Here is a 115,343-nt window from a genome sequence, read left to right on the forward strand (position 1 = left end):
GGACCCAAAAGCGCGCAAGGCGGTGTGAGTTTCTATGTCACACTCGCCGAACTCCAGACCGCTGTCATCAGGTTGTTGGCCTATTGCCCGTACTGTGGCCGCGCCCCCACCTAACAAAGCACTACTAGTCGGGGAACCCCACGAAGCGGGTGCTGATCGCGGGCTCATCCCGTGACAGCGCGAGCCCCTCCCACGGCAGCTTGACCAGCTGCTGGGACAGGAACTCCCGGGAGGTGTCCAGGTCGGGCAGCCCCGCGATGATCTCACCGTCACGGATCAGGGGGATGGTCAGTTCATCCACGAGGAGATTGCCGCAGTCCGGGCGCTCAGAGTGGAAGGGGTAGACGATTTCCTCGACGGCCGTGCCGGAGGCCCGGTGGGTACGCGCCGCCCGTTTGGCACCGCCTTGCATGGCCTTGCCCCGGGAGCGCTTGGCTACCGGGTTCCCCTCAACTTCCACCAGCTTGTAGACCATGCTGGCGGTCGGGGCTCCGGAACCGGTGACCACCGAGGTGCCTACGCCGAAGACATCCACCGGGTCGCCGCGTAGACCGGCGATGGCGAACTCGTCCAGGTCGGAGGAGACGACGATCCTGGTGTTGTAGGCGCCGAGCTCATCCAGCTGCTTGCGGACCCGCCGGGTGAGAGCCCCCAGGTCTCCAGAGTCGATACGTACGCCGCCGAGTTCGGTGCCGGCCACCTCGATCGCGGTCTGCACTCCCTTGGTGATGTCATAGGTGTCGACCAGGAGAGTTGTGTCGACACCGAGAGATTCGACCTGGGAACGGAAAGCCTCAGCCTCGTTCGGGCTGCCGTCTGCGTTGACGTGCAGCAGGGTCCAGGCGTGGGCGGAGGTGCCGGAGGCGGGGATGCCGTAGCGGTAGGAGGCCTCCATATTGGAGGTGGCGGTGAAGCCGGCCAGGTAGGCCGCCCGGGAGGCGGTGACGGCGGCGTATTCGTGGGTGCGCCGGGAACCCATCTCAATGATCGGTCGGCCGTCCGCTGCGGTGACCATGCGCGCGGCGGCGGAGGCCACGGCCGAGTCCGCGTTCATGATCGACAGGACCACGGTTTCCAGCACGACGCATTCGGCGAAGGTACCGCGCACCGTCAGCAGTGGGGAGTAGGGGAAGTAGATGTCACCCTCACGGTAGCCGTCGACCTGCCCGGAGAACCGGAAGTTACGCAGGTAATCCACCGTCTCGGCATTGAGGAAGTCCAGCGTGGCCAGCTGATCCTCGGTGAACACGTAATCTCTGATGGCGCGCAGCACCCGGGCCGTTCCCGCCACCACGCCATAGCGGCGTTCATTGGGCAGTTTCCGGGAGAACACCTCGAAGGTGCACTCGCGGTTGGCCGTGCCGTCGGCGAGGGCCGCCTCCAACATGGTCAGTTCATACTTGTCCGTCAAAAATGACGTGGAGCGGTTCTTCGGGAGCGACGACTGGTCTGGGGAATTCACAGCCCCCACCTTAATGCAGGTGGGTGAGGGGCAGGGGCGACCGTGTCCGAAAAGGGGGCCCACTTAGTGTGCCCTGATCCACACTTGTTCGAGAGCTTGACTAGGCTGGCTGACATGAAAGGGCCAATTGACGAAAAGCTGGATTGCCCCTGGGTAAACGCCGTGGCGGCGGACCCGGGCACCCCCGTGCCATCCACCACTCGGCGGCCGGCGGTGCGGTTGATGGGTTCCCCCATGGCCACGCCCGACGTCGAGGAGGATATCGAGGTCAATGTCGCCACCAGTGAGAACCTCCCCTGGCTCTGCATCGTCTGGGATGACCCGGTCAACCTGATGAGTTACGTGACCTACGTGTTCCAGACGGTGCTGGGCTACAGCCGTAAACGCGCCAATGAACTGATGATGCAGGTCCACACCGAGGGCAAGGCAGTGGTCAGTTCGGGGGAGAAGGACAAGGTCGAAGGTGACGTGAAGAAACTCCACACCGCCGGCCTGTGGGCGACGATGCAGCAGGCAGGATAGAAGTATGCAGCCATGGAAGAAGAAGAAAGGTCTCATGCGCGCGGCAAAGTACAGCTGCGTGCTCGAGCCGATGGAACGCGAAGTGCTCGGTGACCTCTCCGCCACCGTTTCCGAGGCGTTGATCAAGCGGGCGCAATCCGCACCGAAGGATGAGCTGGCGGAGATGACCGGGATCCCCTCGGGGCACAAGGATGCTCCGGAGGATCCCTCGCTGGCCCGTCTGCTGCCTGATTTCGAACGCGACGGCGATGAAGAGTATGACGGCGACAACTCGCTGCTGCGCTCTCTGCATGAGAATGACATCACCAAGGCCAAGCTCGCCAACCTCCAGGTGCTCAACCATGCGCTCGGTCCGGACGGCGGCGTCACCGTCACGGCGACCGAAGAGGAGGCCCAGAGCTGGGCCGCTGCCCTGAATGACATCCGGTTATTCGTTGCCGCCGGGGAAGTCCGCGGTGGGGAACAGGCGGTCCAGGACCGGGACAATCTGGTGGAATGGCTGGCGTTCAACCAGGACTCGCTGCTCAGCGCCATGATGGGTAACTAGCGATGACGCTTACCGACGTCCCCGGCATCCATCTCGGCCACGACAGCGCCGGGGACACCGGGGTCACCGTCGTGGTGGCCCCGGCCGGGGCGGTGGGTGCGGTGGACGTGCGCGGTGGGGGACCGGGGACGCGGGAAACTGACCTGCTGGCCCCGCATAACACCGTGGAGCGGGTCCACGCCGTCACCCTCACCGGCGGCTCGGCGTTCGGGCTGGCCGCGGCCGACGGGGTGATGACGACCCTGGAGACCAGGGGTATCGGCTTCCCGGTCTTCGGCCCCGACCGGCCCGGGCCGATTGTGCCGATTGTGCCGGCCGCGGTCATCTTCGACCTGGATGTCGGAGATCCCGGAAACCGACCGACCGCGGCGTCCGGTTCCCGGGCCGTCGAGTCGGCCCTGGGCGGGGCGGACGCGGCGTCGGCAAGCAGTTCGGTGGGGGCCGGCTGCGGGGCGACCGCGGGCCGGGTGCGCGGTGGTTTCGGACAGGCGGTGGCCCGGGTGGGGGAATGGACCGTGGCGGCCGGGGTGGTGGCCAATCCCGTGGGCGAGGTCATTGACGCTGCCACCGGACGCCTCTTCGGGGCGCCGTCCCTACCGCCCGTCGACCCCGCTGCGTTCGGGGCCCTGGGGGCGTCGGGGGCGAAGCTCAACACGACGATCGGGGTGATCGCCACCGACGCCCCGCTGAACAAGGCGCAGGCCACCCGGGTGGCGATGGTGGGGCATGACGGGATCGCCCGGGCGGTGTATCCGGCGCATTCTCCGATGGACGGCGACACCCTGTTCACCATGGCCACCGGTGACGGTTCCGGGGTGGGCGTCGCGGAGCTCGCGGAGCTGTCCGCTGCTGCGGCGGAGTGCGTGCGGGAGGCGATTGTCACGGCTGTGACCACAGCGGAACCTGGGCTCTCGCTGAGCACCTGGGGGGAGTTACGGAAGCGGGACTCGGGGCAGGTGTGAGTTCCCTGTCGGCTTCCTGGGAACTGCCGGAGGAGCCGCCCGTCTGCTTTGGTTAGCGATGTCCACAGGTGGTACTACTGCTTGCGGAGGTGATCCCCGGCGGTCGCGGACGCTTCCCCCAGTTAATGCACCGCCCGTGGAAGGAATCGATGTACGTACCCGGTCCGAGGGGCCTGTCCCGCAGAGTCTTCGCCCTCGTGGTGGCCGCCAGCCTGGGGATCTCCGCCTGCTCGCTGCCCGGTTCGGTCACCGAGACCGTCACCGGCACCGCCGCCCCGGAATCCGACCCGGATCCGGTGCCGTCGGAGGTGATTGAGGAGTTGGACGGCCAGCCCCTGGCCTACCAACTGGATGAGATCGCCGGCATCGTCGCCGATGACCTCGACGTGCAGGTCGGCATCGCGGTCTTTGATGAAGCGGGCGTGCAGCAGGCCGGTCGGCTGATGTCGGGTGCCGCCTGGTCGACGGTCAAGGTGCCGCTGGCCGTCGCCGCCTTGAGGAGCGACCCCGATCTGGTCCCGGTGGTCAACGCCGCGATCGAGGAGTCCGATAACGACGTCGCCGTTGAGCTCTGGGAGTCGCTCGGCGACGCGGTGTCCGCTCGGGAACAGGTCGAGGCCGTGCTGCGGGAAACCGGGGATGAGGTCACCGTCATCGACGGTGACCACTTCGAGGAGAACTCGCGCGGTTTCGGTGACTCGGAATGGACGCTGGCGGCGCAGGCGAAGCTGGCCGTTCAGATGCGGTGCATGGCCGGCGCGGGCCCGGTGCTGGAATCGATGGGGCACATCAATGATGAGCACCGCTACGGGCTCGGCCAGGTGGCGGACACCGTGTTCAAGGGCGGGTGGGGGCCGGATGAGGACACCGGTGACTATCTGGTACGCCAGTTCGGGCTGTTCCCCGTCGGTTCCGGAGAGGTGGGTATCGCTCTGGCGGTCCACCCCGGAGACGGCAGCTATGAAACCGGCCAGTTGGCCCTGACCCGGATCGCGGAGGCTCTGGAGCCGGTGCTGGATGACGCCCGTCCCGTCAGCTGCCGCTAGTCGCGCGGCTGAGGCCGTCTTCGCCAGCGCACCTCACTTTCAGGGACTCCCCCGGCTAGTCTGGGAACCATCATGAGCTACCAGAACCAGTTCCCGCTGCAACCGATGCCCGGTGGTAACCGTCCGGCCCGACAGTCGTCGAGGCAGCCTTCCCGTCTGCGCACCGGCCTGACCTACGGCATCGGCTATGTCGTGGTGATCTGGGCGGTGTATTTCCTCAACCTGGCGCTTGGCAGGTCGCTGGATTACTACGGCATCCATCCGCTGGACATTTCCTCGATCTGGCACATCTTCACCTCTCCGCTCCTGCATGCGAATCTGGAGCACCTGATCTCCAATACCGTGCCGGGGGCGGTCTTCTGCTTCCTGATCGGCCTCTCCGGGCACCGGGTGTTCTGGGAGGTGACGATGATTGCGTTGCTCATCGGTGGAATCGGCACCTGGCTGCTGGGCGGGGTCGGCACCAACCACATCGGCGCCTCCGGTCTGGTGTACGGCTGGTTGGCCTACCTGGTCATCCGCGGCATCTTCAACCGCAGCCTCACTCAGATCCTGCTCGGCGTCGTCCTGGGCTTCGTCTATTCGGGACTGGTCTGGGGCGTGTTGCCCGGGACCCCGGGGGTTTCCTGGCAGGCCCACCTCTTCGGGGCCGTGGGTGGCCTCGGAGCGGGCGTCTTCATCACCTCCGATGACCCGCGGCCGAAGCGGAAACAGCTCAGCGCCACCCGGCCGGGACAACTCGGACGGTAGCTGCCCAGGCGGCGCTGTGCGTCCCGGCGCCGGGCACCCCATCGCCTGCCCGGTAGCGGGTGAGCCGGGCCCCCGGCTCCCGGTCCGCAAAGCCGTGCGCTCTGTGTCGCAAATTACAGTATCGCTGCAATCGTGCGCTGGCTAACGTAGGGTCGATCTCAAGTCCGGCCCAGGTGTACCCGGCGAATATCTGCCGCAGGCCGGATGACAATCCCATTGCTTCCGGAGGTTTGTAGATGGCTGCTTTCATATCTGAAGTGCTCGCGGGCAAGGGCATCACCCTTCCGCCCGAGCACCGGGAGAAGCTCCCGGCGAAGTGGTCCGAGATTCAGCGGCTCAAGGGGGACCTGTCGGGCATCAGGCTCGAGGATGCGGACATCGCCCTGCGCAATATTCCCGGTGGTGATCACCTTGAGCGATGAACTGCTGAAGCGCACCGCCACAGAAGTCGGTGAGCTGATCCGCACCGGTGAGGTGACCTCCGTGGAAGTCACCCGCCAGCTACTGGAGCACGCACACAGTCTCAACAGTACGGTCAACGCCTACATCAGTTTCCGGGATGACCGGGCGCTGGAGGAGGCCCACAACGCCGACGCCGAGATCGCCGCCGGCCGCCACCGTGGCCCGTTGCACGGGGTGCCGATGGCGATCAAGGACAATCTCTACGTCGCCGGGGAAACCACGACCATGGCGTCGAAGATCCACGGGGAGTTCGTCCCCGGTGACAACGCCACCGTGGTGGACAAGCTCCGGGAGGCCGGGGTGGTGCTCACGGGCAAGTTGAACATGCACGAGTACGCGTGGGGCATCGACAACAACAGCCCGCACTTCGGTCCCGTGCGCAATCCCTGGGACCTGGACAAGGTGCCGGGCGGCTCCTCCGGTGGGTCCGGGGCCGCAGTGGCCGCGGACATGAGCTTTTCCACCCTGGGCACCGACACCGCCGGTTCGATCCGGATCCCCTCCGCGGCCTGCGGCCTGGTCGGGATGAAGCCCACCCACGGCCGGGTGGCCAAGTTCGGTTGCTTCCCGCTCGCCTGGACCCTGGACCACATCGGCCCGATGTCCAAGAGCGTTGCCGACGCCGCGGCAATGCTGCAGGCGATCGCGGGCCATGACCCCCGTGATCCCACGTCCCTCGACGTGCCGGTGGGGGACTACGGCACGGCCGCCAGCGGTGCTCCGCAGGAGCTGGTGATCGGCGTCGAGGAGGACTACTTCTTCCGTGATGTCGACACCGGGGTGGAAAAGCTCGTCCGGGCCCAGATCGACCAGCTGGTGGCGGCCGGAGCAACGGTGAAGCAGGTGTCCATTCCTTCGCTGGCCTACTCGGAGTGGGCCGAACTGGCCACCAGTCTCTCGGAGGCGTCGGCGATCCACCACGATGATCTGGTCAACCGGCCGGACGACTTCGGACCGGACATCCGCTTCCTCTTTGAGCTGGGGGAGCTGTTTACCGCGGTGGACTACCTGCAGGCCCAGCAGGTCCGCCGTCAGATCAAGCAGGAGTTCTCCACCGCCCTGCGGGAGGTGGACGTCATCATCGCCCCGACGCTACCGGTGATGGCGCCCGACATCGGTTCCGTCATGGCGGACCTGAACGACGTCCAGGTGGATCTGGTGGACAACTTCATCCGCTACACCGGGCCGAGCAACCTGACCGGCCTTCCGGCGCTGACTCTGCCGGCGGGGCTCAAGGACGGGCTCCCCGTTGGTCTCCAGTTGATCGGTGGGGCCTTCGAGGAGGAGACCCTGTTCAATGTGGCCGCCCGGATCGAGGCGACCGATCCAATGCAGGGACAGCGGGCGCCGGTGGGAGCCTGAGGACGTCTGGGGGCGTCTGAGAGCGCAGCACCCGGCAGGATCATCGGACCCATCCGAGACCCGGATATGGCAGAATCCCGCGGCACCCCGGTCATGCGGCCGGGGTGCCGCGGGGTGTGTCGGACGCGGCTTCGTCTGAGGTGGGGCTACTTGAGGAAGGGCTCGGAAACCTTGTCCAGCTCCGTGACCTCGGTGTCGGCCAACTGGAGCGATGGAGCGGCCATCAGTGCCGGCAGCTGATCCGGAGTGGACACCGAAGCGATCGGGGCGGTAACTCCCTTGGCGAGCTGCCAGGCGAGAGCCACGGTGGTCGGCTCGGCGTCGTGGGCGTCGGCGATCTTGACCAGGGCGTCAACCACGGCGAAGGCCCCGGAGTTGTCGTAGCCGGCGAGGAAGTCCTCCCGGGAAACCCCCTTGAAATCCTCGGAGGTACGGTACTTGCCGGTCAGCATGCCGGAGGCCAGGGAAAAGTAGGGCAGCAGCGCGGCGTTGAAGTCCTCTGCCAGCTTGCCGTAGCCGTTCTTCTCGACGTCACCACGGTGCAGCAGGCTGTACTGCGGCTGCACCGCGACCGGCAGGGCTGCGGTGCCCCGGGCGGCCTCGAAGAACTCGCGGGCCCGCTCCGGGGAGTGGTTGGACAGGGCCAAATGGCGCACCCGCCCGGAATCGATCAGCTCGGTGGCGGTGGCCACCTGCTCCGCGATGGGAGTGTTCTCGTCGTCGTAGTGGTAGTAGTACACATCGATGGTCTCTACCCCGAGACGCTGGCGGGAGGCGTCCACGGCGGCGAAGACCGCGTCGCGGGACAGTCCCGCATTCGGTTCCAGGGCGCCGCCCTTGGTGGCCACGATGACCTTGTCGTAGGCGTCGCGCTCCTTGAGCCACTTACCGATCAGTGCCTCGGACTCGCCGCCCTGGTGCCCGTCCACCCAGGAGGAGTACATGTCGGCGGTGTCGATGAAGTTGCCGCCGGCCTCCACGAAGGCGTCGAGGACCTCGAAGGTGGTCTGCTCGTCGGCGGTCCAGCCGAAGGGGTTGCCGCCGAGGTTCAACGGGAAGACGTCAAAGTCGGTGCGGGGGATGCGGCGGGTGGTCATGGTCAACATATCTCCTCGTGTGGATCGGGTATCTCGTCCAAGGCCGACCCTAGACACTAATAATTGATACGTCAATCAAATTTTCCGGGCAGGGCCGACAGCGCCGAATGTACCGTCGTGGCCAGCAGCGCGCCGCGAGCCGATATGATGGGGCGATATGAGTGAGGAACCCGTGAAGTGGCTCAATGAGGTTGAGACCGAAACCTGGCTGAACATCTGGTCGCTGTATGTCTGGCTGCCCTCCCGCCTGGACGCACAGCTGAAGGAAAACATCGGCATCAGCCACTATGAGTACTTCGCCCTGGCGCAGATCTCCATGGCCCCGGAACAGAAACTGCGCATGAGCGAGCTGGCGGCCCTGTCGGACATGACGCTCTCGCACCTGTCGCGTGTGGTCACCCGTCTGGAGAAGCAGGGCTGGGTGACCCGGCTGCCGGACCCCGATGACGGCCGTTCCACCCTGGCGGCGCTGACCGAGGAGGGCTGGGAACTGGTGCGCCGCGCCGCGCCGGGACATGTCAACGAGGTACGCAAGCTCGTCTTCGACAACCTGGAGCAGAAGGAGATTGAACAGCTCTCGGCGATCATGCCCAAGATCGTGGACTCCCTGAACCCACCGAGGAAGCCGCGTGCCTAGGGGACTGCAGCCGGGTACACCAGCGGATCCGGCGGCACCGATCGGGATCTTCGACTCCGGAGTCGGCGGGCTGACGGTGGCCCGGACGATCATGGACCAGTTGCCGCACGAGTCCATCATCTACCTCGGTGACACCGCGAACGGGCCCTACGGCCCCCTGCCCATCGCCGAAGTCCGGCAGCACGCCACCCGCATCGCCGATGAGCTGGTGGAGCGTGGCTGCAAGATGCTGGTCATCGCCTGCAACACCGCCTCCGCCGCTTTCCTGCGCGATGCCCGGGAGCGCTACGACGTTCCGGTGGTGGAGGTCATTCAGCCTGCGGTGCGCCGTGCGGTGGCCACCACCCGCAACGGCCGGGTCGGCGTGATCGGCACCGTGGGAACCATCAAGTCCGGCGCCTATCAGGACATGTTCGCCGCGAATCCCAACGTTCAGGTGCACGCGCAGGCCTGTCCGAGTTTCGTCGACTTCGTCGAGCGCGGCATCACCACCGGGCGGCAGATCCTGGGCGTTGCGGAGGCATATCTGGAACCGCTGCAGAGCTCCGGCGTGGACACTCTCGTGCTCGGTTGCACGCATTATCCGCTGCTCTCCGGCGTCATCCAGTTGGCTGTCGGTGAGGGGGTCACCCTGATCTCCAGCTCTGAGGAGTCGGCCAAGGCAGTGGTGCGTGAATTGAGTCTGCGGGATCTGCTGGCTGAGCCGGGGGAGCAGGAGCCCACCCGCGTCTTCGAATCCACGGGGGACCCCGAGATCTTCGAGAAACTCTCAGCTCGCTTCCTCGGTCCCGGGCTGGACCACGCGGTGAAGTCACCGATCCAGTAGTGTCGACCGCCCGGATCCGCCCCTGAAGTGGGGTGTGACCCTGGTGCACCAAGGTGTGCAATCTCTTAACTTTGCAGTGTTTCAGTCGAGGAAAGCTGAAATTCATGGCAGAGTAAACCCATGAAGTTGCGCATCCTCGGGAGTTCCGGCAGCGTGTCCGGGCCGGACAATCCCGCCTCGGGGTACCTTGTCACCGTTGACAACGCTCCTGCCGTGATCATGGACCTCGGCCCCGGGACACTGGGTGAGCTCCAGCAGATCCAGGATCCGGTCGACGCCCACGTGGTTTTTTCCCACCTCCACGCGGACCACTGCCTGGACTTTCCCTCACTCCTGGTCTGGCGGCGCTTCCACCCCCACCATCCGGCAGACGGGCGCAGTCTCTGCTTCGGCCCGGCGGACACCCCGAACCATCTCGGCCGGCTCAGCTCGGATACGCCGGGAGAGGTGGACGACTTCTCCGATTCTTTCGCCTTCGCCGCCTGGGAGCATGGTCGCACCGAGATCGTGGACCGGGTCAACATCACGCCCTACTCGGTGGTGCACCCCATCGAGGCCTTCGGATTGCGGATCGTCGAGCACACCAGCAACAAGGTGCTGGCCTACTCCGGGGACAGCGCCTACACCGAGAATCTCGTCGAGTGCGCCCGCGACGCAGACGTCTTTCTCTGTGAGGCCACCTGGGGGGACGGCACCACCCCCAGGCCGCCGCAGATGCACATGTCCGGTGGAGAGGCGGGCCGCATCGCCCGCCTGGCCGGGGCCAAGAAACTGCTGCTCACCCACATTCCGCCGTGGGGGGACCCGGAGGGGGCGCTGCGCGCGGCCCGCGAAGAATTCGACGGTCCCGTCAAGGTGGCCGAGTGCGGCCAGGTCTACGAGTTCTAAGGTCAACCGGGGACCGCGCGGCAACGGGGGCGTCGCTAAGCTGTCTCCCATGACTTCAACTTCCGACACGTTCCACCGCGCGGACGGCCGCGCTCTCGACCAGATGCGCACCGTCAAGATCACCCGGGGCTTCACCAGCAACCCGGCCGGTTCCGTGCTCATCGAATTCGGCAACACCCGCGTCATGTGCACCGCCTCCGCCGAGCTGGGCGTGCCCCGCTTCAAGCGCGGTTCCGGCGAGGGCTGGCTGACCGCCGAATACGCGATGCTGCCGGCTGCCACCCATGAGCGCATGCCGCGGGAATCCATGCGCGGCAAGGTCAAGGGCCGCACCCACGAGATCTCCCGGTTGATCGGGCGCAGCCTCCGTGCGGCCGTGGACCTCTCGCAGCTCGGCGAGAACACCATCAACATCGACTGCGACGTGCTGCAGGCCGATGGCGGCACCCGCACGGCCGCCATCACCGGGGCATATGTCGCACTCGCCGACGCCATCGCCCAGCTCAAGGCTCAGGGAGTGGTTCCCGGCTCCCCGCTGCTCCCGCCGGTCGCCGCCGTGTCCGTGGGCGTCATCGACGGCCACGTCTGCCTGGATCTGCCCTATGAGGAGGACTCCCGCGCTGAGGTCGACATGAACGTCATCATGACCGAGGGGGGCCGCTTCGTGGAGATCCAGGGGACCGGCGAGGAGGGCGACTTCGGTCGTGAACAGCTCAGCGAGATGCTCGACGCCGCGGAAAAGGGCTGCCGTGAATTGGTCACCGCCCAGCGCGCTGCACTCGGGGACGAGAAGTGATGAAGCTCCACGTCGCCTCCAACAACCCGAAGAAACTGAACGAGCTGCGCCGGATTCTCGACGCCGCCGGGATCAGCGGCGTGGAGCTGCTGGCGCTCGCCGACGTCCCGGACTACCCCGAACCCGTCGAGGATGGACGCACCTTCGCTGATAATGCGCTCATCAAGGCGCGCGCCGGTGCCGCGGCCACCGGGTACGTGACAGTGGCGGATGACTCCGGTCTGACGGTCGACGAACTCAACGGGATGCCCGGGGTGCTCTCCGCCCGCTGGTCCGGCCAGCACGGCGATGACCGGGCCAATAATGATCTCCTGCTGGCGCAACTGGCAGACGTGCCCGATTCCCGTCGGGGCGCGGCATTTATTTCGGTGTGTGCGCTGGTGACTCCGGACGGCACCGAACGGGTCGCGGAAGGGGAGTGGCGCGGTCATCTGCTCCGGGAGCTCGTGGGGGACAACGGTTTCGGTTATGACCCGCTGTTCGTTCCCATGGAAGAGGAACTGATCGGAGCTGAGGGGCGCAGCTCCGCACAGCTCACCGCGGCAGAAAAGGACGCTCTGTCCCACCGCGGCAAGGCACTGGAGCAGTTGGCGCCGTATATCGCGAACCTGGCCCGGGCTTAACACCCGATTGTCGAAGGGACGTCTCGGAATGCGCTGAGACGTCCCTACTGCTTTCTCAGGTCCTGCGCTATGATGAGGGCGAAGAGTTAACCGGTGGACGCTGTCGTGGTGGTCCATGCCCCAGATTTTGAGGAACAGGTGTCATGTTGTCGCTGACGTGGTTGTCGAGTGGAGCCACCGGCCTGACCCGTCCCTTCATTGCTGCCCTGATGGCCCTGGCTGCCGCTCTGGGCATCGATATTGACACTGCAGATTACATTCCAGCACCCCAGGAGCAGACGGTCAGCTCGGCCCCGTCGAGCACGTCCTCCCGGGCCGGGGAGTGGTCCTACGTGAAGACCCCGAACGGAAAGAACCTGGTCGGCGGCGATCTCAAGGCATGGGAGCAGCAGAAACAAACCGGCCCGAAGACCCTGCAGATCGGCTTCTCCGGGCCCGACCGCGCCTGTACCCCCTACCGTGTCGAGGTCCAGGAGACGGACACGACAGTGCAGGTGAATCTGTACGCGGACGCCGTGCAACCCGACGGGAAATCACCTCGTTCCACTGACCCGGACGTCTGCAAGGAAGCACCGAAGCACTACTACATCGAGGTGGAGACCTCGGACCCGATTGGAAAGCGGGAGATCGTTCAGCAGCTCTGAGGGGAGCCGGCGGCTGAAGGTGTCGGTGACTGATGTTCTCGGGATATTGCCCCCGAAATTGGGGTATTTTGCGCCTGCCGTTACTGGCTCCCGAGAACTGGGACAACGCTGATTCCTGCCTGAGTGTTATCGCTCCACGGACTTGGTGGTGGATAGAAGGGGCTCGGAGGGTGGCGAAAGCACGGCCCGACCCCGGCCCTGGGTCTTCGTGCCGATGCAGCGGCGCCGCCGATGACTGCGCAACCCCTGAATTTGAGGTATCAGCCGAGTTCACACGGTTTTCAGTAGGAGGCTTGGGGAGCCCTTGCACTGGCCGGGAAAATCGGGATCTGGTGGTCTGATTCGTCTCCCGCTGTGAAGTCGTGGCCCCGGAACCTATCGGCCCGAGCGCTCCGGGGGTTCCCTAAAACCGGCCCGGACACCCCGGACGCACGCTCACTCCCTTGAATCCGTGAGGTGCCTGTCATGTCTGTCTTAGGTTCGTCTTCGGCGCCCCGGCGTTCAACAATCTGCTGGACCCGCTTCCTGTTCTCGTGCCGGGATCGGCCACCGGTGCTCGCCGGGCGGGCAGTAGAATAGGAAAGACCGCATAAGCAATGAGGATCGCCCTGAGCCGCAGTAGTGTGCGGTTCAGGGCGATTCTTCAGAACCTGGCCGGGCGGCGGCGTGGCTTAGCTCTGGTTCAACTGGAACTTCGTGGTGACTTCGTGGCGGCGTCTGTTCTCCACCCAGAAGGACAGGAACGGCACGACACCGGAAATCACGGTGACCAACCAGGTCACCGGCTGCCACCGGGCCTTGAGGCCGAGGTTGAATGTACAGATCACGAAGATCAGGTAGGCCCAGCCGTGGAAAATGGCCACCAGGGTGGTCCACCCCGGGAGCTCCATGTTGAGCAGGTATTCCATGATCATGCGGATCACCAGCAGGATCAGGAAGACGCCGGTCACCCAGGCGGAGATGGAGAAGAGCGTCAAGGCGGTGCGAACCCGCCGCTTCCGCTCCGGGTGGACCTGCTGAACGGGGGACTGCTGCTGAGTCATCTGTTGCTTTCGTTGGTTCCGCCCGCGGAAACCGCATCGTCGGAGTCATGCCGATGCCGGCGCGGGGTGTTGAGTTTATTGAAGGTGTCCACGTCGATCCGCGGCCGCTCCGGGAGGAACTCCTCGTCGATCTCGGTCGACTTCTCCTCGAAGATCAACTTGTCTGCCTCGTACAGGGCGTTGGGGTCCTCGGATTCGTTCTGGGCGTCGATCATCTCGTTCTCGTACTTCATCCAGAGTCGGTACGCGATCACGACGAAGGCACCGAACATCGGCCACTGCAGGGCATAACCGAGGTTCTGGAAAGTGCCGGAGCCCGCCTGGAATCGTGTCCACTGCCAATATGCGAGGGAGATGCAGGCGATCACGGCGAGACTGATGAAGATGACGTGCGACGCCCGCACCTTCTTCCGCTCTTTGTGGTTACCGTTGTTTTCGCTCACGCCCCCAGGATACCCAACTACCCCCGAAAAGCGGATTCGCTGTCCGAGGTGGTGACCAAGTACACTTTCCGTGGTCAGGCGCTCGTGGCGGAATTGGCAGACGCGCTGGATTTAGGTTCCAGTGTCCTAGGACGTGAGGGTTCAAGTCCCTCCGAGCGCACCACATCGCAGCTTCCCGGCGGTGCCCGGCCCGGGTGCCGCCGGAAACGAAGCCCGGACCCGGGGTCGTGGCGGCGCCAGTAGCGTGCCACGGGCCTGGGTTCCATTGTTTCCGGGAGCGCGTCGGCAGCGCCGGGCGGGGGAGAGGCTGTCTGGCCCGGATCAGGGCCTTCCCCGGCTCTCGCCCGAAGATGAGTGAGAGCTGCCGGCTGAGAACACGGCACCGGAGACCGCGGGGCGGCATCGGCGGCCCCTCGGCCCGTGCGGATTCACCGGCACGGGAGCCTGTCACGGTCCGTGCCATCCACTACTGTGTGGCCCATGAGCATCTCCCACTTCATTGATGACTGGTTCGATGCCACCGGTTCCCTTCCCATCGTGGAGGTGGAGCCGGATCATGAGTGCCAGGAGTTTTTGCCCGAGGAGGGTGTGATTCTTGTCCCCACTGTCCCGGGAAGTGGAGTTGAACACACTACCACGGATGATGCCGCAGAATTGGTCCGTGATCTTCTCGGATAGCCGGTGACCGGCGCAAAGAGAAGCGTTGCCGTGGCCCTCAGCGGGCGTTTCGCGTTACATCGGCATGTCGGCTGACCGGGAAATCGCCGCTGTGCGCCCTCCGACACGTCACCCGCTGGGGCAGAAAGATGACGCTTTCCTCATGATTTTGTGGCATATTTGGCAGTCGAAACTTCTGGGCACCCGTGTGCCCTGGGTTAGACATGCATCGTAGGAAACACAGGAGCGAGCTTCACGTGACCGAATACAGCACCACCCTCGGGGTGGACCGCCTGATCAACCGCTTCGACGCCGAACCGTTCGCACTGGCCTTCGCCGGCCAGGGCTACGATTGGCTGAAGACGCTGCGTGCCGCTGTTGCAGCCGGTACCGCCACCGCAGTCGGAGCAGTTGTCGAGCAGGCTGCCGCCAAGCTTGAGGCCGTGGCCGACGAACTCGCCGGCACCCGCCCGCACGGCTTCGACCCCGTGGCCTGGGCACAGGATGAGACCGACCCGGGGTTCGACACCGCCCAGGCGGCTGTCAGCGTCCCCGGTATCTTCACCTCCCAGCTGGCCACCGGGGAATCCCTGAAGCGCCAGGGGCTGGATCTGGGCCAGGCCGTCGCCGCCATCGGCCATTCCCAGGGCGTGCTCGGCGCCGCCTGGCAGCAGGGGCGCGGAGAGGCCTCCGAGATCATGGCGATCGCGGAGCTGATCGGCGCCGCCATCACCCGCACATCCCGGATCACCGGACTGATCCAGCAGGGTGAGGATGTCCCGATGATCGCCGTCTCCGGCATCACCCGCGAGCAGCTGCAGAAGGCCATCGACGCCACCTGTGGCGAGGTCCCCGAAGAGATCCGTCCGGTCATCGGCCTCCGCAACGGCCGGGACGCCTTCGTCCTCGTCGGCCGCCCGCACGACAACGTCAACGTCATCGCCGGCCTGCAGAAGATGGCGGCCAGGGACGCCAAGGCCATTGAGAACAAGGAACGCGGCGGTCAGCCCTTCGCGCCGAAGTTCTCCCCGCTGAACGTCCAGACCGCCTTCCACCACCCGGCCATGGCGGCAGCCGTGGCACAGGTCAACAACTGGGCCAGCGTGGCCAACCTGAACACCGAGCTGGCGCAGGATCTCGCGGAGAAGGTACTGACCTCCTTCGTGGACTGGCCCGCCGAGGTCGACTCCGCTGTCGACGCCGGTGCCCGCTGGATCCTGGAGCTGGGCCCGGACGGGGGCGTGGATCCGCTGACCCGCCGCATCGTCGCCGGCCGCGGCGTCGGCACGCTCGTCGTCTGTGACACGGACGGCCAGGCCCAGCTCTTCGACGCCGGCCTGGCGCCCGAGCTGCCGGTCGATTTCTCCGTCTTCGCCCCGCGTATTGAGAAGCGCGACGGCGCCCTCCGCCTGGTCACCCGTTTCACCGAGCTGACCGGCTACTCGCCGATGATGCTGGCCGGCATGACCCCGACTACGGTGGACCCGGCGATCGTCGCCGCGGCCGCCAACGCCGGCAACTGGGCTGAGCTCGCCGGCGGTGGCCAGGTCACCCCGGACATCCTGGACGAGAACCTCTCCCGCCTGACGGAGATGCTGGACCCGGGCGTCAACGCCCAGTTCAACACCATGTTCCTGAACCCCGAGCTGTGGCGCATGCACGTCGAAGGCAAGCGCCTGGTCCCCAAGGCCCGCGCCAACGGCGCCCCGATCGACGGCATCGTCATCTCCGCCGGCATGCCGGGCAAGGATGAGGCCGCGGCCCTGGTCCAGGAGCTGCGGGACGCCAACTTCCCGTGGATCTCCTTCAAGCCGGGCGCGGTCAAGCACATCCGCGACGTCCTCAAGGTCGCCGACGCTGTGCCGGACATCCCGATCATCGCCCAGGTCGAGGGCGGCAAGGCCGGCGGCCACCACTCCTGGGAGGACCTCGATGACCTCCTCATCAACACCTACGCCGAGATCCGCCAGCGCCCGAACGTCATTCTGGCCGTCGGCGGCGGCATCGGCACCCCGGAGCGGGCCGCTGATTACCTGACCGGCACGTGGGCCAGCGCCCACGGCCTGCCGGCCATGCCGGTGGACGCCATCATGATCGGCACCGCCGCGATGGCCACCAAGGAGTCCACCGCCTCCGAGGCCGTCAAGCAGGCCCTGGTGGAGACCAAGGGCATCCCGGGCTGGGTCGCCGCCGGCGGCGCCGCCGAGGGTATGGCCTCCGGCCGCTCCCAGCTGGGCGCGGACATCCACGAGATCGACAACTCCTTCGCCCGTGCCGGCCGTCTGCTGGACGAGGTCGCCGGGGACGCCGCAGCCGTCGCCGCGCGCCGTGAGGAGATCATCGCCGCGATCGCCAAGACCGCCAAGCCCTACTTCGGTGACCTCGAGGAGATGACCTACCAGCAGTGGCTGGAGCGTTTCCTCGAGCTCTCCGGCCCCTACCAGGGCAGGTGGACCGACGTGTCCTGGTTCCGCCGCTTCACCAGCCTGCTCGAGCGCGTCGAGGCCCGCCTGACCGAGGTCGACCACGGCGAGTTCACCCCCCAGATCACCCTGACCCAGGATGAGGACCCGGCCGCGGCCGTCGCCGCCCTGGTCCAGGCCTACCCGCTGGCCGCCACCGAGCTGCTGCACCCGGCGGACGCCAGCTGGTTCATCAACAAGCTGCTGCGCAACCCGGGCAAGCCGGCCAACTTCGTGCCGGTCATCGACGCGGACGTGCGCCGCTGGTGGCGCTCCGACTCGCTGTGGCAGGCCCACGACGAGCGCTACACCGCCGACCAGGTCTGCATCATCCCCGGCACCGAGGCCGTGGACGGCATCACCAAGGCCAATGAGCCCGTCGCCGACCTGCTGGCACGTTTCAACCAGGCCTCCGTCGACCGTCTTTCCGCCGCCGGCGAGGAGCCGGTCGAGACCGGTGAAACCGTCGTGGAGAAGGTGTTGTCCGCCACCGGCACCTACTGGGCCGGCCGCCACGCCACCTCCTTCACCCACCGGCTGGGCTCCCCGGAGGCCTGGGTGCTGGCAGAGGACCGTACCTCCGCCACCCACGCCCCCTCGGGTGCCAAGCTCTTCGCCGAGGGCGAGGAGCACGCCGTCCTGACCGTGCCGCTGGCCGGATCCACCGCCTTCGGCACCACCACCGAGCTGACCGTGCGCTTCACCGTGCCCGGCACGGCCGTCGTCAGTGCTGTCCCGCAGGTCACCCAGCCCGACGCCGAACGCGCCATGGCGGAGCTGACCCGTGTGGCCGCCGGCGGCACCCTCGCCGAGGTCAAGGACGGAGTGGCCACCTGGACCACCACGCTGGATGCCTCGGTGACCGCCGACTACGACAACGTCACCATCGGGCACCTGCCCGCCGGCATCACCGCCCGTTCCACCGCCCCCGACGTGCTCGTCGGACGGGCCTGGCCGGCCGTGTTCGCCGCCGTCAACTCCGCGGTCATCCCGGGCACCGACGCCGCCTCCGTGGTCGAGGGCATGCTCTCCCTGGTCCACCTCGAGCACCACATCACGATGTGTGACGATCTGCCCGACCTGAGCACCGGTCCGGTGGAGCTGAAGGTCACCGCCACCGCCGACGAGGTCTCCGACACCGACATGGGCCGTCTGGTCGTCGTCCGCGCCAAGATCGCCGTGGGCCGCGCCCAGCTGGCCACCCTGTCCGAGCGCTTCGCCATTGCGGGCCGTAAGGGCGACTCCGTCGCGCGCACCAGCACCTCGGCCCTGCCGAGCGTGGTGGACACCCCGCGCAGCTTCCGCTCCCACGCCAAGGTGGTCGCCCCGACCAGCATGCGCCCCTTCGCGATCGTCTCCGGCGACCGCAACCCGATCCACGTCTCCGACATCGCGGCCGGTCTGGCCGGGCTGCCGGGCGTGATCGTCCACGGCATGTGGACCTCCGCCATCGGTGAGCTGATCGCCGGCGGCGGCTTCTCCGAGGAGGAGACCACCACCACCGCCCCGGGCGAGGTCGTGGAGTACACCGCCACCATGCTCGCGCCGGTCCTGCCGGGCGAGACCATCGAGTTCACCGTCGAACGCTCCGGCGTCGACGACCGCCCGGGCCGCGGCGAGGTCCGCAGCGTCACCGCCTCGGTGAACGGCACCCTCGTGCTGCAGGCCACCGCCGTGATGGCGTCGCCGAAGACCTTCTACGCCTTCCCGGGCCAGGGCATCCAGTCCCAGGGCATGGGCATGGATTCCCGTGCCTCCTCGGCCGCCGCCCGCGACGTCTGGGACCGCGCTGACAAGCACACCCGTGCCAAGCTCGGCTTCTCAGTCCTGGAGATCGTCCAGAACAACCCGACCGAGGTCTGGGTCGACGGCGAGCACTTCCAGCACCCGGACGGCGTGCTCTTCCTGACCCAGTTCACCCAGGTCGCCATGGCCACCCTGGGCGTCGCCCAGATCGCCGAGATGAAGGAGGCCAACGCGCTGAACCAGCGGGCCTTCTTCGCCGGCCACTCCGTCGGCGAGTACAACGCCCTGGCCGCCTACTCCGGTGTCCTGACGCTGGAGTCCGTCGTGGAGATCGTCTACCGCCGCGGCCTGACCATGCACCGCCTGGTCGACCGCGACGCCGACGGCAACTCCAACTACGGCCTCGCGGCCCTGCGCCCGCACAAGTTCGGCATCAAGGTCACCGACGTCGAGGCCCGGGAGGTCCACGACTTCATCAACGAGGTCTCCGCCGCCACCGGTGAATTCCTGGAGATCGTCAACCACAACCTGCTGGGCAAGCAGTACGCCATCGCCGGCACCCGCGCCGGCCTGAAGGCGCTGGCCGCCGAGGCGGAGAAGCGGGGACCGGGGCAGAAGGCCCTGGTCATGATCCCGGGCATCGACGTGCCCTTCCACTCCTCCCACCTGCGTGACGGCGTGGATGACTTCCGCGCGCACCTGGATTCGCTGCTGCCGCACGACTTCAACCTGGACGTGCTGGTCGGCCGCTACATCCCGAACCTGGTCGCCCGGCCCTTCGAGCTCTCCCGAGACTTTGTCGAGGACATGATCAAGGTCGCCGATTCACCGCTGCTGCGCGAGATCGCCGAGAACTTCGACGAGCGCGTCAAGGATGAGCTGGCGCTGGCACGTGTCCTGCTCATCGAGCTCCTGGCCTGGCAGTTCGCCTCCCCGGTCCGCTGGATCGAGACCCAGGATCTGCTGATCCGCTCCCTGGAGAAGGGTGGACTGGGAGTCGAACGCTTCGTCGAGGTCGGCGTCGGCGCCGCCCCGACCCTGGCCAACATGATGGGTGGCACCCTGGCGCTGCCGAAGTACCACGACGCCGACATCGAGGTCCTCAACGTCGAGCGCGACCGCGCCACCGTCTTCGCGACCGACGAGATCGTCCGCGAGGTCGCGGAGGACGCCGGTGCCGACACCGCCGCGACCGAGTCCGCCCCGGCCGCGGAGGCTGCCGCCCCGACCGTGCCGAACACCGCACCGGCCCCGACCGAGACCCCGGTCGCCGCCGCCGGCGCCGCCCGCCCGGAGGACATCTCCTTCACCCCGGCCGACGCCACCGAGATGCTCATCGCCGTCTGGACCAAGGTCCGTCCGGACCAGATGGGGGCGACCGACTCCATCGAGACGCTGGTGGAAGGTGTCTCCTCCCGCCGCAACCAGCTGCTGCTGGACCTCGGCGTGGAGTTCGGCCTGGGCGCCATCGACGGTGCCGCCGACGCAGAGCTCGGCGACCTGAAGGTCACCGTGTCCAAGATGGCCAAGGGCTACCAGGCCTTCGGCCCTGTCCTGGGCGATTCCGCCGCGGACGCCCTGCGCCGGATCACCGGCCCGACCGGCAAGAAGCCGAACTACGTCGCCGAGCGCGTGACCGGCACCTGGCAGCTCGGCCAGGGCTGGGCCGACCACGTGGTCGCCGAGGTCGTCCTCGGCTCCCGCGAGGGTGCCTCCTTGCGCGGTGGGGACCTGGCCTCCCTGTCCCCGGCCGCCCCGGGTAGCGCGGCCGAGCTGGACCAGCTCATCGACGCCGCCGTGCAGGCCGTGGCCGCCAAGCAGGGCGTGGCCGTCGCCCTGCCGTCCGCCGGCGGACCCGCCGGGGGAGTCGTGGACTCCGCCGCTCTGGGTGAGTTCGCGGAGCAGGTCACCGGCAAGGCCGGCGTCCTGGCCGCCACCGCCCGCACCATCCTGTCCCAGCTGGGTCTGGAGCAGATCGACTACACCGAGGGCTTCGACGACGAGGACGCCGACGCGGCACTCTACGATCTGGTCTCCCGCGAACTCGGCTCCGACTGGCCGCGTCAGGTCGCCCCGTCCTTCGACGCCGACCGGGCCGTCCTGCTCGACGACCGCTGGGCCTCCGCCAGGGAGGACCTGTCGCGGGTCGCCCTGGGTGAGCTCGACGCCGCGGACATCGACGTCTCCGGCGCCGGCGAGGTCGTCGCCAAGCAGGCCGAGTACCTGGGCCTGGACGAGCTGGCCGCCGCCGCGCGCCGGACCCCGGAGCTCGCCTACGCGACCGACGTCGCCGTGGTCACCGGCGCCTCCCCGAACTCGATCGCCGCCGCGATCACCGAGGAGCTGCTGGCCGAAGGGGCGACCGTGGTGGTCACCACCTCGAACCTGAACCACAAGCGCCTGACCTTCTACAAGGAGCTCTACGCCTCCGCCGCCCGCGGTGCCGCGAAGCTGTGGATCGTCCCGGCGAACCTGTCGTCCTACAGCGACCTGGATTCCGTGATCGAGTGGATCGGCACGGAGCAGTCCGCCACCGTCAACGGCAAGAAGCAGATCACCAAGAAGGCGCTCATCCCGACGCTGCTGTTCCCGTTCGCCGCCCCGCGCGTGCAGGGCACCCTGGCAGACGCGGGACCGCAGGCCGAGTCCCAGATGCGCCTGCTGCTCTGGGCCGTCGAGCGGCTGATCGCCGGTCTGTCCGAGATCGGCGGCGACGTGCACGTCGGACACCGCCTGCACGTGGTGCTCCCGGGCTCGCCGAACCGGGGCCGCTTCGGCGGCGACGGTGCCTACGGCGAGGCCAAGGCGGCTATCGACGCCCTGGTCACCCGCTGGCATGCCGAAACCGTCTGGGGCACGCGCACCTCCCTCGTGCACGCCCTGATCGGTTGGGTGCGCGGCACCGGCCTCATGGGCGGCAACGACCCGATGGTCGAGCTCGTCGAGGCCAAGGGCGTGCGCACCTTCTCCACCCCGGAGATCGCCGAGCGCCTGGTCAGCCAGGTCACCGACGAGGTGCGTGCCGAAGCCGCCAAGTCCCCGGTGGTCGTCGACTTCACCGGTGGTCTGGGTGAGGCCGAGATCAACCTCGTCGACCTCGCCCGCGAGGCCGCAGCCAACCACTCGGCCGACACGACCTCCGTCGAGGAGCCGCGCACCGTCGCCGCCCTGCCGAGCCCGTACCGCCGACTGCCGCTGACCACCCCGGACTTCTCCGGACAGGTCAACGAGAGCCTCGATGACCTGGTCGTCATCGTCGGTATCGGTGAGCTGGGGCCCTACGGCTCCGCCCGCACGCGTTTCGACGCCGAGCTGACCGGGGACCTCACCGCCGCCGGCGTGACCGAGCTCGCCTGGTCCATGGGACTGCTCCACTGGGACAATGACCCGACCCCGGGCTGGTACGACGCCGAGGACAACGAGGTGCCGGAGGAGGAGATCTACGACCGCTTCCACGACGAGGTCGTGGCCAAGGTGGGGATCCGCCAATACCACGATGATTTCCACATGGTGACCAACCTCGCGCCGGAGCTGACCACCGTCTACCTCGACCGTGATCTCAGCTTCAACGTGGCCGACAAGGACACCGCCCGCACCTTCGTCGAATCCGAGCCGGACAACACCTCGGCCTACTTCGACGCCGAGGCGGGGGAGTGGACCGTGGTCCGCCACGCCGGTTCCGCGATCCGCGTGCCGCGCCGGATGGCCATGTCCCGCTTCGTGGGCGGCCAGATCCCGGAGGGCTTCGACCCGGCGGTCTACGGCATCCCGGCCGACATGATCGACAACCTCGACCGGCTGGCCCTGTGGAACCTGGTCTGCACCGTCGACGCCTTCCTGTCCTCCGGTTTCGACCCGGCGGAACTGCTCGGCGAGCTGCACCCGGCCCGTGTGTCCTCCACCCAGGGCACCGGCATGGGTGGCGTGGAGTCCATGCGTTCGCTCTACATCGACGGTCTGCTGGCGGAGCAGCGTGCCAACGACATCCTGCAGGAGGCCCTGCCGAACGTCGTCGCGGCCCACGTCATGCAGTCCTACGTCGGTGGCTACGGCCAGATGATCCACCCGGTCGCCGCCTGTGCCACCGCCGCGGTGTCCGTGGAAGAGGCCATGGACAAGATCCGCGTGGGCAAGGCCGACTTCGTGGTCGCCGGCGGCCTGGATGACCTCTCGATCGAGGGCATCACCGGCTTCGGCGACATGGCCGCCACCGCAGATTCCGCGGAGCTGGAGGCCAAGGGCATTGAGCACCGTTACTTCTCCCGGGCCAATGACCGTCGCCGCGCCGGGTTCATCGAGTCCGAGGGTGGTGGCGCCATCCTGGTCGCCCGTGCCTCCCTGGCGGCCGACATGGGCCTGCCGGTGCTCGGAGTGCTCGGTTTCGCGGAGTCCTTCGCGGACGGTGCGCACACCTCCATCCCGGCCCCGGGCCTGGGTGCGCTCTCCGCGGCCCGCGGCGGCCTGGACTCGCGTCTGGCGCAGTCGCTGGCCAAGGTGGGTATCGAGGCTGACGACATCGCTATCGTGTCCAAGCACGACACCTCCACCAACGCCAATGACCCGAACGAGTCCGACCTGCACGAGCGCATCGCGGCATCGATGGGCCGCGCCGACGGCAACCCGCTGTACGTCATCTCCCAGAAGTCGCTGACCGGCCACTCCAAGGGTGGTGCCGCCGCCTTCCAGATGGCCGGCCTGGCGCAGGTCCTGCGCACCGGACTGGTCCCGGCGAACCGTTCGCTCGATTGCGTGGATCCGGTCCTGGCCCGTCACCAGCACCTGGTCTGGCTGCGTAAGCCGCTGGACCTGTCGGCCAAGGCACCGAAGGCGGGTCTGATCACCTCGCTCGGTTTCGGTCACGTCTCCGCGTTGGTGGCCCTGGTTCACCCGGCCGCCTTCGTCGAGGCCCTGCGCGCCGAGCGGGGCGAGGAGGCCGCCGCGGCCTGGCAGGAGCGGGCCGCCGCCCGCGAGGTGGCCGGCCTGCGCCGGATCGCCGACGGCATGATCGGCAAGGTGTCCCTCTACGAGCGCCCGGTCGACCGCAACCTCGGCACGGCCGGTGAAGCCATCAAGGAGCGCGAGGCCGCGGTGCTGCTGGATGACGACGCCCGCCTGCGGGACGGCATCCTGCGCACCGGTGAGGAGCTGAAGTAGTCAGTTAGTTCCCGAGCCCGGCCCGGACCGTTCCGGCTGTGCCCGACCGGCCCGGCATCCCCTGGAGTGTTCTCCGGGAGGTGCCGGGCCGGTCGCGTTGCCGGCGCTCCCGGAAGACCTTGGGGAGAAGCCCCGGGAGGAGCCCCGGTGCCGCTCAGAAGGTGTCGCGGGGGTTCCCGCCCAGGGCTGTCAGCATCTGCCCGGCATGCCGGACGGGAGCCCAGCAGAACAACGCTGTCCCGTCGAAGATCAGGTCATGACTGGAAGGGGTGACTGAGGTGGTGATCTGGCGCAGCGCCGTCTGGTCCCAGTGGTCCTGGTCGATGGTGATGGACGTGCTGTGGCGGCGCTGCGCGAAGGTGTAGTTGAGGAAACCCCGGCGGGTGCGCCGGAAATCCATGCCCCAGTTCACGCCGCTGAGAAATTCCGAGGTGCCTGCGGCCGCGGCGGCCTCCCAGAGCAGGTCCACGTAGGAATCCTCGTTCTCCACGCCCGCCGGATGGGGCAGCAGGACCCGCTGGAACAGCGGCTCCTCCTCCAACGCGCGCAGACCCAGCAGGACCCGGTGTGGTGAGTTCCGGAACGCGGTGAAATCACCGCCCAGCTGCCAGGCGACGTATGCGGCATCGGGGACGAAGGCGGGCCGGAAACTGAGCTCGTGCAGCTCGGCCAGGGTCTCCCGGAGCAGTTGTTCATCCTGCTCCGGGATCACCCAGCCACGCTGCCGGAGGATGTCACGGGCCCGGGTCAGGGCCAGCTCCCCGCGGCGGTGGGGCCGCGTCACCTCCTGGCGGTCATGGCCAGTCCGGATGGTGCGGAAACCCCGAAATCTCCCCCAGAACCTCATTGCTTCCTCACTTCACGTCGCTTCGAACTCTCAGCCAGGATAGCCCGCCAGCCCCCGGACATGGAAAGATGGCGTCCGTGAATTTCATCGGAGTGGATCTCGTGCACGTACCCGCCTTCGCGGAACAGCTGCGACGTCCCGGCAGCACCTTCGAGACCGTGTTCTCCGCGGTGGAACTGCGGGTGGCCGCCGGGAAACCGGACCGGAACGACCATCTGGCCGGACGCTGGGCCGCGAAGGAGGCCTTCATCAAGGCTTGGTCTCAGGCGATGTTCGGGCGGCCTCCCGTCATCACCCCGGAACAGGTGCGGTGGCATGAGATCGAGGTGCACGCCGACCGTTGGGGACGCGTGGCGGTGGAACCTACCGGACAGGTGGCCGCCGCGCTGCGGGAATCGGTGGGGCAGCCGCACCTCGCGCTGTCCATCAGCCATGACGGGGACTACGCGACAGCGACCTGCCTGCTCACGGTCGTCGATTAGCCGGTGACCGGGGCCACGGATCCTAGGAGGTGGCCACGGCGAACAGGTACGCCACCAGCATCCGCTTGATCTCGTCGACCACGGAATCGAAGTTCGAGCCCTCGCGGTCCATGTCCCGCACCGCGTAGTTGAGCAGCGAGGACACCGTGTGGACGAGGAGCCCGGCCAGCTGCATCCGGTCCGCGTAGGTCGAGTCCGTGGCCAGGGGCTCGACCACCGCGGCGATGATCTCCAGCATCTGCTTCTCGGTCGCGGCGGCGGTGGCCCGGGTGGCGGGTGTGGACTGGATGGCGTGCCAGACCGCCCGCCGGGAGGGGTCGTCGCGCCACAGCACCGCGAGGTGGTCAATGAACTCATCCAGGATGTCCGGCCACTGCAGGGCCGGCACGCGCTGGGAGAACTGCTGCAGGGCTTCGACGTTGACGGCGGTGTCCACCCGGTCCAGCTCACAGATCAGGACGTACTTGTTGGCGAAGAACTGGTAGAGCGTGCCGATGGGCACCTCGGCGCGGCGGGCCACCTCGTCGAAGGTGAAGGACTCGAATCCCATGTCGACCAGCACAGAACGCGCAGCGGTGAGAATGCGGTTGAAACGCTCACGGCTGCGTTGCTGGGCGGGGCGTCGGCGCGGCACCAGGATCTCGGAGCCGTCAGCGGCCCCGGTTTCCTGAGCGGCGGAGAGGCCGGATTCGTCCTTCGTCATGACGGGGCAATCAGTTCTTCGGCAGGTCGCGGATGACGCGGGCCACGTGTCCGGTCGCCTTCACGTTGTACATCGCCAGGCTGAGGGTGCCGTCGGGTTCCACCAGGAAGGTCGAGCGGATCACGCCCTGGACGGTCTTGCCGTAGTTCTTCTTCTCTCCGAAGGCACCGTAGGCGGTCATGACCTCCTTCGACTCATCGGCGAGCAGCGGGAAATTCAGCTCGTGCTCATCGCGGAAGGCAGCCAACTTGTCCGCCTTGTCCGGGGAGATGCCGACCACCTTGATACCCAGGTCATTCAGCTGCGCCAGGGAATCGCGGAAATCGCAGGCCTCCTTGGTGCAGCCCGGGGTGTTGGCGCGCGGGTAGAAGTAGACCAGTACGCGCTTCCCGGCGCCGGTGAAGTCCTTGAGCGACGTGGTGGAACCGGCGTCATCGGGCAGGGCGAATTCGGGGGCGGTGTCCCCGACCTTGAGGCGGATGGATTCAGTCATGGCAACCAGCTTAGCGGTCTGCCCGACACTGTCTCCCGGTGATCGGCTCCCCAGGGGATATGTGGGTTCCGGTCCGGGGAAAGTGATACCGGCAGGCCGGGGAGACCGGCCGGGAAACGAAGGAGGTCCGGGGTACGGCGGCGGGATCTGTCGGCGAGCGTCGTGCAGAACTCGGCTGCGATAAACTACCTTGGGTGTGACAGAGTGAAAGTCACCCCCTAATACATATGAAACCGGGAGAAATTCGTGGCACGCAACATCGATGACATCCAGCGCGATATCGAGCGCACCCGCCGTCAGCTGGCGAGCACCCTGGACGAGCTGGCCGACCGGACCAAGCCCCAGAACCTCGTCGATGACGCCAAGCGGCAGGCCAACAACAAGCTGAAGGACCCGAATGTCCAGAAGGTGCTGGCCGGGATTGGTGCCGTGATCGTCGGCGGTCTCGTGTTCGCCGTGGTCCGCTCCCGGAAGAAGAACCACGACCTCAAGGAGATCCAGCGGATGCTTTCGGAGCGTTCCGCTTAACCCCGCGCTTTCGGTCCCGGCCAGCGCGCCGCGGTGCCGCAGTAGACCATGGGCAAGGTTCTGGATTCCCCTGGATCTGCCCCGGAACGGGTGCACGGCTGACGTGCACCCGTTTGCTGTTTCTGCGACGCTTTCCCGCGCCTCGGGCACACAGGGGTGACGGTCATTCTCCCGCGGAAACCATCAATGCGGTAGCTTTAACCGATCAATTTGGGCTGGTGGAGCCCGAGAAGTAGAGCCTGAGCGAAGAAGAGCGTATGCTGACCACGTACTCAGACTATTCTTAAGGTTGGTGCTCCCCAGTGAAGCGACATCTGGCTGCCGTGGCGGTGTTGGCCGCCGCATTGACGTTGTCCGGTTGTGTCACCGGCACCGTCAAGGGTGCGGCGGTCCAGACGGCAACCACCCGCGACCTCGAAACCACTACTGTCCGGGCCAACAACCACGACCTGAACTTCATCGAGCAGATGCGGCCGCTGCTCCGGGACACGGTCACGCTCGGGGAGCAACTGCTGGGCAGCCCGGGTATCGATCCAGCCGTTAGGGAACTCGCGCAGGCGAGCATGAACCGGGAACAGGATGAGATAGTCAGGTTGAACGCGTTGCTGGAGCAGTGGAAGAAGATCGATGAGGGAAACGGCGAGGCCAGCACTATTCTGCCGGAAACCGGGAGTAAGGGAGTCTCCCCGTCGGAAGACCTGACCGAGGCCACCGGGACCGAACGGGCCCGTCTCTACCTCAGCATCCTGCGGGGGCGCCTGGAGCTGATGATCACCCTGTCCGAGCGCCAGTTGGAGATGGGGCAGTCAGAAACCCTCAAGGATCAGGTCGACGTGATGGTCACCCTCAAACACGACCGGATCGACCGGATCGACGAGCTACTGGCCTCGCTGAGCTGACTCTTCTGGCCCGGGTTTCCCGGACCGGCAGTGGACGGCGGAACTCAGCGTACTGTCGCGCCCGCCGCCGCCAGTTCCCGGAGGGCGGCGGCGCCGCGGGCCGGATCCACCGCCGCGCAGAATTCCGTGAGCACCCGCACCTGGTATCCGGCCTCGAGGGCGTCCAGGGCCGTGGCCCGCACGCAGTGATCGGTGGCGATGCCCACCACGTCCACGTCGGTGATCCCGCGGCCGGTCAGCCAGCTATCCAAGCTGACCCCGTCCGCCACACCCTCGAATCCGGAGTAGGCGGCATCGAAGGCCCCCTTGCGGAAGCATTCATCGAGGGCGGCGGAGTCGATCTCCGCATGCAGCCGCGCCCCCTCGGTGTCAGCCAGGCAGTGCGGCGGCCAGGAGTCCACGAAGTCCGGCTCCGCCGCGAAGTGTTCCCCGGGATCCACGTGGTAATCCTGGGTGGCCACCTGTGCCTCATAGCGGTCGGCGGCCGACCGCTGGTAGGCGCCGATGCTGGCGGCCACTTCCGCACCCCGCTCCGTGGCGAGGGCGCCGCCGGGGCAGAAATCATTCTGGACGTCAACAATGACCAGGGCTCGCATGGGTGTTGAGGGAACCTTTCTGAACGCAGGGACGGCGGGAGACCGGTGTCGGCTCCTTCAGACATGGTGCCACACAGCGCCCTCGCAGGCGCCAGGAGCCGGGAGCCGGGGCTGCCCCGAACCGGTGAGGGCGCACCGCCCGGTTAAGGGGCCGTCATCCCGCCGTGGGGGAGTCCTGCAGCCAGTTGACCACGGCCTCGGTGACCTGTGCCGGCTCGTCCGCGATATCGAAGAGTTCACCGTATTCGTCGTCCCCGAGCATCTCCAGGGTCGCCAACTGGGAGTCCAGCAGGGCGGCCGGCATGAAATGCCCCTCGCGGTGGTACATGCGCTCGTGCAGCAGCTCGTGGCTACCGTGAACGTGTACGAAACACACCCCGGGCGCGTACTTCCGGATCAGATTCCGGTAACTGCGTTTGAGGGCGCTGCAGCCGATGATGCCGCCGTCAGTGTGGTCGCTGAGCCAGCGGCCGATCAGCTTCAGCCAGGGCCAGCGGTCCTCGTCGGTGAGCGGGTGTCCGGCGGCCATCTTGTCGATGTTGGCCTGTGGGTGCAGGTCATCTCCATCGCGGTAGGGGAGCCCGAGCCGTTCGCCCAGGAGTTCCCCCACGGTGGTTTTTCCGGAGCCGGACACACCCATGATGACGATGTGGTGGGCTGGGGAAGAGGTGTCGGAGGTGGGCACCCCTATCGACCTTCTTTCTATCGCATCGTTCGGACCAACAGTCGTGAGGCGGTGCCTTCGGTGGGCCGGTTACGGGGCAGGTGGACCTGCTTGGGAGGGACGTCGGGACGGCCCGCACGAATTCTACTCCAGGGCCCGGAGGCGGGGTGGACATGCGGTGGCGACGGCGGCGGGGCCCGGAAGCATCGCAGACCTCGACGGCCAGTCGGAAGTGGCTGTGTTCCTGTCACCCGTGGGACAGCGGTGGCCGTGCGGATCGCCCACCGCCGTACCGGAGCGTTCTGCCGGGTAGGATCGGCGCCATTGCGTGGCTTCCAATTCCGGGAACGGGGCAGCACACCGGCGGTGGCGGCCGACCGCCTCCCTGCCCGGTGCGGTGGAGGCCACGGCAGCACGTCGAACACCGAGAAAGCAGAAGGAGAGGACCCGTCATGCAGTCGCCGATCCCGGGGTATCTGGAGACCATTCTGGACAGTGTCCGGGCGGACACCAGTGGGCACGTCGCCGACTACATCCCGGAGCTGGCGGATTCGGACCCGAAACCACTCGGGCTGGCGATGTGCACCTTCGGCGGCAACCTGTACAGCGTGGGAGACGATGGAACCGAGTTCACCATCCAGTCGGTGTCCAAGCCCTTTGTCTACGCCCTGGCGCTGCAGCGTCGCGGGTGGAACAAGGTGCAGCAGACCGTGGGTACGGAGCCTTCCGGAGAGGCCTTCAACGAGCTCTCCCTGGACCGCAACACCAAACGTCCGATGAACCCGATGATCAACGCCGGGGCCATCGCGGTTAACCAGCTGATCAACGGGGAGGACTCCTCCGTGGAAGACCGGGTGGAGGAGATCCGGGAGTTCTTCTCGGCGCTCGCGGGCCGGGAACTGTCCATCAACCGGGCGCTGTGCGAGTCCGAGTTGGAGACCGCGGACCGCAACCTCTCGATCGCGCACATGCTGCGCAACTATGACGTCATCCAGGACGCGGCCCACGACGCCGTGCGCAGCTACACCCTGCAGTGCGCCATTGAGGTCGACGTCCGTGACCTGGCGATCATGTCCGCGACGCTGGCCAACGGCGGCGTCCAGCCGATCACGGGGCAGAAGATCCTGAACCCCGACGTCTGCCGGATGGCGCTGGCGGTCATGGCCTCGGCCGGGATGTACGACGCCGCCGGGCGCTGGATGACCACGGTGGGCATTCCCGCGAAATCAGGGGTGGGCGGTGGTCTGATCGGCACCCTGCCGGGCCAGCTGGGCATCGCCACCTTCTCCCCGCGGCTGGACATCCAGGGCAACAGCGTGCGTGGGGTCAAGATCTTCCAGAAGCTGTCGAAGGATATGGGCCTGCATCTGATGGCGGCGGAACCGCAGGGTGAATACGCCCTGCGCAACATTCACACTGAGGGGCAGGACTCCGTCATCCGGCTGCAGGGCAAGGTCAACTTTCCGGCCGCGGAGAGCATCCTGGATGAAATGGTCGATCATGACTTCACCGGCCAGCGTCTGGTGCTCGACATCTCCCGGGTCTCCAGCTTCAACCGGATGGGACGCCGCCTGATCAAGGAGGGCCTGCGCAGCCTGCGGGAGGAGGGCTTCGAGGTAGCCATCTACGACCCGGAGGACATCCTCAAGGACCTGCAGTACAGCGACGGCACCGAGGCGGAGACGCTCGGCTCCCTGGAGAGCCGTTCGCTGGAGGAGAAGGACTGACCGGCAACCGGTGGTACTTTTCGTCCCTCGGCATTCCGCCGACAACTAACCCGCCGGAGACAGGACTCCCAGGTCGCTGTCGCCCACGCACAGCTCGGAGGTACCGTCGCTGGCGGTGACAGTCAGCTGGGATCCACCGCCCAGCAGGCGGACATAGACCTGGTTCAGTCCGGCCTGCAACGGCACCTGCACCGGCTCCTCATCGAGCTGCACCTCCGCGGTGCCCGGGGCGTCGGCGAAATAGTTCAGCAGCAGCACCCAGTCCCGGTCCATGAGCGGACCATCCAGTTCCAGGGTGGCACCTGCGCCGCCGATGCGCGTACCACAGCCGGGATCCCCACCGGGCACGGTCGAGCGCATCGGCTCCAGCCGGGCGGGCTGCAGCTGCCCCGCATTGTCGACGAAGACGGGGTCGGTGGTGTGGTGCGTGATCGGGGGCACCCCGTCGAGGCCTCCGAGCAGGTGCGACAGCTGGTTGTGCGGATGCACCACCGGTAGCAGCACGTCCAGACCGACGGCCTGGTCGAAGACCGGCTCCTCCCGCTGCGCCAGGGCGGGCCGGAGGTTCTGGAAGTAGTCGCGGGCCGGCTGATCCCACCAGACCCGGGCATAGGTGGCGGTGCTGACCACTGCGGAGACCACCACCAGGAGCAGCACCAGTGGTGCCGCCAGGGTCAGTGGCCGCGGGATGGGACGCGGCGTCGGCAAGCGTCCGAGGAAGGCGAATGTGACTGCGCCGAGCACCGCGACCTCCGAGAAATGCCGCAGAGTCTGCGTGATCTCGACGGCCGTGTCCGGGCCCGTGCGGGCGATCGCCAATGCGAGCAAGGGGGCCAACGGGTACAGGGCGGCGGGCAGCCAGGCCAGCACCGCCAGCCACCCGCGCCGGCTGGTCCAGAACAGCAGGAGCACCAGGGCGACGGCCCCGGCGGTGACGGCCAGCGTCGAGGGATCCGCCCAGGGCGGGCCGGGGTGCCACCGTTCCCAGTGCCAGGGACCGCCGCCGAGGGTGGGCAGCAGCCCCTCCAGGTAACCGTGGGACAACAGCGTCGCGACGTCCGTCGCCGCGCCGTCCGGCGCTGCCTCCCCCGTGCTGGGGGGAGGGGAATAGGTCTCGCGTGGGTCCCCGACCACGACGAGGTAGACCACCGCCCAGACCACTGTGGGCAGCGCGAGGATGATCGTCAGCTGCCCGAGCCGACGTGCCTGGGTGGCCAGGGAAGCGGTGGCCGCACTGAAACAGACCAGGGTGAAGATGACGGCCGGGCCGAGGAAGAGGGCGCGCTCGCTGAAGAGCATGCCACCAACCAGCCAGACCACGGCGAGCACCTGATGGTGAAGTCCCTGCCGTCGCCAGGCGAGGAGCGCGTGCCCCAGCATCATTGCGAAGGCAACGTGCAGCGGCAGGATGTTGACCGCCGTAGCCAGCCAGGTGGTGGTGGGCAGCGTCAACGGGGTGAGCAGATAGCCCGCCAGCGGCAGCGCCGCCCAGGGGATGCCGGTACGTCCGATGGGGCCGGGGGCGGCGACCCGGCAGGCCCACGCGACGGCCCCGGCAGCCAGCAATTGGAGGAGCACCAGGGTGCCCACGGCGACGGGCCAGTTGAAGGGAGCGACGGTGGCCAGCAGCCACTCGATCAGCCAGGCCCCCGGCATGAGGTGCCCGTCATGGTTGCGCAGCAGCAGCTCAAGGGTCGGGGCGTCGAACTGGCGTGCCTGGGAATGGAGAGTGAGATCATCCCAGTAGTACCAGCCCCCGGCGGTGACCACGGTGCGCGCGGCGACCCCGACCACGACGATCAGGGTGAGAAGGAGGGCGCTCTTCCTGGGTGGGGTCGGCCGCGGCGGCGACTGCCTGATGGTGGCGATGGTCTGTCCCCTCCTGGTGCGTGGATTCCTGCGGACGGCCTGGCGTGGGCGGCGGTCGTGATGATGGCGTGTCCGGCGCCATACTATCGCCCGGCCGACCGCAGCTGTGGGAGGACATTGTGGGGTGCGCTCATTCTTCGTACCAGGTGGGTAGCGGCTCCACCTGCAGCCGGGTGTGGTCGCCGGGCCTGCTCAGCCCCAGAATCGCCCGGGCCACGAACGGCTCCTGTTCCAGCCTGTCCTCGACCTCCTGCAGCATTTCCCGGATGCGCGACTCCGGGTTGTCCCCGACCAGGTCGACGGAGGCGATGACGAGGATGCGGTCGGCGCCGACCCACTCAGTGTGCAGGAAACTGACCGACTCGGTGTTCGGATGGGTCAGAATCTGTTCCAGGAGCATGTTTCGGGCGAGGGGAGTGCCGGCTTCCCCGGTGAGGAAGACGGCGTTCTTGGCGATCAGCGTGATCGCCACGACGCCCAGGAGCACGCCGACGAGGATGGAGGCGACGGCGTCCCACACGGCGCTGCCGGTGACCTGGTGGAGGTAGAGGCCGAGGGCCGCGATCACCAGGCCGATCAGGGCGACGAAGTCCTCCAGGAAGACCGAGCGCAGCATCGGGTTCGAGGTGGTCCCCAGATAGCGCAGCTGGGAGATGTGACGCTTGGCGGCGCCCTGGCGGGTCTCCCGCCAGGCCTGCAGGAAGGAGGTTCCCTCCAGGACGAAGGCGACCGCGAGGACGATATAGGCCCAGAAGTAGGAGACCTCTTCATCCGGTGCTCCCAGCGCCTGGATGCCGTGCCAGATGGAGACCGCGGATCCCACGGTGAAGAGCCCGAAGGCGGCGAACATCGACCAGACATAGCCGGAGCGACCGTAGCCGAGTGGATGATCCGCATCAGGCGCACGCCTGGCACGGCGCTCGCCGATGATGAGGAAGATCTCGTTGCCGGCGTCGGCCCAGGAGTGGGCGGCCTCCGCGACCATGGCGGCGGAGCCGGTGAAGAGCGCGACGATGGATTTCGCCACCGCCACGAGGAGGTTCGCGAAGAAGGCGAGGATGACGGTCAGGGAGTTCTCACTGGTGGCCGTGGTGGCCGCTGCGGCCGGGTCGGCGGCATGGGAACGCGGGCTCATGGGAACAGCGTCCTTTCACGTGGAGTTCATGACGCACCTGCCGGAGTGTCATGCGGCTGGCCCCATTGTGCCCCGAACCTGTGGACGACGAGCTCCCCGGAAACTTCCCACCCGCTGCAGCAGGACGGGAACCCGGCGCCCCTGATGGCCGCGGAAGGCAGGTCTGATTCCCGGGAACACCCCGGCAGCCTTCTCCGCCGCCACCGGCACCGCCATCTTTGGCAGCCCGGTTGCCACCGCGGTGTCAGCCACCGGCAGAAGGAACCGAATAGAGCCCTATACAGATCATCTCAAAATGTGCGTTGAGCAGGCGATTTTACTAACTTCCGGAAATCCTGCTATATTTTTCTTCGTTGCCGACGACGAGCTCACCATAACGGGGAGTAGAGACCGGAAACGATAAGCGCCATTAGCTCAATTGGTAGAGCAACTGACTCTTAATCAGTGGGTTCGGGGTTCGATTCCCTGATGGCGCACCACAGAAACACCCGCCACCTGCACATCCAGGTGGCGGGTGTTGTCGCATCCGCGGAGCCGGGATCCTGAAACCCGGGGAATCCGGGAATCCCGCACCACCCCGCGCTTTTCGTGGCACGACGGTTCCGGCACGGAATACGTCGCTTCGGCGGCCGGCCGGACGGGAGACCCCACACAGTCGGACAGTGAAGAGGCGGTTCTGGCGGGGGAGCTGTTCAACTGTGGCAGCGAGTTGCGGAAGCGGATACCCGTACCGGGTTTACAACGATTCGATCACTCCCGGCCGAATCCGTGGTCTCCGAGTAATTAATGTTCCTAAAGTCCCGATATGGTTAGTGAGTGTCCATGGTGAGTAAAGGTGTATAAGAAGTGAAGAATTTTGGCAGCGGGCGGAACAGCTTAGGGCGGACGCTGGCTGTAGTGGTCGCCTCCGCACTGCTTGTCGCCGGGTGCACCATTGACCGCTCCGGTGGTCAGGGCGCCGGTTCAGCCACGGAGGCCGTCGTTGACGGCGCGGCGGCAGCCCAGGAGGCCGGCCCGCCGAAGGTGTCGGTCAAGGATGACGCCACGGGAGTCAACCCGGGTGAGCCGGTGACCGTCGAGTCCTTCGGTGACGGGCTGGCGGACGTGACGATGACGAACGAGTCCGGCAAGGAGGTCGAGGCGGAACTTTCGGCCGACGGCACGTCCTGGCGGACCACGGAAGACCTGGGCTATAACCGCACCTACACGGTCACGGCTGAGGACGAGAACGGGGAGACCACCGCTGTCACCTTCCAGACTGCCACGCCCGACTACACCTCCGGGGTGGCCCTGTCCCCGCTGCCGGACTCCACGGTAGGTGTGGGACAGACCATCGGTTTCCAGTTCGCCAACCCGGTCGAGGACCGGCAGGCGGCCCAGGACGCCATCGAGATCACCACTGAACCGAAGGTGGAGGGCGAGTTCTACTGGCTCAACAACTCCCTGGTCCGGTGGCGTCCGGCGGAGTACTGGCAGCCGGGCACGAAGGTCAGTGTCACTGCGGACATCTACGGTGTGGACTTGGGCGGCGGGAACTACGGCAGCGATGACAACGCCACCAACTTCACCATCGGTGACCGCGTGATCACCGAAGTGGACGACGCGACCAAGACCATGACGGTCTACCGCAACGGCGAGAAGTTGCGCACCATCCCGGTGTCGCTGGGGCGGGACGGTCAGTGGGCCACGCCGAACGGCACCTACATGATCGGTGATGAACACTCGTCCCTGCTCATGGACTCGGCCACCTTCGGACTGGGGTATGACGAGGGCGGTTACCGCACGCCGGTGGACTACGCCACCCAGATGTCCTACTCCGGCATCTTCGTCCACGCCGCCCCGTGGTCGGTCGGGGCCCAGGGAAACACCAACACCTCCCACGGCTGCATCAACGTCACCACTGAGGCAGCCCGTTGGTTCCAGACCGTGGTCAAGCGCGGGGACATCGTCACCGTGAAGAACACCGACGGCCCGGCCCTTTCCGGCTATGACGGCCTCGGTGACTGGAACATCCCGTGGTCTGAGTGGAGCAAGGGCAACGTCAACGAGACCTCTGCCTGGTAGAACTCACCTGCCGCCTCCGGCCCTGGTCGCCCCTCAACAGGGGAAGCCGGGGCCGGAGTGTTCCCGGCACCGCTGCCCGGGGACTCATCCGGTCTGCCGCCTGAGCTGCGGGGCCGGCCAACCCGGGGCAGCCGGGAAAGCCGGCCGCGGTACCGGACGGGCATGATGGGGAGCATGGTCGACAACCTCTCTTTGTCCATCCTGGACCGCGCGAACAGCCGCTCGGGCGGGAACACTCCTTCGGCGGGGGCCGATGCCGGGGCGCTGCGGGCGACGCTGGACCGGGCAGTGCTGGCGGAGGGGCTGGGATACCGCAGGTTCCTGGTTGCGGAGCACCACGGGGTGCCCGGCATCGCCGGTTCCACGCCGACTCTCCTGGCCACGGCGGTGGCTGCGGTGACCTCCCGCATCCGGGTGGGTACCGCCGGAATCATGCTGCCGGCCCACCAGCCGCTGGTCGTGGCGGAGCAGATCCTCACCCTGGCCGCCCTGTACCCGGGACGCATCGACGCCGGAATCGGCCGTTCGCTGGGATTCACGACGGCCGTGCGCGATGCCCTGCGCCAACCCGCGGACGCCGCGGAACGCTACCCTGACGATCTGGCGGAGCTGGTCTCCTATCTCCGGGGCCACGGCCCGATCACCGCCCGCCCGGCAGTGCCACAGCCCCCGCCGGTCTATGTGCTGGCCAACAGCCGGTCCATCCGGGCCGCCGCGGAAGCCGGACTGGGGGTCATCGTGGGTGGCCCGAAACTCTTCGACCGCTCCGTGGACCGGCATGAGGGACTGGAACAGTACCGGCGGCACTTCCGCCCCTCAGGCGTGCTGGAGCACCCGCACGCCATCATCGCCGCGAACATCGCCGTGGCCGACAGCCGCGCGGAGGCCCGCCGCCTGCTCGTGCCGGAGGCCTGGGCGCTGGCGTTGTCGCGGTCGACGGGGTCCTTCGATGCCCTGCGCCCGGCGGAGGAGCTGAATCCGGACACGCTCACCGCCCGCCAACGTGAACGGGTGGTCCGCAACATCGACAGCGGCATCCACGGCACCCCAGGCGAGGTGGAGTCCCGGCTGCACGAGCTTCTGGAGTTCACCGGCGTGGCAGAGCTCGTGGTCACCGGCGGCATGTGGGACCTGGATGGCCAGGCCCGCTCCGATGAGCTCCTGGCCGCGATGCTCCGCTGAACGGGAACGGGCTATTCGCCCAGCAGCTGCCGGGAGGCCAGGTCACGGTAGAGGGGGCTGGTCCGCAACAGTTCGTGGTGCGTGCCGCGGGAGTTCACCCGGCCGTCTTCCATCACGATGATCTGGTCGGCGTCGGTGACGGTGGACAGGCGGTGCGCCACCACGATCAGGGTCCGGTCCTTCGCGGTGGCCGCGATCGCGTCCAGGATCAGCTGCTCATTGTGGGAGTCAACGGCCGCGGTCGGCTCGTCCAGGAGCATGATCGGGGCGTCGGAAAGCAGGACCCGGGCCAGGGCCAGCCGCTGGCGCTCCCCACCGGAGAGGCTGATGCCACGTTCCCCGAGGGGAGTGTCCAGTCCCTCGGCGCCGCGGAACCGCCCGCCGAGATTGACCTGGTCCAGCGCGTGCCAGCACTCCTGATCCGTGGCGTCCGGATCGGCCAGGTGCAGGTTGTAGCGCACCGTGCCGGCCAGCACCGGGGCATCCTGTTCCACGTAGCCGATGGCGGCGCGCAGGCTCGCGCGGCTGATTCCGGTGATCGGGTGGCCGTCCACCCGGATCTCACCGCCGGTGGGGTCATAGAAGCGTTCCAGCAGCGCCAGGGAGGTGGACTTGCCCGCCCCGGAGGGGCCGACCAGGGCGGTCATCGTGCCCGCCGGAACGGTGAAGGAGACGTCGTGGAGGATGTCGCCGCCGCCGTCGCCGTCGGGGGTCGGTGTCGTAGCTGAAGCTGACGGCGTCGAAGTTGACCTCGCCGTCGCTGAGCGTGACCTCGGCACCGTCGGTGGGCTCCGGCTCGGTGTCGAGCACCTGGTGGATGCGGGTCAGGGCGCCCATGGCGCTGCGGACCGTGGTCACGGCGCCGAAGAGGGTCCCCAGCGGCATGGCCACCATGAACAGGAAGAGGACGAAGGTGACCAGGTCGGCCACCGCGATGTCACCGGCGGCCACCCGCACCCCGCCGATGCCGAGCACCGCGAGGAAGGACAGCTGCATGGCGGCCCCGGCCAGGGGCCAGAGGGCGGCCTCGATCTGCGCGATCTTCAGGCTGTGCCCCAGAGCGGTACGCGCCTGGCCGTCCAGCTCGGCGTTCATCCGGTCCTGGGCGTTCTGCGCCCGGATCGTGCGGATGGCGCCCAGGGCGTGTTCCATGTCGGCGCCGAGGACACCCACGGCCTCCTGGGTGCGCACGGTGTATTTCTGGATCAGCGAGCTCACCGAGACCATCACGCCCATGGTGAACACCAGCACCAGCAGGACCACCCCGAGCATCAGCGGATCCAGCAGCGCCATCAGGATGATGGCGCCGATGATGGTGACCAGGGAGCCGAGGGCGTCCACCAGGCCACCGGTGATCGCGGTGCGCACCAGGGTGGTGTCAGAGCCCAGGCGGGTGACCAGATCGCCGGTGCGCAGGTTGTCGAAGGTACGCACCGGCAGCCGCAGCATCGTCGCGATCAACTGACGGCGGGTGGTGAACACGGCCGTCTCCGCCGTGCGGCCCAACAGATACATCTGCACCGCGCCCACCAGACTGGAGAGGACGAGCAGACCGAGCAGCAGCCACACGAACCCCGTGACCGGCCCGCCACCGACGGCGTCGATGAGCCGGTTGATCACCACCGGCTGCGCGAGGTTGAGCAGCGCGGAGACCGCGGAGAGCACGACCGCCGCAATCAGCGGCACCTTGTGGTTGCGCAGCATCAACCACAGGGCACGCAGCGGCCTGGTGGTCTTCTGCTCATCGGTCAACGCATGGGTGGGCGGGGCCTGGGTGGCAGCCACAGTGCTCCTCTGACGTGGGTGGGGGAGGGAAACACACCCATGCTAATCGACGACGCCGGCGGCAGGTCCCGCTCTGCGGCGCCGCTGGGCCCCACCGGGTGGGACCGCAGCTCCCCGCCCTGCTGCATCCCGACCGGGACTACGATGGCGGGGACAATGCCGTTCGCTCCGACCCGGCCCGGTACCCGCCGCGGCGAGCAGGCGGTGGCCCACGCAGTGACGGGAAGGTGCCCCACCGTGATCGAATTCGACAATGTCAGCAAGCGCTACCCCGATGGGACGGTGGCGGTCTCCGGGTTCCACCGGGAGATCACCCCGCGGCAGGTCACCGCGCTGGTCGGTTCCTCCGGCTGCGGCAAGACAACCCTGCTGCGCATGGTCAACCGCATGGTGGACCCCTCGGCGGGCGCGGTGCGGGTGCGCGGCGAGGACATCTCCCGCACCGACCCCGTCCAGCTGCGCCGTTCCATCGGTTACGTCATGCAGTCCGGTGGTCTGCTGCCGCACCGCAGCGTGCTGGACAACATCGCGACCGTCCCCCTGTTGAACGGCACCGACCGGAAAACCGCGCGCGCCGGGGCCGCGGAGCTGCTCGACAAGGTCGGTCTCGACCAGGGTGTGGCCAGGCGCTACCCAGGGCAGCTCTCCGGGGGACAGCAGCAGCGAGTCGGGGTGGCCCGGGCGCTGGCCGCGGACCCGGACATCCTGCTCATGGACGAACCCTTCGGGGCCGTCGACCCGATCGTCCGGCGCTCGCTGCAGGACCTGCTGCTGCAGATCCAGGCCGAGCTGGCGAAGACGATCATTCTGGTCACCCACGACATTGACGAGGCGCTCCTGCTCGGCGACGAGATCATCGTGCTGCGCGAGGGCGCGGAGATCGCCCGGGACGGCACGCCGGAAGAGATCCTGAGTGATCCGGGCAGTGACTTCGTGGCGGACTTCGTGGGCGTCAACCGCGCCGACCGCCGGCTGGAGACCCGCATGGTGGCGGGCCAGAAGATCGTCGTCGACCATCGGGGCCGGCCGGTGGGGGTGATGGAATGATGCAGTGGCTCCAGTACGCCTGGCCGCGGGTGTTCCAGCTCTTGGCCGAACACCTCATCCTGACCGTCCCGGCGGTCCTGCTGTCCATCCTGATCGCCGTGCCCCTGGGTCTGTTGGCGGCCCGTCGGCCCCGGGCCGGTGGGGCGGTGCTGTCGGTGTCGACGCTGCTCTACTGCATCCCGGCGCTGCCGTTGGTGGTCATCCTGCCCGCCCTGATCGGAATCCCCCTGCGCTCCCGGACCACGATCATCCTCGCTTTGTGTGTCTACGGCACCGCGTTGCTGGTGCGCACCGCCTCGGACGCCTTCCGTTCGGTGCCCGCCGACGCCCGGGTGGCGGCGCTGGCGGTGGGAACCTCACCGCGCCAGTTGTTCTGGCGCGTTGATCTGCCGCTGGCCGTACCGGTGCTGATCTCCGGCATCCGGGTGATCACCGTCAGCACGGTCTCCCTGGTCACGATCGGGGCCCTGGTCGGAGTGCCCAGCCTCGGCAGCCTGTTCACCGACGGCTTTCAGCGCGGCATCGTCGTGGAAGTGCTCGTGGGCATCGTCACGGTCGTGCTACTGGCGCTGGTGCTCGACGGACTGTGCCAGCTGACCGGGAAAGCACTCGCACCGTGGCAGGGGAGGCTCCGATGACCTGGGCTGAGAAACTCTTCCTCGCGCTTTCCGACGGCGCCGCCTGGACCGCGGACGGCGGCTACCTCGACCGCATGCTGGAACACCTCGGGATCTCGGTGCTGGCGGTGGCCATCGCCGCACTGATCGCCCTGCCGGTGGGGGTGTGGGTCGGTCACCGCGGCAGCGGCGCCGGGTGGGTCGGTGGCATCGGTGGGGCCGCCCGGGCGATCCCCACGCTGGGGCTGTTGACGATCCTCGGTCTCGCCTTCGGCATCGGGCTGAGTGCTCCGTTGATCGCCCTGATCGTCCTCGCCGTGCCCTCGTTGCTGGCCGGGGCCTACGCCGGCGTGGGAGCGGTGTCCCGGGACGTCGTCGACGCCGCCCGCTCCAGCGGCTACACCGAGGCCCAGATCATCACCACGGTGGAGTTGCCCCTGGCCGCCGGCGTGCTGGTCGGCGGCGTCCGCAGCGCGCTGCTGCAGGTGGTGGCCACGGCGACGCTGGCCGCCTACGTCACTGACATCGGCCTGGGCGGGTACATCTTCGCTGGGCTGAAGACCCGGGACTACACCGACATGCTGCTGGGGTCGGTCCTGGTTGTCCTGCTCGCGTTGCTCTGCGAGCTGGTCATGTCCGCCGCCCAACGACTCTTCAGTCGCGCCACCCGCCGCGAACGCGGCTCCAACAACGTTCTGACCGTCTGACCTCAAAGGATCACCATGCCCTTCCGCCGGTTGCCCGCCGTCCTGGCCACTGTCCTCGCCGCCACCCTCGCCCTGGGCGCGTGCACCACCGGGGACCCGCTGGCCCCGGCGGACCGCTCCGACGACGGCACGGTCATCATCGGCTCCCAGGACTACTACTCCAACGAGATCATCGCCGAGATCTGGGCCCAGGCGCTGGAGGATGAGGGCTACCGGGTGGACCGCCAGTACCGCATCGGCCAGCGCGAGGCCTATCTGCCGGAGATCACGGCCGGCGCCATCGACCTGTTCCCGGAGTACGCCGGGCCGTTGCTGGTTTACCTTGACCCCGAAGCCACCGCAACCAGCCCCGCGGATGTCCACCGCGAACTCGCCGACACCCTGCCGGCGGGCCTGGACGCCCTTGAATTGGCCGAGGCGGCCGATCAGGACTCCTACGCGGTGACCGATGACTTCGCCCGGGAACACGACCTGCGCACGGTGACGGATCTGGCGAACGTCCCGGCCGAGCAGCCACTCAATCTCGGGGCCAATGCCGAGGCCCGGGAACGCCCCTACAGCCCCGAGGCCCTGGCGGAGGTGATCGGCCGGGACGTCGGCTTCACCCCGATCGAGGACAGCGGGGGACCGCTGACCATTCAGGCACTGACGGACGGGGACATCACCCTGGCGCTGCTCTACACCGCCGACCCCATGGTCCGGGACAACGGTCTGGTGACCCTGGAAGATGATGCCGGACTCTTCCTCGCCTCCAATGTGGTGCCGCTGGCCAGTGACAACGTGGATGAGCGGGCCCGGGAGATCATCGACGAGGTCAACGCCGACCTGGACACCGATGAGCTGGTCGCCCTCAACGCCCGCAGCGTGAACGAGCAGCTGCCCTCAGAGATCATCGCCGGCGAGTGGCTGGCGCAGCGCTGACCCCTTCCCGGAGGACGGATCAGCGGTCCGCCTCCACCGGCATCCAGATCTCACAGGTGGCTTCGCTGAAATCGGCGTTGTGGCCGAGCGTGGCCAGGGCCGAAGGGCCGGGGCGCAGCCGCCACGGATTGGAGGGGAACCAGTCGCTCGCAGTGGCGGCCCACGCCGCCTGCACGGTTTCCGGGTGCGGGCCAGAGGTCCGGAAGATCACCCAGTCCCCGGCGGGGACGGTGATCACGTCCAGGCTCTCCGGCAGATCCGTGGTCTCGGTGACGGACACGCCGTGCAGGTAGGTCAAGCCGCTGCCCTCCGCGGCGTCGGGTTCGCTGTCGGTCACCCCGACTACGCCGGGTGGGGTGCCCTCCGGCGAGTGTTCGGCCAGCGTACGCAGCAGACCGTGCTGCTGTTCGTCGAGGGAGGTGATGTGGTTGATGATGTGCGGGTTCGCGCCCTCGTAGAGCAGCGGAACCCGGGTGGCATAGCCCGCGAAGTAGATCTCGGGGCAGGTGGTTATCCGGACGTCCATGGGGGTGCTCCCTTCTACGGCGAGGCGGAACCTCACCACGTGCTGGTTGGAGATCGGTCCACCGTTGGCCCGCAACTGCGCCGGGCTCATGCCGTGAACGGCGTGGAACGCCCGGTTGAACGCCTCCGTGGAGGAGTAGCCGTGCCGGACCGCGACGTCGAGCAGCGTGTCCGTCCCGGACAGCAGGTCAGCGGCGGCCCGGGTCATCCGGCGGCGCCGCAGATACTCGCTCAGCGGCATGCCCGCCAGCGAGGAGAACATCCGCCGCAGATGGTAGCCAGTGGTGGCGTGCCCGCGCGCGAGGGCCTCGACATCAATTTCGGCGTCCGCGCCGCGGGCCAACTGTTCCTCAACATGGTCGATGAGGTGATTGAGCGAACCGATCATGGCACCTATTCTCACGGAAGCCGGGAGCCCGCCGCCCGATCACGGCGATCCGTTTCGGTCGGGTCCCGGTCCGGTTCAGGGACGTCTGTCCGTCTCAGTTGCGCAGGTAGGGGCCGGTCACGCTGGCGGGGTCGGCGGCCAGTTCCGCCGGGGTACCGGTGGCGATGATCCTCCCGCCCCGCGTCCCGGCGCCGGGGCCGAGCTCGATCAGATGGTCGGCGCGGGCGAGCACCCGGAGATCGTGCTCGACGACGATCACGGTGTTACCGCGGTCCACCAGGCGGTTGAGCTCCGTGACCAGCAGGTCCACATCTGCCGGGTGCAGCCCCGTGGTCGGCTCATCCAGCAGGTAGACGGTGTGTCCGCGGGCCGGCCGCTGCAGCTCGGTGGCGAGCTTGATGCGCTGGGCCTCACCGCCGGAGAGCTCGGTGGCGCGCTGGCCCAGGGTCAGGTACCCCAGCCCCACCGCGTCGAGGGCCTGCAGCGCCCGGGAGATGCGGGCGTCGTCACCGAAGAACTCCCGGGCCTTGCGCACGCTCATCGCCAGCACCTCCGCGATGTTTTCTCCCCGGTAGGTCACCTCCAGGGTCTCGGGCGCGTAGCGGGTGCCGTGGCAGACCGGGCACACCGCGTAACTGCCCGGGAGGAACACCAGCTCCACCTCGATCTGTCCCATTCCGGAGCATTCCGGGCAGCGCCCCTCGGGCACGTTGAAGGAGAACTGGCCGATGCCCCAGCCGCGCTCTCTGGCCGCCGGGGTGTCCGCGAAGAGCCGGCGCACGCGGTCGAAGAGACCGGTGTAGGTGGCCAGACAGGAGCGCGGGGTGCGCCCGATCGGTTGTTGGGTGATGGTGACCAGCCGGTCCACCTGGTCCCGGCCGGTGACCTGCCGGACCTGCGCCGGCGGTTCGGCTGCCCAGGGCGGGGTGCCCCCGGCCTCGGGGGCCTCGGTGTCGGTGGCCACCAGGCGGTCGGAGAGGGCGTCGGAGAGCACGTGGGTGACCAGGGTGGACTTGCCGGCACCCGAGACCCCCGCCACGCCGGTGAAGACCCCGAGCGGGAAGGTGGCGTCGAGGTTGCGCAGGGTGCGGGCGGTGATGCCGGAGAGGGCGAGCTCACCGCTGGGCTGCCGCGGCGCCGCCGTCAGCTCCGGTAGGGGCGAGCCCAGGTAGTCCGCGGTGCGGGAGTCACGGACCTCGGCGAGGCCGGCCGGCGGCCCGGAGTAGAGCACCGCACCGCCCTCCACCCCGGCGCCGGGGCCGACGTCGATGATCCAGTCTGACTGCTCCACCAGGGACATGTCGTGCTCGACGAGCAGTACGGAGTTGCCCTCGGCGAGGAAACGGCGGAACAGCGTGGTCAGCACGTCCTTCTCGGAGGGGTGTAACCCGGCGGAGGGCTCGTCGAGGACATAGGCGACCCCGAAGAGCCCGGAACGCAGCTGGGCGGCCAGACGCAGCCGCTGCAGTTCCCCGGTGGACAAGGTGGTGGCTGCGCGATCCAGGGACAGGTGTCCCAGCCCCAGTCCGACCACGGTGTCCAGCACCGGCAGCACGGTGGGTAACAGCAGGGCCTCCGCCTCCTGCTCGGGGGAGTGCTCTGCGCCGGCGAGCTCCTGCCCGCGGGCGCCGAGCACCCGGAGCAGCTCGGCGGCGGGCAGCGCGTTGAGCTCCGGGATGGCCCGACCCAGATAGGTCACCCGCAGTGCGTCCGGGTTCAGGCGGTGGCCGTGGCAGGTGGGGCAGAGGCGCTGCGACATGTGGCTCAGCGCCCGGCGCCGCGAGGTCTCCGCCTTCGAGTTCGCGGTGTGCAGCAGGTAACGCTGCACGGAACGCCAGGTGCCCTGGTAGGTGCCCTGGGTCTTGTCCGCTCCGCGTACCGGATGGACCGTGACCACCGGCTGTTCCTCGGTGAACAGGATCCACTGCCGGGTCTGCTCCGGCAGCTCCTGCCACGGCAGCTGCGTATCGACGCCGAGGGTGTCCAGGATCTCGCGGAAGTTCTTGCCCAGCCAGCCGCCGGGCCAGGCCTCGATGGCGCCCTCGCGGATGGTGAGCGTGGGGTCCGGGACCATGGAGGCCTCGGTGGGTTCGCGCAGCACGCCGGCGCCGTGGCAGGTCGGGCACATGCCCTCGGTGGTGTTCGGGCTGAACGCATCCGAGGTCAGGTGGTTGTTCGCCAGGACAGAGCCCTTGGCCAGGACCTCCGCCGGGTGATCGCCGGCGCGGGAGTACAGCAGGCGGATGGCGTTGGACAGGTTGGTCACGGTGCCGATGGTGGAGCGCGGTCCGCCACCGGAGGTGCGCTGCTCGAGAGCGACGGTCGGCGGTATCCCGCTGATCGCCTCCACCCGCGGATCCACGGCGCTGCCGATCAGGCGACGGGCGAAGGGGGCCACCGATTCCAGGTAGCGACGCTGGGATTCACCATGGATGGTGCCGAAGGCCAGGGAGGACTTCCCGGAGCCGGAGACCCCGGTGAAACTGATCAGCTTTCCCCTGGGGAAGTCCACGTCCACCCCGCGCAGGTTGTGCAGCCGCGCGCCCCGCACCCGGATCAGAGGGTCATCGGAGAGGTCATTCGGGTTCAACGGGGAGGTGGGACTTGTCATGGCGACCAGCCTAACAACGCCGGTGACCCCCGCCGGGGCTGATCGATGTGGAGCTGGGTGCGACCCTAGTTGGCCAGGTACAGCGCCGGGTCGGTCAGCTTGCCGGCGGCGCTGGTGTCCAGGTAGACCGTGACATCGGGGTGCTTCTGCAGGATGCTGACCGGCCACTCCGGGGTGACCTGCCCCTCGATCAGGGCGTGCACGGCGTCCGCCTTGCCCTCGCCCAGGGCGATGAGCACGAGTTTCCGGGCCTCCATGATGGTGCCCAGGCCCTGGGTCAGGGCCAGCTTCGGCACGGCGGAGACGTCATCGTCGAAGAAGCGGGCGTTGTCGCTGCGCGTCTGATCGGTCAGCGCGATGGTCCCGGTCCGGGAATCGAGTTCGGAACCGGGCTCGTTGAAGGCGATGTGACCGTTGGAGCCGACGCCCAGGATCTGCAGATCCACCCCGCCGGCGACGGTGATGGACTCGTCGTACTCACGGGCCTCCAGCTCCACGTCCTCGGCCAGGCCGTTCGGGCCATGGATGGTGCCCTCGGCGAAGTCGAGGTGGGAGGCGAAGTCCCGGTCGATGACGTTGAAGTAGCGCTCCGGGTGATCCTCGGCCAGGCCGACGTACTCGTCCAGCATGAAGGCCTGCGCCTGCGCGAAACTCAGGCCGGAATCCCGGTGCCGGCGGGCCAGTTCCCGGTAGACCGCCAGCGGACTGGAACCGGTGGCGACACCGAGGTTGGCGTTCGGCTTCTCGCTCAGCAGCTGCTGGATGGAATCCGCGATGGCGGATCCGATGGCATCAAGGTCGGCGTGGACGATTACTTTCACCGGGTGGTACTCCTTCGCTGCGGGTGAGCCGCATGGAATGGTGGACTGGGGAGGGTGACTGCCGGATCTGCGGCACGGTGGATTCTCCCCCACAGGGGGAGAATGCGGGGACCGGTACCGGGCAGCCGCGTCTTTTCAGGGAATCAGGGCATTTTAACACCTTCCCAACGGAACGTAGGGGCGGTGGCGGTGTGATTCGGTGCGGAGCGCGGCCTGAATGACCGGGTGGGTGGAGTTCTGGTTCGTGAGGGGTGTGGGTTGGGGCGCGGTTGGTGGTGGCGGCGCCGTATTCCACCGGTTCGGCCGCTGTAAGTGGAGGTGACCTTGGGCCGGGGATATCAGAGCCAGCGTCGCTCCGTGGCGGAGGTATGACGGGGAATGCAGTTACAGATACACCACGCTAACGGAACAGTGGGGAGCTGTTTCTGGAGGATCCGTGCCACCTGACGAAGAAAAGGATCTGAGAGGTGTGCGCGACAACTACGAAAAGCGTGCTGTCCCGTGCAGTCTTCGCGGCCCAAATTGTGGGTTAACCCGAGTATCCCGCAACCCGAGCTGGCGGCAACGAAATCTCCCCGTCGAATACTGGAGGTACTCGACGGGGAGATTCCCGTTAGGGGTGGCTGACGGGGCTCGAACCCGCGACACCCAGGATCACAACCTGGTGCTCTACCAGCTGAACTACAGCCACCATCGCTGTCTGTGCAGCGAGGAACAGCTTAACCCACGGTGCCGGAATTACAAAAACCGCTGGTAGCTGGCGGTAGCGGCGTCGGCGGCCTCGTGCGCCTCCGTGGAGTTCGGGCCCGGGTGCGGGACGAAGACGCTGCGGCGGTAGTAGTCCAGCTCGCGGATGGACTCCACGATGTCGGCCAGCGCCCGGTGGGCCATGCCCTTCGGCGGTTGGTTGTAGTAGACCTTCTGATACCAGCGCCGTGCCAGCTCCTTGATGGAGGAGACGTCGATCATCCGGTAGTGCAGTGCGGCATCCAGGTCCGGCATCTGCTCGCGGAGGAAGGCGCGGTCCGTGGCGATCGAGTTGCCGGCCAGCGGCGCGGGGTGGGCCGGGTCGCAGTGCTGGTTGATGAGCTCGATCACGGCCTGTTCGGCTTCGGCCATCGTGACGGTGGACCTGCGGATCTGTTCGGCCAGGCCGTTCTCGTTGTGCATGTTGGTGACGAAGTCATCCATCTCCGCCAGTTCCTCCTCGGTGGCGTGGACCACCAGGTCCACCCCTTCACCGAGGATGTTCAGATCGGCGTCGGTGACCAACGCAGCGATCTCCACGATGACGTGGCGGTGGATGTCCAGACCGGTCATCTCCAGGTCGATCCAGACCAGGCGGTCGTTCTTCGCGGGGGTTGTATCAGGCATATCTGTCCATTCTCACAAATCTGGGAAAGCACTCTTGATCTAACCACGCCGGATGGGCGGCACCTGGGGGAGGTGTGCGCCCGTTGCCCACGGCGTCGGTGAACGATCTAACTCATCTTCGAGTAGAACCAGCCCATGACCGGGGAGAGGAGCCCCGTGGGGGCGTAGGCGGAAACGGTGTTCATCGCTTTCGACAGCGGTCCGGGAACCACGCGGCGCTTGTTCTTCGACATCGCCTCCAGGGTCTCGGCGGAGCAGGACTCGTAGGTGGTCCACAGGAAATCAGGGACCACCCTGTCCACGATGGACTGCTCCGCGGCCGGAATCTCGTTGGCCCGCACCGGGCCCGGTGCCAGTAGGGTGCAGTGCACGCCGGTCTTCTTCAGCTCATAGTGCAGAGCCTCGGTGAAGGCGTTGACCCCGGCCTTGGTGAACACGTAGGTGGCGTTGTTGGGGATCGGCACGTTCCCGGCTGCGGAGCCGACGTTGCAGATCGCGCCCTCGCCGCGTTCGACCATGGCCGGCAGTGCCGCATGCGTCAGTCGGAACACGGCGGTGGCGTTGAGCTCGAACTGGCTGGTCTCGTACTCCCAGTCCTGCTCCAGGAACGGTCCGAAGCTGGCGATGCCCGCGGAGTTGACCAGGATGTTGATCTCGCGGTCCGCGATCGCCCCGATCAGTGCGGTGACCTCACTCTCCTTGGACAGGTCGGCGGCGTGGACGTCGACGGTGACGCCGTGGGCGTCGCGAAGCTCCTGGGCCAGATCCTCGAGCACCGCTCCGCGGCGCGCAACGATGATCAGGTTGTGGCCGAACTTGGCCAGGTCGCGGGCCATGGCCTCACCAATGCCCTGGCTGGCGCCGGTGATCAGGGCCCGGGAGTTCGGGCCGGGGGTGGGAAGTGCCATCGGTGGGTCCTTCGGGATCGTGCGGGTGTGGACAATGTCCACAACGCTAATCGACGCCGTGGAGACCGGGGTGCAGGCGGTGCGGAATGGTTGGCGGGGGAGGCCCCGGTAATTCATCTCACACCCTGGCTCGTTCTCCCCGGCACGCGTGCGATTTCGGGCCCACCGGCCTGCCGGACTGTTCGAAGCCGGTGACTCCCCGGGAACAGATGGCCCGTATTTCCGGTTGTATGGCGATATGAGTACCCGTCTGTTTGAACCTGTCCGCATCGGCAACCACGAGCTGAACAATCGAGTGACCATGGCCGCCTTGACCCGGCAACGCGCGGGTGAAGATGGCATCCCCACCGAGCTGCATGTCGAGTACTACTCGCAGCGGGCTTCGGCGGGGCTGGTGGTCACCGAAGGTGCTTTCCCGGCCTTCACCAACCGGGCGTTCCCGGGACAGGCGGGGATCGCCGATGTGGAGCAGCAGGCCGGCTGGGAACCCGTCGCAGACGCCGTGCACGAGCGCGGAGGCGTGATCTTCATGCAGATCATGCACGGCGGGAGAGTCTCCCACCCGAACCTGCTCCGTGGGAACACCCCGGAGGCGCCCAGCGCCATTGCACCGAACGTGGACATCCATACCTTCGACGGGAAACTCCCGGCCCCGGAACCACGGTCCCTGGAAGCCGGGGAGATCCCACGCATCATCGCGGAGTTCGCCACCGCCGCCCGCAGGGCCGTCGACGCCGGTCTGGACGGCGTGGAGATTCACGGCGCGAACGGTTACCTCCTCCACGAGTTCCTGGCGGACTCGGCGAACCAGCGCACGGACAACTACGGCGGTTCGCCGGAGAACCGGGCCCGGTTGCTGGTTGAGGTGATTCGCGCGGTTGCGGATGAGATCGGCGCGGAGCGCACGGCTTTCCGGATCTCGCCGCAGCACGGCGTGCAGGGGACCGTCGAGCCCGACGCCGCCGATGTGAAGGCCACCTATGACGCCGTCTTCGACGGAATCGCGGACCTGAACCTGGCGTACGTCTCGCTGCTCAAGGGGGACCCCGATGATGAGGTGGCGCGCTTCGTGCGCACGCGGGTGCAGGACGATCTGGGGATTCCGCTGATCCTGAACACCGGCTTCGGGGTGGTCACCCAGTTGCAGGAGACGAGGTACCTGGTGGATGAGCTGGGTGCGGATGCGGTGGCGGTCGGCCGCATGCTGATCGCCAACCCGGATCTGGCCGAGCGCTGGCGCGATGGTGTGGAGCTGAATGCCCCGGACCCGGCCACCTTCTATGTCGGTGGTCCGAGCGGATACGTCGATTACCCCTTCGCCCACGCCTCCCAGCCCTCGGCGTAGCGGCGAATCGGGGGACGGTAAGTTTCCGGCGGTGGGGACGCTGCGCCGGGGCGCCCCGAGCCGGGTCCTCCCGGAGGGAGAGGGGCTCCCGCAGACTGTGAAGAGACTGCTGAAGTTCCGGTCAGGTGTTGTTAACATAACCTTTATCGGTAATTAATAGGTAGGACATTAAGGACCCATAAGGTGCTGGGGCGTACCTGAAAAATCCTGTCTCTCACGAGGAGTCTGTTCATGTCCCTACGGAGATTCCGTGCCAGCGCTGTGCTCGCCCTCAGTGTCCCTCTGGCCACCTCCCTCATCCTGACCGTCCCCGCCGCCGGCGCCCAGAATCTCAGCGGCGCACTGGGTTCTTCCGATGTCCTCGGTTCCTCCAGCCTGCCGGGCTCCTCCGAGCTCCCGGACAGTCCTGGGCCCGGAGCCGGCACCGGCAACGACGGTCTCTACGAGGGCGGCGTCGAAGTGGTGGAGGGCGAGGCTGAGAACCAGGACGTCATCACCGGCCAGGTCTTCGACGACACCAACCGCAACTCCGCCCTCGACGGGGATGAGGCCGGGATCGAGGGGGTCTCCGTCACCAACGGTGTGGACGTGGTCATCACCGACGCTGAGGGGCGCTACGAGCTGCCGGCCAGCGACAACATGACCGTCTCCGTCACCCAGCCCGCCGGGTGGCAGGTGCCGGTGGACGGGCAGATGTTCGCCCAGTTCTCCTACAACCACCTGCCCGAGGGCTCCCCGGACCTCCAGTTCGGCGGCCTGGAGCCGACCGGACCGGTCCCCACCGCGGTGAACTTCCCGCTGGCCCAGTCCGAGGCCACCGGTGCCCCGCAGCAGTCCTGCCCGATCGCCACCGACACCCAGACCTACGACATGGAGGAGGTCGGCTGGGCGGCCCAGGGCGCCACCGCCGACCTCATGCAGCGCGACGACTACGCCGGTTGCGGCATCCTGCTGCTCGGCGACAACGTCGGCGATGATCTCTCCCTCAATGACGAGCTCAAGGGACTCTACGCCGAGGCCAACGGCCCGGTCCGTGCGCTGCCCGGCAACCACGACCTGGACTTCGACGTCGCCGACGACACCCACTCCACCGACACCTACCGGCGCGACTTCGGCGCGCCGTACTACAGCTACGACGTCGGTGACACCCACTTCGTGGCCCTGGACAACATCATCTACAACGGTGCGGACGCCGACGGCAACGGCGGCTACGTCGAAGCCATCGACCAGCAGCAGCTGGAGTGGCTGCGCAATGACCTCGCCCAGGTGGACAACAACCAGCAGATCGTCATCGCCGCTCATGCCCCGATCATCGGTTACAAGGAGGTCATTACAGATAACGCTCCGGAACTCTACGAGATCCTCGCCGACTACCCGAATGCTGTGACCGTCGGCGGACACACCCACACGCTGGAGCACCACCGGGCCGGCGACACCCGCGCCGAGTGGGCCGAGCAGGGGATCACCGAACTGACCCACGATCAGATCATCGCCGGCGCTGTCTCCGGCGACTGGTACTCCGGCGGACTCAACGACAACGGTGTGCCGCACGCCTACACCCAGGACGCCGCCGAACCGGGCATCTACACCTTCGAGTTCGACGGCACCGAGCGCAGCGGCTACTACACCGTCCGCAATGAATCCACCGACCACCAGTTCCTCACCGGCATCAACTCCCCGAGCTGGCGGGAGTGGGCCGACGACGCCCAGGCCTGGCAGGACAATGACAAGCAGGGCGACGCCCCGGCCGAGATCGACCCGCTGACCGTCAGCCGGGAGGACCTGGCCAACGGTGAGTCCTGGCTGACCACGAGCTTCTTCGGCGGATCCACTGACGCCGCCGTCACGATGGCCATCGACGGCGGGGAGGCCGTCACCGCCGAGCACACCCAGCCGGCCGAGGGCGAGGCCCTCAACAAGGGCTGGGAGTTCACCGAGACCATCTCAGCCACCCACAACCTCGCCAACTCCGGAAACGTCGCTCAGGCCAGCCCACACGTGTGGCGCGCCGGGCTGCCGGAAACGCTGGAAGCCGGTGAGCACACCGCAGAGATGACCGGCACCGACGCCCACGGGCAGACCTGGACGGAGACTGTCACGTTCACCGTCACGGAGTAACCTGGGCCGCTACACCCGGTCCCGCCGCCAGGCGAGGAGGGACAACAGCGCGCCAACGATTGCAGCCACCAGCCAGATCAGTCCAGAAACAGGCAGGGCGGGTTGGTGGATTGCGTTGCTCAAGGGGGCGTACATAGTCCATCCGTAGGTCATCGGACCTGGTAGCCGGAGCAAGGTCCCGGTGCCCATGGCCAAGCAGAACATCGCCACCGGGAACGTGATCCAGAACCACGGGAACTGCCGACGCCCCACCGGAGCGTCGGCAGTTCGCCGTCGCGGTAGCACGGCACCGGCCACGAGAATCACGATCAGGAGCGCGAAGAGCATCAGCCAGGTCATGGAGCCAAGCTTAAGGGAAAATTAAGGTGAGCGACGCCAAGGTGGGAGGACTGCTTGTCGGGGCAGGGGCGCGGAGGCCACCGGGGCGGGCACGATAGAGGCCACGCCGGGTGATTTGCCGCCCTCCAGCAGTACACCGCACTGCCCAGAAAAAGATGAAGTGCCCCCAGCAGGACTCGAACCCGCGACCAGCCGGGTAGAAACCGGATGCTCTAATCCACTGAGCTATGGGGGCTTAAACGGAACCTGCCACCACACGACAGGTCCCCACGCGTTCCCACCACCACAGGAAGGAACCACGATGGTGCACTTTACCGTAATCAAAACGCCGGAGGAAAACGTCTCCGACTGTCCACCCGAACGTGTCGTCCCACCGGTCGGAACCTGGGCCGGACAGTTTCATAGTTTCGTTACGGTGACCTGTGCCTCTCCGGGCTTTTGCGGCTTAGGGATACCGGCTAGGCACGGCTAGGGTAAAGCCATGGCGGAAATCGAGGGCACCGACACGGGTTCCGGCACCACTGCCGGGACGGCGATGGCGGACACCAGCAACAGCACCACAACCAGGGCAGGCGCCCCTTCTCAAAAGCGGAAGGTACGCAGCACGTGGCCGTTGTACCTGATCTTCGCGATCGTCGCCGGCACCGTCGGCATGACGATCGCCCTTGGTTTCGTCTCCGAGAACCTGGCTGCCCTGGGGCTACCCGATCCGGGGCTTACGACCACCGCCGGGCTGCCCTTCTTCCGGGCGGCCGGCTGGATCTTCGCCTCCCTGGCGGTCGGCTCCTACCTGTTCTCGGCGTTTCTGATCTCGCCGAAGCTGCCCGGACAAGACAACACCAAGCTGCGTGGGGCACCGCTGAGCGTGGACGGCCATCTGGCCTCCCGGACCGGGTCCGTGGCCGCGATCTGCTTCGGCCTCATCGGCATTCTGATGATTCCGCTGGTGCTGTCCGACGTCTCCGGTCAACCGTTCAACGTGGCGGTGCAACCGCAGGCGTGGGGGGCCGCCCTGGAACAGGTGGCCACCGCCGTGGCCTGGGCCTGGGTGGCCGCGATTTCCCTGGTGGTCGGGGTGGCCGGCCTGTTCACCCGGAAATGGATTACCCAGCCACTGCTGTTCGTCGGGTCGATCCTGATGATCGTTCCGCTCGGCCTGGAGGGACACTCCGCGTCCGGCGGCAGCCATGACTACGGCACGAACTCCTTCCTCTGGCACCTGCTCTTCCTGGTGCTCTGGATCGGCGGACTGATGGCGTTGATCGCCCACGGCCGTCGCCTGGGACCGGACCTGGACGTCGCCGTGGAGCGATACTCCAAGCTCGCCATCGTGGCGGTGCTCGCCATGGCGGTCTCCGGCCTGGTCAACGCTGCGATCCGGATCGAATGGTCGGACTGGTTCACCAGCAGCTACGGCCTGCTCGTGGTGGCCAAGACCGCCGGCGTGGTCATTCTCGGCTTCTTCGGCTTCGTCCACCGTCAGCTGACCATCCCGCAGATCCGCCGGAACCCGGACAAACACGGCCTGTTCCGCCGCGTCGCCGTTGTCGAGGTGCTGGTAATGGCAGCTGTCACGGGTGTGGCGATCTCCATGGGGCGGACCCCGCCGCCCGCACCGGACGATCCGAACCTGTCCACCATGGCCATCCGCATCGGCTTCGACCTGTGGAAGGAACCCACCTTCCTGAACATCTGGACGATGTGGCGCTTCGACATCATGTTCGGCACGATCGGGATTGCCCTGGCCGCCGCGTACATCTGGGGCGTGGTCAAGGTCCACCGCAAGGGGGGCCAGTGGAAGAAGATCCGTACATTCTGGTTCCTCCTCGGCTGCCTCGGGCTGGTGCTGACGATGAGCTCCGGTATCGGCATGAACATGATGGCCATGTTCTCCATGCACATGATCGGCCACATGATCCTGTCCATGACGCTCACCGTGTTCTGGGTGCTCGGTGCTCCGCTCTCCCTGATCCTGACAGCTGTGGACCCGGGGCCACCCGGGAAGCCTGGACTGCATGAGTGGGTGCAGGTGCTGGTGAGGAGTCCGCTGCTGAAGGTTCTGATGCACCCGGCAGTGAACACGATCCAGTTTCTGGTGATCTTCTACCTGCTCTACGTCACCCCGCTCTTCGACGTCCTGGTGTACGAGCACGCCGGGCACCTGGGCATGAACTTCGTGTTCATCATCTCCGGCTACCTCTACTACTGGGAGATGATCGGGCCAGACCCGAAGCCGGAGGAGCGTTCCACCCTTTCTCGCCTGGGCTGGCTGGTCTTCTCCATGCCCTTCCACCTGTTCTTCGGCGTGTACCTGATGCAGCTGAACGACCTTCTGGGTGCGAGCCTCTACACCGCCATCGATCTGCCCTGGGACATCGATCTTCTGCAGGACCAGAAGACGGGCGGCGGCATCGCCTGGGCGGCCGGCTCCTTCCCGCTGACCATCGTCTTCGGCGTCCTGTTCAACAACTGGCGCAAGGAGGACCGGGAGCTGGAGAAGGAGATCGACCGCAAGGCCGAGGAGGACGACTATGACGAACTCGACGCCTATAACGCGATGCTCGCGCACATGAGCGCCGACGATGACCTCCAGCAGCGCTACCACCGTCAGGAATTCCCGGAGCCGCAGGACGGGGGCGCGGACACCACGGCAGGGGAGAAGTAGCCCAGCGCCTTCTGCTTTATAACGCCCCGCAGACCCGTCCCCCGCCGATCGCCCGGGGCGCTGCTGAGCCCGCAGCCGCCCCATCCTCTCAGGGGATTAGAATGAACCGACAACACCCGAGGCGGGAAAGGGGAGGGGTGGGCTAACCGTGGCGAACTCGAAGTCCGGGGAGACAGTCCTGCAGCGGGTGGTCCGCATCCTGGAGGCCTTTGACCACGAACATCCCGCACGCACCGCCGCGGAGATCGCCCGTTCCACTGAGTTGTCCCCATCCACTGCGCACCGGTTAGCCACAGAAATGGTTGAGGTGGGCCTGCTGGGCCGTCATGAAAACGGCCAGTTCGTCATCGGGCGCCGGGCTTGGGAACTGACGGCCCGTTCGAGCCCCCTGGAAGAGCTGCGCACCAAGTCCCAGCCAGTGATGGAGGCCGTACACTCCACCCTGCAGGAGAAGATCTTTCTCACGGTGCCGGACTATGAGGGTGGCAGCGTGCTCTACCTGGAGCGGTTGGACCGCTACGGGGACGGCGAGTTTGTGGCGCAGCAGGCGGGCCGGATGCGCTTCTACAACACCTCACCGGGGTTGGTGCTGCTCGCCCACACGACACCGAAGATCCGGGACCGTATTCTGCAGGGTCCGTTGCTTGACGAGCAGACGGGCGTGGTCACTGAAGAGTGGTGGGTGCGCACCAAGCTCGCCGAGATCCGCTCCCGCGGCTACATCGCGATGGAAAGTGCGTTGACGCCGGGAAACTCCGCCTATGCAGTGCCGGTCTTCGGTCCGGGCAATAAAATTCTGGCGTCGTTGTCGGTGGTGGCCCGATCGGGAGAGGTCAATGAAGCGGTGGTCATTTCCGTGTTGGTCACCGCTGGCCGATCGTTGTCCCGGGAACTGGGGGCGGGGCAGCAGTCCGGCCGGGCCCTACCATGGCTGCAGTGACGCTGTCCCCGGCGCAGTGCAGGGTCATCGTCCTCGTTGGTTGAGCTGTGGGCGGAGCTGCGCCCCGCAGAAAAGGTGGCGCCGCAACACCTGACTCTGCGGAGACACCCCGGATATGACGCCCACCGCGCGAGACTGAGGGACGACGCAGTCAAGGAGGCCGCAGTCCCGTTAAAAGGCCGGTAGAGCTGGGGGAATGTTCAATCTCCGGGGCTGCCACCGCTCTTGTGAGAGGTGCGCTGAGCGCACAACTCGCCGGTTCATCCCATTCAATGGGAGAAAAATGCTTTCTGTTTCGCGTGGAATTTATGATCCCCAACACAGACATTCTGAATAGTTGTCTGAAACACATTTGCTGTGGATCTTGGACCCATCACGACAGGAGCCTCCTGATGAGCATCAAAACCAACCAGGCGACGACGGAAATCACCGCGTCAGCTACGGCCCAGAAGAAGTCACCCAAAAAGGCGGCCTTCGCCTCGCTGCTCGGCTCCACCCTCGAGTACTACGATTTCGTGCTCTATGGAACAGCATCGGCGCTGATCTTCAACCACCTGTTCTTCCCGCAGGGGGACGCGATGGTCGCCACCATGGCGTCCCTGGCCACCTTCGGTGTCGCATATATCGCCCGGCCTATTGGCGGCCTGGTCATGAGCCATGTGGGTGACAAGGTCGGCCGGAAGAAAGCGCTGATGATCACCCTGATCATCATGGGAGTGTCCTCCTTCGCCATCGGCATCCTGCCCACCTACGAAAGTGTCGGCGTCCTCGCCACGATGTTGCTGCTGCTCTGTCGGATCGCGCAGGGGTTTTCCGCCGGGGCGGAATCCGCCGGTGCCTCCACGTTGACCATGGAGCACTCCCCGGAGGGACGACGCGGCTTTTTCACCAGCTCGGTGATGGTCGGGTGCTCCGCCGGCAACGTGCTCGCCGGTGTCGTTTTCCTCCCCTTCCTCATGCTGCCTGAAGAACACCTGATGAGCTGGGGCTGGCGCATCCCGTTCCTGCTCTCAGCGGTCGTGCTGCTGGTGGCCTACTGGGTGCGTACCCACCTGGAGGAGGCACCGGTCTTCGATGAGGCCCAGGATTCCGGTGAGACTCATGCCATCCCTGCCGTGCGGGTGCTCAAGACGCAGTGGGTGGATGTCCTGCGCATCGTGTTGATCACCGTGTACTCGGTCATCCAGACCACCTACATGGTCTTCGCTCTGAGCTATGCGACCGAACACGGCGGTGTGGATCGTTCCACCATGGTCCTAGTCAATACGGTGGCCATGGCGATCTCGATCGCCACCATCCCGCTGGCGGGCATGCTCTCCGACCGCTTCGGACGGCGCCCGGTGCTGCTGGTCGGCGCCGTCGGCTGCATCATCACCACCTGGTTCTACTTCGGCGCCATGACCGACGGCAATGTCGCGCTGATCTTTGTGATCTGCATCCTCAACCAGAGCTTGTTCTACAGCTGCTGGAACGGGGTCTGGCCGGTGCTCTTCCCGGAGATGTTCGACGCCCCGGTCCGCTACACCGGCATGGCTATGGGGAACCAGACGGGACTGATGCTGACCGGGTTCGCGCCGGCAATTTCAGCGGGACTGCTGATGTGGGGCGGCTGGCACGCGGTCTTCGCCTTCGTCGCCGTCTGCGTCCTGATCGCCTCCGTGACCATCTACACCCTGCGGGAAACCGCCTTCACACCGCTGGAGCAGCTCGGCCGCCGAAACACCTGAGTGCCGCAGCCCACCCGGCTGAGCCCTGAAAGACAACTACGGAAGAGGAAAGTGGAATCCATGTCGGAAAACCGGAACCTGCGGGTCGGGATCATCGGCTGCGGTGCCATCTCCAGAAACCATCTCGAGGCCTTCGCCGCCGTAGACGGCGCCGAGGTGGTCGCGGTATGCGACATCGACCCGGTGCGGGCTGCGGCCGTCGCCCGGCGCCATGGCGTACCGACCGCCTTCGGAAGCCTGGCCGAGCTGCTGGATCACGGCGTCGACCTGATCTCCGTGTGCACACCGCATCCGACCCACGAGGACGTGGTACTCACCGCCGCGGCCGCCGGGGTCCACGTATTGTGCGAGAAGCCGATCGCCACCGATCTGGCTTCGGCGGAACGGATGGTCACCGCCTGTGACGCTGCCGGGGTGCAACTCGGCGTGCTCTTCCAGCGCCGGTTCTGGCCGGCCGCCCAGCGGATGCGTGGGGAACTGGACAATCCGGAGGTCGGCGCACCCATCCTGGGGCAGTGTTCGGTGCTGTTGCACCGCGATCACACCTACTACTCCCGCGACGCGTGGCGGGGCACCTGGCTCAATGACGGTGGCGGGGTGCTGATGACCCAGGCGATCCACTACATCGATCTGCTGCAGTGGCTGATGGGCGAGGTCGCGGAGGTCTACGGCCGCATCAACACCTTCAAGCACGGTGAGCACATCGAGGTCGAGGATTCCGCGGTAGCCACCCTGGTATTCGCCTCCGGGGCGCTGGCCACCATCCAGGCCACCACCGCCGCTACTCCGGCGTTGGGAGCCAGGGTGCAGATCACCGGCGAGCATGGCGGGACCGTCTCATTGACGGAGTTCCCGGAGGGCACCGACGGCCGCGTCGACACCTTCGCAGTGGGGCAGACGATCACCGCGAAGCCCGCACATCCGGCCGGAGTGGCGCCGAATGCCGACTTAAGTGCCATCAACGGCCAGCTCATCCCACACCACACCGCGCAGGTCCGTGACTTTGTGCATGCCATCAAGACCGGCACGGATCCGTCGATCACCGGCGCGGGAGGCACCGCCGCGCTGCGGATTCTGCTGGCGGTCTACGAGTCCGCGCGAATCGGCCGGCCGGTCAGGTTCGCGGACGTCGACCTGCCCGTCGTCGCTCCGGATTCAGTCAGCGTGCAACCGGAGCCGGCCCGGGCTTAGCCCTCCGGCAGCAATGAGGTATTCGACGGCCACCGCCGGACGTCCTCGCCGGCCCACCACCCCGGGAACAGTTCCGTCCCAGCCCGGTGCCCGGGCGCGAAGCTCGCGGACCCCGGTGCACACCACCCACACCACTCGACAAGGAGCTCTGCCATGACCATCCCCTCCCGTCCCCTGGGACTCGCCGCTCTCAGTCTGCTCAGCACCCCACCAGATGAGTTCGTCCGCATCGCAGCCGACGCCGGCTTCGATTTCGTCGGCCTGCGGGTGCGACGCGTCACCGACGCTGAACCCGACTACGACCTCTCTCCCGGATCCGCCCTGCAACGGCGGACCCTGGCGGCACTCCGCGACACGGGACTACAGGTCATCGACACCGAATTTCTCCTGCTCGACGGCTCAGACCAACGCGAACAGTGGCTGCAGGCCTTGGAAGCCGCCGCTGGGCTGGGGGCTGAGACACTGACGGTCGCCGCTGCGGACACCGACCAGAACCGGCTGCGGGACACGCTTTCCCGGATCGTCGCCGACGGCACGCAGTTCGGGGGGATCCGGCCGGCGTTGGAGGCCATTTCCTACCAGGCGGTCAATTCCATCCCGCAGGCGGCGGAGTTGGCGGCCCAGACCGGCGCCTGCTTCTTACCGGACACCCTGCACCTGAGCCGCTTCGGCGGCACCACCGGGGAACTGTCCGCGGCGGCAGATCTCGTCCCGATGCTGCAGCTGTGCGACGGCCCGGCGAAGCCCCCGGCCGACCGTTCCGGGCTGGTCCTGGAATCACGTGCTGAACGCCGATCACCGGGAGACGGGGACTTCGCCCTCGTCGACTACGTGGCGGCCCTCCCGGCGGCCACGCCGGTCAGTGTGGAGACCCCGTCCGATTCCGGTGTCGTTGCACTGGGACCGGCCGGCTGGGCGGAGAAACTCTACGTTGACACCCGGGCCATGCTCGACCGGGTGCCCGCCGACATCATCAGATAACCGCAACCACAACCCGAACCAACCTCATCTCTAAGGAACCAGGAAGAAGACATGTCCCAGTCACCGCACACCGCCGCCAGCACCACCTGCACCGACCACACCGTTGATGTCGTGATCGTCGGTTCCGGTGCCGGCGGACTGTCCGCCGCAGTCACCGCCGCCCATCGCGGCCTCAAGGTCGTGGTGGTGGAAAAGTCCGGGGTTCTGGGCGGAGCCACCTCGTGGTCCGGCGGCTGGGCCTGGACACCCGGGAGCCATTTCGCCAGGAAGGACGGGGTCCACGAGGACCGTGAGGAGTTCCGCACCTATCTGCAGCACCGACTGGGGGAGAAGTACAACGCCGCCAATGTGGACGCCTTCCTCGAAGCCGCCCCGCAGATGGTGAAGTTCTTCGAGAAGAAGACCCGCCTGCAGTTCACCCCTGGCGCGACGATCAAGGACATCTACGGTGACACACCGGGCGCCGGCACGGGCCACCGCTCGGTGGGACCGAAGCCGTACAACGCCCGCAAAATCAGACCGGAACTGCGCCGCAAACTGCGTCACCAGCTCTATGAGACCTCGTTTATGGGGATGGGCATCATGGCTGGTCCTGATCTGATGAAGTTCCTCTCCGCCTCCCAGTTCCGCCCTACGGGCTGGCTGCACGCGGCCCGGCGATTCAGCATGCACCTGTGGGATCTGCTGGCCCACAACCGCAACATGCAGTTGGTCAACGGCGTGGCGCTGACCGGTCGACTGGCGGCCTCCGCCGATGACCTCGGTGTCGAACTGGTGACCTCGACTGCCGCCCTGGAACTGGTCACTGAGGGGGGCCGGGTGGTCGGCGTCCGGGTACGGGGTCCGCAGGGCGAGCAGGTTCTGCATGCCTCCCGCGGCGTCGTCCTGGCCACCGGAGGATACTCGGGCAACGTCGAGCTGCGGGCGGAAACTTTTCCCCGCACCCCGACGGGACAGGAACACCACACCCTGGCACCCGCCGAGGTCCAGGGGGATGGACTGCGCATGGCGCAGGAGGTCGGTGCGAAATTCGAGACCGATCTGGCCTCCCCGGCCGCGTGGTGCCCGGTCTCACTGGTGCCCTACTTCAACGGCAAGGTCGGCACCTTCCCCCACATCATGGACCGGGCCAAGCCGGGTTCACTCGGCGTGCTGAGCACCGGTCGTCGTTTCGTCAACGAGGCCAACGGCTACTACGACTATGTCGCCGCGATGATCGAGCAGGCGCCGGCGGGCGAGCCGGTGCAGTCCTGGCAGATCGCGGACTCGGAGTTCGTGCGCAAATACCCGTTGGGGATGGTCAAGCCCTTCCCGGTGCCACTGACTCCGTACCTGCGTAGCGGCTACCTGGTCAAGGGCCGAACCATCGAAGAGCTGGCCGAGAAATGCGGGATCGATCCGCGGCAGCTGTCCCAGACGGTGCGTGAGTTCAACGACAATGCCCGCCGCGGTGAGGACCCGGACTTCGGGCGTGGCAGCACCGAATTCAACCGCTACGGCGGTGACCAGCAGGTCGGCCCGAACCCGTCGCTCGCGCCGATCGAGAAGGGGCCGTTCTACGCCGTCAAGGTTGTCCCGGGCAGCTTCGGTACCTTCGCCGGCATCGCCGCAGACGAGCGGGCCCGGGTGCTGCGCGAGGACGGCAGTGCGGTCCACGGGCTCTACGCCGTGGGCAATGACCGGGCCAGCATCATGGGTGGGCACTACCCGGCCGGTGGAATCAACCTGGGACCGGCGCTGACCTTCGGTTATATCGCAGGTGAGGATCTGGCTGGACGGCCGGCGCAGGGGAGTGCCACGGAGGATGCTGCTGTGATCCCCGCCGCGGCGCAGCGCCACTGACTCACCCCAGGGGCATCTGGTTCCCGGGGCTTCTCCGCCGCGGTTGAACCTGTGGACAACACCGGTTGTCCACAGGGTTCAGCCTGAGGTGGATGACGCCATCTCGCCAGCATGGCAGCGTCAGCGGTACCCGACCAACGGCACCACGACACAAGGAGACACCATGGCACAGATCCCCGCGACCATCACCGGCAACCTCACGGGGGAGGTTTTCCTCCGGGAGCTGCCGGGCGGCGCCCGAGTATCCCGCTTCCGGGTGGCCGCCAGCCGTTCCTATCGAGACAAGGCGAACAACTGGCAGAGCACCGACCTGTTGTTCATCACCGTTGACTGCTGGAATCAGCTGGCGGACAACGCGAAGCAGTCCCTGGCGAAGGGCATGCCGATCATCGCGGTCGGCACGCTGGTGACCAATGAGTGGGTCGACGGGGACAACACAGCACACCAGCAGATCCTGCTGCGTGCCAATCATGTCGGAGTGGACATGAATCGGCATGTGGTCAGCTCCGTACCCAATGGCGGCGGAAAGATGATCGAGGGAGTGCCGGCCCCCAGGACCGGGAAGCCGGAACCCGATCACGTGATGCCACCACGGGACGAGGCGCCGGACCAACCTCAGACGGAGGACGGCATGGCTGCCCCGCTCACCGAGGCGCCGTTCAACAGGGGCGGCACCGGTGCGGCCGTGGACACCGGCACCGATGGCGAAGCCGGCGGCGAACGCGAGCTCGTCGACGTCGGGGCCACCGCGGGAGGGGACGCCGCCGAGAATGCGGACCAGAATGGTGGCGGAGAACCTCCGTTCTGATACTGGTGATGTACCCTTTGGGATGAATTAGCAACACGACAAAGGGGAATAATGGGCGAGTTCATCTACACGATGAAGAACGTGCGTAAGGCCGTGGGCGAGAAGGTTATCCTGGATAACGTCACCATGGCCTTCTACCCGGGCGCCAAGATCGGCGTGGTGGGTCCGAACGGTGCCGGTAAGTCCTCGATCCTGAAGATCATGGCCGGCCTGGATCAACCCTCCAACGGCGAAGCCTTTCTCGACCCGGGTGCCACCGTCGGCATCCTGCTCCAGGAGCCGCCGCTGAACGAGGAGAAGACGGTCCGTCAGAACGTCGAGGAGGGCCTCGGTGAAATCTTCGAGAAGAAGCAGCGTTTCGAGGCGATCGCCGAGGAGATGGCGACCAACTACACCGATGAGCTGATGGATGAGATGGGCAGACTCCAGGAGGACCTGGATGCCGCAGATGCCTGGGAGGTCGACTCCAAGATCGAGCAGGCCATGGAGGCACTGCGTTGCCCGCCCTCCGACGCCCCGGTGACCCACCTCTCCGGTGGTGAGCGTCGCCGCGTGGCGCTCGCCAAGCTGCTGTTGTCCGAGCCGGACCTGCTGCTGCTCGATGAGCCCACCAACCACTTGGACGCCGAGTCCGTGCTGTGGCTGGAGAAGCACCTGGCCGATTACCCCGGTGCCGTCTTGGCCGTGACCCACGACCGTTACTTCCTCGATCATGTCGCGGAATGGATCTGTGAGGTCGACCGCGGAAAGCTGCACCCCTACGAAGGCAACTACTCCACCTACCTGGAGAAGAAGGCCGAGCGCCTGGAGGTGGCCGGTAAGAAGGACCAGAAGCTGCAGAAGCGGCTGAAGGACGAGCTCGCCTGGGTCCGTTCCGGATCCAAGGCCCGCCAGGCCAAGAACAAGGCCCGTCTGCAGCGCTACGAGGAGATGGTGGCCGAGGCCGAGCAGTACAAGAAGCTCGACTTCGAGGAGATCCAGATCCCGACTCCGCCGCGCCTGGGCAACAAGGTCGTGGACGTGCAGGACCTGGAGAAGGGCTTCGATGACCGCGTCCTGATCAAGGACCTGTCGTTCACCCTGCCGCGCAACGGCATCGTCGGCGTCATCGGCCCGAACGGTGTGGGTAAGACCACCCTGTTCAAGACCATCGTCGGGCTGGAGGAGCCGGACGCGGGTGCCGTCACCGTCGGTGACACCGTCCAGCTCAGCTACGTGGACCAGAACCGTGCGAACATCGATCCGGAGAAGACCGTCTGGGAGGTCGTCTCCGATGGGCTGGACTATATCCACGTCGGCCAGAACGAGATGCCCTCGCGGGCCTACCTCTCGGCCTTCGGCTTCAAGGGACCGGACCAGCAGAAGCCGTCCAAGGTGCTCTCCGGTGGTGAGCGCAACCGGCTGAACCTCGCGCTGACCCTGAAACAGGGCGGAAACCTGATCCTGCTCGATGAGCCGACCAACGACCTTGACGTCGAAACCCTCGGTTCCCTGGAAAACGCGCTGCAGAACTTCCCCGGCTGTGCCGTGGTCATCTCGCACGACCGCTGGTTCCTGGACCGCACCTGTACCCACATCCTCGCCTGGGAGGGCAATATCGCCGAAGGCCAGTGGTACTGGTACGAAGGCAACTTCGAGGATTACGAGAAGAACAAGGTGGAGCGTCTCGGCGCCGAAGCGGCACGCCCGTCCCGTGTCACCCACCGAAAGCTGACCCGCTAAGCCCGTCTCAGCGGACAAGTACCGGCCCGTGGCCCCGGAGAGACTCTCCGGGGCCACGGGCCGGCTGCTCTTCCCCGGAAACCTCTCCGTGACTCGGTGTCCAGTGCGCCGGAAACGTAGTGTGGCTCACGTTCGGGGGCGCCCCTGGGGGCCACCCCTAGGCACCCCTTTTTCCTCCCGGGGGTGCTGGTATCTGCAGGTCAACGGGCCGTTCCGTGCCCTGTATGTTCGCAAAGCGAACAGCTTGGAGAAAATTGTTCCGAGTCTTAACGTGAGTTCCGCGTCACGAAGCATGCTGCAGTGTTTCAGTATCACAGCAGCTCACGGCCCTGATTCCAGGCATGGTCACCGGTCAACGACCGGCGGCCGCCGACAGGAGGGGAGGGACGGACCCGTCCTCTCGCCGTGACCCAGTTCGTGCTTCAGCACCGTTTTCCGACGATCAGGAAGTCTCCACTCATGTCCACAGAGAACACCACCGTGGTGCCGGCTCCGGGGAAGACCCCGAAACGGGCTGCGCTGTCCAGTTGGATCGGCTCCGCGCTCGAATACTACGATTTCGCGGTCTATGGCACCGCTGCTGCACTGGTGATCAACCAGCTCTTCTTCCCGGAGGACACCGCGCCCGGTGTCGCCATCCTGGCCTCCATGGCCACCGTGGGCGTCGCCTATGTCGTGCGTCCGCTGGGAGCGCTGATCATGGGCCCGCTGGCCGACCGTTACGGCCGCAAGTTCGTCCTCATGCTGTGCCTGTTCATGATCGGTGCCTCCACCTTCGCCGTGGGCAGCCTGCCGACCTTCGACCAGGCCGGCTACCTGGCCCCGGCGCTGCTGGTGCTCTGCCGCATCATCCAGGGGTTGTCCGCCTCCGGGGAACAGGCCAGTGCGATCTCGGTCTCGCTCGAGCACTCCACTGAACACCGGCGCGCCGTCACCGCCAGCTGGACGCTGCACGGCACCCAGTTCGGCACCCTGCTGGCCACCGCCGTCTTCATCCCCTTCACCCTCTTCCTCAGCGAGGAGGCTCTGTTGAGCTGGGGCTGGCGTGTCCCGTTCTGGCTGTCCGCCGTGGTTGTGCTGACCGCCTGGCTGATCCGCCGCCACCTGGAGGAGCCACCGGCCTTCAAGGAGGCCCAGGAGGCCAAGGCCGCCAAGGCTGAAGCCATCGCTCAGGGACTGGCCCAGGACGATGACACGAAGGCACCGTCGCCGCTCCGCCTGCTGTTCCGCTACCACAAGGCCGCGGTGCTCCGCGTCGCCGTCGCCGCCCTGATCAACACCGTCAACGTCGTGTTCACCGTCTGGTCGCTGTCCTTCGCCACCTCGGTGGTGGGCCTGGACCGCACGACGATGCTCCTTGTCCCGGTGGTCGCCAACGCCGTCGCCCTGTTGGCCATCCCCCTGTCCGGCCTGCTGGCCGACCGCATCGGCCGCCGACCGGTGTTCGCCATCGGTTCCGTCGGCTCCGGCCTCGCCATGGGCGGCTACCTCGGTGCCATCCACTCCGCGAACTGGGTCGCGATCTTCGCCGTCGGCTTCGTGATGTCCGGCCTGCTGTACTCCATGGCCAACGCCGTGTGGCCGGCCTTCTACGCCGAGATGTTCCCGACCCCGGTGCGGGTGACCGGCCTGGCGCTGGGCACCCAGATCGGTTTCGCCGTGTCCGGTGGTTTCGCCCCGGTGCTGGCCTCCGCCCTGGCGGGCGCGGCCGGTGACAACTGGATCAACGTCGGCATCTTCGTCGCCATTGTCGGTGTGCTCTCCGCCGTGGCCGGGATGACCGCCAAGGAGACCAAGGAACACAACCTCGACGAGATCGACGCCCTGCACACCGACCGGGAGGAAGCGGTCGATCTCAAGCTGGCCGGGATCAGCGACGCCAAGCGCCGCACTAGCCTGATCATCGGTCCGGACGGAGAACCGACCGAGGACAATGACAACCAGGAGGCCCGACTCTAAATGCGCACATCCATCGCCACCGTCTGTCTCTCCGGCACCCTCGCGGAGAAGCTGCGGGCTGCCGCCGACGCAGGTTTCGACGGCGTCGAGATCTTCGAGCAGGATCTGACCGTCTCACCACACTCCCCCGAGCAGATCCGGGACCGCGCCGCGGAACTCGGGCTGACCCTGGATCTCTTCCAGCCCTTCCGGGACTTCGAGGGCGTGCCGGAGGACGCCTTCGCCGCGAACCTGCGCCGCCTGGAGGCGAAATTCCAGCTGATGGGCCGGTTGGGCATCGACACCATCCTGCTGTGCTCCAACGTCGGCACCGCCACCATCGACGATGACGGGCTCTTCGCGGCCCAGCTGCGCAGCGCCGGTGAACTCGCCGAGCGTTACGGCGTGCGCATCGCCTATGAGGCACTGGCCTGGGGACGTTATGTCAACGACTTCGAGCACGCGCAGCGTATCGTCGATCTGGCGGACCACCCGTCAGTGGGCACCTGTCTGGACACCTTCCACATTCTCTCGCGTGGCTGGGACACCGCCGCGGTCGCGGACATCGCCGCCGAGAAGATCTTCTTCGTCCAGCTCGCGGACGCCCCGAAACTCAGCATGGACATCCTCTCCTGGTCCCGCCACCACCGGGTGTTCCCCGGTGAAGGCGACTTCGACCTGGTGCGCTTCATGACCTTCCTCGCCCAGGCCGGTTATGACGGTCCTGTGTCGCTGGAGATCTTCAACGACTCCTTCCGGAAGGCGGAGGTGGGCCGCACCGCCGTGGATGGTCTGCGGTCCCTGCGCTGGCTGGAGGATCAGACCTACCGGGCCCGCCAGGCTGCCGGCGCCGCCGATCCGGCCGGCACGATGGGTCTCAGCCCGCTGCCGGAGGTCGCCGACCCCGCCGGACTGGATTTCGTGGAGATCAGCACCGGGCGGCTGGGGGAGACCATCAAGCTCCTGCACCAGCTCGGCTTCCGGCTCGGCGGCTACCACCGGAGCAAGCCCGAATACCAGGTCTGGGGCCAGGGCCCGGTACGTCTCGTCGTGGGTGACCAGGGACCCACCGGGGCACCGGCCGGGATCCGTGGCCTGGGCTTCCAGACGGAGGACCCGGTGGCCGCAGAGAAGCGTGCCCACCTGCTCCAGGCGCAGTCGGTGCCGCGCGAGACGGCGGCGGATGAAGCGCAGTTGCGCGGGGTCTACGCACCCGACGGCACCGAGGTGTTCTTCTCCGGGCTCGCCGACAGCGACTACCCCGCCTGGCTGGCGGAGTTCGGGGTCAGCGAGACGGATGTCAGCGAAGATCCCCTGATCACCGGGGTGGACCACATCAACCTGGCCCAACCCTGGCAGCACTACGACGAGACGGTGCTGTTCTACACCGCGCTGATGGCCCTGGAAACCCACGCCCACGAGGAATTCCCCAGCCCGATCGGGCTGATCACCAACCAGGTGATGCGTTCGCGTAACCGTGCCGTGCAACTACTGCTCAGCGTCGCCCCCGAGGACGGCGAGCAGGGTGATTTCCTCGATGCTGCCTACCCGGAGCACCTGGCGCTGGCCACCAGCGACATCGTCGCCGTCGCGCGCCGGGCCCGACAGCGGGGACTGAACTTCATGCCGGTGCCGGACAACTACTACGAGGACCTGGCCGCCCGCTTCGAACTGGATCCGGCGTTCCTGACCCAGCTCAGGGACAACGGACTGCTCTACGACCGCGACGAGCACGGGGAGTTCCTCCACTTCTACACCGGAACCCTCGGCACAATGTTCCTGGAGGTCGTGGAACGGCGGGGCGACTTCGCCGGTTGGGGAGAGGCCAACGCCCCGGTCCGGATGGCCGCGCAGTACCGCAAGGTCCGGGACCTGGAACGCGGCATCCCGACCTGAAACCCCGCCCACTCCGCCCACCCCACGACTCCACGAGGAAACCCCGCACACCATGACTTCTGAGACCATCCTGCTCGGCCTGATCGGCGACGACATCAGCCTCTCCCGCACCCCCGCGATGCACGAGGCGGAGGGCCTGGCCCACGGCCGCCCCACCGTCTACCGTCGGTTGGACACCGTCACCCCCCGCCTGGCGGACCGCAGCCTCAACGAGGTGCTGACCGCAGCCCGCGACCTCGGCTTCAACGGCCTGAACATCACTCACCCGCACAAGCAGGCGGTGCTTCCCCTGCTTGACGACGTCGCGCCGCAGGCCGCCGAACTCGGCTCCGCCAACACCGTCGTCATCGCCGAGGACGGCACCATGACCGGACACAACACCGACGTCACCGGTTTCGCTCGGGGGCTGGCCGAGGGGCTCGCCGACGCCGCGATGGACACCGTCGTGCAGGTCGGGGCCGGCGGCGTCGGCAATGCCGTCGCCTACTCCCTGGTCACCAACGGCACCGCGAAGCTGCTCGTCGCCGACCTGGACCAGACCCGCGCGCAGGCGCTCGCCGATTCCGTGAACCGGGCCGTCGGCCGCGAAGCAGTCACCGGTGTGAGCGCCCTCGGCATCGAGGAGCACATCGCGGTGGCTGACGGTGTCGTCAACGCCACCCCGATGGGCATGCCGGCCCACCCGGGGACCGCCTTCGACACCTCCTGCCTGAGCCAACGGCACTGGGTCGGGGACGTGGTCTACATGCCGATCGAGACCCAGCTGCTGGCCGAATCCCGGGCCCTCGGTTGCCGCACCCTCGACGGCACCCGCATGGCCGTCTACCAGGCGGTCGACGCCTTCCGCCTCTTCACGGGGCTGGAGCCCGACGCCCGGCGCATGCGGGAGACCTTCCTCTCGCTGGGTTAGTGGAGCCGTGCCACACCTGTGTGTGGTCGCGCGGCCCCGGCATGCAGTGGGCCCCACCCGCTGCGGGTAGGCTGTGGCTGGCCGCCGTCGACCGCGACGGATCCGGCGCGCACAGTTCACCCGTACCCAGGGGATTGACTAGAATCAGTGGCGTGCCAGGCGAGACCGGGTGACGCCGGGTGGGAGAGTACCCCGCCCGCCAGCCGTCGGGGTGAGAATCATCCTGCGCCCGGTCTTGTACGTGCTTCAGTTTTGTCGTCCACTTTTTAGGAATAGAGACCCACTTTCATGGTTGCCACCGCCGATTCCACGCTCCACACGATCCAGGTTCCAGTCCGCTGGGCGGATTTCGACCGCTACGGTCACATCATGAACGCCTCCTACATCGAGATCGCGCAGGAAGCCCGCCTGGCATTCGCCGAGGACGAGTTCGTGGCCCGGGGAATCGACTTTGCGGTGTTCGTCCGTCACCTCGACGTGGACTACCTGCGCCCGGTGCTGCCCGACACCACTGAGCTGACGGTCGAGACCCAGGTCGTGGAACTCGGCAACACCAGCTTCACCACCCGTCAGGAGATCAAGGACCGGCAGAACCGCGTGGCCTGCGTCGTCGAGTGTGTCCAGGTGGCCATTGACACCGACACCTCCCGCCCCCGCGAGATCAACCAGACTGAGCGCAAGGTGCTGACCCAGACTGCGGACTCCGTCGACCAGATCGAGAACTGATGCAGGAGACCCTGGAAGTCACGGACGGTGCTCCCGGACTGCAGGCCCTGCTCAGTCGCGCCGTCGGCCTGGATGCCACGGCGTCCGCCCGGCTCCGCCAGCTCGACGAATTTGTCGAGGTCTTCGTCACCACCCCCTTTGAGGTGGTGGCCTCCCGCCGCGCGAAGGGCACCGTGGGACGGGACGGCGCGGTCGTCGGTGCCCATGAACTGCTCTCCGCCCTGCGCAACGGGGAGAGTCAGATCGGTCCACCGCGGGACCCGAACTGGCCGGGTGCCCTGCCACCGGCCGCCGGGTTCACCCTCGTGGACAATGTCCCGGTGCAGGTGGTCCGCCAGCTCGCCGACCAGGGTCAGGCCCTGACCCGGCAGTTCTCGGGCCCGCTCGGCCCGCCGGCCAGTCTGCTCAACCAGACCGTGCTCACCGTCACCGGGGGCGGCCACGAGGCGGCGATCCCGATGCGCATGATCTTCACCTGCACCTCCCTCAGTCTGATTCCCGGGTTTGCGGCCCCGATGGACGTCCCCCGGCACCTGCGTGTCTCGGTCAACGGGCGGTGGGTGCGGGTGGACGCCCCCTTCGGCAGCGTCTTCCGCTCCACCGGGCTGTCGCTGTTCTGATTACAGCTCGGTGACAGTTGGGGCACTGCCCCAGTTCCGTCTTGTCGCCCCACCGCCGCGTCTCTAGCGTGGGCGGTGGAGGTGCGCACATGAATCAGTATTCGAACCCGACCAGCCACCCTGGACCGGCGCAGCCGACGGCTGGCGGCTGGATCATGCCGGTGGTCACCGTCGTCGGTGTCGCGCTCGCGATCGTCACGGCCTTCATCGGCAGTGGAGCGCTGGGCGGCACCCCGATCGCGGAGGCCGCCGGCGGGGCGCTGTCCGCGGACGCCACACCGCTGGCCCCGGCGGGCACGGCCTTCAGCATCTGGAGCGTCATCTACCTCGGGCTGGCGGCCTACGCCGTATGGCAGCTGTTTCCCGTGGCGCGTCACTCGCCGCGCCAGCAGGCACTACGGCCCTGGGCACTGCTCTCCGTACTGCTCAACGCCGCCTGGATCTGGACGGTTCAGTGGGGGATGCTGCTGGCCTCGGTGATGGTGATCGTGGTGCTGTTGGCGGTCCTGATCCGGATCCTGTTCCTGCTGGGGCACCGGCGGGACGGTGGGTGGATGGAACTGCTGCTCACCGACGGCGCGTTCGGCCTGTATTTCGGTTGGGTGCTCGTCGCCTGCTTCGCCAACAGCTACGCCTGGTTGGCTGACATCGGGGTCAGTGCCTTCCGCACGGTTCCGGTCGGTCTCGCCGGAACCATCGTGGCGGGACTGGTGGCGGTGCTCGCGGCGATCCTTGACGGTGGCCGTATCGCTCCGGCCCTGGCCACCAGCTGGGGATTGGCCTGGGTCGCGGTGGGGCGCAGCAGCGGGAGTTTCGACTCCCCGGCGCTCAGCTGGGTGGCCGCCATCGCCGCTGGCGTCGTGCTGGTCGTGGCGGTGGTGCAGCGGTTGCGTTCCCGGGCCCGGGAACAACGTGACGAGAGCTCGACCTCCCTGGAAGCAGCGCGTGCCGCCATGCGCACGGAGTCCCGCGGCTGAGGCAGCTCCGCCGGGCCGGGGTCGGAATAGGCCGGAGCGCTACCGGAGCAGAACCAGCCCGGCGACCGCCGCGAAGGCGGCCACCGCCCAGGGCGGAGCCTGCCACTTCGCTAGGCCGAGCCAGCACAGCACCGCGATCGCCAGGCTGGGGATACCGGTGATCCCGTGGGTCAGGACAGGGTCATAGAAGGCGGCACCCAGCAGGCCGACCACCGCGGCGTTGATGGCGGTGAAGGCACGGCGCAGCCGGGTGTTGCTGCGCCACCGGTTCCAGAAGTGCAGCCCGGCGGGTACCAGGAGGAAAGACGGCAGAAAAATCATCACGGTGGTCACGAGGCCGCCGGGTACGCCACTGTCGACGACACCCAGGTAGGACGCCACGGTAAACATCGGCCCGGGAACCGCCTGCGCGGCGGAGTAACCGGCCAGGAATTCGTTCTGATCCACCCACCCGGGTGCCACCACCAACTGCTCCAATAGCGGCAGAACCACGTGACCACCGCCGAAGACGAGTGCGCCGGCCTGGTAGTAGGCGGCGATCCGGTCCAGCCACGGGAAACCGGACAGTAGGGCGTTGGCGAACCAGAGTCCGGTCAGCAGGCCGAGGAAGAGCACCAGGCTGGTCACCGCGGCGCGGAAGGACACCGGGCGCAGCTGGCGGTCAGTTGATTCATCGGCGTTCGCGCTGTCACTGAGGCCGGGCAGAATCATGCCGAGCAGCCCCGCCAGGACGATGACGATGACGTGGGTGGTGGGGGAGGGGAGCAGGAGAACGGCTAGTCCCGCCGCCACCGCGATCGTCGCGGTGATTCTCCCGGCGGCCATTCCCCGGGTCATGCCGGCTATCGCGTGGAAGACCACGGCCACCGCGGCGGCGAGCAGGCCCCGGACCCACCCGGCGTCGCCGTCCACGCCCGCCACTCCCAGCAGGAGAGCGAAGACCATGAGCAGCGTCATCGAGGGCAGGGTGAACATCAGCCAGGCCAGGAACATGCCGGCCCATCCGGCGCGATGGTACCCCAGGGCCATCCCCACCTGGGAGGACCCGGGGCCGGGGAGAAACTGGCTGAGCGCCACCAGCTCAGCGTAGTGGCGTTCCGGCAGCCAGTTGCGCCGGTGGACGAACTCCTCCCGGAAATAGGCGAGGTGGGCGGTGGGGCCACCGAAGGAACTCAAGCCCAGCAGGCCGAAAACGCCGGCCACTTCGCGGAGCGGGGATGCGGTCATGTGCAGCAGCTTAAATCGTAACCCGGTCATACGCTGGGTGGATGGGACATGGGGGAGCGCTTCGCAGCGGCGGTGACTGTGCCACAATCGAGAGTAATAACCGTCACAGGCCACGTAACAGGAGGCGTCATGCACATCGGAATCCCGCGGGAACTCATGAACAGCGAGGGGCGTGTGGCCTTGAGCCCCGCGGGAGCCGGGGCCCTGGTCGAGGCCGGCCACACCGTTCTGGTCGAGGCCGGGGCCGGGGCGTCGTCCTCCATGCCGGACCAGCAGTACCGCGACGCCGGGGCTCAGCTGGTGGACGAGGCAGTCGCGGTCTGGCGGGACGCCGAGCTGATCCTGAAGGTGAAGGAACCCCTGGAACGCGAGTTCGGCTACCTCCGCCCGGACCAGATGCTGTTTACCTATCTGCACCTGGCAGCTTCCCGCCCGGTCACCGAGGCCCTGCTGGAATCGGGGATCACGGCCATCGCCTATGAGACGATCACCGACGCCGCCGGGGGCCTCCCGCTACTGACGCCGATGAGCCAGGCCGCCGGCCGGCTCGCCGTGATGGAAGGGGCGCACCACCTGCAGAGCCCCATGGGCGGGCGGGGCGTGCTCCTGCCCGGAGTGCCCGGAACCCCGGCCGGCAAGGTCGTGGTCCTCGGTGGCGGGCAGGTGGGGGCCTCCGCCGTCGCGATGGCCCTGGGGCTGCGCGCGGAGGTCACGGTGCTGGACCTGGAACCGCGGGTGCTGCAGCAATTCGACGATCTCTACCAGGGGCGGGTCCGCACCCTGGTGTCCACGCCTCAGGCCGTGGAGGAGGCCCTGCTCGACGCCGACCTGGTGATCGGGGCAGTGCTGGTGGCGGGAGCCAAGACCCCCGTGCTGGTACCGGACACTCTGGTGGCCCGGATGAAGGAGGGCTCGGTGCTGGTGGATGTGGCGGTCGACCAGGGAGGGTGCTTCGAGTCCTCGCACGCGACCTCGCATGAGCGCCCCACCTTCAGGGTGGAAAACACCATCTTCTACTGCGTGCCCAACATGCCGGGGGCGGTGGCCAACACCACGACCCAGGCGCTCACCAATGCCACGCTGCCGTTCGTGCGCAGCGTAGCGGACCTGGGGCTCGACGCGGCCGTCGAGAAGCATCCGGGGCTGGCTGACGGCCTGATGACGCGGGGCGGCAAGCTCCGGAGCAGGGCCGTGGCGGAAGCGCACGGGCTGCCGCTGGCGGAGGGCTAAGGCGCCCGGTTGATGAGCATCTGCGCCACCCGCTCCATGTGGTCCCACATGGCCGCGCGATAGGCCGGAGGCATCGTCTCCTCATCGATCCGGTCGAGGGAGTTGCGCATCAGTTCCAGCCAACGCTCGGCCTCCGGTAGGCCGATGGAGTAGTTGACGTGGCGCATCCGCAGTCGGGGATGGCCGCGGTTGGCGGAGAAGGTCTGCGGCCCGCCCCAGTACTGCGCCAGGAACCACTTGAGGCGTTGTTCCGCGCCCTCCCAGTCCTGGTTCGGATAGAGGGGGCCGATCACATCATCCTCGCGCACCTGCTCATAAAACCCCGCGACGAGGCGGGCGAAGGTGGGTTCTCCACCGACGGCCTCATAGAAGGAGACCTGGCGCTGATTGGGCTGGGGGTTCGGTGACGTGCTCATGGGCGCCAGTCTATACGGGGGAGGGGTACCACAGAAAGTGACGGCACCGGGGCCGCCCGGGCTGAACGGGCGACCCCGGTGCCGTGCGCTTCTGGGGGAGGGGAGGGAAGGTCAGATCTCGTAGTCCTGCGGCCGGTAGGCGCCGATGCCGTAGGGGTAGGGCGTGGTGATCTTCTCCTTGCGCATGTCGTTGAGCACCTTGCCCTGCAGGATGCGCTGGGTCTCCCACTGCCGGCCGGGCAGGGTCTTGACCGAGATGCGGTAGGAGAGGTAGTCCGGCTGGAAATCGGTGATGCCGTTCATCACGGGTTCCTCGATCACACCGTCGCGGATCCGCTCATCCTGTACGCCCTCATTGACGGAGGCGAGAATGACCTCCCAGGCCTTCTCGGAGTCATTGGACAGGCCGACCGGGATCTGCAGGCGGGCGATGGAGAACTCGTCGGAGAGGTTGCCCACGCGCAGGATCTCCCCGTTGCGGACGTACCAGACGGTGCCGTCGATGTCGCGCAGGGTGGTCAGCCGGAGGCTGATGTCCTCGACGTCACCGATGATGCCCTCACCCAGGTCGACGGTGTCGCCGACGCCGTACTGGTCCTCGAGCAGCATGAAGATACCGGACAGAAAATCCTTGACCAGGGACTGGGCGCCGAAGCCGATGGCCAGGCCGACCACACCGGCGGAGGCGATGATCGGGCCGACGTTGATGTTGATCGACTGCAGCACCGCCAGCACGGCCCAGGCCCAGATGAGGATGGCCGCCGCTGATTTGCCGACCGCCGCCAGTGTCTTGATGCGGGCCTTCCGCCGGTCATCCTGGGCCTTGTTCATGGCCTGGACATGGGGCGGGATTTCCTCGGTCTCCACCTTCTTCTTGCCGATTCGGCCGGGTAACTTGGGCTTCTTGAGTCTGGAGTTGATGTTGCGTTGGGCCAGTTTGTCGATGCCCCGGCGGACCAGCCAGTGCGCGACGGCGGCGATGATGATCGTCACGAGGATCTCGAGGGGTTTCCGGATCAGCCACTCCTGGGTGACCGGTTCCTGCCACCAGGAGGTGACGTTGTCTGCCGTCTCCTGGGCCGAGGTCGACATTGCGTACACGTTCGTTGTTAACTCACTCATCCCTTCCGGAGTGTAGGCGCAGGCCGTTAACTCCTGCTGCCGGGAATCTGGCAGGCACCTGAAAACGGTGGTGAGTGGGAGGGGACAAGCTCGCCGGCGGGCCGAAGTGGGAGGAACCGGGCCGCGCCGGACCTTCCCCGGCCCTTCATCGGCGGGGCGCCGGGGCCGGCGGGGAATCATCTGCTCCGGACGCCGGACCACCTGTGTGAATATAATTCCTCACCCGAGGGCGAAGAAACATACCGCTTAGTCTATTCTGGTCAGGTGACATGGCCCGCAACGGCCAGCCGACGAACTGACAGGAGCAGGTAGCAATGAGCGCCGCAGGTAACCCGGGTTTTTCCACCCAGAGCATTCACGCCGGATATGAGCCGGACTCCCTGTACGGTCCAATCAACACGCCGATCTACGCTTCCACCACCTTCGCGCAGGATGGTCTGAATGAGTTGCGGGGCGGTTATGAGTACACCCGGGTGGCCAACCCCACCATCACCGCCCTGGAGCGCACCGTCGCCGCCCTGGAGAACGCGGAGTTCGGCAAGGCGTTCTCCTCCGGGATGGCGGCCACCGACATCCTCCTGCGGGTGCTGCTCAAGCCCGGTGACCACCTCATCCTGGGCCACGACGCCTACGGGGGCACCTGGCGCCTGATCGACTCGGTCTTCGCGCCGTGGGGTGTGGAGTACACGGTGGTGGACACCACCGACGCCGCCGCAGTCGGCGCGGCCGTGACCGACAAGACCAAGGTGATCTGGTTGGAGACGCCCTCCAATCCGGCGCTGGCGATCACGGACATCGCGGCCGTCGCGCAGGTCAAGGGTGCGGCCAGTCTGGTCGTGGACAACACCTTCGCCTCCCCGTACCTGCAGCGCCCGCTGGCGTTGGGCGCCGACGTCGTGCTGCACTCGACCACCAAGTACCTGGGCGGCCACTCCGACGTCGTCGGTGGCGTGGTGGTGACCAATGACACCGACATCGATGAGCAGCTGCTCTTCATGCAGGGCGGGGTCGGCCCGATCCCGAGCGTCTTCGACGCCTACCTGACGGCCCGCGGCATCAAGACCCTGAGCGTGCGCATGAACCGCCACTGCGACAACGCCGAGAAGATCGCCCGGTTCCTGGACTCCCGGGAGGAAGTCTCCCAGGTGCTCTATCCGGGACTCGCCTCACACCCCGGCCACGAGATCGCGGCGAAGCAGATGGACCGTTTCGGGGCGATGATCTCCGTCCGGTTCGCGGGTGGCGAGGAGGCGGCCCGGAAGTTCTGCACCGCCACCAAACTGATCTGTCTGGCAGAGTCCCTCGGCGGGGTGGAGTCCCTGGTGGAGCACCCGGCCACCATGACCCACCAGTCCGCCGCCGGCTCCCAGCTGGAGGTCCCGCGCGACCTGGTGCGGATCTCCATCGGCATCGAGGACGCCGATGATCTCCTGGCCGATGTGGAACAGGCCCTGGCCGCGCTCTAACGACCCCTAGACTGGGGCCATGAGTACCGCACCGAAGAAGACCGCAGTCGTCACCGGCGCCACCGGGGGCATGGGCAGGCTGATCGTCGCCGACCTGGCGCGCGACCACCACGTCTACGCCCTCGGCCGAAACCCGGAGAAACTCGCCGAACTCGACGACCTGGCCAACGTCACCGCCCTGGCGGTGGATCTGACCGTGCTGCTCCGGGAGGACGCGGATCTCGCTGAGTACCCCGGCCTGGCCGCGCTCGGCGAACTGGGCCACGTGGATCTGCTGGTGCACGGCGCCGGGCTGATGGAGCGACGCTCCGTCGAGCAGGCCACCGCCGCTGACTGGCAGCTCCAGTTCAACGTCAACGCGGTGCTTCCGGCGCTGCTGACCCGGCTGCTGCTGCCGACGTTGCGGACCGCACGGGGGCAGATCATCTTCATCAACTCCATCAACGGCCAGACTCCGGCGGCCGGCCACAGTGTCTACGTGGCCAGTAAGCACGCGCTGCGCGGTATCGCCGACAGCTTGCGCGACGAGGTCTCCCCGGACGGGGTGCGGGTGGCCAGTCTGTTCCCCTCCGGTACGGACACCGCGATGATGCGCAAGATGGTCGCCCAGGTGGGCGAGGACGTCTACCGTCCGGAGTATTACTCGGACCCGGCCGAGATCGCCCGTGCGGTGCGCCTGATCGCCGACACCGGCGAGACCACCCAGTTCACCAACCTCGACATCCGGCCGCGCCGCCCCTGAGATCCCGGGGCGAGCCGGCCGGGGCGCCGTTAGACTGGTGCGCATGACTGGGAAAATTGCTGTCGTGACCGGAGCGACCGGCGGGATCGGCCGAATGATCGTGGAGGACCTGGCCCGGGACCACCGCGTGTACGCGCTGGGGCGCAACGCCGAAAAACTGGCGGAGCTCGGCGAGCTGGCGAATGTCGTCGCCGTGGCAGCCGACCTGGACCGTGAGCTGCTCGATGATTCGCCGGGCGCGGGGCTCACCGAAGTGCTCGGGCAGCCCCGGGTGGATGTCCTGGTCAACGCCGCGGCCATCGCGCACCGCCACACGGTGGAAGACGCGGAGCCGGCGGATTGGCGCGGGATGTTCGACACCAATGTCTTCGTCCCGGCTGAGTTGACCCGACAACTGCTCCCAGCTCTGCGGGCGGCACGTGGGCTGGCGGTGTTCGTCAATTCCGGCGCCGGTAGAGGCGCATACCCGGGAAATGCCGTCTACGCGGCCACCAAGCACGCCCTCTACGCGCTGACGGACGCCCTGCGCCGGGAGGAATCCAACAACGGGGTGCGCATCACCTCTGTGGCGCCGGGCCCCACGGACACCCCAATGCTGCAGGGACTCAACAGCCAGGCCGGAACCGGGTATGACCGGTCCCACTACATCGATCCGGTGGAGGTGGCCCGGGCCCTGCGCACCGCGGTTGACGCGGGACCGAGCACCCAGCTCACCGACATCGCGGTGCGGCCCCGGGTCGAGCTGGCGGATCTGCCGGAGGCGACCCGCAGCTGACCGCGGTGGGCCCTGGCTACCGGGCCCGGCCCCCGGTGGCGATGTGCAGCGCGCTGCAGGCGGCGATGTCCGTTTCCTGCAGCATCAACGGGTCGGTTCCGGGCATCGGTGAAATCGTTGTGTCCGGCAGCTGCGCGTAAGTGGGGATCCCGATCAGGTGGAGTCTGGCATCGCGCTGCTGATCGGCGCCCACCAGCAGCCGGGAACCCGGTTCCACCTCGGGGGAACCGGTGGCGATGCGCTGGCTGTCCGTCGTGGTGTCGTGGAAGGGGCGTACCCGGCCGGTCGCGACCAGGCTGCGGGAGAGCGCGTCCTGCGGGCGGCGGATATCCGGCTTGTGCATCCAGGCGTCCACCAGGGTCTTCGCGTGCACCAGCGACTCCCCGGTGGTCGGGGACTTCATCACGAACTCGCCGGCCTGTTCATCCACCCGTAGTTTCGGGTCCGCCCCCAGGAAGCTGACCAGGCCGGCGTCGACCAGGGCGAGCAGCTGCCGGGTGCGGAACAGCGGCGGGCCCGAGCCGGCCATCTGGCCGATCGCCATCAACGTGGCGTAGCGGTTGCGCCGGGACTCAAAGGTGTAGCGTCCCTCCGCGCCCAGGATGGAGGCGGGTTTGCGGGAGGCACTGATTGACCACAGGGCCGCCTTGAGCGGGGAATCCAGGCCCGCTTCCGCCGCCGCGATATCGGTGGTCATGCGGCGGGCGATGAACTCGGTCAGCTCGGAACGCCCCACCTCCACACCAGCCAGAGGGTGCTCCCAGGCGGAGAGGTCGAAACGGTCCGTCGGGTCGGGAACGAGCTCGGCCAGTCTCCGGGTGAGATTCTCCAGCTGCGCACTGTCGATGACCTGGATGATGTCGCGCAACGAACCGGCGATGGCGGCGGGACGCACCCGGGAGAGCACCCGGTAGTAGGCCTCGTAGGCGTCGCGGACCACAGCGGGCCAGACCTGGGCGTCGAAGTCGATGCTGGCCGGCCCCAGCATGCCGGTGGGGAGGGAATCGATCACGGCGCGCAGGCGGGTGAGATGGGCACTGGGCGGAAGCCCGCCAAAGTTCGATTTCGGCAGGTAGGGATAACCCCGGAAGGAGGAGACGAGCAACTGCGGCTCCCGGCCGGAGGGCTCATAACGCAATCCGGACCGGGTGCCGTCATCCGGGAGGAAACGGCCGCCGCGGTCGATGCTCACCTGGGCCATCAGATCGAAGAACCCCATGCCGAGACCGCGGACCAGTGCCAGCTCCCCGGCGGGGATCCGGTCCACGGCCTGGTCCAGCGGATTGCCGGGGCGGACCCAGGTCAGTCCAGGATTGTGTGCCGCGGCCGCAGTCAACTGCTGCTCCTCGGCGTTCGGGCCGGGAATGGTCCAGCCCAGCGCGAGGATCGTGGCGTCCGCCCTGATCTCCGGGCCCTCGGACAGGGTGAGTACATCATGGTCCCCGGCATCTCGGACCTCGGTCACCCGGGTCAGGTGCCGGACCACTTCCACGGAATCGGGCAGCCGTTGCAGGGCCACGTCGAAACACCAGCGCAGATAGGCACCGTAGAACGCCCGTGAGGGGTGGGACTCCGGGCGGGAGGTGGCGATTTCCGCGGCGAACTCCTCCGCCACGGACGGGTCCGGCGGGAAGGCGTCGAAGGTTCGGAGCTTGGCGGCGCTGATGCCCTCCCGCTCCCCGCGCAACAGCTGGATCCACTCGTACTGGATCGGGCCCTCGAAGACGGGGGCGGACACCGTGGACCCTGGCTCGGTGAACAGGGTGACAGCCCCGGCGAGCGTGTTCATGCACAACGTCCGGGTCTGGGTGGTGTCCCAGACCCGGCCGGCACCGAGCTCCGTGTCGTCGATCAGGCGCAGGATGAGCGGGCGTGACTGACCATGCAGTTGGGCGGCCAGCCGCTCAACCACGGAGATGCCGCGGGGGCCCATGCCGACGACGGCGATGGCGGGGGTGGGGGTGGGGGTGTGACCTCGCATGTGGACATACCTTACCCTGCGTCAAAAACAGACAAAGTAGTATGTCTGTCATTAACCACTTGGTCTGCCATATGTTAGGTTTCAGTGGAAAATAAGTTGTCGTCCGTTACTCCCCGAAATTCCGGAGTGCGTGCCGCAGAAAGAGGAAGCGATGAGATTCGACACCGCCCGCAGCCCCCGGCGCAGCAGGCGCCGAGGGTTGCTGGGGACCCTCGTGGCGCTGATCGCCGGGGCCACCCTGCTGGGTGCGTGCAGCACCAGTGCAGAGAAGGTTTCGGAGAACACGTTGACCTACCTCGAGCCGATCTTCTTCACCAGCCTGTACCCACCGTCCGCCGGCTTCTACCCGAATGGCGGTGTGGTCAACAACATCACCGACCGGCTGCTCTACCAGGATCCCGAAACCCTGGAGCTGCACCCCTGGATCGCCACGGAGCTGCCGGAGGTCAACGAAGACAGCACCGTCTACACCTTCAACATCCGCACCGACGTCACCTACTCGGACGGCTCCCCACTGACCGCGGAGAACGTGGTCGCCAACTTCGATCTCTACGCCGAGGGCGATGATGGACGACTGCTGACCGGTTCGGAGCAGATCACCAACTATGAACGCGGGGAGGTCATCGACGACGACACCGTGCGCTTCCATTTCTCCGCACCCGCCCCCGGGTTCGCGCAGGCAACCAGCTCCTTCAACGCGGGACTGCTCGCTGACGAGACCCTGGAGCTCGACAACTCCGGATTCGCGCCGGGCAATGCGGTCGGTGTCATCGGCTCTGGCCCGTTCGTGATCACCCACGAAGATCTGGGCACCGAACTGACGTTGAGCGCCCGCGAGGACTATGACTGGGCCCCGCCGACCCACCCGCACCAGGGCCGCACCCCGCTGGATGCGGTCCATTACGTGCTCGCCGGTGAGGAGTCCGTCCGTGTCGGCGGCCTCGTGGCCGGGCAGGCCGACATCGCCCGCCAGGTCGAGGCCCCGGTGGAACGCCACCTGCTGAACCAGGGGCTCAACGTGGTCAGCCGCGGCACCAACGGCATGAACAATCAGCTGGTCTTCCGGTTCCAGCACCCCAAGCTCGCCGACATCCGCGTGCGGCAGGCGTTGATCCACGGCATTGACCGGGAGGGGATCATCGGCACCCTGTTCTCGGATTCCTACCCGTTGGCCACCAGCTCCGTGGCCGCCACGGCGCTGGGCTACCGCGACCAGGGCGACGCCTACGATTTCGATCCGGAGCGGGCGGAACAGCTGCTCGATGAGGCCGGGTGGCTGCCGGGCCCGGACGGCATCCGGGTCAAGGACGGCGAACGGATGTCACTGACCGTCAATGAGGCCGTGCCCCAGCCGAGGTCGCGGGAGGTGATCACCAAGGTGCAGGAACAGCTGCGCCGCATCGGCGTGGAGATCCACCTGAACCCGGGCGACCACGCCAGCCAGAACGCCGACTCGCTGGACCAGGACAACATCCAGATCCGCCACACCATGGTCGGCCGGGCCGACTATGACGTGATCAAGTCGCTGTACCACTCCGACAACCGCAATGAGCTGCTCAACCTCAACCCCCACACCGGTGAGATCGGGGACCGGCAGCTGGAGGACCTGCTCGAGGCCATCGCCTCCGCCCCGGAGGAGGCGGAGCGCGACCGGCTCGCCGGCGAGGTCCAGGACTACCTCACGGAGCAGGCCTATGTCCTGCCGCTGTTCGAGGAACCCCAGGTATTCGGCCTCCAGCCCTATGTCAGGGATTTCCAGCCGGAGGCCATCGGCCGCCCATCCTTCTACGGGGTGTCCATCGACGAGCAGGCGGCCCAGGCCGCCGGTGCCAGCTCGGAAACAAAGGAGTAGGACGTGACCTCGAAGTACATTCTGCGGCGCATCGGCCAGGCCGTGCTGGTGCTGTTCATCACCTACACCCTGTCCTTCCTGCTGCTGTCCGCGCTGCCCTCGGACGCGGTGACCGCCCGCTACGCCTCCCCGGACCTCGGCCTCTCAGCCGAGGAGATTGACCGGATCCGCCGGGAACTTGGAGCGGATCAGCCACTGGTCTGGCAGTACCTGACGTCTCTCGCGGGCTTTGTCACCGGCAGCTTCGGCTTCTCCGTGCAGACCGGCACCGAGGTGTCCACGATGCTCGCCGAAGCCCTGCCGGGCACCCTGCTCCTCGCGCTGCTGGCCTTCCTCCTGGCCGTCGTCGTGGCGCTGGTGATCGCGATCCTGGCGACCCTGGACTCCATGGCGTGGCTGCGGAGCATCGCCCGCGCGTTGCCCCCGGTGATGATCTCGTTGCCGCTGTTCTGGCTCGGGATCATCGCCATCCAGATCGTGTCCTTCCAACTCGGCCTGGTACCGGTCATCGGGGCCACCACGGCTCAGGCCCTGATCCTGCCCACGATCACCCTGGCGGTCCCCATCGCGGCACCGCTCGCCCAGGTGCTCATCCGCGGCATCGATGAGGTCAAGGCCCGGCCGTTCATCGCCGTGGTCCGCTCGCGCGGGGCCAGCCAGGCGTGGATCTTCTGGCGCAACGTCCTGCGCAACGCCCTGCTCCCGGCGCTGACCATGGCCGGTCTGCTCTTCGGCGAGCTGGTCGGTGGGGCAGTGGTCACCGAGGCGGTCTTCGGCCGGGCCGGGATCGGCTCGATGACCGTGGACGCGGTGTCCAACCGCGATACCCCGGTGCTGTTGGCGGTCGTGGTGCTCTCGGCCACCGCCTACATCCTCATCAATCTCATCGTGGACCTGCTCTACCCGGTTCTCGATGCCCGTCTGCGCAGGAAGGTCACGGCATGAGTACCCCCACGTTCCGGGCACGGCCCGCCACCCCTGATTCCCCGGCCACACCCCGGCGGCGGTCCCGGATGCACCGCAACCCCTGGCGCTCCCCGGGCGCGGTCATCTCAGTGGTCATCCTCGTGCTGGCCCTGGCCGCAGCCGTCGTGCCGCAGCTGTTCACCAGTCTCGACCCCGCCAGCGGCACCTTCGCCCCGCTGCTGGAACCCAACCCGGAGAACTGGTTCGGCACCGACTCCGTCGGCCGTGACCTCTATGCCCGTGTGGTCCACGGCGCCCGGCAGTCCCTGTCCGGCGCGGTGATCGCCGTACTGGTGGGACTGATCGTCGGCACCCTCATCGGCCTGCTCGCCGGCACCCAGCGGGGCTGGGTGGACACGGTGTTGATGCGCCTGGTGGACGTCCTGCTGTCCATTCCGTCGTTGCTGCTGAGCCTGTCGGTGATCATCCTGCTCGGTTTCGGCACGATGAACGCCGCCATCGCGGTGGGCGTGACCTCCGTGGCCACGTTCGCCCGGTTGGCCCGCTCCCAGGTGCTCACCGTCGCCGGCAGCGACTTCGTTGAGGCCGCCTATGGTTCAGGCGGAACGCGGGTGCAGGTGCTGCTGCGCCACGTGCTGCCGAACTCCCTGACGCCGGTGCTCGCGCTCGCCGCCCTGCAATTCGGCTCCGCCCTCCTGCAACTGGCCACCCTGGGCTTCCTGGGCTACGGCGCCCCGCCGCCCACGCCCGAGTGGGGCCTGCTGATCGCCGATTCCCGCGACTACATCGCCACGTCCTGGTGGCTGACGATCCTGCCCGGCGTGGTCATCATCGCCGTGGTGCTCGCCGCCAACCACCTCAGCCAGATCATCCGGAAGGACAGCTAAATGGCCGCGCAACGACCCACGACGAACCACCCCACCGGTGCCGAAGCCACCCCACTGCTCCGGGTGGAGGGCCTCGTCGTCTCCTACGAGACCGCCCGCGGCCGGATCAACGCCGTGAACGGGGTGGACCTGGAGGTGCACGCCGGCCAGATCACCGCGATCGTCGGGGAGTCCGGGTCCGGCAAGTCAACCACGGCGCAGGCGGTCATCGGCCTGCTGGCCCGTAACGCGAGCGTGGACGCCGGCCAGATCCGACTGCAGGGCCAGTCCCTGGCCGGCCTGCCGGAAAAGCAGTGGCGGCAGATCCGCGGTACGCGGGTGGGACTGATTCCGCAGGACCCGAACAACTCCCTCAACCCGGTCAAGACGATCGGTGCCTCCGTGGGGGAGGGGCTGGCCATCCACCACCGTGGCGACGCCGGTCAGCGCCGGCGGCGGGTGATCGAGCTGCTGGAGAAGGTGGGCATCGACAACCCGGCCAAGCGTCACGACCAGTACCCGCATGAGTTGTCCGGCGGCATGAAGCAGCGTGCCCTGATCGCCGCGGCACTCGCGCTGGAGCCGGACCTGATCATCGCCGATGAACCGACGTCGGCCCTGGACGTCACGGTGCAGAAGGTGATCCTGGATCTGTTGGATGAGATGCGCCGTGAGCTGGGCATCGGCATCCTGTTCATCACCCACGACCTCGCCGTGGCCGGCGACCGCGCCGACCGCATCGTCGTCATGCAACACGGCGAGGTCAGGGAAGCCGGGCACGCGCAGAACGTGCTGACCAACCCGCGCGACGCGTATTCCCGGCAGCTGCTGGCCGACGCCCCCTCCCTGGCCACCGCCGTCACCTTCACCCGCCCCGGGGTGGACCCTGAGGCCCCACCCCTGTTGCGGGTCAAGGACGTCCGGCAGGAGTTCGGGGAGATCGTCGCGGTCGATGACATCTCCTTCGACGTCGTGGCCGGTTCCACCCACGCGATCGTCGGCGAGTCCGGCTCGGGCAAGACCACCCTGGGCCGGTCCATCGCCGCCTTCAACACCCCGACCGCCGGTTCGATCCTCCTGAATGACGCCGAGGTGGTGGGCCTGAACGCCAAGCAGCGCCGCGAGCTGCGCCGCCGGGTCCAGCTGGTCTACCAGAACCCCTACTCCTCGCTCAATCCCCGGCAGACGATCGGGGCCACGATCGGTGAGCCCCTGCGGAATTTCACCACCGGGTCGAAGGCGGAGATCGCCGCGCAGGTCCGTCACCACCTGGATCTGGTGGCGCTGGACCCGGGCATGGTCGACCGCCGTCCCGCGGAACTGTCCGGGGGTCAGCGCCAACGCGTGGCCATCGCCCGCGCGCTGATCCTCCAGCCGGAGCTGGTCGTCCTCGATGAGGCGGTCTCGGCCCTCGACGTCACCGTCCAGGCGCAGATTCTGCGGCTGCTGGATGATCTGCAGCGTGAACTCGGTCTGACATACGTGTTCATCTCCCACGACCTGGCGGTGGTCCGCCAGATCTCCGACACGGTTTCCGTGATGAGCCGGGGCCGACAGGTGGAGTTCGGCGCGACCGGGGAAGTCTTCGACCATCCCGTCTCCACCTTCACCCGACAGCTCATCGACGCGATCCCGGGCTCCCGGTACCGTGACGGGGGACTGAATCTCGGGCTCTGACCGCCCTGTTCCACCTGTATTGCCCACCACCAAGGAAGGTAACCATGGCTGACATCATCAATCTGCTCAGCGCCCTGAACCCGGACAGTGACCTCGCCGCCGTCCGACTGGACCGCCCCGACGCCCTGGCCAACGCCCAGCGCAGCTTCGAGGCCCTGTTGGAGCCGGTCAACCCGGGCACCTTCTCCTTCGGGGAGCGCTACGCGGTGGCCAGCTACGTCGCCGGGGTCCACCGCGTGGGCAACGCGTTCACCTTCTATTCCGAGCTGCTGCTCGACGACGCCCCGGCCACCCTGCGTGACGCGGTCGTCGCCGCCGTGGAGCACGGCCGTTCCACCGGCCCCTACGGCACCTACCGGGAACCCGGTCTGGCGGCCGAGTCGGAGCCGGGTGGTGTGGTCCATCATGACGTGGCAGCGCTGGGCGACCGGCTGGCCGCGGCCCTCGACGTGGCCCATCTGATGATCTTCCACCCGCGGGACTCCCGCCCCGAGGTGCTCGGCCGGCTCTCCGCCGCCGGGTGGAGCGCGGACGACACCGTCAGCCTGACCCAGCTCGTCAGCTTCCTGTGCTTCCAGCTCCGCGTCATCCACGGTCTGCAGGTGATCAACGGCCACGAGCACATCGAGCAGGCCTCCCGGAAGGAAGGGGAGGCGGCGGACTGGCGCCTCTCGGACCGCGGCTTCGAGATCAGCACCTACCCGGAGCTGCACCGTCCGGAGAAATTCGTCAGCCACTCGCTGGGCTGGCGGCCCTGGGTGCCGCCGGTGGCCAAGGCGGACCTCAGCGAGGAACAGACCGAGGCACTGATCAAACCGGAGCGCCAGGACATGCCCTACTTCCGGCTGCTGGCCCGCGATCCGCAGGCCCTCAAGGCCCGCACGCTGACCGACCTGGACATCTTCTACAACGTGGATTCCGGCATCGGCCGCGCCGAGCGTGAGGTGGCGGCCGCCGTGACCTCCCGCCTCAACGGCTGCGTCTACTGTGCCTCCGTCCACACCCACCGCGCCCTGGAGGAATCCGAGGGCCGTGAGGCCGACATTGAGCGGCTGCTGGACGAGGGCGTGGATGCCGACCTGGGCGATGAGCTGTGGAACGCCATCGGCTCGGCCGCGGCGGCCCTGACACGCACCCCTATGCAGTTCGGTGAGGCCCACGTGGAGCGGCTCGCCGCCCTGGATCTGGACGCCACCGCCGTGATCGACATCATCAACGCCGCCGCCTTCTTCAACTGGGCCAACCGCCTCATGCTCGTGCTGGGCGAACCGGAGCTGCCCGCCCGGTTCCGCTAAACTCCCGGTACGTGAGTGACTTCCTGGCCCGTTACGAGGCGATGTCGCACCGTGCCGCCGCCTCGGTGATCGCCGCCTACTCCACCAGTTTCTCCCTGGCGGTGCGGCTCCTGGACCGGCGCACCCGCCGCGACATCCGCAACCTCTACGCCGTGGTACGCATCGCCGATGAGATCGTCGACGGGGCAGCCGACCTGGCGGGAACGGACGTCCCCGCCCAGCTCGCCGCCTATGAACAGGCGGTGCTGGCGGCGCCGGGGCAGGGGTTCCACACCGATCCCGTCCTCCACGCCTACGCGGGCACGGCCCGCCGTTGCCGGCTCGACCCGGACCACCTCACCGCCTTCTTCTGGTCCATGCGGCAGGACCTGCACCACACCGACTTCACCCCCGCCCAGCTGGACCGCTACATCTACGGTTCGGCGGAGGTGATCGGCCTGCTGTGCCTGCGGATCTTCCTTGCCGGAGCAGACGCCGGGACCGAGCTGAACCACGGTGCCCGCCAACTCGGCTCCGCCTTCCAGAAGATCAACTTCCTGCGTGACCTGGCCGATGACACCGCCACTCTGGGGCGCAGCTACCTCGGCCCGCTTGACGACGCCGCGAAGCACCGGTTGATCCGTGAGGTCACCGCCGAGCTCGACGCCGCCCGCGCCGTGATCCCGCAGCTGCCCGGTTCGGCCCGGCGCGCTGTCACGGTGGCCACCGCGTTGTTCGCAGAGCTGGTGCGGCGGTTGGACGCGGCGTCGCTGGCCGAGATCAGGGCGGACCGGATCCGGGTGCCGGATCCGGTCAAGGCGCAGATCGTGGCACGCTGCCTCGTGCGGCGGCAGTAGAACCGGTGCGCGACCGGGGCGGGTCGTCCCGGGACGGCGAGTAGCATCGGCGGCTAGGCAGCGCACGGTGGTGACCATCGTGCCGGAAACAAGGAGGAGATCTGTGGGCGTGATTGATGAGCTGCTCCCGGAGCAGGCGCTGGCGGCCGTGCATGAGCGGGCGGCCGTCTATGACGAGGAGAACCGCTTCCCCCACGAGGACCTGGCGGACCTGAAGCAGGCGGGTTACCTGACCATGCTGGTGCCCACGGAGTTCGGCGGGCAGGGCTGCACGTTGGCGCAGGCCAGCCGGGCACAGCGGCGCCTCGCGCAGGCCGCCCCGGCGACCGCCCTGGCGGTCAACATGCACCATGTGATCGTGGCCATGGCCTACACGCTCTGGTTGCGGGGAGACCATCGCCTGGACTGGGTGTTCGGGGAAGTGGTGGCCGGCAAGATCTTCGCCTTCGGAATCTCGGAGGCCGGGAATGACGCGGTGCTCTTCGACTCCACCTCCGTGGCCACCCCGGAAGGGGAGGGGTACCGGATCTCCGGGACGAAGATCTTCACCTCCCTGTCCCCGGTGTGGGACTACCTGGTGGTCCACGCCGGGGTCCAGGACAAAAACGAGCTGGTCTTCGGCTTCCTCGAGCGTGGGGCGGAGGGGATCACGGTGAAGGATGACTGGGACACCCTCGGCATGCGGGCCTCCCAGTCCTGCACCACGGTCCTTGAGGACGTGGCGATGAAGCCGGCCCACGTGGGCACGCACACCCCGCTCGGCCCGAACCCGGATCCGCTGGTGTGGGGCATCTTCGGGGGTTTCGAGCTGTTGCTGGCCTCCGTCTACACCGGCATCGGGGAGCGGGCCATCGACCTGGCCAGTGCGATCGTCGCCAAGCGGCGCTCACGGGTGAGGCAGGCGCCCTATGCCCACGATCCGGACATCCGCTGGCAGATCGCGTCGGCCGGCATCCTGATGGACGGGGTGGTCCTCCAGCTGGAAAAGCTGACGGGGGACGTGGACGCCCTGGGAACCGAGCGTGACCCCGACTACGGCGGGAAGTGGTTCCTGCACTTCTCCGGCGTCAAGGGCCGGGCCACGGAGGCGGCGAAGGAGGCCGTGGAGCTGGCGGTGCGTACCTCCGGCGGCTCCCAGTACTTCCGCAGCAGCGAACTCCAGCGTCTCTACCGGGATGTGCTCGCCGGGCTCTACCACCCCTCGGACAACGAGTCGCTGCACGCCTCCTACGCCAAGGCGCTGCTGGGGCCGGTGGAGTAGCCGGCCCGGCGCGGTTGCAGCGGCGGTGGATGTGGCTAGGCCGCGTCCACCTTCCGGTTGTTCAGGGCACGCTCGACCCGGGCGCGCTCCTCGGCCACCAGCCGCCGCAGTCCGGCGGGCAGGGAGTTGTCCGCCAGGAAGTGCTCGGCGCGGTCCAGGGCCTGACGGCTGATGTCCCAGGAGGGGTAGACCCCGCTCAGGGTGCGCAGGGCCAGTTCGGAGGACCACTTCCCCCACAGCTGCGGGGCGATCTCGAAGAAGGTCTCGTTGAACTGCTGGAGGTGCTCCGACGCGCCGGTGAACGTCAGGCCGGCGAGTTTGTGCCGCACCGCCAGGTTGGACAGCTCGTGATCCACCCTGGTGATCTCGTGGTAGACCCGGGCCTTGTTCTCGTCGGTGTTGACGGCCGCCGCGGCCCGCAGTGCGGACTGCTCACCGGTGGCCGAACGGTCACGGGCGGCCTCCTCGGCGATGGCTGCGTCGACGTCGTCGATCTCATCGTGGGCGATCAGTGCCGTCAGCGCCCACCAGCGCAGGTCGGCGTCCACGGTCAGGTTGGTGACCCGGCCGTCGAGCACCTCCCGGAAGAACGCGATGGCCTCCCCGGTCAGGGCGACCCGGGCCAGGGCCTGGGCGAAGATCAGGGCGCGTTCCGGCTCGGCACCGCGGGCACCGGCCAACAGTGCGTCAGCCAGCAGCTTCCGGCCGTGACCGGCGGCCCAGTCCGGGTCCGCGTAGCTACGCAGGGCCGTGGTCGCCTGTGCGAGGATCCGCTCGAGCACCGAGAACTCCGTTTCCGCGGCGGCACCGCGGGTGACCAGGGAGACGAACTCGCGGGCCTTCATCCGGCCGTCGCGGGTGGCCTCCCAGGCGGCCGACCAGCACAGGGTGCGTGCCATCGGATCCGCGATGCGGTCGATGTTGTCGATGACGAACAGCTGGGACTCGCCGTCCAGCTCCATCAGGCAGTAGGTCAGGTCATCGTCGTTGACCAGCACCAGATCCGTGGCTTCCTCCCCGATCAGCTCCGTCACGCTGGTCGACGCCCCGGTCACGTCCAGCTCGACGCGGCGGGTGCGGCTGACCGTGCCGTCGCCGGCGGGGTTCCGGGAGTACAGGCCCACGGCGATGCGGTGGGTGCGCAGTTCCTCCGCGCCGGGCCGGGCACCGGACTGCCGGACGTCGAACCGGGTGTAGCGGCCGTCCTCGACCTCGAAGTCGGGACGCAGCCGGTTGATGCCCGTGGTGCGCAGCCACTGGTCCGCCCAGTCGGACAGGTCGCGGCCCGAGGCCTCCTCGAGTGCGCCGAGCAGGTCATCGAAGGTGGCGTTGCCCCAGGCGTGGTTGACGAAGTGGCGGCGCACCCCGGCGAAGAAGTTCTCGCGGCCCACGTAGGCCTGCAGCTGCTTGAGCACGCTGGCGCCCTTGGCGTAGGTGATGCCGTCGAAGTTCTGCTCGACGGTCTCGATGTCGCTGGCGTCGGTCGAGATCGGGTGCGTGGACGGCAGCTGGTCCTGCTGGTAGGCCCAGGATTTCTCGATGTTGGCGAAGGTGACCCACGCGGTGTCGTACTCAGTTTCCTCGGCCTGCGAGATCGCGGCGGCCCAGGTGGCGAAGGATTCGTTGAGCCACAGGTCGTCCCACCACTCCATGGTCACCAGGTCACCGAACCACATGTGCGCCAGTTCGTGGAGGATCGTGTCCGCCCGGCGCTCGTAGCGGTAGTGGGTGGCCTGGGAGGAGAAGACGTAGGCGTCGGTGATGGTCACGCAGCCGACGTTCTCCATCGCCCCCATGTTGTACTCCGGGCAGAAGATCTGGTCGTACTTGCCGAAGGGGTAGGCGACGCCGAAGTTCCGGTGGTAGAAGTCGAAGCCCTGCTTGGTCTCGGTGAACAGGCGCTCGGCATCCAGGTGCTGGGCCAGGGACTGACGGGCGTAGATCCCCAGCGGCACCTCCAGGGTGGTCGGCTGGTTGTCCGGGGTCTCGTCGTGGTGGACGAGCAGACCCTGCCAGCTGTCACGGACCTCGTGGTAGGGACCCGCGCAGACGGCGACCAGGTAGGTGGAGATCGGGGTGGGCACCCGGGAAACGTGGGTGTCGTGGTCCGTGCCCTCCTCGATCTGCTGCGGGGCGTTGGCGATGACCTTCCACCCCTTGGGCGCGTGGACCGTCAGATCATAGGTGGCCTTGAGGTCGGGCTGATCGAAGCAGGCGAACACCCGCTTGGCGTCCGCGGTCTCGAACTGGGTGTAGAGGTAGACATTGTCATCGGCCGGGTCGACGAAACGGTGCAGCCCCTCGCCGGTCCGGGAGTACGGGCAGGTGGCCACGACCTCGAGGGTGTGGTCCCCCGGCGTCAGACCGGGCAGCGTGATGCCGGCGGTTTCGTCATAGGCGCCGTCGGCGAGGGTGAGGGCCGCGGCACTGATGTCGCGGCCGTCGAGCAGCACGCTGTGGATCCGGTTGGCGCGCAGATCGATGAAGGTGTCGCCGGTGTCCTTCGCGGTAAAGGTGACCACCGTGGTGGACCCGAATTCAGTCTCCCCCTGATTTAAATCCAGGGTGATGGCGTAGTTGTCCACGTCCAGCAGCGCCGAGCGGGCCATCGCTTCTGTGCGGGTGAGGTTGGTTGAGGTCATGAAAACTCCTTGTAACTACGACGACTGGCTCTGGCCGCTGTGACGCGGCCACTGACATAAAGCCTAATCCGCACCTACTCTGGAGGAAGTGGGCCACTGTTGATGTGACCCCGAACAGCTCTCAGCAACAAAGACCTATAGGAGTTCGCCCGTGTCCGAGAACGTGACTTTCTGGTTCGATGTGTCCTGCCCCTTCGCCTGGCAGACCTCCCGTTGGATCAAGGAGGTGGAGCAGGTCCGCGACATCGCCGTGGACTGGACCCCGATGTCACTGGCGGTGCTCAATGACGGCCGAGAGGAGCTGCCGGAAGAGTACAGGGAGAAGATGAAGGCCAACTGGGGACCGGCCCGTGTCTTCGCCGCCGTCAAGACCGAGCAGCCGGAGAAGGTCGGTGACCTCTACACCGCGATGGGCACCATCGTCCACGCCGGGGGAGAAAGCGGCAAGGCGGACTACGGCGCCTACGACGACGTGATCAAGCGGGCCCTGGACGAGGTGGGCCTGGACGCCAAATACGCCGCCTATGCCAACACCGGGGAGTGGGACGACAAGCTCAAGGAGTACCACCAGGCCGCCATCGACTCCGTCGGTGATGACGTGGGTACCCCGGTGGTCAAGCTGGGCGACACCGCCTTCTTCGGCCCCGTGATCACGCGCGTGCCCTCCGGCGAAGAAGCCGGGGAGATCTTCGACGCCTCCGTCCGCCTGGCGCAGTACCCCTACTTCTACGAGATCAAGCGGTCCCGCACGGAGGATCCGCAGGTGAAGTAGTTCACCGGGTATCGCGGATAGCGCCCCGCAGAAAGGTTCTGAAGGGCGCCTGCCGTTAAAACCCGGCGGGGTTGCGGGGACCGGGTTTCGAAAGAGGTTGACTGTCGGGGGACAAGCAGCTGACTGAACGGTCGCGATCGGCTCTGAATGGCTATCCTCGAGGTAAAGCACCTGTTGCCATCGAGGCAGCCGGAGAAAGGAGCCGACCGTGACTCCCAGAGAAATCGCCCCCCGAGTTCTGTCTTGGGCGAGCATCCTCGATGACGCCACCGCGCAGCAGGCCATTGCGCTGGCCGAGCTGCCCTTCGTCACCCCGCACATAGCACTGATGCCCGACGCCCACTTCGGCCTGGGCTCGGCCGTGGGCACGGTCATCCCGACCGAGGGCGCCGTTCTCCCCGCCTCGGTCGGGGTGGACATCGGCTGCGGAATGATCGCCGCCCGCACCCGCTACACTGCCGAGGACCTGGGCAGGATCGAACTGACCGAGCTCCGCGACCAGATCGAACGCGCCATCCCGCTCTCACCCGGCAACTACAACCGCAAGGTCCATCACGGCCACACCAGGCAGCGGGTGGAGCAGCTCGAACAACAGGCCGAGCGGGAGGGCGTGGACCTGAGTCATTCGCCGAAGTGGCGTGAGCAGCTGGGGAGCCTGGGCGGCGGTAACCACTTCATCGAGTTGTGCCTGGATGAACAGGACCGGGTCTGGTGCTTCCTGCACTCGGGCAGCCGCGGCGTGGGCAACAAGATCGCCCAGAAACACATCAAGATCGCGCGGACGGAATCAGAGAAGGGCAGCATCGCGCTCGCCGACCGGGACCACGCCTACCTGCTGGAGGGCACACCAGAGTTCGACGCCTACCTGCGCGAGCTGCACTGGGCACAACACTTCGCCCTGCTGAACCGGGAGGAGATGATGGACCGCTTCGTCGATCAGCTGGCCCGGCTCATGGGTGATGACGCCACTGAGATCGAAGTGGAGCGGGTCAACACCCACCACAACTACACCGAGAAGGTGGGCCTGGCCGGACAGGAGGTGTGGCTCACCCGCAAGGGGGCCATCAACGCCGAGCTCGGTCGCCCGGGTCTCATCCCCGGCTCCATGGGAACCCGCTCCTATGTCACCCGGGGGCTCGGCAACGAACGCGCCCTCTATTCCGCACCACACGGGGCCGGTCGCACCATGTCGCGCACCCAGGCGAAGAAGCGGTTCACCGCCGAGGATCTGGACGCCCGGATGAGCGGCATCGTCTACCGCCCGGGAAAGCAGTGGGTGGACGAGATACCGGACGCCTATAAACCCATCGACCAGGTCATGGAGGACGCCGCCGATCTGGTGGAGATCGTCCATGAGCTACGCCAGGTGCTCAACGTCAAGGGGACGTAAGCGCTGGCGGCGGCCACGCACCGAAGGCCCAGGGCAGAGCCGCTGACCTTTCCGAATGCTGGTGAGTTACGCATAATGGGAGGTGGGAAGTCCGTGACACTACGAGACCTCAAACTTCCAGGAGGAAGCACAACATGTTCGGAACCACGATCACTGCCATCGTCATCGCCGCACTGGCCGGTCTGGCGACCTTCTACAGCTGGGACCGCAACAAGGGACTGTCCGCGGTGCTCGCCATCGTCACTGCGGTCGCTTCTGCGGTCGCGATCCTCTTCGCCTTCGTCGGAGCGCTGGCAGTGATATTCAAGATCCTGCCGATTGTGCTGCTGGTCTTCGGCCTCTGGCTGATCTGGCGGGTGTTCCTCAAGAAGTCGGACTCCGCTGAGACCAGGGAACGTGGTTATTCCACACCGGCACAGCGCTAACAGTCCTCGGTGACCGACAGGCCCCGTGAAGGCTGAGTGAAGATCACCGCACCCCACCCGGGACCGCATCGGTCCCGGTTTTTCCTATCGGTCAATGCTGCAGTAGATCCAGGAGCTGCTGACGCAGCTCGGCCTTGCGTCCGGCGTGCTCACCCTGTTCGTCCTCCATGCGCGGACGCGGGATGTCGATCCGGATGTCCGCGATGACCGTGGAATCCGGCGAGGGGGCCATCACCAGGACACGGTCGGCGAGCAGGATGGCTTCCTCGACATCATGCGTGACCATCACGACGGTGCGGCGGGAAGCCTCCCACACCTGCAGGAGTTGGAGTTGCAGTTGCCGGCGGGTGAGGGCGTCCAGGGCCCCGAAAGGTTCATCGAGCAGCAGGATCGAGGGATCGATCGCAAATGCCCGTGCCAGTCCGACGCGTTGCTGCATGCCGCCCGACAACCGGGCGGGACGACGCTCAGCGGCATGGGAGAGATTGACCTTCTCCAGCCACTGCGTCGCGATAGTGCGACGCTCCGACGATGAATACTCCGGACGGGCGGACTTCAGACCGAATTCGATGTTGCCGCGGGCGGTCATCCAGGGCAGGAGGGCGTGATTCTGAAAGACCATGCCGCGGTCCGCGCCGGGCCCCGTGATCACCTCATCACCGGCGGACACGCTCCCGGTGGAGGGAAAGCTCAGGCCCGCGACCATGGACAGAATCGTTGATTTTCCACAGCCGGACGGGCCGAGGAGACAGACGAATTCGCCTTCCTCGACGGTCACTGACGTCGGCGCAATGATGGTGGTCGTACCGTAGGATTTGGTGATCTCGTTGATGGTGACGGTGGAGTCAGTCATAGCGCACAACCTTCTGTAGAGCTGCGATGAGGTGATCGAGGATCAGGCCGGTCAGCCCGATGATCACGATGGAGACGACAATCGCGTCGATGTCGAGCCGGTTCCACATGTTCCAGACGAAGAAACCGATGCCCTCACCGCCGACGAGCATCTCCGCCGCGATGATGACGAGCCACGATGTCGACAGCGACAATCGCAACCCGGTGACGATGCCAGGCAGTGCGGAGGGGAGCATCACATAGGCCACCTTCGACCACCACGGAGTACCGAGCGTTGCAGTCAGCTCGAGGTAGGTGGGGTGGATAGTGCGGACTGCGTCGATGGTGTTGACCAGTGTCGGCCACAGCGCGGAGAGAACGATCACGAAGATGGCGGTGCGTTCGGCATCGCTGAGCAGTGCCAGGCCCAACGGCAGCCAGGCCAGCGGTGACACCGGCCGCAGGATCTGGACCATGGGATCAACAGCCCACCGCAACGTGGTGGACCGACCGAGGACAAAGCCCAGGGGCACCGCTATTACCGTGGCGATCAGGAAGCCGATCAACACCCGCCGCAGGCTGGCCAACAGATGCCAGAAGATTCCCTGGCTGGCGGGACCGTCGCGGTAGAAGGGGTCCGACAGCAGCTCGATGGCGCGGTTGCCGGTGCGGGCCGGCGTGGGGGCGAGGTTGGAGAGCCAACCTGCGCCGGCAGCCAGCTGCCACAGGCCGATGAAGGCGGCGAGCAGGACCACACCGAGGATGCCGGCGTTGCGTGGTTTGGGGGTCGACTTCACTTCTTCGTCAGTTCCTTGCGTAATTGCGGGTCGGGTGAGCGGGATCGAAGAGCTGGCCGTTGATCATCACCGGCCCGCCGTCCACCGGGACCCCAGCGGGCAGCACCGATCTGGCTGCCGCAGTGATAGCGGCATCATCGAGGGACAACGGGCTTGCGCTGGACAGGTCCCAGCGGGCGATCTGGGCGGCCATCCAGGTCATGGCGGTGAAGCTGGTGGAGTCGCCGAAGGACATGTAGTCAGGATCGCTGATCTGCTCGCCGTCCCAATCCAGGTACTTGCCGGCAAGCACCGGGGAGATCAGGGAGGCAGGCTGATTGAGGTATTTCTCCTGCGCCAGGATATCCACCACCTCCCGGTGGCGGCCCTGATCATTGGCGAATGCGGAGGCCTCGTCTAACGCGGCCACCAGTGCCTCCGCCCGGTCGGGGTGCTCACCGCGCCACTGTTTCGCGATCGCCAGGGAACAGCAGGGGTGGCGGTCCCAATGCTCCCGGGTGGCGGTAAATATCCTGCCCGCTCCAATCTGCAGGGCACGTTGATTGAACGGCTCCGCGACAATGAAGCCGTCGATGCCCCCGACCTCCAGCTGCGCCACCATGTCCGCGGGGCGCAGCAGCCGCAGCTCCAGGTCGCGGACAGGATCTACGCCACCAGCGGCCAACCAGTCCCGCAACAGCATCGCGTGGATGGAGTACTCGAAGGGAATGGCCATGACCGTGCCCTTGAGGTCTGACGGCTGCCGCGTGTGGGGATGCAGGTCATTAGCCAGCACGATGGCATTGCCGTTGGTGTTGAGAGAAAAGCTCAGTTCCGTGGGTCGGCTGCCATGGGTGACACCGGCATCAATCGCCAACGCCATGGGCGAGAGCATGTGGGCCACGTCGAGTTCGCCGGTGGCGTAGGCACTCCAGAGGTCTGCCCAACCGGCGTACTTCTTCAACTGGACGTTGACGCCGTGTCGCGCAAAGATTCCGGCCGCATCAGCCAGAACGAGGGGAGTGGCGCAGGCGATCGGCAGGTATCCGATGCTCAGCGGGATAGCTGCAGCACCGTCCCCCGATGTCCCTGGTGCCTCACAGGAGGTGGTTCCGAACGCAAGGGATCCCAGGACCGTCGCGGAGAGTCCGCGCAGGAAGGTTCTGCGGGTGAGCTGCGACATCAGCGTGAAAAACCTCGTTCAAAACTAGACTGCTTGTTCTGTGAATGATGTAGACTGCTTGGTCTTTTGGGGTGCTCTGGAACTATAGCCAATCGAATGTGCAACAGTCCATTGAGCAGGGGGTCTGTAGCGATTCTGCGGCTATTTCCGGAGCATTTCCATGAATAAAAATAGGGGTAGGATGGGCAGACCATGCGGTTCATATGGCAATCTGGTCGTGTTATCGTCGTTGGCGTAAGCGACACAGTCACCAGTTATTGAATGGAGATCCAATGTCTGACCTGACCCCGAACCACAAGGACGGCGAGGCGCTCGCCCCGATCGACGCTGACAAGCTCGAGGAAATGGCGCAGAAGAACATCGACAACCCCGCCGGTGGCAACAAGAAGATCAAGACCCACACCGAGGCCGACGGTCAGTTCCGTAACTACACCAAGGTCCGTGACCTGGAACCGATTCTGGTTTCGGAGCCCCCGAAGTTGTTGGGAGATGACTCCGCCCCCAACCCGACCGAGGTCGCACAGGCTGCCCTGGCCGCCTGCATCTCCGTGGGTATCCAGGCCATCGCCACCCACCGCGGTGTCACTCTGACCAAGATCGACATCGACATCGAGTCGGACATCGACATTTCCCCGACCTGGGGCGTCGGAGACCTGGCCGAGGACAAGCGCCCCGGCGTGTCCAACGTCGAGGTCTCGATCGACCTCGAAGGCGATGCCGACCGCGAGACCCTGGACCAGATCCAGAAGGACGCCGTCGAATGGTCTCCGGTGGTCAACACCTACACCCGCCCGGCGAAACTGACCTCCAAGCTGGTCTAGACACCGATCCCGCCCCCCACTTCACCCCCAGCATCACCCGGAAGGTATCGATGACGACCGTGACCAATCCCGAGGCTCCCAGTATTCAGCAGCTGCTCCCGACCGCGCTCCGCGAGACCGTCGCTGAGCGGGCGAAGCAGGTGGACAAGGCGGAGCTTGACGCCCGCTACATTCTGCCGATGCTGGGGGATGAGAACCTGATCGGTGGCTCGCTGCCGGAGATCGCCCAGGCGATCCGGGAACTCGCCGCAGAGGACCTGTCCACCGCCTTCACCGTCTGGGCACAGCGGATGACGTGGGAGTACCTGCGTTTCGGCGGCACGGACTATGCGCTCACCTTGGCCGGCGCACTGGCGAAGGGGGAACGCCCCGGTGTCACCGGTATGGCCCCCGTCCTCAAGGAGTCCGCAGGCGCCGGCGAGATTGCCCTGACGGCGGCGCCCGTGGAGGGGGGCTACCGCGTGACTGGCAAGCTCAATTGGGCCTCGAATCTCTATGACGACGCCGTACTGGTCACCGGTGCGAAAACTCCGGACGGCACCCGGCTTATCTTCGCAGTGGAAGCGGGGCAGGAGGGGATGGCCTTCGGTAAACCCTTCGGGTTGCTGGGTCTGAACGCCACTGCTTCGGCATGGGTGACCTTCGAGGATCTCTTCCTGCCTGAGGCACAGATTCTCACCGATAACATCAATGACTTCGTCCCGGCGGTCAAGCCGGTGCTGGCATTGCTCCAGGTTTCCGAATGCCTGGGCCTCTCCGAGGCCTCGGCTGCTGCAGCCGAGGGGCGGATCAGCGGGATCAATGAGACCTTCCGGGAGGATCTGGACAAGATCATCGCCGGTAACGCTGACCTGGCCAACCGGCAGGTTGAGGTCATCGACCGCTTCCTGAACCGCGAGCTCAACGCCACCGAAGTGCTGGAGCTGCGACTGGATGCCGCGGAACTCGCGGTGGCCGCTGCGAATGTGGAGGTGCGCGTGGCCGGCGGTGCCGGGTACGCCAAGAGCTCGTCGACCTCGCGTCGATTCCGCGAGGCGGCCTTCATCCCCGTGCAGTCTCCTTCGGAATCCCAGCTGCGGTGGGAGCTGTCGCGCGCGCGGACAAAGGCTTAACGGATAGAATGGCTGGCATGCGCGTATATCTTGGAGCAGACCATGCCGGATTTGAGACAAAGAACATCATCGTTGAGCACCTGAAGAAGCAGGGGCACGAGGTGATCGACTGCGGTGCCCTGGAATATGACGCGGCCGATGATTACCCCGCCTACTGCATTGAGGCCGCCAGCCGGACCGTCAACGATCCCGGTTCGCTGGGCATCGTTCTCGGTGGCTCCGGTAACGGCGAACAGATCGCCGCCAACAAGGTCAAGGGTGCCCGCTGTGCTCTGGCCTGGTCCCCGGAGACCGCCCGGCTGGCACGTGAGCACAACAATGCCCAGCTCATCGGCATCGGTGGTCGCATGCACTCCGAGGAGGAGGCGCTCGCCATCGTCGACGCCTTCCTGGAGCAGGAGTGGTCCCGGGAAGATCGCCACCAGCGCCGTATCGATATCCTCACCGACTATGAGCGTACGGGTATTGCCCCGGCACTGCCGGAGAACTAGTACGGCCAAACAGCCAGCTATTTCGGGACCGACGCCGAGACCGTTTCGGCTGGAACAGCCATTCACCCCGGCACTGAGCAGGTGCCGGGGTGAATGGTTTTCAGGTGGAGCCGTTGGTGGGTGGAATCACGCCGCGGTTCCGCTCCAACGCCTGCGCATGCCTTGCCAGTTCCGGAAACCCACCCGGTCAGATGCACATCGAGCAGCCGCGACGGTGGACAAGGAAAGCCGGCCACCGGGGGAGTGAGCCCCGGCAACCGGCTTTTCGATCAGTTTTGGTGCGGGTCTAGAAGTCGAAGTCGAAATCACCGAACATGCCGTCGAAGAAACCGCCGCCGTCGTCTCCGCCACCCATGTCGCCCATATCGCCGCCGGCATCACCGGCGTCTCCGCCCATGTCCTCACCACCGCCCATGTCCTCACCACCGGTCGGTTCGACGCCCTCCCCGGCGCCACTGGCGAAGTCATCGGCTCCATAATTGATTCCGGCCATGCCGGAGAACATCATGGAAAACATCATCATCGAGCTGGCGGTCCACATGCCCGAAGCCAGGGCGCTGGCCCACCAGGGGGAGGAATACCAGCCGGCCGGGACCGGACGGCCGGCGACATTGCCACCGGGGTAGTAGTTCGGCGTCTCGTCGGAGGCCACGGGAGAGGCGGTGAGGGTCTGGCCGTCATGCTCAATGGTGCGGCGCTCAGTGACCTTACCGGCGTTGCGCTGCCCTTCCAGCGGCGGCAGCTCAGGGCCGGCGGTCATCCCCATGATCTCGCGGGCGGCATTCATGTAGTGCAGCCCCTCCAGTGCAGATTCCCGCGCCAGATGGGCCTGCTTCGCGGTGTTCGCGGTGGAGATCTGGGAAGACGCCGCGTTATAACGCTCAGAGGCGTCCGCGATCGCCTGGGTGGAGGCGGCGTCATTGCCGGCGATGGTCAGCACCTGGGAGCCCAACCGCTCGATCCAGCGGCGGGCGTCAGCGCGCGCGTCCTCCAGCTGGCGTGCCTCTGCTATCTCCTGCTGCTTCTTTTTGTTCCGGTTCATCACCACGGCGGCGACGACACCGAGCACGATGAGGAGAAGTAGTAGTTCCACGAGTTCAATCACTCCGTTGACAGGCAGGGGTGGACAGGTTGCGAGGCTTCTAGGCTTCTTTAATGACAACGCTACAGGTCCCTGAAAAGTTCCGGGTCTGAATCTGTCCCGGGCTTGCCGGGCACCCGGAAATGGCGGATGCTGACCGGCACCCGGGCCCGTGGTTTTCACTTTTCGGTTGTGGTGCGTTACACTGCTTAACGCACACCGACTTCACCTACGTGAAATCGGTCGTCAGGGGAATGTCGTATAGTGGCTAATACCTCAGCCTTCCAAGCTGATGACGCGGGTTCGATTCCCGTCATTCCCTCTGGTTAATGCCCTGCACATGATTGTGTAGGGCATTTTCGTATTTTACAGGTGGGGGAGAAAGTGGGGGAGACGTGGGGTAAGGGTCCCGCACTGCCGCAGGGGATTCCCGGGGCCACGACGCTGCACTCGGCAGGCTCTGTCAGGGGACGCCTCTCGTTGCGTTAGGGGACACGGACCACGGTAATATTCCGGTAAAAACGCTGCTCAGGTGGTTATCGAAAAATTAGTGTGCCCCAATGCAACCCTATTTTTTCTGCGGCGGCTAGAATCTGGACTCGTGCTGTTCTCCCCATGGAGAAGAGTCACGGGGCGTGGCGCAGTTTGGTAGCGCACCTGCTTTGGGAGCAGGGGGTCGCAGGTTCAAATCCTGTCGCCCCGACGTATGGGCCAACCGGCCCTGACAGACGATTTCAATGTGATCCAGGAGAGTTACTCGTGAAGAGTTCCGTCGAGAAGCTGAGCGACACCCGCGTGAAGCTCACGGTTGAGGTCCCGTTCGAGGAGCTCACCACCGAGATTGACCAGGCCTACGCAGCCCTCGCGCAGCAGGTCAGCATCCCCGGTTTCCGCAAGGGCAAGGCTCCGCGCCAGCTTATCGACGCCCGCATCGGTCGCGGCCCGATCCTCGAGCAGGTCGTCAACGACATGCTGCCGAGCCGCTACGAGCGCGCCTGCCAGGAGAACGAGCTGGTCGTCATCGGCCAGCCGAACATCGACATCACCAAGATCGAGGACAACGAGTTCGTCGAGTTCACCGCCGAGGTCGACATCCGTCCCGAGTTCGAGGTGCCGGACTTCTCCGCCATCAACGTCGAGGTTCCGGCGATCAAGGTCGACGACGCCGCCGTCGACGAGGAGCTGGACAACCTCCGCGCCCGCTTCGGTGAGCTCAAGGACACCAAGCGCAAGCTGAAGACCGGCGACTTCGCCGTCATCGACCTCAAGGCCACCGTCGACGGCGAGGTCGTGGACGAGGCCTCCACCGAGGGGCTGTCCTACGAGGTCGGTCAGGGCGACCTGATCGATGGTCTGGACACCGCTCTGCGCGGCATGAAGACCGATGAGGACAACGAGTTCACCGCCAAGATGGCGGCCGGCGAGCACAAGGACAAGGAAGCCACCATCGCCGTCCACGTGCAGCAGACCAAGGAGCGCAAGCTTCCGGAGCTCGACGACGAATTCGCCCAGATGGCCTCCGAGTTCGACACCATCGAGGAATTGCGCGAATCCACCAAGACCCAGGTGGAGGAGTCCAAGAAGAACCAGCAGGCCGCCACGATCCGTGACGAGGTGCTGAAGGTCGCTCTCGGCGAGACCGAGTTCGCCCTGCCCGAGTCCATCGTCGACGAGCAGGTGCACGCTCAGATGCACCAGCTGCTCGGCCAGATGGCCCACGACGACGCGGCTCTGGCTTCCGTCCTGGAGTCCCAGGGCACCACCCGCGAGGAATTCGACGCCCAGACCCGCAAGGACGCTGAGGAGGCAGTGCGCACCCAGCTGTTCCTGGACACCCTGGCAGAGCAGGAGAACCCGGAGGTCTCCCAGCAGGAGCTGACGGATCACATCCTGTTCACGGCGCAGTCCTACGGCATGGACCCGAACCAGTTCGTCCAGCAGCTGCAGCAGTCCGGCCAGATCGCCAACCTCTTCGCCGACGTCCGGCGCGGCAAGGCCCTGGCTTCCGCCATCTGCCGTGTCAACGTCAAGGATGACGAGGGCAACGAGGTGGACCCCAAGGAGTTCTTCGGTGACCCGGAGACCGACGAGGAAACCGAAGGCGCAGAGTCCGCTGAGACCACCGAGCAGACTGAGGATTAAACAGTACGCTTGTGGTTGTTGAAGGAAGGGCCCGGCAGGTATTGCCGGGCCCTTCCGGCTATCCACCTGCCGTGCCGCTCCGGTGGTGAGCTTCCTGTCCGATCCTGTTCGGCCCCGCGAGTCGGGTGCCGGGGAGGTGGCTGGGGTGTTCGACGCTGACAGCGAACAAAGGGGCGGTTTTGAAGAACCGGCAGGTAACCTGGATTCCACTGAGACAAAGAAGATTGTAGGAGTTGTATTCCATGACTGATCAGATCCACATGACGGCACCCGGGGCCGGGACCGGCTTCGGCAACGACATCTACGACCGGCTGCTGCGTGAGCGCATCATCTTCCTGGGAAGCCAGGTCGATGATGAGATCGCGAACAAGCTCTGCGCGCAGATCCTGCTGCTGTCTGCGGAGGATCCGAACCGCGACATCTCGCTCTACATCAACTCTCCCGGTGGCTCGGTGACCGCAGGCATGGCGATTTACGACACCATGAAGTACTCGCCCTGCGATATCGCCACCTACGGCATGGGCCTGGCGGCCTCCATGGGGCAGTTCCTGCTCTCCGGCGGCACCAAGGGCAAGCGTTTCGCGCTCCCGCACGCCCGCATCATGATGCACCAGCCGTCCGCCGGCGTCGGTGGTACCGCCGCTGACATCGCCATCCAGGCGGAGCAGTTCGCCCAGACCAAGCGGGAGATGGCTCAGCTGATCGCCGAGCACACCGGGCAGACCTTCGAGCAGGTCACCCAGGATTCGGACCGTGACCGCTGGTTCACGGCGCAGCAGGCCCAGGATTACGGCATCGTCGATCATGTGATCACCCTCGCCGAGGGCCCGATCAGCAACTAAGGCACACGAACCAAAGGAGATTAAGAATATGAGCAACGGATTCCAGATGCCGACCTCCCGGTACGTGCTGCCCTCGTTCATCGAGCAGTCCAGCTTCGGTACCAAGGAGACCAACCCCTACTCGAAGCTCTTCGAGGAGCGGATCATCTTCCTGGGCACCCAGGTCGACGACACCTCGGCCAATGACATCATGGCGCAGCTGCTGGTGCTCGAGGCCCAGGACCCGGACCGCGACATCACCCTCTACATCAACTCGCCCGGCGGCTCCTTCACCGCGTTGATGGCGATCTACGACACCATGCAGTACGTCCGTCCGGACGTCATGACCGTCTGCCTCGGGCAGGCCGCCTCCGCCGCAGCGGTGCTGCTGGCGGCCGGCGCCCCGGGTAAGCGTGCCGCACTGCCGAACGCCCGCGTGCTGATCCACCAGCCCGCCACCCAGGGCACCCAGGGCCAGGTGTCCGACCTGGAGATCCAGGCTGCGGAGATCGAGCGCATGCGCAAGCTGATGGAAAACACCCTGGCCGAGCACACCGGCAAGACCGCCGAGCAGGTTCGCATCGACACGGACCGTGACAAGATCCTGACCGCCGAAGAGGCCCAGGAATACGGCATCATCGACCAGGTCTTCGATTACCGTAAGCTGCGCGGCTAACATCCGATAGCTACGAATTGAGCACGCCCGCCCGGAAGAATCCGGGCGGGCGTGCTGCTGTTAGGGCTCAGAGCTCCCGCAACACCCGCGGCAACTCATTGCGGGTCCGTACCCCGAGCTTCCGGTACACCCGGGTCAGGTGATACTCAACGGTCTTGGAGGACAGAAACAGTTCACGTGCCACCTCGCGGTTGGTGGCTCCCTCGGCCACCAGCTTGGCGATCTCCTGTTCCTGTGGGGTGAGCCCGCCGGCCCCGGTGACACGGGTACCCAGACCGCCGGCCCGGCGCTCCCGGTTACAGCGGTTGACGAACTCGGTGGCCCCCATGGCCTCGTACACCTCGCCCGCCCGGGTGAAGATGTCATCGGCCTGCCGGCGTCGGCCGAGACGCCGCAGTACCCGGCCGTACTCATAGAGGATCCGGGACTGGTATGAGGGCATCGCGAGAGTCTCGATCATCTCCAAGGACTCCTCGAAGACCGTGATTCCGCCCTCGATGTCACCGCGTTGCATGAGGATGCCCGCACGCGGCACCCCCAGTTTCGCATGCACCGAAGCGATACCGGAACCAGCGGCCGCCTCCTCTGCCTTGGTGGTGACCTCGTCGGCCTCGTCGATGTGCCCTGCCTGGATCAGCTGCTGGGCCCAGACGTCCTCCCAGGGCCAGAAGCCAGGCTGGGAGATGTTGATCTCCGCGTTGATGGACTCCAGGGTCCGACCGACCCGCATCGCGGTGGGCATGTCATTGTCCAGGTTGGCCAGCAACAGGCGGCACATCGCGGAGGGGACCCGCTGGATGGTGAAGGCGTCATGGCTGAAGGTCAACCGGTTGACGTAGCTGCGGGCCAGATCCTTCTCACCGCGGTACGCGGCGATCGATGCTCCGGTCCACAGCAGCAGTGGCTCGAGGAACCGGATGCCGTAACGCTCGGCACGGGACAGTCCACGCTCCACGGCCCGGACCCCGGATTCCCACTCGCCGAGGATGAAGTACGTCCGGGCGAGCCAGGCGTCCATCCACAGACTGATGCGTTCGGAGCCTTCCGCACCGGAATAGCCCTGCAACCGCTGCCGGGCGCTGACCGGATCATCATAGACCAGCGAGAGCCAGCCGATCGCCATGTTACGGCGCTGCGCGAGGATCGGGGTCTCACCCGGTAGGGGAGAATCCTCGGGGACCCGGCCCTGCAGTGCCCCTTCACCGATCAGCGAGATATATTTGGCCTCGATCTGGGTGGGGGAGCCAGGCAAGGCCCACTGGTCGGTGATGCCCGCCCATTTGACCAGCTTTTCCGGCTGCCAGGAGTTCAGGTAGAGCAGCACCTTGCGGGAGGCTACCCGGGCCCGCATCTCCGGGTCCTGGCTGTTCTGCTCGTCCAAGGTCCGCCACGCCCGGTGGATGTGGCCGGAGGCTTCACTGCGGCGTCCTTCGTGCAGCCCCAGATAGCCGCGCATGGAATCCACCTTCACGTCTTCGGTGCCATGCCCCAGGGACCCGGCGTACAACTTGGCCTGCGGCAGGTCGGATGCGGCGATGAGGGCCTCGATGCCGTCCAGGTGGCGGTCGTGGGCGTCTTCGGGGCGGGAGGACAGTTGTGAGGACAGCTCATAGGCCCGCGCGGCCTTGCGCCAATGCCCGGCCGCGCCGAGCTGCAGTCCCCGGGCCGCCAGTTGCGCGGCGATCTCATCATCGCTGCCGGAGATACTCAGCGCCTGGTGCAGCAGGGAAGAGTCCAGATCATAGTGGTCACTGTAGAAGGCGGCTGCCTTCTGGTGCAGCAGTGTCGCCTGCTGTGGCCCCGTTCTCGCCTGGACCACGGCGCGGTCGGTGGCGTGCCGGAAGGTCAGGTGGTTCTCCCCGAATCTCGGGAGGGTCTCGAGGAGGTCCAGTTCCACGGCGGCGTCGATGGTGGCCGGGGTGTCGGGAAGTTCCACCAGCTCCTGCAGCAGTTCCGGGGTTCCTCCGTTGGGCAGGATGGCCGTCGCGGTGAGCACCAGTTCCAGTCCGGGGGTCAGTGGGTGATCCCCGATCCGTCGGCGCAGAGCCGCCCGCCAGGTGTTGGGGACCGGGACTTGGGGGTCGCGGTCACGCCAGTGATCCGCGGGGGCGGCGTGCAGCACCTCCCGGATCAGGTTCGGCCGGCCGCCGGTCAAGTTCCGCAGCTCGGCGGCGGCGAAAGGCGCCAGATGGGCCCCCACTTCGGCCAAGGCCAGGGCCCGCACGTCCTCGACGTCCAGTGGGGCGATGGTCAAGGCGACGTCGGCAAGCTCGCGCAGGTCCGTCGTGCTGGGACGGCCTCTGGAAACCTCGGTGTCGGAGGCGGTGAAGATCAGGGCCATGCGGCCCTGCTTCATCGTCGCGGAGGTCTCGATGAGTTCCTGGATCGTCTGTTGGTCAGCCCAGTGCACGTCATCGACGACGATGGCGGTGGCAGCCCCCTCGACGTCGACCAGCGAGCGCAGGTCTCCCTCGTGACCGGCACGGTCCAGGATGTGGTGCAGCAGTGCGCCCTGGTTCTCGGCGAGCCAGGACAGGGCGGTGACCCGGATGCCGGCCCAACCGGGCAGGGACTGCACCAGTTCGCGCACCAGCCGGGACTTTCCGGAACCACCGGGGCCGGTGACCACACAGAGTAATCTGTTTCCGGGTTCCAGGTTCCGTACCATCTCGGTGACCTTGCGAAGTGATGCGCGAGTGGTCTGTTGCGGAGTATGAGATGCGTACACAACCCAGAGGATACCCGGTTTCCGCAGGATAACCCATTTCTCCCTGGGTGACGGCCAGGGAATTCCCTGGCGATGGCCGTCACTGCCGCTACCCCTGGGGCCCGAGGGGCGCGGTGATGCCCCGCGGGGCCCGCGGGAGCGGGTACTGAACGGCTACTGAGCGGTGAAGCCGCCGTCGACCACGAACTCCGAGCCGGTGGAGAAGGACGCCTCGTCCGAGATCAGGTAGAGGATGAGGTTACTGACTTCTTCGGGCTCCGCGATCCGGCCCAGCGGGGTGGCGGCCTTCACGGCGTCAAAGACCTCGATATTCGTCCGGATGCCGCCCGGGTGGACGGAGTTGACCCGGACGCCGTGTTCGGCGAATTCGAGGGCGGCAGCTTTGGTGATGCCCCTGACCGCGAACTTGGTCGTGACGTATGAAGTGACGTTGACCGAACCCACCAGTCCTGAGGTGGAGGAGACGTTCACGATCGACCCTCCGCCGTTCTCCTTCATGGAACCGAGCACCGATTGCATGCCCTTGAAGACGCTGTAGACGTTGACCTGCAGGACCTTCTGGAAATCCTCGTCGCGGAGGTCCGCCAGGGCGACGTCATTGGGGCCGACGATACCGGCGTTGTTGACCAGACCCGCCACGGGGCCGAAGCTCTCTTCCGCCCGCTGAACGACATTCGCCCAGTCAGCTTCGGAGGCCACGTCCTGCTTAACGAAGATCGCGTTATCGCCGATGTCCTCGGCTACGCGGGTGCCGGCGGCTTCGTCGATGTCGGTGACAACGACCTTAGCGCCTTCCCGCGCCAGGAGATGAGCACTTGATGCTCCGATGCCGTTTCCGGCTCCGGTGACGATGACCACCTTGCTATCGACTCTTCCCATGATTAACTCCTCTTTAATTGGTTTTACGTTCCAATTGCGACGCTACCACTCCGCGGGCATGCGGGTATTTCCCGTCGGGGAGAAACGATGACGATCCGCAGCGCCAGCAGCCTGACAACGACAGAACCCGAACACACCGGAGTGCGTTCGGGTTCTGCGGGGTGAAACGTGCGCCGACGGCGGTAGAGGGCAGGAAGCCCTAGCCCTGGTCACCACCGGCGACCGGGAGGACCGAGCCGTTGATGAAGCTGGCCTCGGGGGACGCCAGGAACACGATCGGCGCGGCCTGTTCGGCGAGCGTGCCGTAGCGCTTCATCAGGGAGGAATCGATGGTCTGGTCCACAATCTCCTGGTACCAGGCCTGCTCCTGCTCACCCTCCGGTCCGGGGCCACGAGGGACCCGGCGCTCCGGGGCGAGTGTGCCACCGGGGGCGGTGGCGACCACACGTACGTTGTGGTGCGCGGCCTCCAGCGCGAGTGCCGAGGTCAGGGCGTTGACTCCGCCCTTGGAGGCGGCGTAGGGGACACGGTTGACGCCCCGGGTGGCCACCGAGGAGACGTTGACGATCGTGCCGCCACCGTTCTCGATCAGCGCCGGCAGCTCTGCCCGCACCGACCAGATGGTGGTGAACAGGCTGCGGGTGATCTCCTTCTCGATCTGGTCGGGCGCGTAGTGCTCGAAGGGGCGGGCCCAGATCGTGCCGCCGACGACGTTGATGGCGACGTCGATGTGCCCGAACTTCTCCTTGGCGGCGGCGACCATGGTCTCCGCGCCCTCCCAGGTCTCCAGGTCAGCGGTCGCGGAGCCGATCTGGCCGCCGGTGACCTCGGCCAGTTCCCGGGCGAACTCATGCACCAGCTCGGAGCGGTCAACGAGGAACACCGAACCATTCTCATAGGCGATGCGCTGGGCGACCGCCTGTCCGATGCCCTGGGCCGCCCCGGTGACCAGAACGTTCAGTCCCTTGTACCGGTCCGGGGTGAAGAGTTCCGGGGCTCCTTCGACGCCTTCTCCGACAGGTGCGCTCACTTCTCAGCCTCTTCCAGTTCGCCCTTCTCGGCCTGCTCCTCGATTGCGGCGTCCATGGTCGAGATCGCGTGCTCGTTGTGGTTGCGGATCAGATCGCGGAGCTTGTCCTTGTCCTTCGCCTTCAGTGCATCGATGATGTCGAAGTGCTCCTGGGCGATGTGCGGTTCCATCCAGGTCGTGTTGACCAGCCGCTTCTGCATGACCTCAACGATGTTGAGGTTGCGGTAGGCCGCCAGCATGGAGGGGTTACCGGTGCGGTGGAAGAGGAACTCGTGGTAGCCGTTGTTCGCCTCGGTGTAGGCGACCGGGTCGAGCAGCTTCTCGCCGTCGATGAAGGAGTTGGCCTTCTCCGCCAGCTGGGTGAGCTTGTCGAAGTCTTCCTCGTCCAGGTTGTCGATCATCAGCTCGATGGCACCGAGCTCCAGCGCCATGCGGGCCTCGAACTGGGAGCGCGAGTCCGCCTGGGCGATGTGGACCTCGCCGGTTTCGACGCCCGGTGCGGAGACCGTGACCTCGGAGCGGGAGGCGCTACCTTCGCCGCCCTCGGTGCGCTCGACGACGACGGTGTTGTTGTCGTTGGAGCCGGCGGCGGAGGAGAACTTCTCGTAGTAGAAGTTCTCCGGCGGGTTCGGCTGGTCCTGCAGGAACTTGCGCACGGCCTCGACCATCGGCGGCGGGCCACACAGGTAGACGTCGGCTTCACCGTTGTGCAGGTGCTCGTCCGCGTCCATGTGGTCGGTGACGAAGCCCTTGCGCGGGTGGTCCGAATCCGGGTCGGAGACCACGGTGAAGTAGTCGAAGTCCGGCAGCCGGTCCTTGAAGGTGTCCAGGTGCTCCAGTTCGACGAGATCGTGGTCGAAGGTGGCGCCGTAGATCAGGCGGACGGGCACATCCAGCAGCTCATCCTCGGTCAGCTTCTCCAGGATGGACATGACGGGAGCCAGCCCGGTGCCGCCGGCGAGCAGCAGGATCGGATCGAGGGGCTCGCGCAGGAAGAATGAGCCCATCGGACCGGTCAGGTTGAGGCGGTCGCCCACCTTTGCCTGGTCGGTCAGGTACTCCGACATCAGGCCGCCGCGGGTCAGCTTGACCAGGAAGGTCACGATGTCCTCGGAGGGGCCGGAGGAGAAGGAGTAGGAACGGTGGTCGTCCCAGGTGGGGACCGAGACGTTCATGTACTGTCCGGGAAGGTAGTTGAGCTTGTCCCGTTCCTCGATCTTCACCGAGAACTTCACGGTGGACTCGGAGAGCCGTTCCAGAGTCTCGATGGTGCCGATCAGGGTGGAGGCACCGGTCTTGGCCAGCACTGACGTGGTGGCGATCTGCACGACCATGTCGGTGTGCGGCTTGGTCTGGCAGGTCAGGATGTACCCCTCGGCGAACTCATCGTCCGAGAGTGCATCTTCGATGAACTCTCCTTCGTCGAAATCGCCTGACTCGCAGAATGATTTACAGGTACCGCAGGCGCCGTCACGGCAATCGAACGGGATGTTGATGCGTGCCTGGTATGCGGCGTCCGCGATGGTCTGATCCTCTTCACAGTCGATGAAACGGGTGATGCCGTCTTCGAAGGCGAGAGCAATCTGTTTGGTCATGAGGGGAACCTCCTAGGGGTGGGGATGATTACAGGTGGTAGATGTCGACCACGTGGTGGATGAAGTCGTTCTTGAGAACGATCTTCTTCTTCGCGATCTTCGGAGCATCCCCGGAGACGTCAATGGTCAGCGTCGTCGTTCCGAAGTAGTGGTCGGTGGTCTTGTACCGGTAGTAGTAGGTGATCCAGTTGTAGGTGACGTCAACCTCGCCGTCACGCTGCTCGAGGATCTCCAGGTTGGTGATGTTGTGCCCGGTGCGCGGCTCCGGAAGGGAGGTGGCGGAGGAGCGCTCGGTGCGGATGCGGAAGACACGGTCTTCGAGGCCGCCCCGGTTCGGGTAGTAGATCAGCGAGATCTCCTTCTGGGGATCCTCGGTGAGCTTGTCTGAGTCGTCCCAGGCGGGCATCCAGTACTCCACGTCCTCGCGGTAGCACTCGAGCCATTCCTCGAAGCGACGGTCGTCGAGCAGGCGGGCCTCGTAGTAGAGGAAGTCCTCGATCTCTGTTCTGGTGATGGTTGCGGTGTCAGCAGTGGTCATGGTTCTTTCAGCTCCTGTGCGTTGGGTGTTCTGGGCTGGGTCGGAGGGCTGGACCTAGCCGCGGCGACGGCGACGACGGGTCGGGGCCTCGGCCTTGGCGGCAGCCTTGGCGGCGGCGCGCTCCTTGGCGAAGGCGACCGTCACTGCGGCGGAGTCCTCGTCGTCCTTCACGTGCTTGACGGAGGAGTTCTCGGCCTCGACGGCCTTACGCATGGTCTCTTCCCAGTAGCCGTGCTGGATCGGGTACAGACCCTCATCCTCGGCCTTGGCGCCGGAGGAGAGCACCTCATTCAGGCCGAGTGCGAGAGCCTTGTCATTGGCGCCCTCAGACTGCTGCTTCAGACCACGGGTCATGTCGTTCCAGGGGAAGGAGCTGGCCTGGTAGGTCTTCTGGCAGGAGCGGAACTCTTCCAGGTCATCAGGGGTGGCCATGCCGGTGGCGTTGAAGAAGTCCTCGTACTGGCGGATCCGGGCGGCGCGGTTTTCCGCGGACTCGCCCTTAGGAGCGATGCACCAGATGGTGACCTCGGTCTTGTCCACGTCGATCGGCTCGAGACGACGGATCTGGGTGGAGAACTGGTCCATGATGTAGACGTTCGGGTAGAGGCACAGGTTACGCGAAGCGTTGACCATGAACTCGCCGCGCTCGTTGCCGTGCATCTCCTTCAGCTCGTCCAGACGGCCGTAGACGGGACGGTCCTCCGGGTTGCCCCAGGTGGTCCACAGTGCGAGGTGGCCGTAGGGGAAGGAGAAGTAGCCACCGCCCTGCTCGCCCCAGGAGCCGGCGTCCATGGCCTTGGTCTCGTTCTTGGACTCGCCGGTGCCACGCCGGGAGGTGGTGGCGGCGTAGTTCCAGTGGACGGAGGAGACGTGGTAGCCGTCGGCGCCGTTCTCGGCCTGCAGCTTCCAGTTGCCGTCGTAGGTGTAGGTGGAGGAACCACGGAGCACCTCAAGTCCCTCGGGGGACTGGTCGATCAGCATGTCCAGCATGACGCGGGTGTCACCGAGGAACTCATCCAGGGTGGGCACGTCAGCGTTCAGGGAACCGAAGATGAAGCCGCGGTAGTTCTCGAACTTGGGGATACGGCGCAGGTTGTGGGAGCCCTCGGTGTTGAAGTTGTCCGGGTAACCGCCGTCCTTCTCGTCCTTCACCTTCAGCAGGGTGCCGTCATTGGAGAAGGTCCAGCCGTGGAACGGGCAGGTCAGGGTGGTGCGGTTGTCCGTTTTCTTGCGGCAGAGCATGGCGCCACGGTGGGAGCAGGCGTTGATCAGACCGTTGAGCTCGCCATCCTTGGAACGGGTGATCACCACCGGCTGCCGGCCCATGTTGGTGGTGAAGTAGTCGCCCGGGTTCGGAATCTGGGACTCGTGTGCCAGGAAGATCCAGTTGCCCTCGAAGATGTACTTCATCTCAAGGTCGAAGATCTCCCTGTCGGTGAAGATCTCGCGGTTGACGCGGACAATGCCCTCGTCAGGGCGCTCGTCAAGCGCGCGGTCGATGATCTCATGTGCACCGGAGGTGGGGCTTGTCATGGGTGAAAGTCCAATCTGTTCGGTTCGGGTGGAGGCTGCCACTTCATCTCCCGGCCGGGGCTGGCCGAGACTAAACCACCTGGTGGCCAGGGGAGTTAGAACGTAGAGAGGTGAAGCGCTCCGCCGATCAATGGAATCGTGACTCCAATCACCTGTGGTGATGGTTGCTGTCCACTATGCCCGCCCATGTCCTGCGTCACACTAGGGGAAAGCCTAGGAACGGGTCGGGGGACAACGTTCGTGAAGTGTGGTATCAGTCTCAATTGTCGCCATCACCTGCGGCAAGACTGTTGTAGTTGGGTTTGTTTGATTTCGCGCGGGAAACGGGAAAATCAGGTCCGAATGGGGGTGGGTGGGGGTAGGTGTGGCGTCCCTGGGGCGCGGCGGGGCTGGGGTGGTGTTTGTTCCGGAGGGTGGCGTGCGTCCGTGGGCTGGGCGGAACTGAGGGTGCTGTGCGAGGGGTGGGGTGCCGCGGAGGGGGAGTGTGAGCTGCGTGGGCCCCTTCCGGCCATCGGAATGTATGGACGGGGGGTAACTTCCCGTGTGGGTTGCCACCCCCGTTATCGGTGGGGGTTCTGGGGGATATGCCTAGGTTTGATTCGGGGGAGAAGGGGGTGAAAGTGAACGGGCTCACGGACTCTTCCGGTGTGAGCTGCGACAATTTGAGGAGTCCATGCTTCCCGGATAGGTAAGGATTGCCTATTTAATAAGGTGGCGCAGATTGCATTTGATCGTGAGTAGGGACACAGTAGTAGCAGGCCAGCGCACTGCATCACCACACTGTGCTGGAGCAACACTTCCCAGTCCATTTATTGAGGAGACAGCACGATGACTCAGGCTGACGTCAATCCCACTGCCCACGATTCGGGCAACAAGGCCACGGACAAGTTCAAGAACGAGGCCGTCAAGTCCGACACCTCCAAGGAGCGCGCCAACGCCATCTACCAGGATGTGCTGGCAGCACTGGGCGAGGTCGCCCAGAAGCACGAGGTCACCTACGACGAGTACCGCGTTCTGAAGAACTGGCTCATCCAGGTTGGCGAGTACGGCGAGTGGCCGCTGTGGCTGGACGTCTTCATCGAGCACGAGATCGAGAAGGTCAACTACAACCGCCACAACTACACCGGCACCAAGGGTTCCATCGAGGGCCCGTACTACGTCGAGAACGCTCCGGAACTGCCGGCTGAGTGCGAGATGCCGATGCGCGACAAGGACAAGGCCGCCACCCCGCTGTTCTTCCAGGGTCAGGTCACCGACGTCGACGGCAACGGCCTGGGCGGCGCCACCGTCGAGCTGTGGCACGCCGATGAGGACGGCTACTACTCCCAGTTCGCTCCGGGCATCCCGGAGTGGAACCTGCGCGGCACCATCGTCACCGATGAGGAGGGTCGCTACAACATCAAGACCCTGCAGCCCGCTCCGTACCAGATCCCGACCGACGGCCCGACCGGCTGGTTTATCGAGTCCTACGGTGGACACCCGTGGCGCCCGGCCCACCTGCACCTGCGCGTGAAGTCCCCGGGCTACCGCGAGATCACCACCCAGCTCTACTTCCAGGGCGGCGACTACACCGACAACGATGTCGCCACCGCCGTGAAGCCGGAGCTGATCCTGGATCCGCAGCAGGACGATCAGGGCAACAACGTGGTCAACTACAGCTTCGCGCTGGACAAGGAAGACTAAAACCCCTGAAGTTCCCCGTTCCCCTACTATCAACATGGGGGACGGGGACTTTCCCGTATCTACCCTCTTGTCATTTTGTGATTAGGAAGTGAACATGGCTGACCTGACCATCAATAAGGTTGAAACCCGTATTCTCGACGTCCCGCTGTTCCGCCCCCACGGTTTCGCGACGACCACAGCCACCGCCCAGCCGATCCTGCTGGTGACCGTGACGCTGGAGAACGGCGTCGTCGGTTTCGGCGAGGGCGTTGTGCCGGGTGGCCCCTGGTGGGGTGGCGAATCGGTGGAAACCATGCAGGCGATCATCGAGCGCTACCTCGCCCCGGTGATGGTTGGCCGTCCTGTCAACGAGCTCTCCGGCATCCTGGTGGACTTCGAGAAGGTCGTGGCCAATGACCGCTTCGCCAAGGCGGCCGTCGATATCGCCATGCACGACGCCTGGGCCCGTGCGCTGGACATCCCCCTGGCGGATCTGCTGGGCGGCGCGTTCCGCAAGGAGCTGGACGTCACCTGGGCGCTCGGCGTGCTGCCGCTGGATGAGGCCGTTGGCGAGGTCGAGGAGAAGATCGCCGAGACCGGGCACAAGAGCTTCAAGCTCAAGATGGGATCCGGCGATCCCGCCACCGACACCCAGCGTATTTCCGAGCTCGTGGAGAAGCTCGGCGACCGGGTCAGCTTCCGCATTGATGTCAATGCCCGCTGGGACCGTCTGACCGCCCTGCGCTTCCTGCCGAAGCTGGCGGAGGCGGGCGTC

97 protein-coding genes and 6 tRNA genes (1 of these 103 running past the window's edge) are annotated in these 115,343 nt (G+C 66.6%); 67 read left to right on the top strand and 36 right to left on the bottom strand.

Annotation, left to right across the window (positions count from 1 at the left end):
- Positions 1–124: 124 nt before the first annotated feature.
- Positions 125–1,462 (bottom strand): nicotinate phosphoribosyltransferase, encoded by a 1,338-nt coding sequence (locus tag ACQCVD_RS05270; protein ID WP_426822673.1) that lies wholly within the window; start codon positions 1,460–1,462, stop codon positions 125–127.
- A gap of 222 nt (positions 1,463–1,684) precedes the next feature.
- Here ACQCVD_RS05270 and clpS point away from each other — a divergent pair, with 222 nt between their 5' ends.
- The 7 genes from clpS to ACQCVD_RS05305 all read left to right on the top strand — a co-directional run bounded on the left by clpS (position 1,685) and on the right by ACQCVD_RS05305 (position 7,113).
- Positions 1,685–1,984, top strand: a complete 300-nt coding sequence (gene clpS, locus ACQCVD_RS05275; protein ID WP_426822853.1) for an ATP-dependent Clp protease adapter ClpS — start codon at positions 1,685–1,687, stop codon at positions 1,982–1,984.
- A 4-nt stretch (positions 1,985–1,988) separates the two neighbouring features.
- Positions 1,989–2,531 carry a DUF2017 domain-containing protein gene (locus ACQCVD_RS05280; RefSeq protein WP_426822674.1) on the top strand — a complete coding sequence of 181 codons (543 nt, stop codon included), beginning with the start codon at positions 1,989–1,991 and terminating at the stop codon, positions 2,529–2,531.
- A 2-nt stretch (positions 2,532–2,533) separates the two neighbouring features.
- On the top strand, positions 2,534–3,493 hold the full coding sequence (locus tag ACQCVD_RS05285; protein WP_426822675.1) for a P1 family peptidase: 960 nt from the start codon (positions 2,534–2,536) through the stop codon (positions 3,491–3,493).
- 149 nt (positions 3,494–3,642) lie between these two features.
- Positions 3,643–4,539, top strand: a complete 897-nt coding sequence (locus ACQCVD_RS05290) for a hypothetical protein (protein WP_426822676.1) — start codon at positions 3,643–3,645, stop codon at positions 4,537–4,539.
- Between the two features lie 72 nt (positions 4,540–4,611).
- A complete protein-coding gene (locus tag ACQCVD_RS05295) occupies positions 4,612–5,289 on the top strand; it encodes a rhomboid family intramembrane serine protease (protein WP_426822677.1) in 678 nt (225 codons plus the stop codon).
- A 236-nt stretch (positions 5,290–5,525) separates the two neighbouring features.
- Positions 5,526–5,711, top strand: a complete 186-nt coding sequence (locus tag ACQCVD_RS05300) for a hypothetical protein (protein ID WP_426822678.1) — start codon at positions 5,526–5,528, stop codon at positions 5,709–5,711.
- On the top strand, positions 5,701–7,113 hold the full coding sequence (locus ACQCVD_RS05305) for an amidase (RefSeq protein ID WP_426822854.1): 1,413 nt from the start codon (positions 5,701–5,703) through the stop codon (positions 7,111–7,113). Before ACQCVD_RS05300 ends, ACQCVD_RS05305 begins: the two co-directional genes overlap by 11 nt.
- Before the next feature lie 146 nt (positions 7,114–7,259).
- Here ACQCVD_RS05305 and ACQCVD_RS05310 read toward each other — a convergent pair whose 3' ends face one another.
- Positions 7,260–8,210, bottom strand: a complete 951-nt coding sequence (locus tag ACQCVD_RS05310; RefSeq protein WP_426822679.1) for an aldo/keto reductase — start codon at positions 8,208–8,210, stop codon at positions 7,260–7,262.
- Between the two features lie 157 nt (positions 8,211–8,367).
- Between ACQCVD_RS05310 and ACQCVD_RS05315 the strand changes: the two genes are divergently transcribed.
- The 6 genes from ACQCVD_RS05315 to ACQCVD_RS05340 all read left to right on the top strand — a co-directional run bounded on the left by ACQCVD_RS05315 (position 8,368) and on the right by ACQCVD_RS05340 (position 12,624).
- Positions 8,368–8,847 carry a MarR family winged helix-turn-helix transcriptional regulator gene (locus ACQCVD_RS05315; RefSeq protein WP_426822680.1) on the top strand — a complete coding sequence of 160 codons (480 nt, stop codon included), beginning with the start codon at positions 8,368–8,370 and terminating at the stop codon, positions 8,845–8,847.
- Positions 8,840–9,673 carry a glutamate racemase gene (gene murI / locus ACQCVD_RS05320; RefSeq protein WP_426822681.1) on the top strand — a complete coding sequence of 278 codons (834 nt, stop codon included), beginning with the start codon at positions 8,840–8,842 and terminating at the stop codon, positions 9,671–9,673. The genes ACQCVD_RS05315 and murI overlap by 8 nt, the downstream gene beginning before the upstream one ends.
- A 120-nt stretch (positions 9,674–9,793) precedes the next feature.
- Positions 9,794–10,561, top strand: coding sequence for an MBL fold metallo-hydrolase (locus tag ACQCVD_RS05325; protein ID WP_426822683.1), 768 nt, complete (start codon positions 9,794–9,796; stop codon positions 10,559–10,561).
- A gap of 49 nt (positions 10,562–10,610) precedes the next feature.
- The gene (gene rph / locus ACQCVD_RS05330; protein WP_426822684.1) at positions 10,611–11,357 is read left to right on the top strand and encodes a ribonuclease PH; all 747 of its coding nucleotides are present in this window, start codon (positions 10,611–10,613) and stop codon (positions 11,355–11,357) included.
- Positions 11,357–11,980: an RdgB/HAM1 family non-canonical purine NTP pyrophosphatase gene (gene rdgB, locus ACQCVD_RS05335; RefSeq protein ID WP_426822685.1), complete on the top strand. Its 624-nt coding sequence runs from the start codon at positions 11,357–11,359 to the stop codon at positions 11,978–11,980. The genes rph and rdgB overlap by 1 nt, the downstream gene beginning before the upstream one ends.
- A gap of 143 nt (positions 11,981–12,123) precedes the next feature.
- Positions 12,124–12,624 carry a hypothetical protein gene (locus tag ACQCVD_RS05340; protein ID WP_426822686.1) on the top strand — a complete coding sequence of 167 codons (501 nt, stop codon included), beginning with the start codon at positions 12,124–12,126 and terminating at the stop codon, positions 12,622–12,624.
- Between the two features lie 671 nt (positions 12,625–13,295).
- Here the strand turns inward: ACQCVD_RS05340 and ACQCVD_RS05345 are convergent.
- Positions 13,296–13,667, bottom strand: coding sequence for a DUF3817 domain-containing protein (locus tag ACQCVD_RS05345; protein WP_426822687.1), 372 nt, complete (start codon positions 13,665–13,667; stop codon positions 13,296–13,298).
- A complete protein-coding gene (locus ACQCVD_RS05350; RefSeq protein ID WP_426822688.1) occupies positions 13,664–14,110 on the bottom strand; it encodes a hypothetical protein in 447 nt (148 codons plus the stop codon). Before ACQCVD_RS05350 ends, ACQCVD_RS05345 begins: the two co-directional genes overlap by 4 nt.
- A gap of 78 nt (positions 14,111–14,188) precedes the next feature.
- Between ACQCVD_RS05350 and ACQCVD_RS05355 the strand changes: the two genes are divergently transcribed.
- The 3 genes from ACQCVD_RS05355 (at position 14,189) to ACQCVD_RS05365 (ending at position 24,129) form a co-directional block, all read left to right on the top strand.
- A tRNA-Leu gene (locus ACQCVD_RS05355) sits at positions 14,189–14,273 on the top strand.
- A gap of 317 nt (positions 14,274–14,590) precedes the next feature.
- Positions 14,591–14,788, top strand: coding sequence for a hypothetical protein (locus tag ACQCVD_RS05360; protein WP_426822689.1), 198 nt, complete (start codon positions 14,591–14,593; stop codon positions 14,786–14,788).
- Positions 14,789–15,024: 236 nt separating this feature from the next.
- Positions 15,025–24,129 (top strand): fatty acid synthase subunit beta domain-containing protein, encoded by a 9,105-nt coding sequence (locus ACQCVD_RS05365; protein WP_426822690.1) that lies wholly within the window; start codon positions 15,025–15,027, stop codon positions 24,127–24,129.
- Positions 24,130–24,283: 154 nt separating this feature from the next.
- On the opposite strand, the gene ACQCVD_RS05370 is transcribed toward ACQCVD_RS05365, so the two are convergent.
- Positions 24,284–24,913, bottom strand: a complete 630-nt coding sequence (locus ACQCVD_RS05370) for a hypothetical protein (protein ID WP_426822691.1) — start codon at positions 24,911–24,913, stop codon at positions 24,284–24,286.
- Between the two features lie 140 nt (positions 24,914–25,053).
- Here ACQCVD_RS05370 and ACQCVD_RS05375 point away from each other — a divergent pair, with 140 nt between their 5' ends.
- On the top strand, positions 25,054–25,458 hold the full coding sequence (locus ACQCVD_RS05375; RefSeq protein ID WP_426822855.1) for a holo-ACP synthase: 405 nt from the start codon (positions 25,054–25,056) through the stop codon (positions 25,456–25,458).
- A 22-nt stretch (positions 25,459–25,480) separates the two neighbouring features.
- On the opposite strand, the gene ACQCVD_RS05380 is transcribed toward ACQCVD_RS05375, so the two are convergent.
- On the bottom strand, positions 25,481–26,161 hold the full coding sequence (locus ACQCVD_RS05380) for a TetR/AcrR family transcriptional regulator (protein WP_426822692.1): 681 nt from the start codon (positions 26,159–26,161) through the stop codon (positions 25,481–25,483).
- Between the two features lie 10 nt (positions 26,162–26,171).
- Positions 26,172–26,654: a thioredoxin-dependent thiol peroxidase gene (gene bcp / locus ACQCVD_RS05385; RefSeq protein WP_426822693.1), complete on the bottom strand. Its 483-nt coding sequence runs from the start codon at positions 26,652–26,654 to the stop codon at positions 26,172–26,174.
- A 246-nt stretch (positions 26,655–26,900) separates the two neighbouring features.
- Here bcp and ACQCVD_RS05390 point away from each other — a divergent pair, with 246 nt between their 5' ends.
- Positions 26,901–27,182 (top strand): DUF3618 domain-containing protein, encoded by a 282-nt coding sequence (locus ACQCVD_RS05390; protein ID WP_426822694.1) that lies wholly within the window; start codon positions 26,901–26,903, stop codon positions 27,180–27,182.
- Between the two features lie 302 nt (positions 27,183–27,484).
- Positions 27,485–28,081 (top strand): DUF305 domain-containing protein, encoded by a 597-nt coding sequence (locus ACQCVD_RS05395; RefSeq protein WP_426822695.1) that lies wholly within the window; start codon positions 27,485–27,487, stop codon positions 28,079–28,081.
- Between the two features lie 44 nt (positions 28,082–28,125).
- Here the strand turns inward: ACQCVD_RS05395 and ACQCVD_RS05400 are convergent, their stop codons facing one another.
- Both ACQCVD_RS05400 and ACQCVD_RS05405 read right to left on the bottom strand, forming a co-directional pair.
- Positions 28,126–28,677, bottom strand: coding sequence for an isochorismatase family protein (locus tag ACQCVD_RS05400; RefSeq protein ID WP_426822696.1), 552 nt, complete (start codon positions 28,675–28,677; stop codon positions 28,126–28,128).
- A gap of 154 nt (positions 28,678–28,831) precedes the next feature.
- A complete protein-coding gene (locus tag ACQCVD_RS05405; RefSeq protein WP_426822856.1) occupies positions 28,832–29,317 on the bottom strand; it encodes a gluconokinase in 486 nt (161 codons plus the stop codon).
- A 476-nt stretch (positions 29,318–29,793) separates the two neighbouring features.
- Here ACQCVD_RS05405 and ACQCVD_RS05410 point away from each other — a divergent pair, with 476 nt between their 5' ends.
- Complete coding sequence (locus tag ACQCVD_RS05410) at positions 29,794–31,068, top strand: glutaminase (RefSeq protein WP_426822697.1); 1,275 nt, start codon at positions 29,794–29,796, stop codon at positions 31,066–31,068.
- Between the two features lie 45 nt (positions 31,069–31,113).
- On the opposite strand, the gene ACQCVD_RS05415 is transcribed toward ACQCVD_RS05410, so the two are convergent.
- Entirely contained in the window at positions 31,114–32,862 is a 1,749-nt protein-coding gene (locus tag ACQCVD_RS05415; RefSeq protein ID WP_426822698.1) for a hypothetical protein, read from the bottom strand.
- Positions 32,863–33,067: 205 nt separating this feature from the next.
- Positions 33,068–34,072: a cation diffusion facilitator family transporter gene (locus ACQCVD_RS05420; RefSeq protein WP_426822699.1), complete on the bottom strand. Its 1,005-nt coding sequence runs from the start codon at positions 34,070–34,072 to the stop codon at positions 33,068–33,070.
- 403 nt (positions 34,073–34,475) lie between these two features.
- On the opposite strand from ACQCVD_RS05420, the gene ACQCVD_RS05425 reads away from it, so the two are divergent.
- The 3 genes from ACQCVD_RS05425 to ACQCVD_RS05435 all read left to right on the top strand — a co-directional run bounded on the left by ACQCVD_RS05425 (position 34,476) and on the right by ACQCVD_RS05435 (position 37,318).
- Positions 34,476–34,551: transfer RNA gene (locus ACQCVD_RS05425), tRNA-Lys, on the top strand.
- A gap of 418 nt (positions 34,552–34,969) precedes the next feature.
- Positions 34,970–36,136, top strand: a complete 1,167-nt coding sequence (locus tag ACQCVD_RS05430; protein WP_426822701.1) for a L,D-transpeptidase — start codon at positions 34,970–34,972, stop codon at positions 36,134–36,136.
- 174 nt (positions 36,137–36,310) lie between these two features.
- The gene (locus ACQCVD_RS05435) at positions 36,311–37,318 is read left to right on the top strand and encodes an MsnO8 family LLM class oxidoreductase (RefSeq protein WP_426822702.1); all 1,008 of its coding nucleotides are present in this window, start codon (positions 36,311–36,313) and stop codon (positions 37,316–37,318) included.
- An 11-nt stretch (positions 37,319–37,329) separates the two neighbouring features.
- Here ACQCVD_RS05435 and ACQCVD_RS05440 read toward each other — a convergent pair whose 3' ends face one another.
- Complete coding sequence (locus ACQCVD_RS05440; protein ID WP_426822703.1) at positions 37,330–37,965, bottom strand: ABC transporter ATP-binding protein; 636 nt, start codon at positions 37,963–37,965, stop codon at positions 37,330–37,332.
- The gene (locus tag ACQCVD_RS05445; protein ID WP_426822704.1) at positions 37,895–39,103 is read right to left on the bottom strand and encodes an ABC transporter ATP-binding protein; all 1,209 of its coding nucleotides are present in this window, start codon (positions 39,101–39,103) and stop codon (positions 37,895–37,897) included. The genes ACQCVD_RS05440 and ACQCVD_RS05445 overlap by 71 nt, the downstream gene beginning before the upstream one ends.
- 237 nt (positions 39,104–39,340) lie before the next feature.
- On the opposite strand from ACQCVD_RS05445, the gene ACQCVD_RS05450 reads away from it, so the two are divergent.
- From ACQCVD_RS05450 to ACQCVD_RS05465, 4 genes are read left to right on the top strand one after another with little or no spacing between them, the layout of a single operon-like run.
- Positions 39,341–40,150 (top strand): ABC transporter ATP-binding protein, encoded by an 810-nt coding sequence (locus ACQCVD_RS05450; RefSeq protein ID WP_426822857.1) that lies wholly within the window; start codon positions 39,341–39,343, stop codon positions 40,148–40,150.
- Positions 40,150–40,788 carry an ABC transporter permease gene (locus tag ACQCVD_RS05455; RefSeq protein WP_426822858.1) on the top strand — a complete coding sequence of 213 codons (639 nt, stop codon included), beginning with the start codon at positions 40,150–40,152 and terminating at the stop codon, positions 40,786–40,788. The genes ACQCVD_RS05450 and ACQCVD_RS05455 overlap by 1 nt, the downstream gene beginning before the upstream one ends.
- A complete protein-coding gene (locus ACQCVD_RS05460; RefSeq protein WP_426822705.1) occupies positions 40,785–41,474 on the top strand; it encodes an ABC transporter permease in 690 nt (229 codons plus the stop codon). Before ACQCVD_RS05455 ends, ACQCVD_RS05460 begins: the two co-directional genes overlap by 4 nt.
- 15 nt (positions 41,475–41,489) lie before the next feature.
- Positions 41,490–42,395 (top strand): ABC transporter substrate-binding protein, encoded by a 906-nt coding sequence (locus ACQCVD_RS05465; protein WP_426822706.1) that lies wholly within the window; start codon positions 41,490–41,492, stop codon positions 42,393–42,395.
- A gap of 19 nt (positions 42,396–42,414) precedes the next feature.
- Here ACQCVD_RS05465 and ACQCVD_RS05470 read toward each other — a convergent pair whose 3' ends face one another.
- The 6 genes from ACQCVD_RS05470 to cmrA form a co-directional block, all read right to left on the bottom strand.
- Positions 42,415–43,308 carry an AraC family transcriptional regulator gene (locus ACQCVD_RS05470; RefSeq protein ID WP_426822707.1) on the bottom strand — a complete coding sequence of 298 codons (894 nt, stop codon included), beginning with the start codon at positions 43,306–43,308 and terminating at the stop codon, positions 42,415–42,417.
- Between the two features lie 94 nt (positions 43,309–43,402).
- Positions 43,403–45,919 (bottom strand): ATP-binding cassette domain-containing protein, encoded by a 2,517-nt coding sequence (locus ACQCVD_RS05475; RefSeq protein WP_426822708.1) that lies wholly within the window; start codon positions 45,917–45,919, stop codon positions 43,403–43,405.
- 65 nt (positions 45,920–45,984) lie between these two features.
- Positions 45,985–46,740, bottom strand: coding sequence for a glucosamine-6-phosphate deaminase (gene nagB / locus ACQCVD_RS05480; protein ID WP_426822709.1), 756 nt, complete (start codon positions 46,738–46,740; stop codon positions 45,985–45,987).
- 618 nt (positions 46,741–47,358) lie between these two features.
- Positions 47,359–47,431: transfer RNA gene (locus ACQCVD_RS05485), tRNA-His, on the bottom strand.
- A 47-nt stretch (positions 47,432–47,478) separates the two neighbouring features.
- A complete protein-coding gene (gene orn, locus ACQCVD_RS05490) occupies positions 47,479–48,114 on the bottom strand; it encodes an oligoribonuclease (RefSeq protein WP_426822710.1) in 636 nt (211 codons plus the stop codon).
- 107 nt (positions 48,115–48,221) lie between these two features.
- On the bottom strand, positions 48,222–49,022 hold the full coding sequence (gene cmrA / locus ACQCVD_RS05495) for a mycolate reductase (RefSeq protein ID WP_426822711.1): 801 nt from the start codon (positions 49,020–49,022) through the stop codon (positions 48,222–48,224).
- 238 nt (positions 49,023–49,260) lie between these two features.
- On the opposite strand from cmrA, the gene ACQCVD_RS05500 reads away from it, so the two are divergent.
- Positions 49,261–50,367 carry an alkene reductase gene (locus tag ACQCVD_RS05500; protein WP_426822712.1) on the top strand — a complete coding sequence of 369 codons (1,107 nt, stop codon included), beginning with the start codon at positions 49,261–49,263 and terminating at the stop codon, positions 50,365–50,367.
- A gap of 231 nt (positions 50,368–50,598) precedes the next feature.
- Positions 50,599–52,485, top strand: coding sequence for a calcineurin-like phosphoesterase C-terminal domain-containing protein (locus ACQCVD_RS05505; RefSeq protein WP_426822713.1), 1,887 nt, complete (start codon positions 50,599–50,601; stop codon positions 52,483–52,485).
- Between the two features lie 9 nt (positions 52,486–52,494).
- Here the strand turns inward: ACQCVD_RS05505 and ACQCVD_RS05510 are convergent, their stop codons facing one another.
- Together ACQCVD_RS05510 and ACQCVD_RS05515 are read right to left on the bottom strand one after the other, a co-directional pair.
- On the bottom strand, positions 52,495–52,824 hold the full coding sequence (locus tag ACQCVD_RS05510; RefSeq protein ID WP_426822715.1) for a hypothetical protein: 330 nt from the start codon (positions 52,822–52,824) through the stop codon (positions 52,495–52,497).
- 161 nt (positions 52,825–52,985) lie between these two features.
- Positions 52,986–53,059 (bottom strand) — tRNA-Arg (locus ACQCVD_RS05515).
- A gap of 300 nt (positions 53,060–53,359) precedes the next feature.
- Between ACQCVD_RS05515 and ACQCVD_RS05520 the strand changes: the two genes are divergently transcribed.
- The 14 genes from ACQCVD_RS05520 (at position 53,360) to ACQCVD_RS05585 (ending at position 71,767) form a co-directional block, all read left to right on the top strand.
- Entirely contained in the window at positions 53,360–55,489 is a 2,130-nt protein-coding gene (locus ACQCVD_RS05520) for a cytochrome c oxidase assembly protein (RefSeq protein ID WP_426822859.1), read from the top strand.
- A 148-nt stretch (positions 55,490–55,637) separates the two neighbouring features.
- Positions 55,638–56,429 (top strand): IclR family transcriptional regulator, encoded by a 792-nt coding sequence (locus tag ACQCVD_RS05525; RefSeq protein ID WP_426822716.1) that lies wholly within the window; start codon positions 55,638–55,640, stop codon positions 56,427–56,429.
- A 392-nt stretch (positions 56,430–56,821) separates the two neighbouring features.
- Entirely contained in the window at positions 56,822–58,156 is a 1,335-nt protein-coding gene (locus ACQCVD_RS05530) for an MFS transporter (RefSeq protein ID WP_426822718.1), read from the top strand.
- 60 nt (positions 58,157–58,216) lie between these two features.
- Entirely contained in the window at positions 58,217–59,347 is a 1,131-nt protein-coding gene (locus ACQCVD_RS05535; protein ID WP_426822719.1) for a Gfo/Idh/MocA family protein, read from the top strand.
- A 153-nt stretch (positions 59,348–59,500) separates the two neighbouring features.
- The gene (locus ACQCVD_RS05540; RefSeq protein WP_426822721.1) at positions 59,501–60,328 is read left to right on the top strand and encodes a sugar phosphate isomerase/epimerase family protein; all 828 of its coding nucleotides are present in this window, start codon (positions 59,501–59,503) and stop codon (positions 60,326–60,328) included.
- 51 nt (positions 60,329–60,379) lie between these two features.
- The gene (locus ACQCVD_RS05545) at positions 60,380–62,170 is read left to right on the top strand and encodes an FAD-dependent oxidoreductase (RefSeq protein WP_426822722.1); all 1,791 of its coding nucleotides are present in this window, start codon (positions 60,380–60,382) and stop codon (positions 62,168–62,170) included.
- Between the two features lie 163 nt (positions 62,171–62,333).
- Positions 62,334–62,978 carry a single-stranded DNA-binding protein gene (locus tag ACQCVD_RS05550; protein WP_426822723.1) on the top strand — a complete coding sequence of 215 codons (645 nt, stop codon included), beginning with the start codon at positions 62,334–62,336 and terminating at the stop codon, positions 62,976–62,978.
- A 51-nt stretch (positions 62,979–63,029) separates the two neighbouring features.
- Positions 63,030–64,700, top strand: coding sequence for an energy-dependent translational throttle protein EttA (gene ettA / locus ACQCVD_RS05555; RefSeq protein WP_426822724.1), 1,671 nt, complete (start codon positions 63,030–63,032; stop codon positions 64,698–64,700).
- A 459-nt stretch (positions 64,701–65,159) separates the two neighbouring features.
- Complete coding sequence (locus tag ACQCVD_RS05560) at positions 65,160–66,659, top strand: MFS transporter (protein WP_426822725.1); 1,500 nt, start codon at positions 65,160–65,162, stop codon at positions 66,657–66,659.
- The gene (locus ACQCVD_RS05565) at positions 66,660–68,534 is read left to right on the top strand and encodes a bifunctional sugar phosphate isomerase/epimerase/4-hydroxyphenylpyruvate dioxygenase family protein (RefSeq protein WP_426822726.1); all 1,875 of its coding nucleotides are present in this window, start codon (positions 66,660–66,662) and stop codon (positions 68,532–68,534) included.
- A gap of 52 nt (positions 68,535–68,586) precedes the next feature.
- Positions 68,587–69,444: a shikimate dehydrogenase gene (locus ACQCVD_RS05570; RefSeq protein ID WP_426822727.1), complete on the top strand. Its 858-nt coding sequence runs from the start codon at positions 68,587–68,589 to the stop codon at positions 69,442–69,444.
- A gap of 288 nt (positions 69,445–69,732) precedes the next feature.
- Positions 69,733–70,170, top strand: a complete 438-nt coding sequence (locus ACQCVD_RS05575; protein ID WP_426822728.1) for an acyl-CoA thioesterase — start codon at positions 69,733–69,735, stop codon at positions 70,168–70,170.
- Complete coding sequence (locus tag ACQCVD_RS05580; RefSeq protein ID WP_426822729.1) at positions 70,170–70,790, top strand: hypothetical protein; 621 nt, start codon at positions 70,170–70,172, stop codon at positions 70,788–70,790. Before ACQCVD_RS05575 ends, ACQCVD_RS05580 begins: the two co-directional genes overlap by 1 nt.
- Positions 70,791–70,879: 89 nt before the next feature.
- A complete protein-coding gene (locus ACQCVD_RS05585) occupies positions 70,880–71,767 on the top strand; it encodes a TspO/MBR family protein (RefSeq protein ID WP_426822730.1) in 888 nt (295 codons plus the stop codon).
- A gap of 39 nt (positions 71,768–71,806) precedes the next feature.
- Here the strand turns inward: ACQCVD_RS05585 and chrA are convergent, their stop codons facing one another.
- Complete coding sequence (gene chrA, locus ACQCVD_RS05590; protein ID WP_426822731.1) at positions 71,807–72,994, bottom strand: chromate efflux transporter; 1,188 nt, start codon at positions 72,992–72,994, stop codon at positions 71,807–71,809.
- 129 nt (positions 72,995–73,123) lie between these two features.
- Between chrA and ald the strand changes: the two genes are divergently transcribed.
- The gene (ald, locus tag ACQCVD_RS05595; RefSeq protein WP_426822732.1) at positions 73,124–74,224 is read left to right on the top strand and encodes an alanine dehydrogenase; all 1,101 of its coding nucleotides are present in this window, start codon (positions 73,124–73,126) and stop codon (positions 74,222–74,224) included.
- Here ald and ACQCVD_RS05600 read toward each other — a convergent pair.
- Entirely contained in the window at positions 74,221–74,640 is a 420-nt protein-coding gene (locus ACQCVD_RS05600) for a globin (protein ID WP_426822733.1), read from the bottom strand. The genes ald and ACQCVD_RS05600 overlap by 4 nt on opposite strands.
- A 111-nt stretch (positions 74,641–74,751) precedes the next feature.
- The gene (locus tag ACQCVD_RS05605) at positions 74,752–75,762 is read right to left on the bottom strand and encodes a mechanosensitive ion channel family protein (protein ID WP_426822734.1); all 1,011 of its coding nucleotides are present in this window, start codon (positions 75,760–75,762) and stop codon (positions 74,752–74,754) included.
- A gap of 314 nt (positions 75,763–76,076) precedes the next feature.
- Here ACQCVD_RS05605 and ACQCVD_RS05610 point away from each other — a divergent pair, with 314 nt between their 5' ends.
- From ACQCVD_RS05610 to ACQCVD_RS05620, 3 genes are read left to right on the top strand one after another with little or no spacing between them, the layout of a single operon-like run.
- Positions 76,077–77,228, top strand: coding sequence for a cystathionine gamma-synthase (locus ACQCVD_RS05610; RefSeq protein WP_426822735.1), 1,152 nt, complete (start codon positions 76,077–76,079; stop codon positions 77,226–77,228).
- Between the two features lie 19 nt (positions 77,229–77,247).
- Positions 77,248–77,970, top strand: a complete 723-nt coding sequence (locus ACQCVD_RS05615) for an SDR family oxidoreductase (RefSeq protein WP_426822736.1) — start codon at positions 77,248–77,250, stop codon at positions 77,968–77,970.
- A gap of 43 nt (positions 77,971–78,013) precedes the next feature.
- A complete protein-coding gene (locus ACQCVD_RS05620; protein ID WP_426822737.1) occupies positions 78,014–78,745 on the top strand; it encodes an SDR family oxidoreductase in 732 nt (243 codons plus the stop codon).
- 16 nt (positions 78,746–78,761) lie between these two features.
- Here the strand turns inward: ACQCVD_RS05620 and ACQCVD_RS05625 are convergent, their stop codons facing one another.
- On the bottom strand, positions 78,762–80,726 hold the full coding sequence (locus ACQCVD_RS05625; protein ID WP_426822738.1) for an FAD/NAD(P)-binding protein: 1,965 nt from the start codon (positions 80,724–80,726) through the stop codon (positions 78,762–78,764).
- A gap of 151 nt (positions 80,727–80,877) precedes the next feature.
- Between ACQCVD_RS05625 and ACQCVD_RS05630 the strand changes: the two genes are divergently transcribed.
- The 7 genes from ACQCVD_RS05630 (at position 80,878) to ACQCVD_RS05660 (ending at position 89,440) form a co-directional block, all read left to right on the top strand.
- The gene (locus ACQCVD_RS05630; protein WP_426822739.1) at positions 80,878–82,578 is read left to right on the top strand and encodes a TIGR04028 family ABC transporter substrate-binding protein; all 1,701 of its coding nucleotides are present in this window, start codon (positions 80,878–80,880) and stop codon (positions 82,576–82,578) included.
- 3 nt (positions 82,579–82,581) lie between these two features.
- Complete coding sequence (locus tag ACQCVD_RS05635; protein ID WP_426822740.1) at positions 82,582–83,523, top strand: ABC transporter permease; 942 nt, start codon at positions 82,582–82,584, stop codon at positions 83,521–83,523.
- A 68-nt stretch (positions 83,524–83,591) separates the two neighbouring features.
- On the top strand, positions 83,592–84,392 hold the full coding sequence (locus tag ACQCVD_RS05640) for an ABC transporter permease (protein WP_426822860.1): 801 nt from the start codon (positions 83,592–83,594) through the stop codon (positions 84,390–84,392).
- Positions 84,393–86,048: a dipeptide ABC transporter ATP-binding protein gene (locus ACQCVD_RS05645; protein ID WP_426822741.1), complete on the top strand. Its 1,656-nt coding sequence runs from the start codon at positions 84,393–84,395 to the stop codon at positions 86,046–86,048. It begins immediately after the preceding gene.
- Positions 86,049–86,092: 44 nt separating this feature from the next.
- Complete coding sequence (locus ACQCVD_RS05650; protein ID WP_426822742.1) at positions 86,093–87,343, top strand: alkylhydroperoxidase domain protein; 1,251 nt, start codon at positions 86,093–86,095, stop codon at positions 87,341–87,343.
- A gap of 11 nt (positions 87,344–87,354) precedes the next feature.
- Positions 87,355–88,179, top strand: a complete 825-nt coding sequence (locus ACQCVD_RS05655; RefSeq protein WP_426822743.1) for a phytoene/squalene synthase family protein — start codon at positions 87,355–87,357, stop codon at positions 88,177–88,179.
- 103 nt (positions 88,180–88,282) lie between these two features.
- Positions 88,283–89,440, top strand: coding sequence for an acyl-CoA dehydrogenase family protein (locus ACQCVD_RS05660; RefSeq protein ID WP_426822744.1), 1,158 nt, complete (start codon positions 88,283–88,285; stop codon positions 89,438–89,440).
- A gap of 35 nt (positions 89,441–89,475) precedes the next feature.
- Here ACQCVD_RS05660 and pepN read toward each other — a convergent pair whose 3' ends face one another.
- Positions 89,476–92,082 (bottom strand): aminopeptidase N, encoded by a 2,607-nt coding sequence (gene pepN, locus ACQCVD_RS05665; RefSeq protein WP_426822745.1) that lies wholly within the window; start codon positions 92,080–92,082, stop codon positions 89,476–89,478.
- A 151-nt stretch (positions 92,083–92,233) separates the two neighbouring features.
- On the opposite strand from pepN, the gene ACQCVD_RS05670 reads away from it, so the two are divergent.
- The 3 genes from ACQCVD_RS05670 (at position 92,234) to ACQCVD_RS05680 (ending at position 94,669) form a co-directional block, all read left to right on the top strand.
- Complete coding sequence (locus ACQCVD_RS05670) at positions 92,234–92,854, top strand: DsbA family protein (RefSeq protein ID WP_426822746.1); 621 nt, start codon at positions 92,234–92,236, stop codon at positions 92,852–92,854.
- A 208-nt stretch (positions 92,855–93,062) separates the two neighbouring features.
- Entirely contained in the window at positions 93,063–94,244 is a 1,182-nt protein-coding gene (locus ACQCVD_RS05675) for an RtcB family protein (RefSeq protein ID WP_426822747.1), read from the top strand.
- A 134-nt stretch (positions 94,245–94,378) separates the two neighbouring features.
- Entirely contained in the window at positions 94,379–94,669 is a 291-nt protein-coding gene (locus tag ACQCVD_RS05680; RefSeq protein WP_426822748.1) for a hypothetical protein, read from the top strand.
- A 91-nt stretch (positions 94,670–94,760) separates the two neighbouring features.
- On the opposite strand, the gene ACQCVD_RS05685 is transcribed toward ACQCVD_RS05680, so the two are convergent.
- The 3 genes from ACQCVD_RS05685 to ACQCVD_RS05695 are packed head-to-tail and all read right to left on the bottom strand — an operon-like array spanning position 94,761 to position 97,459.
- Entirely contained in the window at positions 94,761–95,522 is a 762-nt protein-coding gene (locus tag ACQCVD_RS05685) for an ABC transporter ATP-binding protein (protein ID WP_426822749.1), read from the bottom strand.
- The gene (locus ACQCVD_RS05690; RefSeq protein WP_426822750.1) at positions 95,515–96,297 is read right to left on the bottom strand and encodes an ABC transporter permease; all 783 of its coding nucleotides are present in this window, start codon (positions 96,295–96,297) and stop codon (positions 95,515–95,517) included. The genes ACQCVD_RS05685 and ACQCVD_RS05690 overlap by 8 nt, the downstream gene beginning before the upstream one ends.
- 7 nt (positions 96,298–96,304) lie before the next feature.
- A complete protein-coding gene (locus ACQCVD_RS05695; RefSeq protein ID WP_426822751.1) occupies positions 96,305–97,459 on the bottom strand; it encodes an ABC transporter substrate-binding protein in 1,155 nt (384 codons plus the stop codon).
- A gap of 272 nt (positions 97,460–97,731) precedes the next feature.
- Here ACQCVD_RS05695 and ACQCVD_RS05700 point away from each other — a divergent pair, with 272 nt between their 5' ends.
- From ACQCVD_RS05700 to ACQCVD_RS05710, 3 genes are read left to right on the top strand one after another with little or no spacing between them, the layout of a single operon-like run.
- Positions 97,732–98,280: an OsmC family protein gene (locus tag ACQCVD_RS05700; RefSeq protein WP_426822752.1), complete on the top strand. Its 549-nt coding sequence runs from the start codon at positions 97,732–97,734 to the stop codon at positions 98,278–98,280.
- Positions 98,281–98,330: 50 nt separating this feature from the next.
- A complete protein-coding gene (locus ACQCVD_RS05705) occupies positions 98,331–99,392 on the top strand; it encodes an acyl-CoA dehydrogenase family protein (protein ID WP_426822753.1) in 1,062 nt (353 codons plus the stop codon).
- Between the two features lie 17 nt (positions 99,393–99,409).
- Positions 99,410–99,883, top strand: coding sequence for a ribose-5-phosphate isomerase (locus tag ACQCVD_RS05710; RefSeq protein ID WP_426822754.1), 474 nt, complete (start codon positions 99,410–99,412; stop codon positions 99,881–99,883).
- 286 nt (positions 99,884–100,169) lie between these two features.
- On the opposite strand, the gene ACQCVD_RS05715 is transcribed toward ACQCVD_RS05710, so the two are convergent.
- Complete coding sequence (locus tag ACQCVD_RS05715; protein ID WP_426822755.1) at positions 100,170–100,976, bottom strand: DUF1542 domain-containing protein; 807 nt, start codon at positions 100,974–100,976, stop codon at positions 100,170–100,172.
- A 238-nt stretch (positions 100,977–101,214) separates the two neighbouring features.
- Between ACQCVD_RS05715 and ACQCVD_RS05720 the strand changes: the two genes are divergently transcribed.
- From ACQCVD_RS05720 to ACQCVD_RS05740, 5 genes are all read left to right on the top strand, one after another.
- A tRNA-Gly gene (locus tag ACQCVD_RS05720) sits at positions 101,215–101,286 on the top strand.
- Positions 101,287–101,593: 307 nt separating this feature from the next.
- A tRNA-Pro gene (locus ACQCVD_RS05725) sits at positions 101,594–101,667 on the top strand.
- Between the two features lie 56 nt (positions 101,668–101,723).
- Positions 101,724–103,106 carry a trigger factor gene (gene tig / locus ACQCVD_RS05730; protein ID WP_426822756.1) on the top strand — a complete coding sequence of 461 codons (1,383 nt, stop codon included), beginning with the start codon at positions 101,724–101,726 and terminating at the stop codon, positions 103,104–103,106.
- 242 nt (positions 103,107–103,348) lie between these two features.
- Positions 103,349–103,948, top strand: coding sequence for an ATP-dependent Clp protease proteolytic subunit (locus ACQCVD_RS05735; RefSeq protein WP_426822757.1), 600 nt, complete (start codon positions 103,349–103,351; stop codon positions 103,946–103,948).
- Positions 103,949–103,976: 28 nt separating this feature from the next.
- The gene (locus tag ACQCVD_RS05740; protein ID WP_426822758.1) at positions 103,977–104,603 is read left to right on the top strand and encodes an ATP-dependent Clp protease proteolytic subunit; all 627 of its coding nucleotides are present in this window, start codon (positions 103,977–103,979) and stop codon (positions 104,601–104,603) included.
- Between the two features lie 67 nt (positions 104,604–104,670).
- Here the strand turns inward: ACQCVD_RS05740 and ACQCVD_RS05745 are convergent, their stop codons facing one another.
- The 6 genes from ACQCVD_RS05745 to benA all read right to left on the bottom strand — a co-directional run bounded on the left by ACQCVD_RS05745 (position 104,671) and on the right by benA (position 112,906).
- Positions 104,671–107,232 (bottom strand): LuxR C-terminal-related transcriptional regulator, encoded by a 2,562-nt coding sequence (locus ACQCVD_RS05745; RefSeq protein WP_426822759.1) that lies wholly within the window; start codon positions 107,230–107,232, stop codon positions 104,671–104,673.
- 252 nt (positions 107,233–107,484) lie between these two features.
- A complete protein-coding gene (locus ACQCVD_RS05750; protein ID WP_426822760.1) occupies positions 107,485–108,210 on the bottom strand; it encodes a glucose 1-dehydrogenase in 726 nt (241 codons plus the stop codon).
- 199 nt (positions 108,211–108,409) lie between these two features.
- A complete protein-coding gene (gene benD / locus ACQCVD_RS05755; protein ID WP_426822761.1) occupies positions 108,410–109,240 on the bottom strand; it encodes a benzoate diol dehydrogenase BenD in 831 nt (276 codons plus the stop codon).
- Complete coding sequence (gene benC, locus ACQCVD_RS05760; RefSeq protein ID WP_426822762.1) at positions 109,237–110,835, bottom strand: benzoate 1,2-dioxygenase electron transfer component BenC; 1,599 nt, start codon at positions 110,833–110,835, stop codon at positions 109,237–109,239. The genes benD and benC overlap by 4 nt, the downstream gene beginning before the upstream one ends.
- 28 nt (positions 110,836–110,863) lie before the next feature.
- Positions 110,864–111,373, bottom strand: a complete 510-nt coding sequence (benB, locus tag ACQCVD_RS05765) for a benzoate 1,2-dioxygenase small subunit (protein ID WP_426822763.1) — start codon at positions 111,371–111,373, stop codon at positions 110,864–110,866.
- A gap of 54 nt (positions 111,374–111,427) precedes the next feature.
- Positions 111,428–112,906 (bottom strand): benzoate 1,2-dioxygenase large subunit, encoded by a 1,479-nt coding sequence (benA, locus tag ACQCVD_RS05770; protein WP_426822764.1) that lies wholly within the window; start codon positions 112,904–112,906, stop codon positions 111,428–111,430.
- 828 nt (positions 112,907–113,734) lie between these two features.
- Between benA and catA the strand changes: the two genes are divergently transcribed.
- Positions 113,735–114,589, top strand: a complete 855-nt coding sequence (gene catA / locus ACQCVD_RS05775; protein WP_426822765.1) for a catechol 1,2-dioxygenase — start codon at positions 113,735–113,737, stop codon at positions 114,587–114,589.
- 94 nt (positions 114,590–114,683) lie between these two features.
- On the top strand, positions 114,684–115,343 hold the 5' portion of the coding sequence (locus ACQCVD_RS05780; RefSeq protein ID WP_426822766.1) for a muconate/chloromuconate family cycloisomerase. The gene runs 462 nt beyond the window's last position; the window shows 660 of its 1,122 coding nt (coding positions 1–660); it begins with the start codon at positions 114,684–114,686; the stop codon falls past the right edge of the window.

Origin of the sequence: Corynebacterium halotolerans, assembly GCF_050107895.1 — a bacterium.
Classification (GTDB): Bacteria; Actinomycetota; Actinomycetes; order Mycobacteriales; family Mycobacteriaceae; genus Corynebacterium; species Corynebacterium halotolerans_B.

Coding starts and splice junctions, on each gene's coding strand:
- clpS (WP_426822853.1), top strand. CDS start 1,685: ATGGGTTCCCCCATGGCCACGCCCGACGTCGAGGAGGATATCGAGGTC.
- ACQCVD_RS05280 (WP_426822674.1), top strand. CDS start 1,989: ATGCAGCCATGGAAGAAGAAGAAAGGTCTCATGCGCGCGGCAAAGTAC.
- ACQCVD_RS05285 (WP_426822675.1), top strand. CDS start 2,534: ATGACGCTTACCGACGTCCCCGGCATCCATCTCGGCCACGACAGCGCC.
- ACQCVD_RS05290 (WP_426822676.1), top strand. CDS start 3,643: ATGTACGTACCCGGTCCGAGGGGCCTGTCCCGCAGAGTCTTCGCCCTC.
- ACQCVD_RS05295 (WP_426822677.1), top strand. CDS start 4,612: ATGAGCTACCAGAACCAGTTCCCGCTGCAACCGATGCCCGGTGGTAAC.
- ACQCVD_RS05300 (WP_426822678.1), top strand. CDS start 5,526: ATGGCTGCTTTCATATCTGAAGTGCTCGCGGGCAAGGGCATCACCCTT.
- ACQCVD_RS05310 (WP_426822679.1), bottom strand. CDS start 8,210: ATGACCACCCGCCGCATCCCCCGCACCGACTTTGACGTCTTCCCGTTG.
- ACQCVD_RS05315 (WP_426822680.1), top strand. CDS start 8,368: ATGAGTGAGGAACCCGTGAAGTGGCTCAATGAGGTTGAGACCGAAACC.
- ACQCVD_RS05325 (WP_426822683.1), top strand. CDS start 9,794: ATGAAGTTGCGCATCCTCGGGAGTTCCGGCAGCGTGTCCGGGCCGGAC.
- rph (WP_426822684.1), top strand. CDS start 10,611: ATGACTTCAACTTCCGACACGTTCCACCGCGCGGACGGCCGCGCTCTC.
- rdgB (WP_426822685.1), top strand. CDS start 11,357: ATGAAGCTCCACGTCGCCTCCAACAACCCGAAGAAACTGAACGAGCTG.
- ACQCVD_RS05340 (WP_426822686.1), top strand. CDS start 12,124: ATGTTGTCGCTGACGTGGTTGTCGAGTGGAGCCACCGGCCTGACCCGT.
- ACQCVD_RS05345 (WP_426822687.1), bottom strand. CDS start 13,667: ATGACTCAGCAGCAGTCCCCCGTTCAGCAGGTCCACCCGGAGCGGAAG.
- ACQCVD_RS05360 (WP_426822689.1), top strand. CDS start 14,591: ATGAGCATCTCCCACTTCATTGATGACTGGTTCGATGCCACCGGTTCC.
- ACQCVD_RS05380 (WP_426822692.1), bottom strand. CDS start 26,161: ATGACGAAGGACGAATCCGGCCTCTCCGCCGCTCAGGAAACCGGGGCC.
- bcp (WP_426822693.1), bottom strand. CDS start 26,654: ATGACTGAATCCATCCGCCTCAAGGTCGGGGACACCGCCCCCGAATTC.
- ACQCVD_RS05400 (WP_426822696.1), bottom strand. CDS start 28,677: ATGCGAGCCCTGGTCATTGTTGACGTCCAGAATGATTTCTGCCCCGGC.
- ACQCVD_RS05405 (WP_426822856.1), bottom strand. CDS start 29,317: ATGGGTGTGTCCGGCTCCGGAAAAACCACCGTGGGGGAACTCCTGGGC.
- ACQCVD_RS05410 (WP_426822697.1), top strand. CDS start 29,794: ATGCAGTCGCCGATCCCGGGGTATCTGGAGACCATTCTGGACAGTGTC.
- ACQCVD_RS05420 (WP_426822699.1), bottom strand. CDS start 34,072: ATGAGCCCGCGTTCCCATGCCGCCGACCCGGCCGCAGCGGCCACCACG.
- ACQCVD_RS05435 (WP_426822702.1), top strand. CDS start 36,311: ATGGTCGACAACCTCTCTTTGTCCATCCTGGACCGCGCGAACAGCCGC.
- ACQCVD_RS05440 (WP_426822703.1), bottom strand. CDS start 37,965: ATGACCGCCCTGGTCGGCCCCTCCGGGGCGGGCAAGTCCACCTCCCTG.
- ACQCVD_RS05455 (WP_426822858.1), top strand. CDS start 40,150: ATGCAGTGGCTCCAGTACGCCTGGCCGCGGGTGTTCCAGCTCTTGGCC.
- ACQCVD_RS05460 (WP_426822705.1), top strand. CDS start 40,785: ATGACCTGGGCTGAGAAACTCTTCCTCGCGCTTTCCGACGGCGCCGCC.
- ACQCVD_RS05465 (WP_426822706.1), top strand. CDS start 41,490: ATGCCCTTCCGCCGGTTGCCCGCCGTCCTGGCCACTGTCCTCGCCGCC.
- ACQCVD_RS05470 (WP_426822707.1), bottom strand. CDS start 43,308: ATGATCGGTTCGCTCAATCACCTCATCGACCATGTTGAGGAACAGTTG.
- ACQCVD_RS05475 (WP_426822708.1), bottom strand. CDS start 45,919: ATGACAAGTCCCACCTCCCCGTTGAACCCGAATGACCTCTCCGATGAC.
- orn (WP_426822710.1), bottom strand. CDS start 48,114: ATGCCTGATACAACCCCCGCGAAGAACGACCGCCTGGTCTGGATCGAC.
- cmrA (WP_426822711.1), bottom strand. CDS start 49,022: ATGGCACTTCCCACCCCCGGCCCGAACTCCCGGGCCCTGATCACCGGC.
- ACQCVD_RS05500 (WP_426822712.1), top strand. CDS start 49,261: ATGAGTACCCGTCTGTTTGAACCTGTCCGCATCGGCAACCACGAGCTG.
- ACQCVD_RS05505 (WP_426822713.1), top strand. CDS start 50,599: ATGTCCCTACGGAGATTCCGTGCCAGCGCTGTGCTCGCCCTCAGTGTC.
- ACQCVD_RS05510 (WP_426822715.1), bottom strand. CDS start 52,824: ATGACCTGGCTGATGCTCTTCGCGCTCCTGATCGTGATTCTCGTGGCC.
- ACQCVD_RS05520 (WP_426822859.1), top strand. CDS start 53,360: ATGGCGGACACCAGCAACAGCACCACAACCAGGGCAGGCGCCCCTTCT.
- ACQCVD_RS05530 (WP_426822718.1), top strand. CDS start 56,822: ATGAGCATCAAAACCAACCAGGCGACGACGGAAATCACCGCGTCAGCT.
- ACQCVD_RS05535 (WP_426822719.1), top strand. CDS start 58,217: ATGTCGGAAAACCGGAACCTGCGGGTCGGGATCATCGGCTGCGGTGCC.
- ACQCVD_RS05540 (WP_426822721.1), top strand. CDS start 59,501: ATGACCATCCCCTCCCGTCCCCTGGGACTCGCCGCTCTCAGTCTGCTC.
- ACQCVD_RS05545 (WP_426822722.1), top strand. CDS start 60,380: ATGTCCCAGTCACCGCACACCGCCGCCAGCACCACCTGCACCGACCAC.
- ACQCVD_RS05550 (WP_426822723.1), top strand. CDS start 62,334: ATGGCACAGATCCCCGCGACCATCACCGGCAACCTCACGGGGGAGGTT.
- ettA (WP_426822724.1), top strand. CDS start 63,030: ATGGGCGAGTTCATCTACACGATGAAGAACGTGCGTAAGGCCGTGGGC.
- ACQCVD_RS05560 (WP_426822725.1), top strand. CDS start 65,160: ATGTCCACAGAGAACACCACCGTGGTGCCGGCTCCGGGGAAGACCCCG.
- ACQCVD_RS05565 (WP_426822726.1), top strand. CDS start 66,660: ATGCGCACATCCATCGCCACCGTCTGTCTCTCCGGCACCCTCGCGGAG.
- ACQCVD_RS05570 (WP_426822727.1), top strand. CDS start 68,587: ATGACTTCTGAGACCATCCTGCTCGGCCTGATCGGCGACGACATCAGC.
- ACQCVD_RS05575 (WP_426822728.1), top strand. CDS start 69,733: ATGGTTGCCACCGCCGATTCCACGCTCCACACGATCCAGGTTCCAGTC.
- ACQCVD_RS05580 (WP_426822729.1), top strand. CDS start 70,170: ATGCAGGAGACCCTGGAAGTCACGGACGGTGCTCCCGGACTGCAGGCC.
- ACQCVD_RS05585 (WP_426822730.1), top strand. CDS start 70,880: ATGAATCAGTATTCGAACCCGACCAGCCACCCTGGACCGGCGCAGCCG.
- chrA (WP_426822731.1), bottom strand. CDS start 72,994: ATGACCGCATCCCCGCTCCGCGAAGTGGCCGGCGTTTTCGGCCTGCTG.
- ald (WP_426822732.1), top strand. CDS start 73,124: ATGCACATCGGAATCCCGCGGGAACTCATGAACAGCGAGGGGCGTGTG.
- ACQCVD_RS05600 (WP_426822733.1), bottom strand. CDS start 74,640: ATGAGCACGTCACCGAACCCCCAGCCCAATCAGCGCCAGGTCTCCTTC.
- ACQCVD_RS05605 (WP_426822734.1), bottom strand. CDS start 75,762: ATGAGTGAGTTAACAACGAACGTGTACGCAATGTCGACCTCGGCCCAG.
- ACQCVD_RS05610 (WP_426822735.1), top strand. CDS start 76,077: ATGAGCGCCGCAGGTAACCCGGGTTTTTCCACCCAGAGCATTCACGCC.
- ACQCVD_RS05615 (WP_426822736.1), top strand. CDS start 77,248: ATGAGTACCGCACCGAAGAAGACCGCAGTCGTCACCGGCGCCACCGGG.
- ACQCVD_RS05620 (WP_426822737.1), top strand. CDS start 78,014: ATGACTGGGAAAATTGCTGTCGTGACCGGAGCGACCGGCGGGATCGGC.
- ACQCVD_RS05625 (WP_426822738.1), bottom strand. CDS start 80,726: ATGCGAGGTCACACCCCCACCCCCACCCCCGCCATCGCCGTCGTCGGC.
- ACQCVD_RS05630 (WP_426822739.1), top strand. CDS start 80,878: ATGAGATTCGACACCGCCCGCAGCCCCCGGCGCAGCAGGCGCCGAGGG.
- ACQCVD_RS05640 (WP_426822860.1), top strand. CDS start 83,592: ATGCACCGCAACCCCTGGCGCTCCCCGGGCGCGGTCATCTCAGTGGTC.
- ACQCVD_RS05645 (WP_426822741.1), top strand. CDS start 84,393: ATGGCCGCGCAACGACCCACGACGAACCACCCCACCGGTGCCGAAGCC.
- ACQCVD_RS05650 (WP_426822742.1), top strand. CDS start 86,093: ATGGCTGACATCATCAATCTGCTCAGCGCCCTGAACCCGGACAGTGAC.
- pepN (WP_426822745.1), bottom strand. CDS start 92,082: ATGACCTCAACCAACCTCACCCGCACAGAAGCGATGGCCCGCTCGGCG.
- ACQCVD_RS05680 (WP_426822748.1), top strand. CDS start 94,379: ATGTTCGGAACCACGATCACTGCCATCGTCATCGCCGCACTGGCCGGT.
- ACQCVD_RS05685 (WP_426822749.1), bottom strand. CDS start 95,522: ATGACTGACTCCACCGTCACCATCAACGAGATCACCAAATCCTACGGT.
- ACQCVD_RS05695 (WP_426822751.1), bottom strand. CDS start 97,459: ATGTCGCAGCTCACCCGCAGAACCTTCCTGCGCGGACTCTCCGCGACG.
- ACQCVD_RS05700 (WP_426822752.1), top strand. CDS start 97,732: ATGTCTGACCTGACCCCGAACCACAAGGACGGCGAGGCGCTCGCCCCG.
- ACQCVD_RS05705 (WP_426822753.1), top strand. CDS start 98,331: ATGACGACCGTGACCAATCCCGAGGCTCCCAGTATTCAGCAGCTGCTC.
- ACQCVD_RS05710 (WP_426822754.1), top strand. CDS start 99,410: ATGCGCGTATATCTTGGAGCAGACCATGCCGGATTTGAGACAAAGAAC.
- ACQCVD_RS05735 (WP_426822757.1), top strand. CDS start 103,349: ATGACTGATCAGATCCACATGACGGCACCCGGGGCCGGGACCGGCTTC.
- ACQCVD_RS05740 (WP_426822758.1), top strand. CDS start 103,977: ATGAGCAACGGATTCCAGATGCCGACCTCCCGGTACGTGCTGCCCTCG.
- ACQCVD_RS05750 (WP_426822760.1), bottom strand. CDS start 108,210: ATGGGAAGAGTCGATAGCAAGGTGGTCATCGTCACCGGAGCCGGAAAC.
- benC (WP_426822762.1), bottom strand. CDS start 110,835: ATGACCAAACAGATTGCTCTCGCCTTCGAAGACGGCATCACCCGTTTC.
- benB (WP_426822763.1), bottom strand. CDS start 111,373: ATGACCACTGCTGACACCGCAACCATCACCAGAACAGAGATCGAGGAC.
- benA (WP_426822764.1), bottom strand. CDS start 112,906: ATGACAAGCCCCACCTCCGGTGCACATGAGATCATCGACCGCGCGCTT.
- catA (WP_426822765.1), top strand. CDS start 113,735: ATGACTCAGGCTGACGTCAATCCCACTGCCCACGATTCGGGCAACAAG.